Genomic DNA, 115,343 nt, shown 5'->3' on the forward strand with positions numbered 1-115,343 from the left:
ACTATTGATTCAAGCATCTCATTATTATCGGTGTTAATTAATTCATTCTTTATTTTAGGCTCAATATCTACGCTGCTTTTAATTGCTCAACCTCAAATGTGGATAACGCCATCCTTAACGGCACTACCTTATTTTATAACCATTCCTATTGTTACCATCATATCGCAACTGTGTTTAATTAAAGCCATGAACATCGCAGAAGCATCACATATAGCGCCATTCTTTTACTTTCAAATTATATTTTCTTGTATTTTTGGATACTGGATGTTTGATGAATTACCCACTTTTTATACCATTACTGGTGGGCTTTTTATTGTTGCAGCAGGGTTACTTATTACCTATTCTAATTATTTTCCTACAAATAAAAACAAGCAATAATAAACATGGCTTTAAAAATAAAACAGGTTTGGTGATATTCAATCATGATCAAAATGGCTTTTTCTAATAAGCCACCTGATCATAATCATTAATACTATGCGTTTGAATTTACGCCATCATCCATCATATTACTTGTACCGTATTACTTTTCCATTAGCCCTTTACTATGAAAATACTCCGCGATAAATGGACGTGATTCTTTCGATAACGTTGCCGTTATTGCACTTGACCAATCTTGTTGTTTATTATGAGTCGAACGCTGCTGATAATATTCAATCGTCTGTTGGTCATATTCAGCCAACAGCGGTTTATTTAATGGTTGATATTCATTTTCATGCAAAATCATATCCATCGGTAAGCGTGGTTTTGATTGTGGATCTTGCGCAGGCACACCTAAGCACATACCAAATAATACCGCGCTATATGGCGGTAAATTCAATAAAGCATCAACCTCATGGGGATTATTACGCAATCCTCCAATGTAAACCCCACCTAACCCCATTGATTCTGCGGCTAATAAACAGTTTTGCGCCATAATGCCGCTATCAATCGCACCAATTAAAGCAAGCTCGGTGTACTCAGGTTTTATTCCAGCGCTAATAGAATAGTGACGTTGATAATCAATACAAAACACTAAAAACTCAGCCGCTTGTTTTACATAACCCTGATCACCTGCAAGATGTGCCAATGCTGTGCGTTTCTCAGGATCAATAATGCGAATAATCGATGTCGCTTGGATCATACTTGAACTAGAAGCCGCAATACCTGCCGCAATAATCGTCTTTAATTGTTCAGCAGAAATAGCATCATTCGTAAATTGACGAATAGAGCGATGACCAAGCATAGTTTGAATAGTGGTATTCATTGATAGAGATCCATCCGAGTAGATATAAACCAATAGCGAAGAGCAACAGTACTCTGCTAACCCATCACTACAATAATTGTTATTCGACAAAACTAATAACAACATACTAAATAAGCAAGCGAAAAAAACGAATACAATAATTTCGTTTAGACTACTAACTATTTTGTTATCTATTTATTTATATGTTAGCATCACCCACTTCTAAATCGCACAGTATGATTTCATCATCATACTCCCAAATAAAAGTAGTTAAACTTGAAGATTACGCCGCCTTAACCTCTCTCTAATGAGCGCCTGCTCATTATTCTAAATGCAGCTCTCTTGCTGTCACTCTGCTATGCCTGCCATAGCTAAAACTTCCTGATCCTAAATGTTTGCGGATTTCATCCGTGGCTTTTACACGTCTAAAATATAGAGATAACATGTTAGATTACATAAAAAACAACTGGTTATATAATATAAAGAAAGATCTCCTTGCCGGAATTGTGGTTGCCCTAGCCCTTATACCAGAAGCTATTGCGTTTTCCATTATTGCGGGCGTTGATCCTAAAATTGGTTTATACGCCTCTTTTTCGATGACCGTTATCATTGCTGTTGTCGGAGCAAGATCAGGCATGATCTCAGCGGCAACTGGGGCAATGGCATTATTAATGATCACCCTTGTAAAAGAACACGGGCTGCAATACTTAATGGCCGTTACTATCCTTACGGGTGTAATACAAATAATGGCCGGGTATTTAAAGCTTGGTAATTTAATGCGCTTTGTGTCTAAACCTGTTATTACTGGATTTGTTAACGCGTTAGCAATACTTATTTTTATGGCTCAACTTCCAGAATTAACACATACAACTTGGTCTGTTTATCTATTAACAGCCAGTGGATTAGCCATTATTTACCTATTTCCGCTTATTCCTCTCATTGGAAAACTTATTCCTTCACCGCTAGTCTGTATTATCACGTTAACTATTGGTGCAGTATTGCTGAAATTGGATGTACGCACAGTTGGTGATATGGGTCAATTACCCGATACGCTACCTATCTTTTTATTGCCCGATGTTCCCCTTACATTCCATACTTTACAGATAATATTTCCTTATTCTTTAGCGCTTGCTGCTGTTGGATTACTCGAATCGATGATGACAGCAACCATTATTGATGACTTAACCTCAACTACAAGTAACAAAAACCAAGAGTGTAAAGGGCAAGGCATCGCAAATATAGGTACGGGTTTACTGGGTGGAATGGCAGGCTGTGCCATGATCGGTCAATCGATGATCAATATTCAATCAGGAGGAAGAAGCCGCTTATCAACCTTGTTTGCAGGTATTGCCTTATTAATAATGATTTTATTTTTAAGTGATATTCTAAAGCTTATTCCAATGGCCGCTCTAGTCGCAGTGATGATAATGGTATCCATTAGTACATTTTCATGGGATTCCATTAAAAATATCAAACATCACCCGTTATCAAGCAACATTGTTATGTTAGCAACGGTTATCGTCGTTGTGACAACCCATAATCTAGCGATTGGCGTCTTCATTGGCGTATTACTGTCATCAGTCTTCTTTGCACATCAAGTTAGCCAATGCGTTGTCGTAAAATCAACGCTGGAAAATGAACAAATTTACAATGTTTATGGGCAAATATTCTTTGCTTCTGCGGATCACTTTTCATCTTTCTTTGATGTTAATAACGTTGCTAAGCATGTCAAAATTGATTTATCGTTAGCGCATTTTTGGGATCTCACGGCCATAACAGCATTAGATAAAACCATCCTTAAATTAAGATCACAAGGTGCAACCACTGAACTTATAGGCATGAATGAAGCAACCGCCAAAATAATTAATCAATTCGCGGTTCATGATGATCCAGAGTTAAATCAAAAACTGTTAACCAGCCACTAATAAAGCTATTTAAAAGATTAGCTTTTAGTCTTCGCTTATTCTAATAATATAACCGTAAACAGATTGCCAACCGTGATACCTTACTCGTTGAAAGGTATATAAGGTTGGCTTTCTTATTACAATATTAAAGACAGGAGTAACGTCATGAATATTAGCCATCTTGACCATTTAGTTCTCACCGTGAAAGACATTAATATTAGTGCTGATTTCTACCAGACAGTTTTAGGCATGGAACGGATAACTTTTGCCAATGGTCGATTTGGATTACGTTTTGGTAACCAAAAAATAAACCTCCATCAATATGGCGCTGAATTTGAACCCAAAGCGCAAACAGTGCACATGGGTAGTGCTGACTTATGTTTTATAACCAATACTGATTTGGCTCAAGCGCAGCAACATATAGAGCAATGTGATGTCACTATTATTGAAGGCCCCGTTGAACGCACAGGCGCGATGGGAAAAATTATGTCGATATATTTTCGTGATCCTGATGGTAATTTAATAGAGATCGCCAATTACCGAGCTTAAAGCTATATTTCATCAGAATCACTCTACTATTCAGCTGTATCTTTGCGTTTTATGCAAAACTGTTACGCTTATATATCGATTACATCATTTAAAAATAATTAATATACTCTTTCCAACAAATCATAAACAACAAAAATAAAGGTATTATTATGAATAAGCGTATTGATATTGCAAAAGTTCAACCAAAAGCATTAAGCGCAATGTTAACGATTGAAAATTACTTAGCTGAAACTGAATTATCAAATCAATTAAAAGAAATTATTAAAATTCGCTCATCAATGATCAATAAATGTGCTTATTGTATTCAGATGCACACTACAGCTGCATTAGAATTAGGCATCGATCAACAAAAACTATTCGCCATTTCTGCATGGTCAGAATCACCATTATTTGATAATACTGAAAGAGCACTATTAAAATTAACAGATGAGATGACATTAATTTCAAATAATGCTGTTACTGATGAAACCTATGCTGAATGCTTTAGTTTATTAGGCGAAGTAAAATTAGCAGAAGCAATGATGCAAATCATCATGATTAACTCATGGAATCGCTTTGCACTAGCAACTAAAATGAAACACTAATTATAATACTTACCCCCAATGTTTAGTTTAAATATTGGGGGTTTTTGTTTACAATTTTTAAGTGCTATATGGTAAATTATACTTAATAACAAAGGATATTATTATGTTAGATTTACTAGGGGTATTTGAGCAAGTTGTTGTTTCTGGAAGCTTTTCACAAGCAGCAAAAGCGTTAAATATGGCTCCATCATCAGTAACACGAAACATTGATAAACTTGAAAACAAGATCAAAACCACCCTGTTTAAACGCAGTACTCGTCAATTAATATTAACTGAAGATGGTCAATATTTTTATCAACAATCGATTAAAATACTTGAACAATCTCGAAATCTATTATCAGAAATGCAAGGGAATAATAATACACCAGAAGGTGCTTTACGTATTTCAGTATTTGAAACTTTTGGTAATATTTATCTGACGCATTTAATTCCTGATTTTTTAAAACGCTACCCTAAAATAAAAATAGAATTAGAGTTAAATAATAATCTGGTTGATTTAAACAGTGATAATATCGATATTGCAATTCGTATTGGTACGCCTATTGATAGTAATCTTAAAGCTCGACACCTTCTTACCAACACCACCTCTTTAGTTGCGACCCCTGAATATATTAAAAATAATCCTCAAATAAAAACCCCACAAGATCTAAAAGATCATAATTGTTTAATTATCAGCCATGAACGTCAACGCACTAATTGGTATTTTAATTCAAATAAGATACTAACTAAAATATCAGTAACCGGTAATTTAGCATCAAAAGGTGGTTCGCCATTATTAAATGCGGCATTACAACATCTGGGGGTATTATTATTATCTGATTGGATGGTTAAACCCTATATTGAAAGCAAACAATTAGAAGTCTTGCTGCCAAAGTGGACAGTAACACATAACGAAAACACCAGTGGTGAAATCTATGCCGTTTACAAAAGCGCCCAATATCTAAAACCGCAGATCAGAGCGTTTCTTGATTATTTAGCTGAACAATTACAATAACCAACCACTATTCATGACCAGTGGTTGCTGCAATCATTTGGTTGTTTGTCTGAAATAATAAATCGAACAGTAACGTAAATATAAAGGTATAAATTAAGAAGAACACTAAGATTGCCATTTCCATACTGATGGCTTTCACCAAGCTAACGTCATACCACCACATATACAATGGAATGGTAAATAAGAATAGCCCAAGCTCAAAAAATATGGAGTGGGTTAATCGAACAGCGAGGGTTCTTTTTTTAATATGCAGTTTAGTTTCAATCAATTCAAAACAAGAGTTAAAAACATAATTCCAAATCAAGGCTATCGTTGACACCATAAAGGCAACTGGCAGTGAATTGGACGATTCACCATGGTTGAGCATCGCTAATAAGAAAGTACTTAATATGATCGCAAGTATTTCAAAAGAAATAGCGTAAACAAGCTTACGGGTACGAGGTGCAAGAACAATCATTAAACATGCCTTATGCTTAAAAGTCCGGTCCGCCCCGAAATTATTCTAGCGCTGTAAGCTACGGTTTCTGCTTAGGCATTAAGTTTAATTCGATGATATAAAAAAGCAACCATATAATCCCAATACTTCGATCTAACTTTCCCGCATTGGTTAGCATAAATAGCTCAATCAACAAACTATCGCGCACGTTCCTTATATTAAGGAACGACGGATTTAACGCGAGGATTTTATCATTAGCACAAAATTAAATATTACGTTATACCGCGGTTATTTTTCTGCGTACTAATATTTGCTCAAATAATCCTAATTGCTTTTCTGATAGCTGACCATAATTGGTAACTGTTTGATTAAGATTACTTAAATAATCTCGTTCCCAATGAGTCAAACTGTCAGAATGTAATAGCAATACCGTGTTAATTTTATTCATTAACGCAAGATTATTCGTCATTCTCCCATTCCTTATCCCAGGCTTGCTGTGCTTTAATATTTTCAATACGTTCACGAACACTCATTGTTCGTTTATTCACGGCTAATGGCTTTTTTTTCTTTGGCTTAGTATTAGCTTCTTTAGCTGTAGGCTTTGTCATGGTTTACCTTATTGATTTTGAATATACAAATCTGGCTTATGCTGACAGATAACTAAGTCTTTGAAATTAAAAACAACATAATTGAAATGCGTTAAGTTTTAGCAAAGGACATTCACAATGAAATATAAATCCACATTGCGCCGTTGCATAAATTAGAACCATAATAATAAAGAATATTTACCTATATGTTCTATTTAACGTTCAGATTTTAAGAAATTTGCGTCATTATAACACATTTTTTATACAATTGCTGGGGTGATATTTTTACCAAAAAACCAAGATAATACTCAAAAAAACTATCACCTCTAATACATTACTCCTATTGATAGACATTACTATAAACATCATAAAAATAAGTTTTTTGTTTGCATAAATATCATTGCTTTTTTAGGTAGTAAGCGCATATTAAACCTAAGTGATATTACATCAATATCACTGTTTAATCTGTCGTTGGCCAAGCTGACCAACCTCAAAAAATAGAGGTTAGTGTTATGAGTAAGTCGCTAGATACTAAGAAAGGTAATAAAAAACCATCTTTAACGACAAAAGAGAAAAAAGCTAAAAAATTAGCTAAAATCACTAAAAAAATAGCAGCTAACAACTAACTTTAGGCTGTCATTAGCAAAGCTTCTAATACATCGCAGTGATTAGAAGCTTTGATAATTATATTTCGTAAACTGTTTTCAAATTTTCTGTTCTATCTGCCTTTCACGCTAAAACGTCATATCCTTCGCTGTAATATATTATTTAATTAAAATCTGTTAATTTCACTTCAACGTCAGAACCTGTTTATATAAGCTCTAATATAAAAGCATCACCTCAAAGAACGATACTTATATTCAATAACGGATGATTCTTTCTATTTAAGTATAAAATCACAATTTAATAATATACGGATAATCATCCATAACTTTAATTACATCACTCAATTTATTGATCATCGTAAAATAAAAAGTGTAACGCCGATTATTATCCATCATCTCGGAAGGGAGGCATTAGCTATCCGTGATCTATTCATCACGCGCTTGAGCATTAAAGACGCCAATGAACATGGTTATTGTGTGGTGATTACACTAATTTAGAAAAGTTACTAACACGGAAATGCCCCATTATCATTCAGAGTAAATACTCATTCATATCTCATTAACGTGATTTTGGATTGGTTTTATTTACTGTGTATATGAACAGTTATAATGAGAAATGGTGAATTTATCGTTTGAATTCTGTTTTTAATAAGAAATATTTCTTGTTAAAAATAGATGTATAATCCTAATGTATTGAAAATTATAAGATTATAAGATTATAACTTTCGTTTTGTATTTAATAAGACTGAATAAATACATTTCTTACTTTCTACATTTCAAATAAATACTTTGAAACAAAATAATGCAATCAAGCTCATGATATTTATGAGTTAAATTGATTATGATTGTCGGGATTAAGGGGCATTGTTTTGCGTGAAAGTAAGAATGCCGACTAATAAGCGGTTAGGGCGATATGAAGGAATCAACTATGCAAGAATCGTCAATTTGGTCAGTTGAGCAATTTAAAAGTGATTTTGGTACTTTAATTCTGCATTTCAACTCGCTGTTTCTAAGCGAAGTTAATAGTGTAATAAATAACCCAAGAGGCGATAGAAAGAATTCAATGAAAGCCTTGGCAGTTATGGATTTAGTTTCTATAAATAACAACGCTTTAAGAGCTATTGATGAAATTGAAAGAGAGCTGAGAATGAACGTGTTTCGATGTTTAACAGCATACGACATACCAGAGGAGCAAGCTAACTCATTTATTGCTCAAAGGTTTTATCCCAATTCACTAAAGGCATTAATGATAGACGATATAAATTCAACCATCCAACAGTTAGACGAGCTAAAATCCGGAGCCATCATACATTTACAGGTCCTTGAAAATAGTTCAGGTTTTAAGGGGATGTTTCGTGGTTTGGTTAAGGGCTACACAAATCCTATTGATGGGCTATCTCATGCATGTGGTCAAGGGTCTATGCAGACTGAATTAGCTACAAGCGTCTCGCACTTTAATGCGCTGGCGATGAGAACTGGATGTTCCATAGATGCGATTTCTCAACGACTTCAAGTGGTTGTTCTAGATAAATGGAATAAAGACTTAAGTCACATTCTGTAAGAATCGCCCTAACAAACTGTCTTAGGTGAATTATGTGGTCAAAAATTCAAATGTGGGCTTTGAAAAAAGCATTTGGGAAAGTCGGTCCATTACGGATTCCTATGTCAGGTCCAGAGTGTGAAAGAAATAATTTCTATTCAACTCGAATTAAGCTCGATAGGGTTTCAGCTCTTGTTCGTGAATTGGATCTGAATAAAGTCAAAGTACTAAAGTACAATCCAGAAACTGACCAATGTGATATAGAGCTAGACATTGATATTACCAATATCGATGTAAATACGGTTGAAATTACGCACTACCTGCATAATTACTATACAACTTATACAGGTGTTAACTTATTTATACTTCATTGCCTTACAAAAAAAGACTGCATAAAGGTTAAGTTAAAGCGAATATTGAATAGGGTTTCACAATCACTATTTAATAGAAAAGAACTACAGCTAAAACCAAGATATGACCTGTTAGACTATCTTATTGAAAATTATGGCATAAGCCGTAAGGAGTTTTGTTTAACATCACTGGTTTCTGATATGTATTCTTTGCGCTTTTTTGGGCATCCTGATAAAGAAAATTGTCAAAATAAGCTACGGATGTATGTAGATTCATTTGTAGAATCAGGTGAGGTTAGTAAGGTAAAAGGCGGGGGATATCAAGTAAATGGAAAGGCTATTGTAACACTTGAAAAGTATCAAACGGAAGAAAGGCGCCATAAAGATAGCGTGAAACTACAGTACAGTATGGTAATTTTAACGTTTTTATTGGCAATTCTGGCATCTATTCAAGCTGGATTAATTAAACTAAAGCCATTTTTAGATTTGACGCAATAAACATACAAATAAGGATATGTGTCGCGCAGCCGACACCTATCTGAAGTGTTGGACAAGCCCAAGCCACCTTATATAAGTCAATATTGGAAATATAATGAAGGGTGATGCCAAAAAGAAGTCGATCATTACCCTTAATTTTCCTAATACCTGCTAGCCGAAATAGAGCAAATAATCTAACCCATTTCTGTCCACAAACTAGTTACAACAAAAATAAAAACAATTAGCTCTACAACATGCTAATAGTAGATTCCCTATCTCGTTCGTAACCTCACTGTAGGGAATGACGCGGGAGAGGTTCAGTGGTTAAGTAACGCTTGGATCACATAGCACTTGAATCCACACATGGCGCTTAGATTAAATGACGCTTGTAATACGCTTACAGGTCTAAATATGTGAGTAGTTTGGTAGTTTGGTAGTTTGGTAGTTTGGTAGTTTGGTAGTTTGGTAGTTTGGTAGTTTGGTAGTTTGGTAGTTTGGTAGTTTGGTAGTTTGGTAGTTTGGTAGTTTGGTAGTTTGGTAGTTTGGAGATTATAACGAAGTATTTATTATTGATAGTAATAAAAAGAACAAAACAATAATATTGAACTACACTGTAAAGAGTGAATTAGAATGTAACTTTTTGATAGAAAAGGGATTTGCTAAACGCTAGATGGGTGGAAGCCCCCACCAGCCACATCCCGGCACACACGACGCCTGCTGCGGTTGCTCCCTTCCGGGCCTGGCCGAGTTCACAGGTTAGTGTTGCGGGAGGACCAATGGGGGCCTCCATAGATTCTTTGTCTCTTTCGAGAACGGGAAGGATTATCTATTAACCTCGCCAACAATGCAAGCCGTTATCTTACCCTTTTGTTTGACTGCTGATTATTTGCTCGAATTTAAACAAAATAGTAATAAAGTCAACCTATTGCCCATTAGTTAAGATTATTCATCCTCTTCTTCAGGATCATCTAATAGTGATTCACCTAACAAGCCTCCGCCTAATACTAATAGCCATGAGACTAAAATCGGATTCTCAACACTAAATTGTGGCAACACCACTAAGGTCGTAAATCCAATCGCGGGTAATATACAAGCAAGGCGTGGAATCCAATCTTGATGTTTCATTTTAATCAGGCTTTGTAGTGCTGCGATTAATCCTGTAACACACAAGCCGACTAATGCCGCAGCTCCCATTCCACCTATCCATAGTGGTAATACCGCGAGTAATGGCCACCATGTGTTACCGGCAATAGGACGCCAACAACGGGCGGCATACCAAATAACACCAATCGCGATAATTTGCACTAAGGTTGCACTGATACTGCCCTCTAGCTTGCCTTCTCCTTGCAATGCCATTAAACCAACATTCATTGAGAGTGCAATTGAGATCATCAATGCGCCAAGCTGCCAACAGCCTTTGGTGGAGATACAAATCATCAGAATAGGTAGCATCATAAATAAACTGATTGATAATGCTAACGGTTGTTCAGGCAGCATCGCACCGTAGGCACCTAAGCCACAGAGCAATAGCCAACCTGCAACACCGCTTTGTGGTAGTAGCCACAGAGCAGGAATAGCAAGTGCTAACACGGGCAACTCTCCCGCAGTTTGACCGAGGGCACTGACACCTAATACCGTTAAAATTAAGGTAACGGTAACCAATGAAGCAGCATACAACATGGCAACACCTCCTTGCGTTATCCTGTTGTCTAAAAAGATAGAACCGCTATTATTTACCAAGCATATTATTTAACGGCTACTTATTAAATATGGACGACTTTTGCAATCAAATCTATAGCCAAGTCTATCAAATTCCATTTGGGCTGGTTTCTACGTATGGCGATATTGCTAAATTTGCCGGTTTTCCTGGGTATGCTCGTCATGTCGGACGCTTAATGGCGACCTTACCTGAAGGCTCAAAAATACCTTGGCATCGTGTTATTAATAGCCAAGGCCGGATTTCATTAAAAGATGATGCACTATTAAGACAGATAGCGGCATTACGAGCAGAAAACATTGTCGTCTCTGACTCTGGGCGAATATCACTACGCTATTATCGATGGCAAGGGCACTCATAGGCATATTGGCAGCAGCGCTAAATCAGCATACCATTCCCCTAGTTTTTATTTTTCAGGATGTACCATGAGCAAACAATTAGATGAACTACTAACTTTATTGCAATTAGAGCAAATTGAACGTGAACTCTTTCGAGGCCAAAGTGAGAATTTAGGTTTACCACAGGTATACGGTGGTCAAGTTATAGGGCAATCTTTATCAGCAGCGAAGCAAACGGTAGATCCCGAGCGTCATTTACACTCTTTTCATAGCTATTTTCTTTTACCGGGTAATCCAGAAAAACCGATTATCTATGATGTAGAAACCCTACGTGATGGTCGCAGTTTTAGCACTCGTCGTGTAAAAGCCATTCAAAATGGCCGCCCTATTTTCTATTTAACGGCGTCTTATCAAGCGGATGAACAAGGGTTTGAACATCAAGCTACAATGCCAAATGTAGTGGGTCCTGATGGCTTAGCGTCTGAAAGTGATTTAGTTGAATCGGTCGCACAATATTTACCGCCAAAGATTGTTGAGATGTTTGGTAACAAGCGCCCGATTGAAGTACGCCCAGTAACGGTCATTAACCCTTTAAAACCAGCGATTGCAGAACCAAAGCAACATTTATGGATAAAAACCAATGGTGCAATGCCTAATGATTTAAGCATTCACCAATATATGCTGGCTTACGCGTCTGATTGGGGATTTTTGACCACATCATTACATCCACATGGCGTCACACTCTTTAGTCCTCATATGCAGGTCGCGACCATTGATCACTCAATGTGGTTCCACCGTCCATTTAAAGTTGATGAGTGGTTACTGTATGTAATTGATAGTCCATCAGCGAGTGGATCACGTGGCATTGTGCGTGGTGAAATTTATAATCAGCAAGGACAACTTGTTGCATCGGCGGTTCAGGAAGGATTGATTCGCCAGCGCTAACTAAAACATGACATAAAAATAACCCCAAATCACTACAACAATGACTCGGGGTTATTTTCAGTATGCAGGCGCAGTTAAACGGGTAATGCTGTGGTGTATTTTAGTGGTTCCATTGCAAAGGTGGACGTCACATTAGTCAGGTCAGATACAGACGCGACTAGTTTTTTATACATATTATCAAAAGCTTGCATATCAGCCACTTGTACTTTCATCATGTAGTCATATTCCCCAGCCATGCGATAAAATTCCATCACTTCAGGAAATTCCGTTACCGTTGAAACAAAATGATTAAACCAATCTTGTGAGTGGTTGCTGGTCTTAACTTGTACAAATGCAGTAAAGGCGATACCTAATTTTACAGGATCAAGCAGTGCCACCCGTTGGCGTAAAATACCGTCTTCTTCAAGACGCTTTAATCGTTTCCAACATGGAGTGGTTGTTAAATTCACAGCGTCCGCAAGTTCTGCCAACGGCATGGTTGCATCATTCTGCAATAAACGTAATAACGTTCTATCAACACTATCTAAAACTGCCATTAATGCCACCAAGTAGGATAAAAAAGGTAAATACTTCCTAAAAAATACCTCTTATTCAGCAAAGAGGCAAAAAAATTACTAATAATAACGATCGCTACCACTTTATTTATGTAATCTCACAATAGACAACTATGGGTTTTAAATCTACAGTGGTAGATGTCATTGAAACCCACTACCGGAACTAAGAACCATTTCCTATAAAAACAATATAAAATAGAACAAGTTTTTACTTTAATTTTCAAAAGTAGAACTATTTTCTATAAAACATCAAACAAACAACAAATAAAGCAAAGATTTTTTTATTACCATTGTTTACTATATACCCATGTTGCATCAAGGGAGTTGATTAAGTAAACACTCGATGGATTCGAATTAAGCAAAGAGGTAATACGTAATGAATATGACTGTAAATACCGTACCAGAACACAATGCTTGGATCAGTAACTCAATCAAAGCCATTGAAGCAGACTACCAACGTTCTGCCGATACTCATTTGATTAAACTTGATATGCCCAGTCTTGAAGGTATCGATATCTATCTAAAAGATGAAAGTACGCATCCGACGGGAAGCCTAAAACATCGTTTAGCACGTTCATTATTTTTGTATGCGCTCTGTAATGGTTGGATAAACCAAGATACGACGGTAATTGAATCGTCATCAGGCAGCACCGCAGTATCAGAAGCCTACTTTGCACGTTTACTCGGACTGCCGTTTATTGCGGTAGTACCACGGAAAACAGCACGCAAAAAAATTGAGCAAATTGAATTTTACGGTGGTAAAGCCCACTTTGTTGATTCATCAGCCGCTATTTATGAAGAATCTCGTCGCTTAGCCAAAGAATTAAATGGTCATTATATGGATCAATTTACTTATGCTGAACGAGCAACTGACTGGCGTGGTAATAACAATATTGCGAACAGTATTTTTAACCAAATGAAATTTGAGCGATTTCCAATTCCAAGCTGGATTGTAATGAGCCCAGGAACAGGTGGTACATCGGCCACAATTGGTCGCTATATTCGTTACCAAATGCACCCCACTCAATTATGTGTGGTTGATCCTGAAAATTCTGTCTTCTACGACTATTTTAAGGAACGAGATACTGCGATTACGTTAACAACAGGAAGCCGCATTGAAGGAATCGGACGACCACGCGTTGAACCCAGTTTTATTCCCAATGTTATTAACGAAATGCGCAAAATTCCTGATGCAGCCAGTGTGGCAACCGTCCATTGGTTAGAAAAGATCATTGGTCGTAAAGCAGGAGCTTCAACAGGTACTAACTTGTATGGCGTATTGCAAATAGCGACAGAAATGAAACAACGCGGTGAAACAGGTTCAATTGTGACCTTGTTATGTGACAGCGGTGAACGTTATTTAGAAACCTATTATAACGACGACTGGATCACCGCCAATATTGGCGATATTAATCCACACCTAGCTCAATTGCAGCACTTACAACAAACGGGTGAGTGGCCAGTATAACGAATAAAGAACAACCCCTTGGGTTGGTTAGCTACAGCGCCAACCCCCCTATTTTTATTTACAACCCGGTTATATTTTGTGTCTTTAAGCAAATACGGATAAAACTAATTGTGCTCTGCATTTTATCAATTAGGTTTATATGGATAACGTATCACGCTTATTTTATGCCGTACACTTTGTACGGCTTTTTTTTATCGGTGCTATTTGTCATCGCTACTTTTCTATCGCCTTCAGCTGAGTTAGCATATCCCCATGCTAATGAAATCATCATTAGACTATTATTGTACCGACTGTTTCTCGGTAATCACTCACAAAGGATAATTCATCATGGCAAAAGCCGTAGTTGTTTTCAGTGGCGGTCAAGATTCGACCACGTGTCTCATTCAAGCATTAGCGCACTACGATGAAGTGCACTGTATTACGTTTGATTATGGTCAACGCCACAAACTAGAGGTTGAAATTGCCGAGCACATTGCCAAAGATCTTGGTGTTGCCGCACATAAAGTCATGGATGTCAGCTTAATTGGTGAGCTTGCAATCAGTTCATTAACCCGCGATAGCATTCCTGTTTCTCATGAATTACAAGCCAATGGTTTACCTAATTCATTTGTACCAGGACGTAACATTTTATTTTTAACTTTAGCGGGTATTTATGCCTACCAAATTGGTGCAGAAGCGGTGATCACAGGTGTTTGTGAAACAGATTTCTCTGGCTATCCTGATTGCCGTGATGAATTTGTACGCTCACTTAACCACTCGTTAGTGCTCGGTATGGATCGTCAATTTACTATCGAAACCCCATTAATGTGGCTCAATAAAGCCGAAACATGGGCGCTTGCTGATCAATATGGCAAGCTAGATTATATTCGCGAACAAACATTAACTTGTTACAACGGTATTGTCGGTGATGGCTGTGGTGACTGCCCATCTTGCGATTTACGTCGTGCCGGCTTAGAAGATTACTTACAGCATCAAGCGACGGTTATGGCTGCATTGAAAGCCAAGCAAGCACAACATAAAGCGTAATCATTATCGCATTGATTTAAATAGCAAATAATATAAAAAAAGCCGACATCAATACTATTGATGTCGGCTTTTTATTTTGCGTTATTTGGGTACTGATTAATCGCGGTAAAGTGCAAAATCGGCAGCACAATCAACAAGCTGCTCACGAGTTAACATGAACACACCGTGACCACCATTCGCAAACTCTAGCCACAAGAATGGAATATGCGGATATTGCTCTTCCATGTGGATCATTGAGTTACCCACTTCACAAATCAAAATACCGTCGTCTTTAAGGTAATCCGGTGCATTTGCAAGAATACGACGTACCAATTTTAGACCATCACTGCCCGCGGCTAAACCTAGCTCTGGCTCATGACGGAATTCTTCTGGTAGGCTGTCCATATCTTCTTGGTCAACATACGGTGGATTGGTCACGATAAGATCGTATTTATCTTTTGGAATATCACGTAAAAGATCAGAACGAAGCGGAATCACTTGCTGCTCAAGGCCATGATCCGTTATATTCTGCTCAGCAACAGCGAGTGCATCAGTCGAAATATCAACAATATCGACTTCTGCTTCAGGGAACATGTGCGCACAAGCTATACCGATACAGCCACTGCCCGTACACAGATCCATGATACGTGTTGGTTCTTGTTGTAAAAAGGGTTCAAAACGGTTTTCAATGAGCTCACCAATCGGTGAACGTGGTACTAATACACGTTCATCAACGAAGAACTCCATACCGCAAAAGTAGGCAACATTCGTTAAGTATGATACGGGTGTACGATCATTGATTCGACGCATAACACGCTCAACAATACGATGACGCTCACTGCTTGTTAAACGAGAATTACGCACTTCCGGTGGAACATCCAACGGTAAGTAAACTGTCGGTAGTACCAGTTGCACGGCTTCATCCCACGCATTGTCTGTACCATGACCATAAAATAGGCCAGCAGCGTTAAAACGGCTAACCGTCCAACGTAGCATGTCCTGCAATGTGTGAAGTTCGCTGACAGCTTCGTCGACAAAAATCTTATCCAAAATAGCCTCCGATAAACGCTACAATACCACTATATAATTGTTGGAATTTCATTATGAGTAATAAAAATTCACCGCTTGAAGATGATTTTGATCTCTTCAAGGCAGAGGTAAAAGGCGTAAAAAAGTTCACGCATGATACCATAATCACGCCCCGTCAACAGAACTCAAAAGCAGATAAAGCAAAAGTGATGGGCAAAGAGACTCAAAATCATGAGTTTTATTTCTCAGATGAATTTGAGCCCCACCTTAGCGACACAGGTCCAACCCAATATGCGCGAACTGGCGTGTCTAAATATGAAGTAAAGAAATTACGTCGTGGTGTATATGTGCCTGACATTTATCTTGATATGCACGGTATGACACAACAAGAAGCAAAACGTGAATTAGCCGCAATGATTGCCGCTTGTATCAAAGAACACGTGTCATGTGCTTGTGTTATGCATGGCATTGGCAAACATATTCTCAAACAAAAAGCACCAATGTGGTTAGCACAACATCCTGATGTGATGGCTTTTCACCAAGCGCCTTTAGAATTTGGTGGCGCGGGCGCGTTGCTCGTCTTAATTGATATACCAGAGCGCTAATACCGTGGTTTTACCATATGGCCAACTTTGATTACTTTACCACGGTTAAATAACGTCACTTCTCCTGTCTCACAGACTTTAAGGCGTTCTTTAACTGCGGTTTCAACATAGAAATACTCACAATCATCATTACGGGCGCTATCAATACGCGCAAAAATGACCAATGGCGGAGCACCGACTTCATTGGAATGGTTAGCGAATGTTAAGCTACTGCCCGTTTGTGAAATATGCATGCCTTCAGTTTGCCCATCAGACCATTTCACCATACCGTTAGCTGTAATATGGGCTGGCTCACCCACACTGCATCCAGCCATAAACAAGACACCCGCCAGCGCCATAATCTCACACTTCGTCATGGTCATTTATTACCTATTATTTATGTGGTTGATGCTGCCACAACAATTTGCTCTTTCCTGATTGTGGATCATAATCAATCGCGGCAATCGCAGAGGTTAAAAACATAGGTGGTTGTAATCCGGGAACTAACTCTGCTGTTAAATAGCCCACTAGCGGTAAGTGTGAAATCAACAGTAACGATTGTGGTTGCTCGGTTTCAATGGTCGCTTTAATAAAATCAGCCACCGTTTCAGCATCACCATAAGGGGTAATATCTTCAACGCTACCGACTTGAGTCGCGGTAGGTAAGCTCTTTACCATTGCTTGCCATGTTTGTTGGGCTCGTAAGTAAGGGCTAACCCATACTTGATCTAATTCTCCCTTCAAATGTGATGCTAATAATGTTGCCATTTGCTGTGATTGCGCAATGCCACGCGTCGTTAATGGGCGTTCAGCATCACTTGCAGCAAAATTTTCGGCTTCACCGTGACGCATAATATAAATTTGCATAGATATTTCGATAACCTCAGTTAAACAATCGCAGATCCTACTCACATCATCGAGTCGGTCGATCATTATTACATGCTTTTATTATTGGCATAACCATAGAGTTTTAATTCTGTGGCTAAGCTTACTTTTTAATGGCTCAATTGGTTAACTCATCACTTATTTATTTAATTTATTAACAGAAATGCGACTTATAATTCATCTAATCGCATCTTCAATTTGCCAGCCTTAATATTGAACGTCATACTTAACCTAATTCCCTCAAAAATAGGCTCTTCCTGTGCATACTAGCCCTAACGATCATAAGCAGTATCGCTATCTCACTTTAGCGAATGAACTTCGAGTACTGCTCGTTCATGATGCTGAAGCGCCTCGCTCTGCTGCTGCATTGTCTGTCGAGATAGGCCACTTTGATGATCCCACGGATCGTCAAGGCATGGCACACTTTCTTGAGCATATGCTTTTTCTTGGCACCGAAAAATACCCACGCGTCGGTGAATTCCAAACCTTTATCAACCGTAATGGTGGTAGCAATAATGCATGGACAGGCACTGAAAACACTACGTTTTTCTTTGAAATCAGTCCCCATGCATTTGAAGAGGGATTAGATCGCTTTGGCCAATTTTTTACCGCCCCATTATTTAATGAAGACGCGGTTGATAAAGAACGTCAAGCTGTTGATTCTGAATACAAACTAAAAATAAAAGACGATGTGCGTCGTTTGTATCAAGTGCAAAAAGAAACCATTAATCAAGCCCACCCTTTCGCTAAATTTTCGGTTGGCGATCTCACTACGCTTGATGATCGTAATGGCCAGTCTGTACGTGATGATCTGCTGGCATTTTATCATCAACATTATTCAGCTGATGTGATGGGGCTGGTGCTATTAGGCCCACAATCATTAGATGAACTAGAACACTTCACTCAAACGTTCTTTAGTGAAATTCCTAATGCTACCACTAAAAAACCAGCAATAGACGTGCCATTTGTTACTGAAAACGAATGTCAGAAGTTCATTCAAATTGAACCTATTAAAGAATTACGTAAATTAACTTTATCTTTTGCGTTGCCATCTGTTGATGCGCATTATCAAATTAAGCCGTTGTCATACATTGCTCACCTACTGGGAAATGAAGGCACGGGCAGTTTAATGGCAATATTAAAACAACGTGGATTAATCAATACCCTTACCGCTGGCGGTGGTGTCAGTGGTAATAATTTCCGTGAATTTACCATTGGTTTAAATTTAACCCCTAAAGGCCAGCAACACACAGATGAAATCGTGCAGTGCGTGTTTGCCTTTATTACTTTAATCAAACAGCAAGGGTTAAATGCATGGCGTTACCAAGAGAAGAAATCCGTCTTGGAAATGGCATTCCGTTATCAAGAGAAAAGCCGCCCTCTGGATACTGTCAGTTATTTAGTGATGAATCTGCTGCATTACAACGCGGAAGATATTATCTACGGCGATTATATGATGGAAGGCTATGATCAAGATCTACTTGAACAACTATTAGCTTACCTTAGCGTGAGTAATATGCGCTTAACCTTAGTCGCCCAAGGTGGACACTACGATCGGGTTGCTGCTTGGTATGACACCCCTTATTCAGTGACACCATTCACACCACAACAAATTGAAAGCTGGACCAATGTCAGCCTTGATGACGCATTATTATTACCAGAGCCTAATATTTATTTGTGTGAACAATTTGAACCCTTGCCACTTGAAGCAGGATCTGAATTACCCCCACAATTAATTCAAGATTTACCCGGTTTTCGTTTATGGCATAAACAAGAACATGATTTTCGCGTACCGAAAGGCATTGTTTACGTCGCTATTGATAGCCCACATGCCGTGAGTTCAACGGAAAATATTGTTAAAACACGGTTGTGTGTCGAACTGTTATTAGAAGCAATCAATGAATCGGCTTACCCAGCTGAAATTGCAGGAATGTCTTACAATCTTTATGCTCATCAAGGCGGTGTAACCCTACAGCTTTCTGGCTTTAGTGAAAAACAACCTCAATTGATGCAACTGATTTTAGCGCGTTTTAAAAACCGCCATTTTACTCAGCAACGGTTTGATAATATCAAAGCCCAAATGTTACGTAATTGGCGCAATGCAGCAGAAGATAAACCAATATCTCAGTTGTTTAATCAACTTACAGGATTATTACAGCCGAATAATCCGCCTTATCCGCACCTTATCGAAGCACTGGAAACCATCACTATTGATGAACTACCACCATTTGTTGAGGCGATGTTTGCCGAAATACACATTGATGCTTTTGTCTATGGTAATTGGGTCAAAAAAGATGCGTTGGCACTGGCTGAAACCCTCAAAGATGCCTTTAGAGTCACTGACCAATTATACGGTGAATCACAACGTCCATTAGTGCATTTAGAAAACAGTGGCACCTTAACTTACGAGTTAGATTGTCATCATGAAGACTCAGCGATTTTGATGTATTACCAATCTCGTCAAACAACGCCACACAAAATTGCGATTTATACACTCGCTAATCATTTAATGTCGACCACGTTTTTCCATGAATTACGGACCAAACAACAGCTTGGTTATATGGTGGGAACGGGTAATTTGCCACTAAATCGTCACCCAGGATTGATCTTGTATATTCAATCTCCTGTGGCTGAGCCAAGTTATTTATCCGATGCTATCGATGATTTCACCAATGCTTTTGCACTTGTGTTATTAGAGTTAAGTGAAGCACAATGGCAAGCGAGTAAAAAAGGACTTATTGCACAAATTTCTGAGCCCGATACTAACCTACGTTCACGTGCACAACGGTTTTGGGTCAGCATTGGCAATAAAGATGAAAACTTCAATCAGCGCCAATTAGTGGTTGAAAAGCTAAAACAACTCAGCCGTGTTGATATGATTAAGTTTATTGTTGATACGGTTAAGCCTCGTACCGCAAACCGGTTAGTCATGTATTACACGGGGAAAACCCACCATGATGCAGAACCATTAACAATCGGCAAAGCCATTGAATCTATAGCTGATTTTCAAAAGAACGCTTACTAAATAAAAAATCCCATTTATGTACTTTCAACAAGAAAGAGTTCAACATAAATGGGATTTTTATTTTGCACTCTAATCTGATCTACTTTTATTATGATAAAAATCACTTTCATAAGATTTCAGTAGCCAATTAAGCCCTCTTCAAACCATAATGTTTATCTCGAATATATCGCTATTACTATCACGAATTAATATAGATAGAAATGCTTACGATAGTAACGAATAGATTAGAAGAGGACTCACGTGACTCAACAATGCCCACATTGCCAAATTGAAATACACGCGCCAAAACTGAACGCGTATGAAGATAATTTTGTTTGCCCGCACTGTGCTGCCACTTTATCTCACAGTCAGATTGATATCTTTCTCTATGCTTTCTGTTTTATTGCATTGAGCGCATTATTGCTGATATTAGTGGGCCATGTGAACACCTTCATCGCGTTAGTCTTTGCCGCTGTGGGTTATCGTCTTTGCCGCAGCAAATTATTTGAATCTCATTTTCGTTTAATTCGCTGTACGTACTAATATCGAACTCATAACAATAAAAAAGCCAGCATGATGAAGTATCCAACGTTAAGGATCACTACATTGAACAGGCTTTTTTTGTTACGGTTATTTTTAAACATCAATTACACGATCAACGCTAATAAAACCGCTTTTCTTGTTGCGCCATCTCGACTAAATAATCACAAGGTGCAAATCTTTCACCATGAGCATCGCTGTATTCACGCATCATATCAACCACCAAATCAATGCCTAGGTGATCCATGTAATGGAATGGGCCGCCAAGGAATGGTGGAAAACCAATACCAAATATAGCGCCAATATCACCATCACGAGCAGATTGAATCACCCCTTCATGTAAACAGCGAGCCGCTTCATTAAGCATCATTAACGTACAACGAATCGAAATATTGGCTTCAGTTAATTGCTGTTCTGGTGTGATCCCAAGTAAGGTATAAACCGATTTATCCACTTCTTTATTATTGGTGTTATACAAATAGAACCCTTTACCACTTTTACGACCTTTACGCCCATCTTGTTGTAATACATCAAACATTGCTGGTGTCGCAAAACGCTCACCGAGCTCTGTGACTAAAATAGGGCTGATCTTAGCACCAATATCAACCCCAACTTCATCAAGTAATGTTATTGGTCCAACCGGAAAACCAAAATTAAGTAACGCCGTATCAATATGTTCAATAGGCTCACCCGCTAATAATATTTGAGCCGCTTCATTCATATATGGCGCTAAAATACGGTTAACATAAAAACCTGCTTTATCAGCAACGATAATCGGGGTTTTACCTTGTTTTTTAGCTAATGCAACCACAGTTGCAATGGTTGTGGCGGAGGTTGTGGCGTGTGGAATAACTTCCACTAATGGCATTTTTTCAACCGGACTAAAATAGTGTAAACCAACAATATTTTGTGGGCGCTGCGCATTTGCTGCAATTTGATGAATCGGAATCGAGGACGTGTTAGTTGCAAAAATTGTGTGCTCGAATGTATTGGCTTCGATTTCTTGCACCATCTGTTGTTTAAGCGCAATATCTTCAAATACGGCTTCTATCACCACATCAGCATGAGCTATACCACGATAATCAGTGCTGCCAGTAATACGTAACATCTGCTGTTGCAGTTGTGGTTTTCGAATAATATGCCGCTGACGTTGTTTATTTAAAATGGCATAGTTATACGCGAGTGCATGCTGAATACCATCATTAGTAATATCTTTTATTCGTACCGCTAAACCCGCTTTCATAGCTGACACATGCGCGATCCCACCGCCCATTAAACCGCCACCCAGTATCGCTATACGCTCGATATTAATTGGCTCAGCATCGGCACCTGTCTCTTTTTTCATCGCCGTCGTAGCAAAGAAAATATCGCGTAATGCGCTTGATTCCGCAGTCATTACCAAGTCACCAAACACTTTCGCTTCTTGTTCAAGCCCGGCTTCAATGCCTTTTTCTAAACCATATTTTACAGTATCTAAAATCGCATCAATGGCGGGATAACATCCACGTGCCTTTTGCTGCGCTTTTTTAGCGGCTTGATCAAACACCACACTTCGGCCAAAAGCATTACCAGCCATCGCCCAATCTTGAAATGAATGGGTACGAATTGGCTTAGTGGTTAAAGCCACTTGTTCTGCTACCTGTAACAAAATAGTCTGTGGCACAACTTGATCAACCAACCCTTTTTTTAAGGCTTGCTTTGCTCGTACCTGTTTACCCGTGAGCATTAATTCTAAGCCATTTGCAACACCAATGAGGCGTGGTAAACGTTGGGTTCCACCAGAGCCTGGTAATAAGCCTAATTGCACTTCAGGTAAGCCTAAACGCGTAATATCATCGTCGGTACAAATTCGACTATGACACGCTAATGCCAGCTCTAATCCCCCGCCTAAACAGGGTCCATGAATAGCAGCCACGACATGCATTGGTAAATTTTCAAGGGCATTAAATAGCTGTTGACCTTTATTTGCTAGCGCTTCAGCCTCAGTGGCTGTTTCACACTTTGCCAACATACGAATATCAGCACCAGCAATGAAGTTATTCGTTTTACCTGAATACACCACCAAACCTTTAAGTTCGGGATGGTGAGTTAATTCAGCTAAGACATCATTAACCTGATCAACAAAAGCAGCTTGTAAGGTGTTCATTTTTTCATTGGCAACATCAATTTTAAGCCAGCCAATGCCATTATCGCCATAAGATAAACTAAATGCTGATTGGGTCATTATTCTGCCTCCAAAATCATTGCTGCACCAAGGCCACCAGCAGCACAAGCGGTGTTTAATGCAAAACCACCACCTCGACGTTGCAATTCATGTAATGTTTGAATGATCATTCTTGCGCCTGTCGCAGCAAAAGGATGACCGTAAGCAATCGAGCCACCAAGAACATTAAATTTATCCATGTCTATATCACCAAGCGCGTTATCTCGACCCAGTTTTTGTTGAGCAAACCGTTTAGAACTGAACATTTTTACATTGGCTAAAGTTTGAGCTGCAAATGCTTCATGCATATCAATTAAGGTTAAATCACCAAGAGTCAATCCTGCACGTTCAAGGGCTAATGGGCTGGCATAGGCCGGCCCCATTAGCATATCTTCTGCAACATCAATCGCAGTAAATGCATAAGAGCGAATATACCCAAGCGGAGTCAAGCCTAATTCTTTTGCTCGCCCTTCTCGCATCAATAATATTGCCGCTGCGCCATCGGTTAATGGGGTTGAATTAGCAGCTGTAACACTGCCATGTAAACGATCAAATGCTGGGGTTAGTTGCGCGTATGCTGCCAATGTTGAATCTTGACGAATGTTATTATCACGATCAATCCATTGCAGGTAAGGCGCTGAGAATGCAGTTATTACTTCATCATTCAATAATCCATCTTGCCATGCTTTAGCCGCTAACATATGAGAACGATGCGCAAAAGCATCTTGTTCTTCTCGACTAATCGCATGACTTTTTGCCATTTGTTCTGCCGTTTGTCCCATGCTCAATCCCGTTGAGTATTCAGCAATGGCAGGTGGTACTGGCATCAGATCTTTGACGCCTAATGCACTGAGTAATTTTAAGCGTGCCGGCATGGTTTTGGCTTTACTTAATGCTAATAACGTCGCAGCCATTTTTTTACTGACCCCAATAGGTAGCATTGAGGTTGAGTCAGCACCGCCCGCGATACCAATATCAATCGAGCCGGCCATAATACTTTCCGTTACATTAACGGCAGCTTGAAAGCTGGTCGCACAGGCTCGCGTGACACTATAGGCGTCAGTGTGAATATTCATTCCCGTACCCAGTACGATTTCACGCGCAATATTTGGTAATTCAGGGGTTTGCACAACTTGGCCAAACACAACTTGATCAATTAACTGTGGATCAAAGTCAGCCACTTGTAGCATTTCATTAACGGCTAACTTACCCAAATCAAGGGCGGATAAACGATCAAATGCGGTTGATTGACGTGCGAATGGTGTCCGTAACCCGCTAACAATAGCAATACGTTCACCGTTACGTGTGGTGATATGTTGAAGACCCGTCATCGCAACTCCTTGTCACAATTATAATTAACCTCAATTGCGAGGTCAGACCACATAATTGTAACCACAAAGTAATCAAAAAAAAACATTTGTTTAAAAATGCTTCTTAAATGACGTTTTTGACGTAAAACACTTCGACTTTAAGATGGGTTGTAGTATAAAAAAGAACAATTACTCTGTGACTAAATACTCATAAAATATAGGTATTATTTTAAAGGGATAATGTCGCGGGGGCTAAATTTAAGCAAAAAAAAACCACACCCTTAGGTATGGTTTGAATTCACGCAGAAAGCAATCAATCAGCGTAATAAAATAATCAATTAACATAAAGCCAATTGCAAATCAGGAAAACCCCTGATAGGAGAAAGTAAAGTCAGCCTTCAAAAGGAAGTTGTCATCTTGCTCAACAGACGGTATTAACTATTATTAAGTTATTCAACTTAACCATAACCTCAACCATCAGATGACCCGACAACTATAACCTACCACTCAGAACAGAATTTGAACCAGATCAATTTTATTGCTATTTATACGATCTTATACACAAAAAGATAGTGCATCATTCAAAAAAGTTATCAGATGGCATCATTAATTGGTGCAATAACGCTAAACAGGCTCATCAATGATAAAAAAATTTTTTAGTAACAAAAAAGCTTCTGCTACGGTCTGTTTAAATATGGATAAACAAAAACGTTACGAAGCCCTTGTTAGAGCATGGCACCAAGATTTATATCGCTATGCTTATTGGTTATCTCATGATCCCCATATTGCTGAAGATTTAGTGCAAGAAACATGTCTACGCGCATGGAAATCATTAGATAATTTACAAGATGATAATGCTGCTAAAGCATGGTTGATCACTATTTTACGCCGTGAAAATGCGCGTAGATTTGAACGTAAACAATTTGACTTAGTCGATATTGATGATCACCATATTGCAGACACTAAACCCAGTGTCGAAATGGATGCTGACCAATATTTATTACATAGACTAATCATGAAGCTAGCCCCCGAATATCGAGAACCGTTAATTTTACAAGTGATGGCTGGATTTAATGGCGATGAAATCGCGGGGATCTTAAACCTGAATCGCAATACTGTTATGACGCGACTTTTTCGTGCTCGTAACCAACTAAAAGAACAACTTGAAAAGAAAACGACTCAAAAGGGGAATCATCATGGATGATCTAGAATTTCGTCGCCGTTTACTGGCAGATCCTAATGATAATGACCCAGAACTGATTAAAACTAAAAATCAGTCCATCACTAATCGCCATTTTTCCAATGAATTACAGCAATTAGATCAACAACTAAAACAAGCATTGCAGGTTGATATTCCTGATAATCTGGCTGATAGGATCTTATTCCATCAATCAAGTCAGGTACATCCCCCAAAACAGTCTCACTATAAACGCTATCTATCTTACGGGTTAGCCGCGTCTGTAATGTTTTTTGTCGGAGTTATGGTAGGGCAACAATATGGGTTTTCACCACAGCATCCTACGCAGCAGGTCTTTACTCCAATATCAATGTCGAGTATCGCTTTACAACACGTTAATGCTGAAGCGAAATTTGTTGAGCATACAGATGAAGCAGTAACGTTGCAGCAGGTTAATGCCAAACTTAAACCTTTTGGTACCAGTATGAATCAGCTACCCGGCCATATTTATTATCTCAATTATTGTGGTTTTGAAGGTAACCGTGCCTTGCACATGGTTGTAGGTACCGATAAAGGGAAAATGACGGTATTTATCGTGCCACAAACCAGTACGCAGATGGCGACAGACAGTGACCATACCAATAAAAGTTTATTATTACCCCTACAAGATGCCAGCTTAATTGTTGTTGGAGACAAAGATCAAAAACTAATGCCAATTGCAGAAAAACTTAAATCTGAGCTTTACTGGCAAATCTAGCCAATAAATCGTTACACAACGACCTAAAAATCGATATGTTTAGTAAAATATCGATTTTTAGTTGTCACTTAATCTGCTTATTTTTAATGATATATATTCAAATGATCCAAAAATAACCCAAATGAACATGATAAAATATGTTTCCCAGCCTAAACGACTGGTCAGCTTTGATACGGCTCTCCCCCCCCCTACAATCATCGCCAATCAGTCATATATAGACTGGACTAATAAATATAAAAATCATGATCAGGAATCATAAAAGCATGAACAAGAAGCAGATATTTACACGCTCAGTTATTACTGTAGCCATCGCCTTAGCATCGTCACAAACAATGGCTGCGGGCTTCCAATTGAATGCCCAATCAGCAACAGGTTTAGGTCGTGCATTCTCTGGTGACGGTGTTATTGCTGATAACGCATCGACTATGGCCAAAAACGCCGCTTCAATGGCTCTTTTTGACGCACCAGCATTATCATTAGGTGTTATTGCCATTGATACAGATGTGAATGTTACCAATGCCCAATATAATAATAAATCTATAAATGACACATCAATTGGTGGCACTAGCTACGCACCGAACATCTACTACATTCAACCTATTAATGATAAATTTTCAGTAGGTGCTTCGTTATATTCAAACTTCGGCACTAAAACTGAATTTGATGATAATTATGCAGCCAATGCATTCGGTGGTTTAACTGACGTTAAAAGCGTTAATTTAGGTTTAAGCGCTGCTTACCGTATAAACCAACATTTTAGCGTTGGTGGTGGTTTAGATATTATTCATGGTAGCGGTAAATTAAAACGTTATATTCCAGCAGGCACAATTTCAACGCCTATCGGAAATATAAATACCCCTAAAGTAAATCTACTTGATATTGATGCAGACGGCCTAGCACTTGGCTTCAATCTTGGCACAATCTACGAATTCAATGACAATAACCGTTTTGGTTTATCATACCGTTACAGCCCAACACTAGAAGCTAAAGGCGACATGCATTATGCGGGCGCTAATATTGACGGCCAAAAATTAAAAATACCACTGCCAGATATGCTTGAATTCTCTGGTTTTAATAAACTAAACGATAAATTTGCGGTTCACTATAGTATTCAATGGATCCGTTGGAGCGAGTTCGACGTCTTAGAGACATCAGGTAACGTAGAGCTGAATAATTACCAATGGCAAGATGGCTGGCACTACTCTGTAGGTGGCACTTACTACCTAAACAATGATTGGACACTACGTGCAGGTTACATGCATGACACCAGTGCTCAACAAAAGAGTAATACCTCTATTTCAGTTCCTGATTCTGCACGTGACTGGTTATCAAGTGGCTTCAGTTACCACGTTGATAGCAAATCAACTATCGATTTCGGCCTAACTTACCTGATTGGTAAAGATGTTAATGCACAAGAAACAAATCCTATTGGTATGTCAGTAAATGCGACTACCCGTGCTGATGCATGGCTATACGGTCTACAATACAGCCGTTCATTCTAATTTGAGCGTACAGTAATAATCAATTATAAAAAAGAAGCCGTAGTGGCTTCTTTTTTTATACGCGAAATAATAGCCAATCTTTATTTTACTCATGATAACCGACCAAAAAACAAAGAATAACGCACAAATAACCATCAACATAAACCGCTGAATTAGCATGAGTTCTCGTACATGTGTACGCTCAAATATTAATAGCTTGGTCTTATCGCACAAAGCCTACCCGATAAAAAACCACAAAAATACAAAAACACAGCATAATACATTTAATAAGGCTATTTTATAAGATAGCTTTTAACGCGTTTTATTGCTGCGAGTATTATTTGCGTAATTATTTCCGTGAACAATATATTTATCTAACATGACTAAAAATAAAATTACTTTAGCCTTAGCGATTACTGCTGCTATTGGTATCAGCAATCAAGCCGCTGCCGCAGGTTTTCAATTAGCAGAATATTCTGCAACAGGTCTAGGACGTGCTTTTGCTGGTGAAGCAGCAATGGCTGATAATGCCAGCGCCCAATTCCGTAACCCTGCAATGTTAACGTATTTAAAAGGCATCCAAGTTTCAGCGGGTGCTATTTATGTTGATCCAAACATTGATATTGATGGTCGCCATACTCTATTTGGTCAAACAAGCACATCTGACTTTGCTAATAACGCTATTATTCCTAATTTTTATTTTTCTCGCCCATTAACGGATAAAGCAACAATTGGTATTGCGTTTGGTACTCACTTTGGTATGCGCACCGATCTTGGCACCGATTTCAAAGCCTCTATGTTTGGTAACCAAGCTGAAGTTCACACAGTAGAGATCAACCCTAACCTTGGTTACAAAATTAATGACCAATTAAGCGTAGGTGCAGGTGTGCGTTATGTGATGGCAAGCGGCCATTTTGGTGCGGCAAGCCCTATCGCACTACCGGGTATGATCCAAAAAGGTCAGCACCTGAAATATATGGAAGGTGAAGATAATGCATGGGGCTGGCAAGCAGGCACCGCATGGCAGATTAATGCGAATAACCGCATTGGTGTTAGCTACCAATCAGCGGTTAAATTAAACCTTGAAGGCCATGCAAATGGTGTTGCTTTTGATGGTTTTAAAAATGGTCGCTATGCGGGCACATTACCGCTTGAGCTTCCCGCTTCTGCTGAAATCGCAAGCTTCCATCAGTTAAATGACCAATGGGCTATCCATGCGAGTGTTAACTGGACCGATTGGAGCAGCTTTGAAAAACTAGAAGCTGATATTCCACAACTTGGTGGTAACCACCATATTAAAAATGAATATTGGAAAGATAACTACCGTTTCGCGATTGGTACCACTTACCAAGCAACGAATAAGTTAGTACTGCGTTCTGGTGTTGCTTATGATACATCCGCGGTTGATGAAGCAAACCGTACTCAAACTATTCCTGAAACTGACCGTACATGGTTAAGTGTGGGTGCAGGTTATGCTTGGTCTGAAAACCTAACCTTTGATGCTGGCTTTACTTACATCTTTGCCAAAGAAGCAAAAATGATTGAGCAAGAGCAAGAGATGCCAATATTAGGTAAATTTGAAGGCCAAACATCAGGTCACATTTGGTTAGCGGGTGTACAAGCAAGCTACCGTTTCTAATTTGATACGTAACTAGCGACCAACAAAAAGACCGCCAAAATGGCGGTCTTTTTTATAGCATGAACTAATCAATAAAATTAATCACTATCAATTTCATCTAGATAGCTATCATCAAATGTTTCAGCTGCTGGCTGATCACTGACTTTACCATCACTGGCGGTAAAATTCTTATATTGAATATACGCATCACGGGTAAAGATATACGGATCAGGTGAGCTCTTTAGCATCGCTTCTTGATTGACTAATGCTGCACGATCTTCCATACCTTCAAAGATCCACTTACCTAAGCCTTCCCAGAAGTTTAATAGACTCAATGGCAAATAGAGATCATCGACAGAATCAGTAAAGCCTCTAAAGGTAATCGGGCCATAAACAGGTAACATCAAGTAAGGACCGTTACCAACACCGTAATAACCAAGGGTATCGCTAAACTCACGATCTTGAACCTTATTAATATCCGCAGCTGATGCAATATCAATCAGACCCGCCAAACCAAAAACAGTATTAATCCAAAAGCGGTTAAAATGGGTTAGCGCCTCTTTACCATGCAAGGTAAGTAAGCTATTTACCATCCCTGCTGGTTCATCAAGGTTTGATAAAAAGTTAGCAATACCAGTACGGGCAAATGACGGCGTGTAATTCACATAGGCGAGTGAAACAGGACGAGCAACATATGGATCTAAATAATTAAAGTTTAAATCCCACATCGCGCGGTTAAAGCCTTCAAATGGATCATATACTGCATCCGCCGCAGTATTATCGCCATCAATATGATCAACAACATTTGTTGATACCGTTTGCTCAGTCGCCTTATCGGGTGATTGAGCACAGCCCACCATGCCGATACTTAAAATAATTATCAGTAATAGCTTTTTATTCAAAACATACACCTAATAAAAAACAGGCTGAACACAATATTCAGCCTGCTTCATTCATTTTAGCAATTAATTACTTAATATTGCTTATTAATGACAAACGCAGTTTCTCCACCCAAGGGGGTCTGGCTACTTTGACCATACCAATCGCCTTGTTTAGTCATCACGTTACCATCGCTATCAACACGTGCTTTAATGATCATTTCTGACAATGATGATAGCTGGCGTTGTGGAATCATGCTGTCTTTATCCGTTAACGTTATCGTTAATGGGAATGTTGTCGACAACGGTAATTTCACAGCCGCAATCGGCATTGGTGAACCGTCAGCATCATGTACCGAAATAATAATATTACCTTGTTTTGGTAATACTACGTTTTTTCCTAACGCTATAGTAGCAGTAACTTGCTTACCTGTATCGATATTTTGCGTTTCAGTTGGTGTTGTTTGTTCATCAATTGCCGTTGGATCTGGTGCAACTGTTGAACCATCAGCACCGTTAATACGCATTTTTGCACGCGCAATACTACGGGTTAGCATCGGTGTACGAGAATCCTTTGGCCCAATCAGGGTTTTCATCATCGTCCAATAATCAACAGCTTGCTGGTAATGCTTCTGCTCAAACGCATCAAATGCGAGTAATGACAGCGCTTGAACGTTAGTGTGATCAGTCTTAATTACTTGACGTAAAATTTGACGCGCAAGCTCACTTTGACCAGGTTTGCCACTTAACATTAATGTTTGTGCATAACCTAAGCGAATAGCGGTATCAACAGGGTTAAGATCATACGCGCGTTTCATTGCCATTTCAGCCGTTGCTGCATCACGATTAGCTATCGCAATTCGACCTAACAGTAACCATCCCATAGGATCATCACCGTCTTTGTGCAATTTAGTTCGTAACGCTAAAGTAAGATCCGACATATCTTGATCAGACAGTGGCTCATTAGCGGCGTTATCACCCATTAAACGTTGTGTTAGCTCTGGTAAGCGATTCACGGCTTGATGCCATGCTTCTACTTTAGCACTGCTACCTACAGCACCATAAACACCATAGCAAATACCCACAATTAAAATAAGGCCAGGTACAACCATTGCAGGGCTAACATATGTTGCTTGTTGCTTTTCAGTAACAGGCAAATCATCCAATAATGTTTGTTGTAAGTCCGTCACCATATCTTGCTGGCTATCGACTAAACCTTCTTGTGATTCTTCTTCAAGTTCATGAATACGATCTTTAAAGAAGGCTTTATTAAGCTCATCTCGGCTTGCTACATCGTCATACTCTTTGCCGATATACATCGGAATTACAAAGATGGCGATCGCAATTAAAACCAAAACAGCGGTTAAAATCCAAAACAGCGTCATTTATTTACCTTTGTCTGATTATTGGTAGCTTCAGTATCTTGCTGCGCCATTTCAGCCAACAACCCCTGCAAACGTTCCGACTCAACATCATCAAGTGGCTCATCTTTGCTTAGCTCAGTTTTTTTACGTGAGCGATAAACTAAGATGCTAAAACCAATCACAATAAAACCAATAGGACCGGCCCATAGGATCATTGTTGATGCTGTCACTGCGGGATCGTAGGTTACGAAATTACCGTAACGTGCAATCATGTAATCAATGACTTGTTGATTGGTTTTGCCTTCTTTTAACAGCTCAAACGTCTTCATGCGCATATCTTCTGCTAAGGTCGCATTAGAATCGGCAATACTGTTATTTTGACATTTAGGACAACGTAAAGTCTCTGTTAGCTCTTGAAACTGCTTTTCTTGTGCCGGATTTTTAAAGTCGTACACATCAATGGCTGCCAATGCTGGCGCAACCATTGAAAAAGTCAGTCCAAGTGCGAACATCAAAGCAAAAAAGCGTTTCATGATGCTTTTGCCTCCGCTTGAGTGTTGTTATTTTTTGCCTCGGCTTGTAGTTTCTTATAAAGAGGCTCAAGGGTCTTGTTCCAGTTTTCTGGATTAACATCACCCACATGGCGGTAACGAATAATACCGTTCGCATCAATTAAGAAGGTTTCAGGCGCACCATAAACACCAAGGTCCATGCCTAACATGCCATTACCATCAAACAAAGAAATCATGTAAGGATTACCCAGCTCTTTAAGCCAGTTAATCGCTTTAGGTCGCTGATCTTTGTAGTTTAAGCCAATGATCTTCACCCCTTGCTTCGCCAACACGTTCAAGTATTGGTGCTCAGCGTAACAAGTCGGACACCACGTCGCCCACACGTTCAATAGCAGCGGTTGACCTTTAAAAATCGTTTGCTGATATTCTTTACCCGGCTCAAATAAATCTTCAAGCTTAAAGGCAGGAACAGGCTTACCCACTAATACTGATTCAAGTTTTGTTGGATCATCACCAGCAGCGTTACGGCTTAGTTGGACCATAAACATCACAACTAACGCCAAAAACAATACTAAAGGAATAAATAATAGCTTCTTATTCATTAGTTAGCTTCGCCTCCGATTTTTGATCATTTGCAGCAATATTAGCAGGCTTACGGAAACGGTAACGCTTATCGCTGATAGCAAACGCACCACCAAGTGCCATTAAGAACGCACCCATCCACATCCAGTTAACAAATGGTTTGTAGTAAATACGTACTGCCCATGCACCGTCATTACCTAAACGCTCACCCATTGCAACGTATAAGTCACGGGTAAAGCCACTATCAATTGCCGCTTCTGTCATCATTGAACCCGCAACGGTGTAGTAACGTTTTTCAGCGTGTAGTGTTGTGATATCAATACCACGGCGGCTGATTTCAAAGTCAGCTACATAACCGTCATAGTTAGAACCATCTGCATCGCGTAAACCTGCAAAGTGGAAGTCATAACCTTTAACGTTAACTGATTGTCCTGGTGACAAACGTAAATCACGCTCAATACCGTAGTTCGATACTAACGTCATACCAATGATAGCAATCGCTAAACCTAAATGGCCTAACATCATCGCCCAGTGGCTACGTCCTAACTTACTCAAACCTTCAAGGAAAGAGTGACGGTGGGTTGCGCGACGGTAGATTTCAACCAAGTGAAGAACAATAATCCACACTGCCATCATCACACCAACAACCGCTAACGGCTCAACCACACTTGCAGTTAAGTAAATAACCAAGAATGAGAATGGAACGGTGAATAAACCACACCACAACATTGGTTTTGCGATTGAAGCAAAGTTATCACGTTTCCAACGAACCAGAGGACCGATACCCATTAAGAATGAGAATGGCACCATTAACCATGTAAATAGGGTATTAAAGAACGGTTCACCAATAGAAACAGAGCCTAAGCCTAATTGTTTATGAACTAATGGTAGTAACGTACCAATTAATACCACTAATAACGCAGCAACTAATAATAAGTTGTTGGCTAATAAGAAGTTTTCACGCGAGAACAATGCATAGTTACCACGAGAACGAATTTGACCACCACGCAGTGCATAAAGCAGTAATGAACCACCAATAACCACCACTAAGAAGCCAAGAATAAACATACCGCGTGACGGATCTGACGCAAATGCGTGTACAGAAACCAACACACCAGAACGGACTAAGAACGTACCTAATAGGCTTAGTGAGAAAGCAGAAATCGCCAGTAATACTGTCCACGCTTTAAATGTACCGCGCTTTTCAGTGACTGATAATGAGTGCATTAATGCTGTACCCGCAAGCCATGGCATTAATGATGCGTTTTCAACTGGATCCCAGAACCACCAGCCGCCCCAGCCAAGTTCGTAGTAAGCCCACCACGAGCCTAGTGCGATACCTAAAGTTAGGAATGACCATGCCGCGATTGTCCACGGACGTGACCACCGTGCCCAAGCCGTATCTAAACGACCGGTCATTAGTGAGGCAATAGCAAATGAGAATGCAACAGAGAAACCAACGTAACCCATGTACAACATTGGTGGGTGAACAATTAAACCGGGATCTTGAAGCAATGGGTTTAAGTCACGACCTTGTACTGGGAAGTCTGGCAATGTACGCAAAAATGGATTCGATGTTACGATGATAAACAGTAAGAAACCCACTGCAACCATACCCATAACGGAAAGTACACGCGCCACTGCTTCTAGAGGCATACCACGGCTAAATCGAGCAACAGCTGCTGCCCAACCCGCTTGGATAAGTACCCATAGCATCAATGAACCTTCATGCCCGCCCCATACTGCGGTTAAACGGTAATACCATGGCAGTAAACTGGTTGAGTTACTGGCAACATACGCTACCGTAAAATCATTGCTATAGAACGACCAGCTCAAAATACCAAACGACAATGCAAGCATGCCGAATACTCCGTAGGACAGTGGACGTGCCATACGCATCATTGCTTGGTTACCAACCGTGGCACCATACAATGGGTAAATGCTGGCCAGCACCGATAGCGCTAATGCGGCTATAAGTGCGAATTGGCCTAATTCAGGGATCATTGATCACTTACCTTGTAGTTGTTCTTCAGTGTACTGAAGTCGTTTATGGTTTATCTTCATTGCATCTGCCACTTCTGGTGGCATATATTTCTCATCGTGCTTTGCAAGCACTTCACTTGCTTTAACTGTGGTCGGGTTAATCAATACCCCCTGCGCCACAATACCTTGGCCTTCACGGAACAGATCCGGCAAAATACCATCATAAATAACGGTAACAGAAGGACCAATATCAGCCACTTTGAATGTAATTCGTAATGATTGAGGATCACGCTTAACCGACCCTTTCACTACCATGCCACCAATACGTAACCGCTGCCCAACTTCAGGCTTAGCACCACCATCGGTCTTACCGTTAATTAATTCTGATGGCGTGTAGAATAGGTTCATATTTTGGTTAAGTGCGTATAACACCAGTCCAACCGTTGCACCGAGTCCAAGCACTAACGCCAGTACAATCACTAAACGTTTTTGACGTCTTGGGGTCATAGGGTGTTCTCCAATTTTTTGGCTTCTTTAATACGTTGCTCACGCGCCATTTTATTGTTTATTTCTCGTAACAAACGTCGTTTAGTTGTTAAGCTCGAAAATAAAATCCATAACATGGATAGAAAAGAAATTGCGTAGGCACTCCAAACGTAGCCTGCGTATCCACCCATCGCAAAAAAATCATTTATAGAATCAAAATACATAGCTATCTCACTTCACCAGTTTCTGTACCCAAGGGCGATGACTCTCACGTAATAGAATTTCATTACGTAACCGCACCAGCGTAACAGCCGCAAAGAAACAACCAAAACCAAGTAACATCACCAACAATGGCCATAACATATCGTTTGACATTGATGGTTTGCCAAATTTAGAAATCGTTGCACCTTGGTGTAAGGTGTTCCACCATTCAACTGAATAGTGAATAATTGGAATATTAATCACGCCCACAATCGACAAAATCCCCGCAGCTTTTGCGGCTGTTTTGTGATCATCAAACGCGTTATACAATGCAATAACACCAAGATATAAAAACAATAGAATCAATTCAGAGGTTAAGCGAGCATCCCAAACCCACCAAGCACCCCACATAGGCTTACCCCAAATAGCCCCTGTAATAAGAGCAATAAAGGTAAACACGGCGCCAATAGGTGCCATTGCAGCAGCAGCCATATCTGACATTCGAATTTGCCACACAAGACCAATGAAAGAAGAAATCGCCATTGTTACATAAATACTCATCGACCAAATTGCAGCGGGTACGTGAATATAAATAATCCTAAAGCTATCGCCTTGTTGATAGTCGGCGGGAACAAACAATAGTCCCCATACAGATCCCACTAAAATGGAGATCAAAGCGATAATAGAAAACCAAGGCAACAACTTACCGCATAGACGGTAGGTGTTTTCTGCTTTAGCGTAAGGATGTAGCCACTTCCACATAATGCTCTCAACTTATAATCAATAATAAATACGTCACTGAGAGCAACATCATCACTCTCGCATTCTTCACTGCGCTCCCCTCTTTTGAGGCCGACGCATTAAAGAAAAAATTCATTGGTTAATGGACACTGATCCTTAGTGCTGCGGCAACAGCAAAAGGAGCTAAGGTCAACGATCCCACTAACATCGCGCCCATAATGGCTAATTGGCCATCATAAGCCATGCCTAAACTTGCCGCCTCAATCGCAGAGGTGGCGAATATAAGCACAGGTATATATAAAGGCAGTATGAGTAAGCTCAATAAAACGCCACCTTTTCGTAATCCAACCGTTAATGCCATGCCAATTGCGCCCAAAAAGCTCAATGTTGGCGTACCAATCAGCAACGTTAATAATACCGCGATCCAAGTATGTAAATTAAGTGACAATAAAATCGCCAATAACGGGCTAATAAGAATCAACGGTAATCCAGTCAACAACCAATGCGCGACCATTTTAGCAAAAGCGGCAACGGATAATGGCGTTGGCATGAGCAACATTTGCTCTAATGAACCATCTAAAAAATCATCACGGAACAACCGTTCCATCGACAGCAATGCTGCTAATAATGCAGCTACCCATATAATACCTGGGGCGATACGGGCTAATAAGTTAGGCTCAGGGCCAATACCTAATGGAAACAACGTAATAACAATAATAAAAAACCACAGCGGATTAAAAATATCCGCTTGTCGACGATAAGCAATTAACAACTCACGACGAATAATTTGCATAAGGGTGTTAAGCATTATTGTTATTATCCTAGCTTAATTTTTCTTAAACGGTCACTATCGACAAACATGTCTTGGTGAGTGGTTAACAACACCATTCCTCCACGCTCTGCATGGGATAAAAACAGCGCTTCAAGCACTTTTACACCTTGTTTATCTATTGCTGTTAATGGCTCATCAAGTACCCATAATTTATGATTACTTAGCCATAATCGAGCCAAAGCAACCCGACGTTGTTGACCCGCAGATAGCTGTCCGGCACTAATATCTTCACGGCCAGCTAAACCAACATGTGCCAACGCCTGCCATAGTGCATCATCACCACTTACTTTAGGTGTTCCTTTGAGATCGGAGCCTTGTTCACAGGTATGCATTGCCTGAAAAAAAGCCAAGTTCTCAAAGGCCGTAAGCTCTCGCTTTACGCCTGTTTGGTGACCTAAAAATAATAGAGCTTGATGATAATCCTCACGTGCAGTCGCAATATTTTCATTACACCACAGCACATCACCACTATCTGGGTAGCCTAAACCAGCAATAATCCTTAATAAGGTCGTCTTGCCTGCACCGTTTGGACCTTCAATTTGAACTAACTCACCACTTGAAATAGTGAAGTTTAATTCATCAAATAATACGCGTTCATCACGAACACAGCTCAAATTTGCTACTGACAACATAAAATGATGTATCCTAGGTGTCACAAAATAGCCGCATAGTACCACAATGGCTAACAAATTGACTAAACTGCTCAGCTTCTTAATCGTTAACTAACGTAAGTAAATGTGAAACAAATGCAAATAAAAACATTACCTAATATGCCTGCGTTTTTAGAAAAACTTTCGACAATTGAAACAGTTAACGTAACGTCTAAACCTTCACATTTAGAATCACTACCAATAATTGCTACCAACCACTCAAAATTTATATCTCAACTGCCGCAATTATTATTATCTATGAATAGCTTGCAACGATTAGTTACAAATTTATTGATTCCGTTAAACTTAGGTACAGTTAAGTCACCCCATTCAACGCCTCACGTACTTCAACAGTTATTTAACCAATTATTATTGCCGAATAACCAAGCAACATTAATTACATGGTTACAGCACAATACCGGTCATCAGACCTTGGCCACCTTATTACAGCAACTGTCACAGCCCTCAAGCCTACTTAATCAATGGTTGGGCCAACTAGGTCCTGAACAGCAACAAGAGTTCAGCGCATTGTTACGTCTTGCAGGTGAACAACGAGGACCTGAAAATCAACGTTCACCCGATAATAACAATATCCATCTACAGTGGGTGCAAGACAACGGCCAAACAGTATTACTACAAATAAACAATCGTTCACAAAAGAAAACAAATGCTGTTAAGAATAACAATAGTCAATGGACCGTCAAATTGAGTTTACCTATTGGTGCAATAGATATTATGAATGTTATCGCTTGTTGGCATCAACAACAGTTGAGTACATGCTTTGAATGCTCCAATAAAACGTTATTACATCATATTGAACGGGGAACGCCTTATTTAATTTCACGATTACAACAATTAGGTATAAATAGCACACCACCCCAATATAAACTGGCACCTCCCCAGCAACAGCATCAGCCAGCTGTCGCATCTGGTCTTTCAATAAAGGTGTAATAACAAAAGGTATGGTATGACAAACAAAACAACGCCGAATGCTCAACAAGCTATCGCACTGCGTTATGATGGTGAGCAAGCTCCTTATGTCGCCGCTAAAGGTTATGATAAATTAGCACAGCACATAATTGAGCAAGTAAAACAGCAAGGCGGCTTAATTCATCAAGATCCCATACTCGCACAGTATCTCAATAGTTTTGATCTCAATGATCATATACCGCAGGAATTGTATTTGATTATTGCCGAACTCATTGCATTTTCATGGTATCTAAACGGCAAAACCCCTCCGGGATGGGAAGGGTTTGAAAATATTGATATTACGGCATAGTTCAATATTTAGAACGAGGCATTAACGTCGATAATGTTGCGGCATACTTTTTTGTAAGCTCAGCATTAATTCTGCTTCTGCTTTTGGCAAGTCGCACTCTTTCATTAACTCGTTAACATCTGCCCCTAATTCAACCATCTTGCTGGCACGGCTGTATAATCGCCCACCAGAATCATTCATGGCGATCTCATTTTGACGTTCTTCAACCCGTTCCAGCTGCTCAATCATATCAACCAATTTATTACTCATACCAATACTGCCAGTACGTAACTCATTAAATTGTTTCGTTAAACTTTCATGCTGTAAACGGCTATTTTTTAATACTTTTTCAATAGCTGAAAATTTCACTTCTAATGCTTTTCGCGCTTGACGTTCACGGTTAATTAATACCGCCGCCGTTATCGCAATCACCACTGAAATCGCAACAGGTAACCATTGTTGAAGTATTATATCCATTACAAATATGCGACCTCATCCCACTCGTCTTCTGACAACAGTTTGTTTAAATCAACTAATATCAATAACTGATCATCATGGTTGCTCACACCTTGAATAAATTTGGCACTTTCTTCAGTACCAACACAAGGGGTGCTATCAATTTCAGAGTTACGCAGATAAACCACTTCCGCCACACTGTCGACTAAAATGCCAATCACTTGTGTTTCCGCTTCAATGATCACAATACGCGTGCTATCTGAAATATCACCACGCTGTAAGCCAAAACGAGCACGAGTATCAATAACGGTAACAACATTGCCACGTAAATTAATAATACCGATCACGTAATCTGGTGCACCGGGGACTGGCGCGATATCTGAGTAACGTAACACTTCTCGCACTTGCATAACATTAATGCCATAGGTTTCGTTTTCTAATTGAAAAGTCACCCATTGCAAGACGTGATCGTTAACGCCATCTTTTTGTATTTCCGTTATATTTACTTGGGACATAGTCTTTCCTCTTTAATGCCTCAACTCGCGCCACTATTAACATCTAAGCCTTTATTCAACATTTGAATTAATGCATCAACATGGATCAGAGCACACATTTTTTGTTTTACCATTCCCGCTAACCACGGCCGTTTACCCGCTTGTTCTCGCCAACGGAGATCAGTTGGCATCAAGGTTTGCGTGCCATGTAATTTATCGCAAGCCAAGCCCCACTGACTGTTGCCTAACATCACCATATAGTGATAATTATCGCGATAATCATTATTGGTTAGCTTATCGGCCATCACCCAACGCGCGGTATCAACCACATCAACATGGTATTGTGGTAACGGTGCTAAACCTAAATACCAAGCAGGACGACCGACAATATGGTTCAGTTCTCCAAGTTGGTAAATGGCACCTAACTCGGTTAATGCCACCGCAAACATCATGCCATTAACTTCAAAAAACAGCGCTTGGAATGGCTGTTGCTGGCCGAGATGTTGCCATGTGACAACCGCAGGTTCTAGTTCTGGTTCTGGTTCTGGTTCTGGTTCTGGTTCTGGTTCTGCATTAATCACAATCACAGCTTGAGGTTCAACATCAACCTGTGTTGGTATTTGATCTAATAACTGTTGTAGTTGCTGTGTCGATACCGGTTCACAAAAGGCTGTTGGTTGAGTAGCAGACACAGGTTGTGGCTCGGCGTCTAACAACAAATCACCAAAATAATCGTCTAATGCCTGTTCACTGGTTAACGGTTTCTTATTCATCGTAGGCCAACCTTGTTAAATGACTCAGGAGGGTTTTATAAGCAAAAACCCCTCGACAATTATGAGCATACAATGACGGTGGCATATGTTTAATACTGGCATCACGGAACTTAGTATCAATAGGAATAGCAGACATCCACACTTGATCTGGGTAACGTGTTTTTAAGTCTTGTAACGTTTGTAATGATGCACGAGTACGTTTGTCATACATCGTTGGTACGATAGTGACATCAAATCCTGATGGCTTAGAACGCTGCATTATCTGCAAGGTACGCAACATTCGCTCTAAGCCTTTCATGGCTAAAAATTCCGTTTGTACTGGAATTAAAATTCGATCACTGGCTGCCAATGCATTGACCATCATCACCCCTAAAATTGGCGGACAGTCAATTAATACATAATCATAATCAGCAGCAACACTGTGTAGGGCTTTTTTTAATACTAACCCCATGCCACTGCGGTTCCCCATCGAACGATCTAAAGTCGCTAATGACATATGGGCTGGAATGATATCGATATTTTTAAATGTGGTGCTTAAAATCAATTCTCTGACGCCATCACGCGTGATCTCAGGCAGTTGAAATAAATCAAACAAACTGGCTGGTACATAATCAGCATCAAAATTTAAATATGTTGTCAATGAACCATGCGGGTCGGTATCAACCACTAATACCCGTTGGTTCTGTTCACTTAATAATCCAGCTAATGCTATGGTAGTGGTCGTTTTCCCTACTCCACCCTTTTGGTTTGCAATACTCCAAACAACCACCGTCAACTCCTCACGACAAACCTAATTCAATTAAAATACATTCAGCAATACGGTCGAGGGGAAGATCATGACTAGAAATGCCAGCTTTAGCAACTGCTTGTGGCATACCATATACGACACAGCTATCTTCATCTTGTGCCCAAACGGTCGATCCATTGGCTTTTAACATCCGCGCACCTTCACGCCCATCAGCACCCATGCCTGTCAGCACTATCGATAGCACCCGATCATTAAACACTTTTGCCGCTGATCCAAACGTCACATCAACACAAGGTTTATAGTTCATTCGATCGCCACCATCAATAATTCGTAACCGTGCTCCAACGTTACGTCCATCGACCATCATCTGCTGTCCACCTGGCGCTAAATAAGCAACACCAGCGCGTAGTATATCGCCATCTTGGGCTTCTTTTACTTCTATACGGCATAAGTTATTCAATCGAGCGGCAAAAGCGGCGGTAAATGTCACGGGCATATGTTGCACTAACACAATCGGGTGAGGAAAATTAGCCGGTAATTGAGTTAATATTTTTTGTAAAGCAACCGGGCCCCCCGTAGATGTACCAATGGCTAATAACTGATATTTTTTCCCTGATGCACGAAAATGAAATGGCATTGATGGCGTCATTACCGAACTCGCTATTGCTGAACCAGCCAATGTACGTCCAACACTTGAAGTAACAGTGGAGGTTGCTGTTGCCATCACCTTAGTCGGTGTCGCTGCGGTATGACGCACCGACGGAATAGATGCGGGTTTGATTATCGCTGCGACACTACTATTGCGGCGCAAATAAAACCGTTTACCTGCTAATTCTGCTACGCGTTTTTGTAATAAATCGACAGCATCATCACGATTACGGGCAATATCTTCAAATTTTTTCGGTAAGAAATCTAATGCACCAGCATCCAGAGCATCTAACGTTGCTTTAGCGCCAGCTTGGGTTAAAGAAGAAAACATCAAAATAGGTGTTGGGGCTATTTTCATTATTTCACGGACGGCAGTGATTCCATCCATCACCGGCATTTCAATGTCCATCGTAATAACGTCAGGTTGCAACGCTTTAACCAACTCGCACGCTTCTTTGCCGTTAGTTGCATTACCTACAACAGTTAATCGAGGGTCTGCATTAATAATTTCACTGACACGCCGACGGAAAAAACTTGAATCATCAACAACTAACACCTTTATTGCCATTTGTTTTCATTCCTTTACATAAACAACACCGCAAGCCTAAACACTGGCGGTTTACGGGGTATCATTGTTAATAATTAACGTCTTACATAATGATTTAATAAATTAGGTACATCTAAAATAAGCGCAATATGACCATCACTGGTAATGGTAGCCCCTGCCATTCCTGGCGTTCCTTTGAGCAATTTATCTAACGGTTTAATCACGACTTCTTCTTGACCAATCAAACTATCAACTACAAACCCGATCCGCTGATGACCCGTTTGTACAATCACCACATGACCAAAACTATTATGTTGTTTGTTCGTTGTTGATTTTTTTGATAACCAATCTTGTAAGTAAAATAATGGAATCGCTTTATCACGCACAATAATGGTTAATTGACCGTCAACGGTATGGGTTTTAGTCAAATCTAAGTGGAAAATTTCATTCACATTTGCTAACGGCAAGGCAAAAGGTTGCTGAGCTACGCCGACCATTAATGTTGGTAGAATCGCTAATGTTAACGGTACCTTAATGTCAATACGTGTCCCTTTTCCTAAGGTAGAATCAATCACGATTGAGCCATTAAGTTGGTTGATACTGGTTTTAACCACATCCATACCAACACCACGTCCGGAAATATCTGAAATTTCTTTTTTAGTTGAAAAACCCGGTGCAAAAATCAGATTATAAGCATCATTATCACTCAAGCGTGAAGCTGCATCGTAATCCATCATGCCGCGATCAATCGCGATTTGACGCAATCTATTGGCATCCATTCCACTACCATCATCAGCGATAGTTAATCGAATATGATCCCCTTCTTGCGAGGCTGATAATAACACTTTACCCACTGGCGATTTGCCTGCCAGCTCTCGTTCTGCAGGCATTTCAATACCATGATCAACTGAGTTACGGACTAAGTGTACTAATGGATCAGCAAGTGCTTCCACCAAGTTTTTATCAAGATCGGTATCTTCACCCACCATCTCAAGCACAATTTCTTTATTGAGACTACGGGCTAAATCACGTACCACTCGCGGAAAACGACCAAAGACTTTCTTAATCGGCTGCATGCGAGTTTTCATTACCGCCCCTTGAAGATCCGCAGTCACAACATCTAATGTTGATACCGCTTTTGACATTTCTTCATCGGTGGTATTTAAACCTAAGCTAACCAGTCGATTACGCACCAATACCAACTCGCCCACCATATTCATAATGATATCGAGAGTCGAAGTATCAACACGTACCGTTGTCTCCGCTTGAGGCTTATGTTTATCTTTAGCTGCTGGTAATGGTGAACGATTAGCAGGCTCACTGACCACTGTTGGCGCGACTGACACTGGGTTTTCAGTGACTGGAGCTTCAATAACAGGTGTACTGACTGCCGCTTGATTCACACTAGCAGCATGATCAACCTGAGGTGCACAACCAATACCATGTAATTCATCTAATAAGCTTTCAAATTCATCATCAGTCATTAAATCATCGTTAACAACGGCAAGGTTTTCATTTTCACTAGACGGCATGGGGGTCGTAACTGATGTGGTCGTCGAAATATCAACCGCAGCAAACGAACTGCCAGCACCGGGCGCATTGCCACTACCATGTAACTCATCTAATAAACGTTCAAACTCATCATCGGTAATATCATTACTTTCAACACTTGTAACAGTATTAGCGATAACAGCGGTTGATGACGACGATGGTGAATTACCTACACCATGCAATTCATCTAATAAGCGTTCAAATTCATCTTGAGTGATATCGTCAACAGAATTAGCCGCAATCGCACTTGTCGGTGCAGCAGCCGCAAGAGGTTGATGACTAACCACAGCAGTTTCAGCCATTGTCTTTTCAACAATATCGACTGTCGCTGCAACAACTGCTGGCGGTAAACTGTAATGATGCAACTGATCCAACAAAGTTTGATCGGCTTTGCTTAATGGTTGATGCTCTTGTACTTGAGCAAACATCACATTAATACAATCTAGCGCTTCTAAAATGACATCCATCAATTCTGATGTCACTTTACGCTTACCCGTACGTAGCAAATCAAAGACGTTTTCCGCGCCATGACAAGCATCAACTAACTCAGTTAATGATAAAAAACCTGCGCCACCTTTTACGGTATGAAAACCACGGAAGATAGCATTTAATAATTCACTATTATCTGGACTACGTTCAAGTTCAACTAATTGCTCAGACAATAATTCAAGGATCTCTCCGGCTTCAATCAAAAAGTCTTGTAGGATATCTTCATCTAAATTAAAACTCATAAATTCCCTCTAAAATCCAAGACTTGAAAGTAAATCATCAACATCATCTTGCGATGAAACCGTATCTTTACGTTGCTGAGGATTAATAATAGGTCCTTCCGCAGTAACCCCTAATGGCAGCAGCTCTACGCTAGAAGATGATGCTTGTTCTATTCCAAATGCTTGCAGAATATCCAACATTCGATCTTCAACTTCATGCACCAAGGTGATCACTCGTCGTATGACTTGCCCAGTAAGATCTTGAAAATCTTGTGCCATTAAAATATCGGTTAAATGCTCTCGTAATAGTGAGCTATCTTGATCAACTTGAAGCAGTAACGCATTAATATCATGACAAAGCTGTTTAAAATCAGTTAACGCAATTTGCCCCACCATTAAGCGCTGCCATTGCGGATGCAGGCTATGTAATGTTTGTTGTAATTGCTCAGCAATCGGCAAGGTTATTTCAACCGCATCCATAGTTCGGTTTGCCGCTGCTTCTGTTTTATCAATTACATAAGATAAACTGTCGCGCGCATCAGGAATATCGGTTCTCGCTAAATCGTTCCAGCGAGGATCCAACCGAAAACTCACCAATGAATCGTGTAACTGGCGAGTCATTTTTCCAACTTCCTCATACATAGGCGCATGATGACGTTCAACTAAAGTTTGCACGAGTGTATTGGCTTGTTGTTGCTGGTTTTGTTCAAGCAACACCACTAACTGCTGTGCTTGCTCCAATGAAATCATGATTATATTTCCCTATGCCAAAACACAATCACTATTGTAATCGTTCAAAAATCTTTGCTAGTTTTTCTTTTAATGTCACTGCATTAAATGGTTTTACAATATAACCATTAACGCCAGCTTGAGCGGCCTCAATGATTTGCTCACGCTTAGCTTCAGCTGTAATCATTAACACAGGTAAATGCTTTAATTGCTCATCCGCACGAATCTGACGTAACAAATCAATACCTTGCATTCCTGGCATATTCCAATCTGTTACTACAAAATCAAAATCACCACGTTTTAATAGTGGTAGTGCTGTTAGACCATCATCTGCTTCTACTGTGTTATTAAACCCTAAATCACGCAGTAAATTTTTTACAATTCGACGCATTGTTGAAAAATCATCAACAATAAGAATTTTCATGTTTGTATTCAAAATTGCCTCCACAGCGAAACCTGTGTTGTTCTTAGTTATAAAATAATTATGGTTTATGTTTTATTGAAATTAGGCAGCCCAAGCTTGTAATTTAGCTCGTAAGCGCTGCATCGCTTGGCTATGAATCTGACAAATACGTGATTCACTGACACCAATAACAGCACCAATTTCTTTTAAATTCATTTCTTCGTCGTAATACAGCGATAACACCAAGGCTTCACGTTCTGGTAAGGTTTTTATCGCCGCAGCTAAACTATGGCGAAAACTATCATCAACAACATTCTGCAACGGCATATTTTGATCAATATCATCCTCATGCATCATGGTTTCTTCACCACCAGCAAGATCGGCAATACCCACAATACGGCCACAATTAACGTCATTTAATGCTTGATGATATTGCTCTAGCGGCATCTCTAGAAACTGTGATATTTCAATGTCCGTTGGATCTCGTCCAAGGCTGTGCTCTAGTTTTGCAATCGCATCACTAATACGCCGACTATGTTTGTATACAGATCGCGGTACCCAATCACCACGTCGAATATCATCTAGCATCGCACCACGAATACGAATTCCAGCAAAGGTTTCAAAACTAGCCCCTTTAGTAGGATCATAATTCTGTTGCGCTTCTAATAAACCAATCATGCCAGATTGAATTAAGTCTTCGACCAAAACACTGGGTGGCAAACGCACCATTAAATGATGAGCTATTCGTTTAACCAACGTCGAATAACGCTCAATAAACGCCTGTGGGCTTTGTTGGTAACGGCTATAAGTTAACGTTTTATTCACGAAAAGTAGCCTCCATGGCTCGTGGTTTGTGCACCAACAATCGTTCAACAAAAAACTCTAAATGTCCGCCGGGGTGATGCGGAAGTGGCCATGTCATTGCTTTTGATGCTAATGAATTTAATGCTAATGCCGCCGGACTGTGTGGGAATGCTTCGACCACTATTTTTTGGCGTTTAACCGCTTGGCGAACATTGTCATCAAGTGGAATACATGCCGCAAGCTCAAGGTTAGCATCAAGAAAACGTTCGGTTACTCGAGTTAGCTTAATGAATAAATCACGCCCTTCACGATAACTACGTACCATGTTAGCCACAATCTTAAACCGTTGAATATCATACTCACGACTCAAAATTTTCATTAATGCGTATGCATCTGTGATCGAAGTCGGTTCATCACAAACCACAATAATGATGTCTTGAGCAGCACGAGCAAAACTCAGCACCATGTCTGAAATACCCGCGGCAGTATCAACTAAGAAAAAATCAATATCATACTGTAAGTTGCTGAATGCTCGAATTAACCCTATATGTTGCGTCGGGGTTAATTCAGCCATATTTTGAGTACCTGAAGCCGAAGGTATAATTTTTACGCCGTAAGGGCCTTCGATAATAATGTCTTCAAGTTCACACATTCCCGCCAATACATGCGACAGATTGCGTCCTGCACGTAAACCAAGCATTACATCAACATTCGCCAATCCAAGATCAGCATCAAGTACCATGACCCGCTTGCCTTGGCGCGCCATTGAAATTGCCATATTAAGAGTGACATTGGTTTTACCTACGCCCCCTTTACCACCTGTAATCGTAATGACCTTCGTCGACGTTAATTGGGTCATTCGACGTAAACCACTCGCTTGATCGTACATGATGTTCTCAGTCATAAAAATCAGCCGAAATGTTATCTGAGCTATCACTAGACCAGAGATGAGATTGCTGTGACAGTTCTAGTTCTAACAACTCATTTGCGCGCGAAACGAGATAATTCCCGGTCGCTACTTTCAAGTCTTCAGGAACCCGTTGACCATCCGCTAAATAGGCAATCGGTAACGCATTTTGAATAGCGACACCGATGATTTCACCTAAACTCAACGATTCATCCAACTTGGTTAATACACAGCCCGATAATGGAATACGACGAAAATGTTCAAGTGTTTCTTGTAGTACTCGTCGTTGGGATGTCGCAGGCATCACTAAATAGCTGCGGATTTTAGCGCCGCTATTTTGCATTAAGGTATCTAATTGTTCTGACAAACGAATGTCGCGTTGACCCATACCGGCGGTATCAAGCAGCACTAATCGACGATGACGCAACTGATGAAGTATATCGGCCAGTTCCTGTGCATCTTTAGCAACTCTTACAGGACACCCCATAATTCGGCCATAAGTGGCCAATTGTTCATGGGCGCCAATACGGTAATTATCGGTGGTCACTAACGCTATTTGTTGAGGACCAAACTCCATCGCAGCTCGTGCCGCTAATTTGGCAACCGTGGTTGTTTTTCCAACCCCTGTCGGGCCAAGTAATGCCACCACGCCACCATTTTCTAAAATACAGTCGTCCGTGGTCACTAATTGATCGGCTAATAAATCAAGTAAAGCGGGCCAGGCTTCATTGGTAGGCAAATCTTCCGGTATATAGCACGCTAATTGATCAGCTAATTGATCGGATAATCCCATCTTTTCAAGCCGTTTGATCATCATCGCCCGCATCGGTTCTTGGCGTTCAACTTCTTGCCACATTAACCCTGATAATTGATGTTCTAATAAACGTCGAATAGACACGATATCGGCTCGCATCGCATCTAATTCATCATCTTTTTTGACATTTTTTGCTTCATAACGACTCGGATCTAAACGAGGTTTACGCGCGGTACTAGCATAGTCATTTCGCCCAACATTTGTCTCGTGTTCATAATGTTTTGATGATGGACGAACATAATTCCCCACATTGAGATCTTGTGCCGAATCATCATAACGACGAGCCTGTTTCGACTGAGATAACGACCGTTGTCTGTCGGTGCTAGCGTGTTGACGCTGTTGTTCATGACTCTCGCTGTGGTAATAATGCTGTCGAGCTTGATCGCGACTTAACTCATTAGTGCTATTTAGCGCTGATTGTTGCTGATGCTGGGTTTGATGTTTAGATTGGCGTTGCAACAAGGCAGTTAATGAATCCACTGAGGCCATATTATCGCTCCCCTCTGTTGCTGCGGCATAATTTTGCAGTACGCTGGCAAACTGCTTTGAAACAGAAGGCGTTACATTAACTTTATCATCCGCCAGTTTTCGCCTTGCTTGGCCTAAACCTTGTTCTAATTCATCACGTACGGCATGGTTTGTTTTTGCAACTGGTTGGCTTGTTTCTGCATCAACTGCAGCCACTATCTCAACCCCACCCGAGACTTTTTTATTTGACATAATCACCGCATCAGGGCCAAGTTCTTCTTTGACTTCGCTAAGTGCGGTTCTCATATCCTTGGCAAAAAATCGTTTAATTTTCAAACTTAGTTCCCTATCAGCAAGTGCTTAAATTAGTGTTCACTTTCAACATTATTAATGACCTACCGCATTAACAATTCGAATTTGCTTTTCATCGGGCACTTCTTGATAAGAAAGTACTCTCAAGGTCGGAATGGTATTTTTGACAAATTTTGCCAAGGTAGAACGTAAAACACCGGAGGTTAATAACACCGCAGGTTCACCTTTTAATTCTTGTTGTTGTGTTGCTTCTGTTAGTGAACGTTGTAAACGCTCGGCTAATCCAGGCTCAATACCCGATGACTCCCCCCCAGCAGACTGCATCGTTTGATGCAATATCTGTTCCAACTCAGGGACTAAAGTAATGACGGGTAATTCTGCTTCTATTCCATTGATTTCCTGACAAATTAAGCGTTTTAATCCAATACGTGCAGCGGCGGTTAAAATGTCAGGATCTTGACTCTTACTGGAGTACTCAGACAGGGTTTGAACAATGGTTCGAATATCTCGTAGTGGAATAGCTTCATTAAGTAAGTTTTGCATTACCTTCACTACCGCCCCTAATGGCAATTGATCAGGCACGAAACCATCTACTAATTTCGGTGTTGATTGCCCTAACATTTCAAGTAAGTTTTGTACTTCTTCATGGCCCAGTAATTGAGCAGCATGGTTAGTGAGTAATTGACTTAAATGGGTCGCCAGCACAGTAGCTGAATCCACCACTGTGTAGCCTAGCGCCTGTGCATGTTCACGTTGAGAAACTTGAATCCACACAGCTTCTAAACCAAAAGCAGGATCGAGCGTACGTTCACCATCAATATTGCCAAACACTTGGCCGGGATTTATGGCTAAATCCATGTTGGGATGAATATTAGCTTCGCCACAGGTAACACCCATCAGGCTGATACGGTAGCTATTAGGAGGGAGTTCCAAATTGTCACGAATATGGACAGGAGGCACGAGAAAACCAAAATCTTGAGATAACTTTTTACGCACGCCTTTAACGCGCTCTAACAACTCACCACCTTGGTCTTTATCTACCATTGAAATAAGTCGATAACCCACCTCAAGACCAATGGTATCTACGGGCTGCACATCATCCCATGACAATTCTTTCATTGGCTGCGCTGGCGCCATCGCATGTGTTGGTGGTTCTTTTTCAACTAATGCTGCTATTTTATCTTTCTTATAACGCCAATAAGCTGCACCACCAATAATGGCAGCTAACAGTAAAAACGGCACATGGGGCATGCCAGGAACAATCCCCATTACAAATAAAATAACCCCAGTAATAATCAAGGCTTGAGGGTTATTAAACATCTGAAAATACATCTGCTGGCCCATATCCTCGTCAGTATTTTGACGAGTAACCAACATCGCGGCACCAATAGACAACAACAACGATGGAATCTGTGCGACTAAGCCATCACCAATAGTGAGTAGACTATAAATCTCCATCGCTTCCATAAAGCCTAAGCCATATTGCGTCATACCAATGATCAAGCCACCAATAATATTGATAAACAAAATCAAAATACCAGCGATCGCATCCCCTTTAACAAACTTAGATGCACCGTCCATCGAACCATAAAAATCCGCTTCTTTGGTCACTTCAAAACGACGCGTTCGTGCTTGCTCTTGATCAATAAGACCCGCATTTAAATCCGCATCAATCGCCATTTGTTTACCGGGTAACGCATCTAGCGTAAAGCGAGCACTAACTTCTGAAATACGCCCAGCACCTTTGGTAACAACCATGAAATTGATAATCATAAGGATAAGAAATACCACCAAACCCACAGCATAGTTACCGCCAATCACTACCGAGCCAAAGGCATCAATGACCTGTCCTGCCGCATCAGAACCTTCATGACCATGCAATAACACCACCCGTGTTGAAGCTACGTTAAGGGCTAAACGTAATAAGGTGGCAATAAGTAATACGGTAGGAAAAGCGGCGAAATCGAGAGGACGACGGGTGTAAACAGTCACTAACAACACCACTAATGACAACGCAATATTAAAGGTAAACGTCATATCCAATAATAATGGTGGCATTGGCAGAATAATCATCGCCAAGGTGGCTAACACCATCACTGGTGCACCAATAGCGGGCATATTCTGTAAACGCGCTAACGGTAAGCGCGAAGCAAAAGGAATTGAAAGCTTCATTCTATTGTCATCAAATCACGATTATTTACATAAAAGTGAGGTTATGACTCTAGATAGAACCATAAACCATCACGAAGATTTATGGTTAAGCAATTATCATGCCGCATAATTATGCCATTATTTTGACAGTAAAATTATACTGTTAGCGGCCATTGTTATTTTATTAATGCTGTAGCTCTGGTGGAATCTCTGTTGCTGCTGCCGATAAAGTAGGCTTTTGTCCTTTACCACGTCGATAAGCTTTTAATTGAAAAACGTAAGCAAGCACTTGCGCAACCGCAACAAACAACCCATCAGGCACTTGTTGTTCTAATTCAGTGGTATAGTAAATCGCACGTGCTAATGGTGCGGCAGGAACAATATCAATATTGTGTTTATTGGCAATTTCACGAATTTTAAGGGCTAAGTGATCCCCCCCTTTGGCAATCACTACTGGCGCGGCATCTAATTGAGGATCATAACGTAATGCCACAGAAAAGTGTTCAGGGTTAGTGATCACAACATCTGCCTGAGGAACATCCGCCATCATACGGCGTTGTGCCATTTCGCGCTGTAGCATACGAATACGACCTTTAACTTCCGGTTTTCCCTCTGAGTCTTTATATTCGTCTTTAATTTCTTGCTTGGTCATTTTTAATTGATCGCTAAAATGCCAAATTTGATAAGGCACATCAATGGCGACCACAATCAACAACGAACAACAGATCAGCAATACAAAATTCAATAGAATATCTAAGGCATGAAAATAATTAGCTGGAAAGGTTTCGATACTGAGTTGAAAAAAATCATTTAAACTTGAATAAATTAAATATCCTGCCACAGTGGCAACTAACCCAACCTTAAGTATCGATTTAATTAATTCAACCCAACTTTGACTGCCAAACATGCGTTTAAGGCCACTCATTGGGTTCATTTTTGATAATTTCGGCATAGCCGCTTCAGAAGAAAAACGTACGCCACCGAGCCCCGCAGCTCCAATCAAGGCGGCAGTAAATAAAAACACTAGAATAATAACCAGTGGTAAAAACACCTGCCATATCGCCGTAGAAATTACCGAAAATAGTAAGTGGACATCAAATGCTTCCTCACGACTGAGAGTAAACATTCGACTCATAACCTTGGCTAATGCGGTTCCTAAACCTTCACCAAACCACATTAAACCCACAGCACCGGAAACCAATACAGCAACGGAGGCTAATTCTCTTGAGCGCGGTACTTGACCTTTTTCTCGCGCCTGCTCGCGTTTTCGCGCGGTGGCGTCTTCGGTACGTTCTTGACCGTCAGCATCCGACATTGTGATTCGTCCATGGTGAATTAAGAAAGTGAATGTAAGAAAAGATAAACAGCCAAATAAACCGTTATAAAACGGAATTTACGGTTAACAATCTAGCCGAGCTAAACGACAAACTTGATCGAGCCCTGTTTGCCAAATAGCCTCATATTGCGGCACGATCCCCAGCACAATAAACCAACTGATCGCAAGCCCAAGTAACAACGCAAATGAAAAGCCTAATGAGAAAATATTTAACTGGGGCGCAGCACGGGTCATCACGCCAAATGACAAGTTAACGGTTAATAGTGCAATAACACCAGCCAGCGCCATATCAACCCCAGCTTTAAAAATATGCCCAAACCACCCTGCTAATTGGTGATAGTCAGCAGCAACTAACATACTGCTGCCCACAGGTAAGGTCGTAAAACTCAACACCACCACATTCAGCATCGTCAAATGACCGTCAGTGGCTAAGAACAATAATATCGCCAGAAACATATAAAATTGTCCCAATACGGGGGTATTTTGACCATTAGCAGGATCCACCATTGAGGCAAAACCTAAGCTTGATTGCATGCCTAAAATTTGTCCTAACAATACAAAAGTCTGCGTAATAAACTGGGTCACTAACCCCATCGCCACTCCAATAATGATTTGTTGAGTAGTAACAATAAACCCGGCCAAAGAAAGTAACTCAATGTCAGTCGGCACTTTAGGTAGCATTGGCATCACAGTAAAAGTGATCGCTAATGCCAGATATAGCCGAATTTTAGGTGACACAAAACGCGCCCCAAAAAAGGTCATTGCCATCATCATTGAAGAAATACGAGTAAACGGCCAAAAATAATTGGCAATCCACTCTAATAATATGCTGGAGGTATAGTGCATAAACGGTGACTACTCACGAGACAAACACGGTGGCGAGCTGCTATCAATACAATTAGTACAGCAGTTGTGGTATCTGATCGATAATACGAAAAAAATAATCCATCAACATGCGTGTCATCATGTGCCCAAAGAACATCAGTGCTAATAACGTCACCACTAAACGTGGCAGGAAACTCAATGTTTGTTCGTTAATCGAGGTTGCCGCTTGAAATACCGCGACCACCAAACCAATTAATAAGCCCGGAATAACAATTGCGCACACCATGATCAACACCATGTACAGCGCTTCTTGAAAAATACCGACAAACGCTTCAGGAGTCATCGTCTATTTATCCTTACTCTTTAAGTAGGCTTTATAAGGTGCCAAAACTGGCGGCTAACGTAGACAGAATTAAATTCCAGCCGTCTACCAAAACAAACAACATCAATTTAAACGGCAATGACACAATCATCGGTGATAGCATCATCATACCCATCGCCATCAATACTGATGCCACCACTAAATCAATGATTAAGAACGGTAAAAACAGCATAAACCCAATCTGAAACGCAGTCTTAAGTTCAGAAGTAATAAAGGCAGGCACCAACACCGTTATAGGAACAGTTTGTGGATCCGTCGCAGTAGAACCTGAAATATTAACAAAGGTTTCCAGATCTTTAACGCGCGTTTGCTTCAACATAAACTGTCGCATCGGCGCTTCAGCTTTAGTTAATGCTTGTTTAGCACTGATCTGTTCATTGATATAAGGCTGCACTGCATCGTTATTAATTTTATCGATAACAGGCGACATCACAAAGAAAGTCAAAAACATTGCGATACCAATAATCACCTGATTTGATGGTGTTTGTTGTAAACCCATCGCTTGACGCAAAATCGACATCACCACCACAATACGGGTAAATGATGTCATTAAAATCACCACCGCAGGCAAAAATCCCAACGCGGTCATTAACGCTAATATTTGCAAGGTGATGGAGTAATCTTCACTACCATCAGGGTTCATGGTGACTGATAATGCAGGAATACCACCATGGCCAGTTCCTGCAATTAAATGTGATGCGCTACTTTCCGCTGTCATCGCCGCTTGAGTAACACTCTCGGTTGCCCAAGCAGGGGTTGTTATGATCCAACCGCTGCTCAGCAACAGTAATAAAGCGATTTTAAAATACATTGCGGGATTATTTTTTATCATTGGTGGTCATCAATCGGCTCAGCTGAGATGCAAAATCATTGGCTGGCACATCTTCCATGATTAAAGGTTGCTCAAGCTTACTCAGCAACGAGATATTATGCTGCGTGATACCAACTAACAGCTGTTCATCACCCACTTGAATCAGCGCAATTCGCTCTCGCTGTCCAAGCGTTAATTGCTTTACAATCGTAAGTCGCTGGTCACTACTGTGCACGCCCACTAAGCGCATTTTTTTTAGCACCCATGCCAAAAACAGAATAATAACAATCACCAACACCAATGACGCTAAGGTTGTGGCTAGATTAAGATCGGGGGCTTGCCCTAAAGTCACTGACTGATCCATCGTTAACTCTTACCGTAATTTTTTAATGCGTTCGGTTTGGCTAATCACATCGGTTAAACGAATACCAAATTTATCATTGACCACCACCACTTCACCGTGAGCAATCAAAGTACCATTAACCATCACATCCAATGACTCACCTGCAATTCGATCAAGCTCAACCACAGAGCCTTGGTTAAGTTGCAGCAAGTTACGAATACTGATTTGCGTACGGCCAACTTCCATTGAAATCGTCACCGGAATATCCATAATGGTATCAAGTTTACGACGCTCATCATCAGAGATCGGGGCGGTATCATCGATTAACTCTTCCAATGGTGCTGGTTGAACACTGTCTTGTTGTTCGGCAAGGGCTGCCGCCCAGTCATCTGCCATTTGTTGATCATTTTGAGACATGATTTTTCCTACTAAAGAGTCAATTAATGAGTGTCATCAGTGTTATTCATTTCTAATAAAGTCGAACTTAAAAGTTCACGATCTAAAAAAGCCAAGTCGGTTTTCACCATATCTGGGCGTTTTAATTTATCGGTAATTTTCAGCGCAACATTATCGCCACTACGCCCCATTTTGGCGCGATAGGTCGGTAAATCTTCAACAAAAATCGTGGCTGACTCTGGCATCGAGATTGGAATAACATCTCCCGTTTGTAGCTCCATCAAATCACGTAATGAAATATCAATATCTAATAACTTAGCGCGTAGATTTACAGGTACATCCATGATTTCATCACGTAATGCATGGCTCCAACGGACATCGGTATCCATTTTGTCACTTTGTACACCGGCATCGAGCAATTCACGAATCGGCTCAACCATTGAATACGGCATCACCACATGAAAATCACCGCCACCACCATCAATCTCAATATGGAATGAGCTCACCACAATCACTTCGGTCGGGCTGACAATATTGGCCATGGTTGGGTTAACTTCAGAGTCGATATATTCAAACTCAACCGACATCACGGGTGACCATGCTTCACGGTAATCTTCAAACACCAACTTCAGTAGCATTTGTACAATACGGCGTTCCGTTGGGGTAAATTCACGCCCTTCAATTTTGGCGTGAAAACGACCATCACCACCAAAGAAATTCTCAACCAAAATAAACACTAATCGTGCTTCCATGGTGATCAATGCGGTTCCTTTTAATGGTCTAAAACGCACCATATTTAAACTCGTAGGCACATAAAGCGTATTTTGATACTCACCAAATTTGATCATTTGGACGCCATTGATTGACACTTCAGCCGTTTTACGCAACATATTAAATAAACTGATCCGCATATGGCGCGCAAAACGTTCATTGATCAATTCAAGGGTCGGCATTCGGCCACGAACAATCCGATCTTGCGAAGAAAAATCAAAAGCCGTTATACCAGAGCCTTGATCACCATCACTCGCATCATCATCAGGTTCATCAACACCATGCAATAGCGCATCAATTTCATCTTGGGTTAATAAATCACTCACAGCACACCTATTGCATCACAAAGCCAGTAAATAACACCCGTTCAACCACAGGCATGTTCGTCATCTTGTTCATCGTTGCTTGTACGGTTGTCAATGCTTGTTGACGTAACTGTTCACGCCCTTGTGGTTGGCGTAATTGCTCAACCGTGGCTGCTGCAAAAGTTTGTAGCAATACACTTTCAACCAATGGCACATGTTTTTTAGCCAACGCTTCATTTTGTTCACCACGAACCATTAGCTGTACTTTTATTTGCACCACGCGATCACGTTCTTTACCACTAACATTAAAAATAAATGGTTCAGGTAACACGATATAATAAGCCGACATTTTCAACGGCGACTGAGTTGATGTTGAGCCAACCTCTGCCGCTTTAGCTTCTGCTGATGGTGTGGTGAAAAACCAAATGCCACCACCAATCACAACGCTCACAAGCAAAATAACCAAGCTAATGACAATTGTTTTTTTTCTATTTCTAGCCATCATTATTTATCCTGCTCGCTATTTATTGCGGTCTTTATTACGACATGACATTGCTGCATGTTTTTCCTTATTGATTAAACCTACGCGATTAATATGACCAAAAACGCTAAGCGTAATAATCAACTTGGTCTTTGTGTTTTGCTACGAACATACTGATGGGCAAATCCCCTTGATCACTTTCAGCGATGAGAGATCCATCATCAGCCATTATTGTTAAAGAGGATGGCTGCCCTGAGTGTGACTGTGAATGTGCAGAGTTATTAGAGTTGTGCCCCGTAAATTGGTGACTATTCTCTTGTTGTACCGAGCTTTGTACGAGTTGTAGCCCTTGTTGTTGTAACATTTCGCGTAAACGTGGCATCGCTTGTTCAACAATATCGCGGGCTTGGTGATTATTTACCGTAAATTGCACCGAAGCTTGATCTTGGTTAATACTCAATTTAATCTGAAGTTTGCCAAGTTCTGGTGGATCTAACCGAATATCGACATATTTTAGGTTCTTTGCCATCATCATATTGATCCGTTCATGAACCTCTTCGCCAGCCTGTTCATGAGTAAGAACTAATGACGATTGCAAAGCGTTGGTCATGGGCGGTAATTCAGGTTTCAGCATTGGTGTTGTTGATGCTGTCGTTAATCCCGCTAACTGTTGAACCAATGAATCAGCTTGAGAATGGTTATTTACGCCTTGTTGAGGTCGATTATCGTCTACCAACAAAGAAGCACCATCAAACACAGCAGGATTAATAAGCATATCGGTACTAGGTGTTGAGGTAGATAAAGAGCGATAAGAGGCTGGCAATGGCAAATTATTGACACTAATATCAGAAATAAGCTCGGCATCACTCTGTGCGCCAGATTTTTGTCCATCACTATTTGCTGTCGCTTTTGCCGTCAGAGCCTCAGCCGCAGTTGTCGCTACGGCCATAGCTGGCATGATAAACGCAGCACTTTCATTGGTGGTTTTAATGGCTGTTTGAGCTGCTACCAATTCATCTTGAGTCAGTACAGCATCTGTTGTTGGCATGACGACCGATGGCAAGCTTTTGCCGCTCGCATCAACAGTCTCAGTTTGTGTTTTATCAACTGAATTAAGCTGCTGGTTAGATTGTGTGAGTTGCTGTAAAAAGACATTGCCTGCAGCCATTAACTCTACTGCACCATCAATGACTCTCTCGCCGTCATCAGCGTTCATTAATGATTTATCAATTGCGGTATCGGCAATTATTGAATCTGCGATTAATATTTCACTTTCATCATCAATAACGTCAGTGGTAGAGGGAATGTTTACTTCACTCTCAATATTCATCTGTTCAGCACTCATCGCTGCTTGATCAAAAAGTAATGTGGGTTCGCCATCAACCACCGCTAACGAAGGCATTTCATCAAGCGCTTGCTGGTATTGCTCTAAAAACTGACCATCACCGAATGGCGTCGTGTCAGGTATTGAACTGGCAACGGAACTGCCCGTCACCAATTTTGGCGTTTGCGCAGATGACACATTAAATAGATTCATAGTAACTCTTTTAATACGTGTCGCGACAGACGACAAATAAATGAATAACTGTTTGATTAAAGCGTCAAAAAAACGTTTCATTCAAAACTAATGTTCTATCCTAATGCAAAAAGTAAACCAGTTTTTTAGTTCTAGCGTTGTTGGCGCCGTGCAAATTGTAACGTTACAAATTCATCCATCATTTTTTGTTCTTGTTTATTCAAAAAAAGCTGCCGTTCACGCTGTTTTTTTTCCAGTAACCATTCAATACCACGTTTTTTTTGCTGCATGGCTTGCCAATGCTGACGGCATTGCTCAATTTGATTAGCAAAATAGCCACCCGCCTGTTTTTGCTTCTCTAATGTGGTATCAAGTTGAGTTAAGAATTTTTGTAAATGGCTATATTGGCTTGCACTCAGCCCTTGTTGCCCACGCTCAGAAAGCTGACGACAGTAATCTAATCGGTACTGTTCAATTTGAGCTAATTGCTGTAAATAATTTTGCTGTTCAAGTTGCGCTTGATTGAGGGCGAGGCTGGCTTGATGTTCTTGTTGTTGTGCTTGTTCGATTAATAATTCAAATGTTCTCAATGGCATACTATAACGACCTTGTCTTCAATTACCTTATTGCCAAGTTCCATTAGCCACCTAATGTAGATCGCAACATATTGACGCACATTTCATACGGTACCGCTTCTTTCATTTCTTGCTGTAAATAATTGTCTAATTTCGGTTTAAAACTAAAAGCTTGATCAATCGTTGCATCAGTTCCCGACTTATAGGCACCAATAGCAACCAAGTCTTGATTTTTACGGCAAATAGATAAAATTTGACGTACGGCTTTCGACATCAGCATATGGTCATCACTAACGATGGCTGGCATAACACGACTAACAGAACGCTCAACATCAATTGCAGGATAATGCCCCGCATCCGCCATTTCACGCGATAACACAATATGACCATCGAGGATCGCACGTGAAGCATCGGCAATCGGATCTTGCAGATCATCACCTTCACTTAATACCGTGAAAAAAGCGGTGATCGAACCTTGATTTTCATTACCATTACCTGCCCGTTCCACCAGCGCAGGTAACTTAGCAAACACCGATGGTGGATAACCTTTGGTTGCAGGTGGTTCACCAACGGACAATGCAATTTCACGTTGCGCCTGAGCAAAGCGGGTTAATGAATCCATCAGCAGCAACACATCAAACCCTTGATCGCGAAAATACTCGGCAATGGTGAGTGAGGTTTGGCAGCCTTTTAGACGCATTAATGGCGAAGCATCGGCAGGCGCGGCTATCACAACGGCTCGCTCACGGCCTTCTTTACCTAAAATTTCATCAATAAATTCTTTTACTTCTCGACCACGCTCGCCAATAAGCCCCACCACCACAATTTGCGCACTGGTACCGCGAGTCATCATACCCAGCGTGACCGATTTACCCACACCAGAACCAGCAAAAAGGCCAATCCGCTGTCCTTTTCCGACTGTTAATAAACCATTAATAGCCTTAATACCAACATCAAGGGGTTCTTTAATCGGTTTGCGTGATAAGGGGTTAATGGGAGTCGAGGTAAACGCTGCTCGTTGCTCAGTAAAAATAGGCCCTAAGCCATCAAGTGGATTACCAATGCCATCAATAACACGCCCTAACAATTCAGGCCCGACTGGAATACCACTGTTATGCAAAATAGGGGTAACTTTAGCGCCTGGCATCACCCCTGATAATTGCTCACTTGGCATTAAAAAAAGCGTTTCACCAGCAAAACCCACCACTTCTGCTTCTAGTTCACCAGTGAGGGTTTCTACTTTACAGACACTACCAACAGGGGCGCGGCAGCCTATCGCTTCAAGGGTTAGCCCAACAACACGATCCAACCGCCCTGAAGCCACAGGTTTACAAGCGGTATTTGCAGTTTGGTAGCGACTGAGGCGTTGTGCGAGGGTCATAACACTGGCTCTTGCAAATTACTGTTGAGTTCATTAAAGGTGGTCAGTGAATGCAAAATACGATCATCAATTAAATAATCAACACTAGAACTGCCACACGTCAACTGTAAATCCCCTCGTTGTAAGCTCGGCTCTGCAATTAATGACCATTGACGTTGTTGCAGATCAGCCTCATCAAAGCTGGCATGAATTAACGCAACATCTTCTGGATGTAAATGCATTTTAATTTCTCGCTCGGCTATCGGTAGCGTTGCTACAACTTCGCGAACAGTATTGAGTAATACTTGAGGATTGGTTTTAACTTCAACGCGAATCAATGCCTTGGTTAAACCATTCACCAATAATAATAATTGTTGTTCAACTTCAGTGTCGACTTTAGCAATAGGATCTGCAAATTTATCCATCACCGCCGTTAATAATGCCACTTGTTGATCAATTTGAGCTTGAGCTTGTTCTAGCCCTTGCTGTAAGCCTTGTGCCAGCCCTTCAGCATGGCCGGCTGTAACCCCTTCAGCATGGCCTTGAGAAAAACCTTCGCTATGCCCAGCTTGACGCCCTTGCTCAACCCCTTCGTCATAAGCAGATTGCTGCATGGCTTCAAGTTCTGCCGCGGTTAATGGTGGCGGCGGTGGCTCAGGTTGAGTTAATTGCTGTTGCTGTAATTGTTGTTGCTCAAGATAATATTGATGATCATAATTAAGCGCATTTTCAGGTTCATGATCACTGTCATGGCTGTAATCAGGGTATGCCCAGCGTTCAAGTTCTTGGGCTTGATGTTCTGACACGCGCATAAAACCACGACGACGTTCATCACTCATGGCAACACCTTTTCCTTCAACTTACATTGAACCACCGCATTACTATTATAAAAATTCATCAGTGCCACCATTGCCAGTTAGCACTAATTCACCCAAATCAGATAAACGACGCGCAATAGATAAAATTTCTTTCTGAGCCGCTTCAACATCAGCCACACGAATAGGCCCCATGGCTTCTAAATCTTCTTGTAGCATTTCACCCGCACGTTTAGACATGTTGCGATAGAACTTATCACGTAACATATCATCTGCACCTTTAAGGGCTTTTTGTAATAGATCTTGCGGCACATCTCGCAATAGAATTTGAATACCACGATCATCAACTTCAATCAGATTATCAAACACAAACATCAAGTCTTGAATTTGAGTCGCTGTTTCTTCATCGTTTTCACGAATTTGATCCATCAACAGCCCTTCAACGTTATTATCTAGATAGTTCATGATTTCTGCTGCTGCTTTTAAGCCACCAATTTTAGCTGCTTGTGCACCCGCTTGACCCGCAAACTGTTTTTCCATAATGTCGTTTAATTCATGCAGTGCCGCAGGTTGAACTTCTTCCAAATTAGCAATACGCATCATCAAATCTAATCGCACGCGTTCAGGGAATTGCGATAAAATTTCAGCGGATTGTTCAGGCTCTAAATAAGACAACACGATGGTTTGAATCTGTGGGTGCTCATTTAAAATAATACTGGCAACTTGGCGCGGATCCATCCATTTTAAAGAATCAAGTCCACGCGAACCGCTACCCATTAGAATTTGATCAACCAAATTATTGGCTTTATCTTCACCTAATGCTGCCACTAACGCATTACGAACAAAATCTTCGCTACCCATACCAATGCTGGTGTATTTTTGAATTTCTTCTAAAAATGAACGATGCACACTCGAGACTTTATCTTGATTTAAGTTCTTCATGCTTGCCATCGAGCCACCGACTCGCTGCACCTGCTTCGGATCAAGATGGCGAATAATACTGGCGGCATCTTGTTCATTAAGACTTAATAATAAAATCGCAGCTTTTTCCGTGCCATTAAGGCTTTTAATATCAAATTTATTATCGATTGGTGCTACATCATTAGCCATCTTCATTCATCCAGCTTTTCACGACTTGTGCAGCAAGATCCGGTTCATTGGCAACCAACGCCCGCACTGCTTTCAGTAAATCTTCATCTTTATGTAAATTAGGCAGATCTAAACTACTACTGCTTAATTCAAAGCTTTCATTTGGATCTAAGTCACCACCGATTAAGCTGGTGCCATCACTATGACTATTGTGGGTTAAAATCGGTAAACCATTTTCATCTAACGGTGTGCCATTAGCCGCTTGATTTGGGTATAGCAACTTGTTCATTGCTGGACGCACCAAGACGATGATCACCACAATAATCACCAAGGCCGCTGCAAGCCATCGAATCCAACTGCTAAAATTCGGATTCTCCCAAATGGGCACATCAGCCAATAATAGTTCTTCAGGCAGCGCAAATGGCACCGATAGTACTTCCAATAAATCACCACGCGCCTCTGAAAAACCAATACCGCCCATTAATAAACGACGAATTTTAACAATTTCAGCTTCAGATACTGGTACTCGTGTGATCTCACCCGTTTTAGGATCAACTATTGATTTATAATCAATCGCAACCGACACCGTTTGACGATCAATAACACCTGTTTGCGCGCGTTTATGGCTTATCGTGGTGTCTAACTCATAGTTACGGGTAGATTCACGGTGCATGCGACCATTACCGCTGCTTGTGCCAGCTTGCATGTCTTTTATATTTTCGGGAATAGCACTACTGACAGGAGGTTGGTTGCTTAATGCTCCAGGAATACCCGCTACCACTTGACCACCATTGCTATCTTCACGCGTAAACTCACTTCGAGTAGCCGCCGTGGCAGGGTCATAGCGTTTACGGGTTTCTTCTAAGGCGGAGAAATCCATCGCTATATCAACTTGTGAGGTGTAATTTCCCAACCCTAAAACAGGCATCAAAATAGCGTCGATTTTTTCCCGTAAAGATTGCTCTTGTTTACGCTCTAATTCGTATTCTTTTCGTTTAGCGGTTGAGGAAGGATCTTCAGTACCTGAGCTTAATAAACGCCCGTGTTGATCGGTCACCGTAACGCGAGTAGGACGTAAACCAGGCACCGCCGTTGCCACCATATCAACAATGGAATCAACTTCTTGCTGCCCTAGTGCTCCGCCTGATGCTAAAGTCAGAAAAACCGTCGCGGTAGCATCTTGATTATGACGCACAAACACACTTTGTTTTGGCATCGCAAGCAACACTTGCGCCTTACGTACTTGACTAATTTGTTCGATAGCACGCGCTAATTGACGTTCACGGCTTAATTTTAAACGTTCATTTTCAAGCCGCTGTGAAACACCAAATCCCATGTCTTTTAATAAAATATCATCGCCTTCAGCGATACGACTGTTTAAACCACTGCGGGTTAAATCTAATTTTATACTGCTATATTTATCAGCAGGTACTCGAATGGTATTGCCATCAAGTTGGTAATCAATTTTCTTTTGATCAAAGTGATCTAAAATAGGGATCAATTCTTCGGTTTCATAGCTACCCAATGGTCGCATTTCGGACTCTTTTATCCACACCACGACCATGACGATTAGCGCGACACAAATCGCAACCGATAGCACTAAAATCACCTGCCGTAACAGATCAAGATTGCCTAAAATACTGTCAGTACGCGATGCTTTCTTTTCAGCAAGATCGGGATCTTGAGCAGCATCGCGTAATATCGGTGAAGTATTATTATTTGCAACCGTAACGGGTTGATTAACAATTTGATCTGACACTATTTATTTCTCACACATATAGCTAATGATGCGCTATCACATCGACGGATAACAACGATATTTATACCGGCATATTCATTAATTCTTTGTAAGCCTGTACCATTTTATTACGCACTTGCACCGTCGCTTCAAACGCCACACTGGATTTATTACGGGCAATCATCACATCAGATAACGACACACTGCGATCACCTTGATCAAACCGAGTAGCAAGATCACTTGACTGGCCTTGAAGCGTATTCACCGACTTAATGGCGTCGTTAAGTAAATTGCCAAAATCAGCACTAACCTGTTGTCCTGTTGCGGGACGAATATTATTTTGAGCATCTAAACGCATTGCCTGCATTTCAGCCGCTAATCCATTAACTTTCATTGCAAAGTCTCACTGTGTTTATCGCTACTAAAAAAGGTTTGTTATATCTATAACCCATCGATTATGCGGGGAGTTCAATGCCAGCATCACGCATTTTGGCTAATTTATAGCGTAATGTACGTGGACTAATACCCAGTTTATCGGCCATATCTTTTCGATTACCTTGGCAAGCAACTAAGGTATCTAAAATAATATTAAATTCTTGGCCGCGTAATTCATGGCCTAAACTTTCCGCAACTGTGGATGATATTGAGTCAATTGTCGTTGTGGTCGACGGTGATATTTCGCAATCAGGCGCGGTAGAAGGTGTAACCATCTGTAACCAATCAAGTCCTTCAACCAAAATATGTTGCTCAGTTATCATAAGGTTATCGTGAATGATTAACGCGCGTTGAATCACGTTATCAAGTTCACGTACATTTCCGGGCCATGTATATTGTAATAATTTGTTGAGCGCACATGGTGCTATTACAGGGATCGCCATCCCTTGTTGACTCGCATGGCGTTGTAAAAATAACTGCGCTAACGGCACAATATCGCCCTTACGCTCCATTAATGCTGGCCATGTCATTGGAAAAACATTTAAGCGGTAATACAAATCTTCACGAAAACGCCCCTTCGCAACATGATTTTTTAAATCACGGTTACTGGTTGCAATAATGCGCACATTCAATTTAATGCTTTTACGTCCACCTAAACGTTCAACTTCACGTTCTTGCAATACCCGTAATAATTTAGCTTGCAAGTTAATGTCCATTTCACTGATTTCATCCAGTAAAATCGTACCTGCTTGAGCTTGTTCAAACTTGCCCGGACAGGCTTGTATTGCTCCTGTAAAAGCCCCTTTTTCATAGCCAAATAGCATCGCTTCTAGCATATTTTCAGGAATAGCAGCACAGTTAATCGCCACAAAAGGTCCATCACAGCGTAAAGAATGGTCGTGAATATAGCGTGACAACACTTCTTTACCCGACCCACTAGGACCTAAGACCATCACGCTGGCATCTGTTTTAGCGACTTTTTCTGCCATTGCTAACAAATGCAAACTTTTAGGATCCGCTGCGACCGTATTGGTAGCGTTGGATCGGATCGGTGCATAGCGACCAACCATATTTAACAAAACTTGCGGGGCAAATGGTTTAGCCATGTAATCAAGTGCCCCCTCTTTCATTGCTGCAACAGCATCTTCGATATTGGCGTAAGCGGTCATTAATAACACTGGCATTTTCGGCCATTGCAATTTAATACTACGCAATAAAGCTAAGCCATCCATGCCCGTCATTTGCACATCAGAAACCACAATATCAACCGATTCAGATTTCAATAGCACTAATGCGTGTTCTGCACTTTCCGCTTCTAGCCATTGATAACCCGCTAATGCAAGCGTATCAACTAACGCTTCACGCAAACCTTCGTCATCTTCTACGACTAATACTCGCGTTTGACTCATGCTTCACTCTCCATAGTTAACTCGAACCATTATGCGGCTTGAACTGATGTGACTAACGGTAACTGCAAGGTAAATGTGGCCCCTTGCCCCAGTTGTGAATCTAATATCAAACTACCGTGATGGGCTGATACCACCATCTGTACCACAGCCAGTCCTAATCCGGTGCCTTGTTTACGAGTGGTAAAAAAAGGTTCTAACACTTTTTGATGATGCTCTGCCGCAATTCCTGGGCCGTTATCTGTCACACTAAGTAATAGCATTTGATCCTGCTGTTGACAGCGCACTGCAACTCGGCAACCTTTGCCAGCCATTTGAATCGCATTAGTGATCAAATTACCCACCGCGCTCGCTAATGCATTTTCATTGCCCATTAAACGCAATGTTTCATCGTCACAGTCAATGCTAAAATCGACATCATGACTCAAAACTTGAGCTTCTATCATTGCTTCTAAACTGTTGAGTAAACTTTCAATAGTAAATTCACTCACCACTTTATTGTCGCCACCTTTAGCAAATAACAGCATATCGTTAACTTGTTTTTCCAGATCATATAATCGATCCACCAGCTTAGTTTGAAAACGTGTTCGCGTGGTTGGAGTTAACCCTGATGATGCTAAATTAGCGGCATACAATAACGCACTGGCTAACGGAGTACGCACTTGATGTGCCAACGATGCAACCATTCGTCCTAACGACGACAAACGCTGCATTTCACTTAACCGTGACTGTAGCTGACGGGTTTCGGTTAAATCAGTGATCACAATAAGCTGCCCTGCCGCAGAAGCTGAAATAGCAAGCTTCACTTTACGGCCACTGCGCAATGAAACCTCATGTCCATCATCATCTTGAGGTGCGAAACTACGTTGAATAATCTCTCCCCAACGTTGACCGATTAATGGTTCACCAAGTAACCGCAAGGCTTCTTGATTAGCTTCACTAATTACGCCCTTTTCATCCAATAAAATAACGGCAACAGGCATTACTTGTAATACTTGCTGATAACGATCAACTTGCTGGTTTAACGCTAATAATGTTATGGATGAGTCACTCATGATTAATCTACTACGAACAACAATAGCAGTGATTATGCAAATAACATACCACTAATAAATCATATTTATCATGCAGTTAGATAAATAACGGACGAGTTATTAATGTCATTTTTATGACACTAATAACACATTTGTGTTTGTGGACACCATTTTTAGCTTACGAGGATATATTTATTAGTAACTCTGCCTCTTCATCATGGCTGAGAGTTATATTTAGTGGGCATTGATTAAACGATTATGTTGAAAACAACATAAAAAAAGCCACCGCCAAATTAATGGCAGTGGCTTTTTTTATATTGAAAGCAAGTTAAGGTAAATTAACTGTCTTTCGATAATCCATATTTACGCATTTTTTCTACTAACGTTGTACGACGCATACCCAACATGTCAGCAGCACGTGCAACAACGCCTGATTGTGCATCTAATGCTTGGCGAATCATTTCAACTTCAAGTTCAGCCAGCATCTCTTTAAGGTTTAATCCTTCTGGCGGTAAGTCATTACCTAATGATGCGGTATCTGTTTCTTCAACCGCAAACATATCTGCTAACGCTTGCTGTTCTTGTTCTTCAATAGACATCATGCTGCTTTCCGGCACAAAATCAGGAAGCTGGCTATAACGGTATTTTATTGGTAAATGATTAACATCAACCATTTCACCAGGATAAAGGATCGTTAATCGTTCGACCAAATTCGCCAATTCGCGAATATTGCCCGGCCAATCATGCAACATTAATGATGCAATCGCACGTGGTGTAAAGTGGATCCGTTTAGCACCTTCTGCTTCCATACGGGTAAGCAGCTCTTGTAATAATAACGGAATATCTTCGATACGATCACGCAACGCTGGCATGTCTATTGGGAATACATTTAAGCGGTAATATAAATCTTCACGGAACAATCTCTCGGCAATCATTTTATCCAGATCACGGTGGGTTGCCGCTACAATACGTACATTCGCTTTAATGGTTTGAGTGCCACCTACACGTTCAAAGCTACGTTCTTGTAAGACACGTAATAACTTCACTTGCATCGACATTGGCATATCACCAATCTCATCTAAAAATAAAGTACCGCCTTCGGCTAATTCAAATCGGCCTTTACGGGTTGAAATTGCCCCTGTAAATGCCCCTTTTTCATGACCAAATAATTCACTTTCAAGTAAATCAGCTGGAATAGCGCCACAGTTAACAGGTACAAATGGGCCTTTGCCACGCTCAGAATGATAATGCACATTACGCGCAACCACCTCTTTACCCGTGCCTGATTCACCTAAAATCAACACGCTTGCATCACAAGCAGCGACTTGTTCAACTAAACGACGAATATCACTAATTGCTGTACTACGACCAACCATGCTTCTAAATAGCATGTTCTTACGGCCTAAAGATGGTACTTGATGAGTGCGCTTGCCTAAATATTCTTGGCAATGACGAAAAGCATCGGCGAGTTGGTTGTAATGCAGCGGAAATTTAAGATCACCAATATAATTGGGTAATTCAGCTAATAACTCATGATGGTTCGTTAACGCAACCACAGGAATTTGTGGGTACACTCTCAACATCTCAATAATACTAGTGAGTTTTTTGGTATTGGTTATTGTTCCTAGCAGACAAACACCCCACGGTTGCTCCCATAATGACACGGTTAAATCTTGTGATGACAGCGCATTATGATGCTCACCCATAAAGTTGAGGATGACACCTAAATCATGACGTTGCTGTGGGTCGTCATCAATAACAAGCGTATTTACTAAACCGTGCATAGATGGATATTGCCTTTATAAGAGTACACCCTGACGGTATATTCAATGTAGCGAACAGAACAACAATCAAGAAGAGAGTAGCTACATTGTAATTAATGTGCACCATAAGGCAAGATTTGACGTATAAAAGCTGTGACACCAATACAAATAACAATGTATTTGATCAGGTTTTATGCCAATTTAAGACTAAAAACGCAAAAAAAAATGGTTATCGGCAACTCTAATTACGGTTACCGACGCCCAAAAACAGTTAGTTTGTTTCAGTAAGATGGTGATATTCCGCTGGAATTTGGTCCCAAGCTGACTTTATTTCGCGTAGCATACCAATCACATCATCAATAGGCTGAGTGACATTTTCAGCATTGGCGCGTGAAATCTCGCTACCCATAAAATCATAAAGCGCATCAAGGTTTTTAGCGATATCACCACCATCTTCCATTGATAAACAATCACGCAAACTTAGTACAATATCTAATGCTTTGGTTAAACGTTCACATTTAACCGCAATATTACCTTGTTCCATCGCCGCTTTGCCCTGAATAAGGCGTTCTATCGCCCCAGCGTATAACATTTGAATGATACGGTGCGGTGAGGCGCTGGCGAGTTGTGCATTCACTGAAACTTGCTTATATGCCTGAAGAGAACCACGCATGTTATTATCCTTTGTTTAGTAGCGAGACATTTATCAATAAACATTGGGTTTAGAGGTTATTGTCCATGTTGTTGAATATTGCTGTAGAGCGATAATGATTTTTGACTTTTTTTCGATCGTACCAATTGCATACCTATACGATCTTTATGCTGTTGTAATAAACCTTTCATGGCCTGGGTACGAGCAACAACGTCATCAAATACCGCCCGTGATAAATCCGCATGTTTAAGCACAACTTCCACTTGCTGATGACGCAAAGCGACTAAGTTTTCAAGTTGCTGCGGAAAATCATCAGGGTAATCTTCCGCAAGTAATAACTGTTCGATTTGGTGTTCTAATTGGGTTAGTTGCTCTAATATTATGAGTGGCTGCATTAATATCCTTAATCAAACGACATCATCAAACTCATCATGCTACTGAGTTGATTATTCATCTGACCGATGGCTTCATCCATCGCTAAAAACTGTTTATAAGTACGATCTTCATAAGCGGCCATACGTTTATTAAGATCGGTCATGTCATCGTCTAGTGATTTTTGGCGCTCTTTTAACGTGTCTTCTTTAACAGACAATGAACCATCGGTTTTATCAGTAAAACTGTCTAACAGCTTATCGGCTTTAGCTAGAAAGCCCGTATCTTCTTGAGCAAAAAATTGGCCGATAACCGCAAAATTTTCGCTGATAATGTCATCAAGCTTATCGCTGTCTTCTTCAAGCTCTAGTGTGCCATCACGCTGAATAGAAATACCAAAATCAGACATTTGATACAGCTTGCCATTAATCTCAATCGGCTCATTGAGTAAGTTACGCATTTGGGTGGTCACTGAACGGGTTAAGCTATCACCGTTCAATGCCCCTGCCCGATTAGGATCATCTGGTTCTTTATCTGCATCAAATCCGGTTAACTTATCAATGGTGCCCATTAAGCTGTTATAACTATCAACAAACGATTTCAGTGAATCTTTGGTGCTTTTCTCATCATTTTCGATAGTGATTTTTACCGATTTAACATCGATATCATCGGTTTCGGGATTACTTGAGCCTGAAGTACCAGTGAGCTTTTTAAGATCTAACGTCACCCCTTCAATCACATCTTCAAAGGTATTATTACTGCTGCTAACGGTAGTGAAGTTATCGATCATGATTTTGGCATCTTGCGCTGCCTGCATCTCATCAACTTTACTGTCCACCATGCCGTCTTTATAAGCAAGTGATGCTAATTGCCCCGTCATGGCAGAGGTATCAATCTCAATGGTATTTTTCTCACCGATTTCTTTGGTTGAAAATACAATTTTTGAACCGCCGTCTTCACCAGTATTGATTAAGGTTGCGGTAACACCGGGGTTATCTTCAGCATTATTAATCGCATCAACCACTGACGATAAATCATCATTGTCTTCACCGATATTTAAGGTCATCGATTTATCACCGACCTTAATTACCATTTCACCGCTACCAAGAGAGGCTTCTGGATCAGCGCTAAATAGTTCTTTACCCATCAATTTATGTGACTGTGCCATTTGCTGAATGTTAATGTTATACACCCCGCTTTTGGCTTTAGCGGTGGCTTTTATCGATAAATAATCACTGTTATCAGACGAGGCTTTTTGACCATTAAAGGCTTCATCTTTGCCAAACTTTTCTAGCATTGATTGCATTGCGCTGACAGATGATTTGACCTGACCATAAGCACTAAGGGAAACATTAACTTGTTTCTGTTGTGTTTCAATACGATCTGCTTTTGGTTTACGTTCAGCGGCAACTAATTGCTGTGTCATGCCTGCAATATCTAGCCCAGATGCCATTCCGGCAGCACTTAACCCCATAGTTATGTCCTCTACACTGTTTTACTGATAGAGCCCAGAGCATGCTTGGCTAAATTTTTGTTTAACTCTAGCAATTCTTGTGCCGGAACTTGGCGAATCACATCACCGGTTTTATTATCAACAATGGTGGCAATCTGCTTACCTGTTTCCTCATCTTGGTGGAAACGTAAACTGCGGTTACATTGTTGTAATACTTGTTCAATCTGCTTAATGCGTTCTTGCTCTGCGATAGGATCAGGCGTAAATGAATTAAGCAGATTGTCATCAAGAGGAGGATTAACATCATCAACATCCTTTAACGTGGTTATCAATGGCAATGGCTTGCCGCTAGGTTGTAACTCACTATAAGTTGGATCAGATTTAGACTGATGAGCAGTATTGACCGTCGCTGAAGTCGTACTATTTAATGATGTCTGTAGCGCGGTATATTGTCCTGTTGCAGCAGTAGAAGTGATCGCCATAGCTAGTTCCTTGAGCATATTTGTTAGCGATTAAAATACAATAATGCCCTGCTGATGGTATCAACAGGGCACGATATTTAGAGCGGATTAACCTAGTAGGCTAAGTGCCGCTTGTGGAATTTGTTTTGCTTGCGCAAGGATAGAAGTACCCGCTTGTTGCAGGATCTGACCTTTAGTCATGTTGATAGTTTCAGAAGCGAAATCAACATCTTTGATACGGCTGTTTGACGCATTAACGTTTTCGTTGATGTTCGCCAAGTTGCTCATGGTGTGCGTCATACGGTTTTGGAACGCACCGATTTCCGCACGTTTTTCGTCTACTTGCTCCATTGCTGAATCAAGTACATCGATAGCGTTTTGAGCACCTTCTTGAGTTGATAGATCTAGGCTTGCTACTGATTCAGTGGTTACTGTGCCTGTGGCAACACCTTTACTTCCAGCACCAATATCATAAGTTGCGATATCTGTATCGAATTTTGCTTTTGAGAAGTCGATATCAAATTTTGCACCTACTTCATCAACCTTTTCTACCCCATTGTCAGATGTTGTAGTTTTAGCAGCAACAGCCGCAGAGGCCCCTGCGTATGCAGGTTCACTACCAATAGTAATTGAGCTTCCAGCTGCTGCTGCTTTATATTCAGCCTTAACAGCTAAATCAGTACCATCAGCTTTAGATAAAGTAATTTCTTTTGTTTCTGCATTCAAAGTAGCAGTAATACCTGCGGCTTTTGAATCAGCATCAGCATTAATTGCAGCAACAAGGTCAGATTCAGTAGAATCTTTAGCTACTGAAAATTCTTTTGCTCCAACAGTTAAAGTTAAGGCTCCTGTACCTGAAGTATTTAAGCCTGATATTGTTTGAGTTGTTGCTACTGCATCTTCGCCTTTTATACCTGCCGTTTTTTCTGTTACAGATACATTGCTAACACCATCAACATTATTGATTTTATTCTGAAAATCTTCAGCGGTCATATCTTGTGTAACATCAATTTTATGTTCAGCGTCACCTAGCTTAAATCCAAATTCTGATGAACCAGTTGACATACCACCACCAAAGTCAGACTTAACTGCATCAGCTGCATCAGAAACGCCTGAATATGAACGGCCAATAGCATGTGAAGATACATCCATCAACTCTAGGCTTTGAGTTTCATTTGAATTAGAACCAATTTGGAAAGATTTTGAACCAAATGAACCATCAAGAAGGTTTTGGCCACCGAAACTGGTTGTATCAGCGATACGGTTCATTTCGCTTTGCAATTCACCCATTTCTTTCTGCATTGCGTCACGGTCTTTATCTGAGTTTGAACCGTTAGCAGATTGAAGAGCTAGCTCACGCATACGCTCCATGATAGTGGTTGATTCTGACATCGCACCTTCAGCCGTTTGTGCCATTGACACACCATCGTTAGCGTTACGCATTGCGACGTTTAGACCATTAGTTTGGTTGGTCAAACGGTTTGAAATTTGCAGACCGGCAGCATCGTCTTTAGCAGAGTTAATGCGCAGACCAGATGATAGTTTTTGCATGCTGTCGGCAACACTGCTGCTTGCACTGTTAAGGTTACGCTGGGCAGTCATTGCTGTTACGTTAGTATTAATTGTAATAGCCATAAAGGTGACACTCCTTGGTATGATCTTTCCCAGACGTGGTGCCGGGTTAAAAAGAGATTTAATTAACTTAGTGCTAAAGTTAACGGCACCTTTTGGCGAAGCTTTAGGATTATTTTTAGGTTTTTGTAGGCGAGGTTAACGCACCCCCGTCATTCCCTACAGTGAGGTTACGAACGCGATAGGGAATCTACTATTAGCGCGTTGTAGAATGAATGTGTTGCGGTATCTGTTAATAGGTTTTCACTGGCGTCTTTAAGGCTCAAGCACGCGTTGAGTAGATCACGGATAGCCTCGGCCCTCGACTTCCGAGATGACGCATAATGGGCTGCCACAGACTCTTTGTTCTGCTTTTCCTCGAAACTCGTCCCTGCTCTTACCTATATTCTGCTCTTCCTCGCCCCTAGCAAACTCGTCCCTGCTCTTACCTCTCCCCCCTAAATATAATTAAACAATGACAATTGCTTGGTTTGCCCAAACGCTTGCTGCGAGGCTTGCAATGCCATCATTTGTTGATTCATATCCATGATTGCTTTGCTGTAATCGAGATCTTCTAAGCCACTTTGCGCCTGATTTAGAGTTAACTCAAAATCAAGATGCTGTTCTAACTGGCGATCGACCTGCTGCATAATAGTGCCGACTTCTGAACGCTGTTGGTTCATATGCACAAAACCACTATCAAGATCATCAATCACTCGTTGTAAATTCGCTTCTGCCGCAGGCGATGAAGTTGGACGCTCTGCGTTATCAATCGCACTCTGAATCGAATCAAAAATATTAATGGTTTGGGCTGGCTTTAAGCTAATATTATCGCCACTGCTGATATCACCAAATTTTAAATTCAAGGTGGCGCTATCGGCAGCTACAGGATCTTTATAAACGATGCCTTGTTCTGAATCATAAGCTTGATTTGCAGCAACGACTTTGCCCCCAACGGTTAAGTTATATTGCATCTCTTTGGTTGTTGTACCATCTGCAGCTGCGATATCAACTTCATTGAAACTTACTTCAATAGCTTCAGCTGAACTAAAATCACTGGTAGTCGCAGCAAGGAGATGCAGTTTAGAACCGTCGGTTAAGCCATCAGCACCATCGCTAAAGACAGGTCGAAAATCACCGTAACTATTAGGGACATCGGTAAATAATTGATCGCCTGGTAAACTGGTTTTTACGTTAACTGATTTATCTATTTGAGCATAACGTGACTGGCTATCGCCGTGATAATCCATGCTGCCATCAATGGCTTCCATAAACGGCTTAGTGTCAGATTGATTACCCGCAAATACATAATTACCCGCTTCATCACGGCTATTGGCTAATTCAAGTAAACCATCACGTAAGCTAATTAATTCGTCTTTAAATGCGGCGCGGTCATCACTTGCCATCGCACCATTAATCATACCAAGTACTTTTTGCTTGGTTGCGCCAAGGTTATCTTCAACACCAGCTATCGCGGTTTCCATGGTTTGCAGACGATTATTTGCAAGGGTGATGGCACTATTATATTGATCGATTTGAGTTAACTGTTGGCGGTAGTTTTGAATCGTCACCGATGACACCGGATCATCCCCTGCGGTTTCGACCCGTTTGCCGCTAGATAATTGGCCGTTAGTTTGATTCAATTCGCCTTGCTTACGCATTAAGTTGGAGGTCAGATTTTGGTACTGACTGGCGGTTGAGACGCGATTGATCATGACAACTCCTCGTTATACTGCGCGCATTAAGGTATCAAAGGTTTCTTTCGCCACCGACATAATTCGTGATGACGCCATGTACGATTGTTGAAACTTCATTAGATTAGCGGCCTCTTCATCAAGGTTAACCCCAGATAAATTCGATACTCGCTCTGAGGCTGAATCAAAATCAAGCTGATTCACTTCACTTAATTTATCGGCATTTTTTTTGAGCATCCCAATATCAGTGGCTAAGCCTTCAAATAAATCAATCACACTTGATTTACCGTCTGCCATGGTTTTTTGGTGCTGCACTTGCTGCATCGCCAAGAAATTGCCATTACCGCCTTGAGCATTTTGAGTGCCCAGTTCAATTTCAAAGCTGTCGTTAGCTTTTGCGCCAGCAGATAAACTCATAACGGGAATTGAGGAAGTAGCACCCGTTTTAAAAGCAATGGTGGCGCCATTTTCAGCTGAATATTTATTATCTGCTAATTCAACATTGGTATTGGTTTTTAAGTCAGTAACGGTAACTTGATCGCCCGCGGCGTTTAACTGTAATTGATACCGACCTGCGGCATTATCAGACACAGCAGTCGCTTTGGTGATGGTTGCCGAGCCCAGATTGGATTCAGCCGCTATTGCTGTTAATTGACGGTGTCCCGCCAGCCCACGAGGATCAGTTAAGGCTAAACTAATATCCGCTGCACCACGACGTAAAGGTTGAATGATGGCGGTTTCAGTTTCTCCAGCCATCAACGTGGGTGGTTGATTAATGGTGATTTCTAAGCCATCAACCTTCGCTTCAAATTTACCTTTTACATTTGCTGTTAAGGCCGTTTTATTACCTTGTTGATCAATCAGCGTATGGCTGGTTGCATCACTAATTAATTGATAATCACCGATTTTAAGTTGATTAATATCATCAATTTTAACGCTAATATCACTGCTACTACCAAAGGGTTTAAGTGCCCGTTGTGACATCGCATTCGGACTATTAATATCATTGAACAACGCTTGTCCTTGCTGACCATTAAGATCAACCCCTTGTTGCTGAAGATCATTCATTTGCGATCCAAAGCCAAGCGCCATTTGTCCGAGTTGATCCAAACTTTTATCAATAACATCATCACGCACTGTCAGCATTGCACCTAAGCTGCCACCAATGGTGTCGCTTTTAATCGGTTTACTATTATTGCCATTAATTAACGCGATTTGTTTATTGGCAATATCAGGATCGCCATCGACTAATTTAAGTTGTGAAGCACTTACACCTGACACCAAGGTATCACCGCTACCAATGATAACTGTATTGGCTAAACTGCCTTTATCTGCCAACACGGTCACTTGCGTATATTGGGCTAATTCATTAATCAGAGTACGTTGTTGATCAAACAGATCATTACTACCATCGCTGCTAGATTGTTGCTGCAAACTGGTATTGACCGCGGCAAGTTCTTGCCCTAATGCATTCACCCGCTCTAAAGAGACACTCAATTGCTGATTAACATCAGTACGAATATTGGTTAGAGTTTCATGGGCATTATTTAAGTTCACCGCGGCTTGATTGGCATGTTCCAGTACCGTTTGACGACTACCCAGATCATTAGGATTATCAGCTAAAGAGCGCACAGAATGATAAAAATCGTTCATACTGTTAACGCTATTAACTGCACTTTTAGAGGTAAAATCATCCAGCATTGCTAAATGCTGTTGTTTAACATTAGCTTCTTCTAGTTGAGTGGTGGAAAGCGTCAGTTCGCGAGCAGCAAATTGATCATAAGCACGACTGACATTATCAATATAAGCACCAGTACCATAGTAACTATTACCATTCCACTGCGCATCATCGGCTTTTTGTTCAACAACTTGGCGGCTATATCCTGGCGTGTTGACGTTGGTAATATTATGACTTGTCACATCCAATTGTTTTTGAGATGTGCGTAAGCCACTCACCCCAATTTGCATCAAATCTACCGCCATCGCCTGTTTGCTCCCCACTAAAATTCAAACCATTATCGGCAACAATCGTGCGATAACGCTGTTGCTAACAAGCAAGATCTGAACCACTTTTAAATAAATTCTATCTTTAACGGCATTGTTTAAATAAATACTGTTAATTGGCATTTATTTACTTATACTTTTGCCGTTGCTGCCGATATAGATAAAACACCATCAAAAACAATGGCAAAACAGCCTTCAAAATAAAGGATATCGTTAATGAATATTTTACTTTCAGGACTGATTGGTTACGCAATAAAAGAAGTGGTGGTGCCACTAATCACCGATAGCGTTGATGATAAGCAAGATAAAAAACCAGTGTCTGATAAGGAAGTGGAAGGAGCGTTATTTGAAAGTAACGATCTGATCAAGATGGTATCAAGTCTAATTGATATTGTGGTGTAATATTTTTATTACGGTATTAACGATTCATTCTGCTATTGTTATCCCCTTTGATCACTATTAACTTTGATTACCATTCCTAATCACAATAACCACGTATCACAATAAGCTCTGCACTTTTTTCATGACAGCTAACACCTTATTGCTGTAATTCGGATCAGTGGCATACCCCGCTTGATGAATTTCACGAATAAATTGCTGCGGCTGGTTACTGTGCGTTAATGCTTTTGAATAACGCGGGTTGTGCTGTAAGAAATTAACAAAATCATCAAAGCTATGTTGGTAAGAATCATAAGATCGAAACGCCGCTTGCTCTTGTACGGCAATACCATCATGAAATTCTAATGTCTTAGTGGCAACTTTTTGCCCCTGCCAACGCGGATCCGCTTTAATATTAAATAAATTATTGCTTGAACCCAGAGCATTATTAATCACCTTCTTTCCCCACCCAGTTTCTAATGCTGCTTGTGCAATCAATAATGACGGATCAGTACCTAGCGCACGTGCTGCACGCTGAGCATAAGGCTTCATATAACTCACAAATGCTTCTGCAGAGGAAAAACTTGTCGGTTCAGTTGGTTTTAGTGGTGATTCTGTGGTTATCGTTGGCTGTGTTTTGGCAATAACAGTGAGCATTGTTGGCTGTGATTGCTGCTTATCTGATGGACTCAGCTTACTGGCAGGTGACTCTGCTAATGGCAACGCAATCACATCAGTATTAATTGGACGAATTAAAAACGGCTGCGGCTGTTGTTGTGGATATAAATCTGTTGTTGGTTGGTGCTGACTATTATCTTGTTGCTCACCACCTAACTGCTTAACAATCATATCTGCCAACCCAAGACTACCTGTGGTACTTAGCTGCGACGACATTTGTTCGTCATGCATTTGTTGATAAAATTTGCCATTATTACTGCTCATTAAATCGGATTCAAACGCACTATTGGCTTCACGCATCGATTTAAATAACATCTGCGTAAAAATAGATTCAAATTGAACCGCGGCCTCACGTAAAGAGCCTTTTTTATCCTCACCAATGCCTGCCCGTAGGCGATCAAGGCTACTTAAATCATGAATAAAACCAGGCTCTATTTGTTTCATTGCCGCTCTCTTAAATATCAGATAATAATTAACTGGCCTTCAATGGCACCAGCTTGTTTTAATGCTTGTAAAATGGCCATCAAATCTGATGGTGCCGCGCCAACTTGATTGACCGCTCGCACTAATTCATCCAATGTCACTCCGGGTTCAAATTTAAACATGCGTGCATCTGATTCATTAACGGTGATCTGAGAATTAGGCACCACCACTGTATCGCCACCCGCAAAGGCATTAGGCTGACTCACTTGTGCATTCTCTTTAATTGATACCGTCATGCCACCATGGGTAATTGCCGCTGGACGTAATTTGACATGTTGTCCGATAACAATGGTGCCAGTACGTGAATTAACAATGATTTTGGCTGAGCCTTCAGCAGGATCAAATTCCAAATTTTCCACGGTCGATAAAAACGCAACGCGCTGACTGACATCACGTGGAGCACGCACACGAATCGAAGTCGCATCGACAGCAGACGCCATTTGTGGCCCTAAAAATTGATTAATAGAATCGGACATTCGTTGTGCAGTAGTAAAATCAGACTCATATAAATTAAAAGTTAAATAATCACCACGGCCAAAGGGATTTGAAACTTCTTGCTCAACCATCGCACCATTCGTGATTCGACCAACGGTAGGCGTATTGCCGACAACTTTAGAACCGTCAGCCCCCTCGGCACTAAAACCGCCGACCACTAAACTGCCTTGTGCAATCGCATACACTTTACCGTCCAGGCCTTTTAGAAACGTTTGTAATAATGTGCCTCCACGTAAACTTTTCGCTGAACCAATAGAAGACACGGTAATATCAATGGTCTGCCCTTGTTTAGTAAACGCAGGTAAGGTGGCATTCACCGCAACTGCCGCGACATTTTTGGTTTTAGGTTTAGTACCTACAGGTAATTGAATCCCAAAATTTTGCAGCATTGCATTAAAAGTTTGCTCTGTAAAAGGGGTAGTTTCACCAGTTCCCGGTAAACCCACGACTAAGCCATAACCGACCAATTGGTTACTCCGTACGCCAGCAACCGCTGCAACATCTTTAATACGTGCCGCCTGTACAGTTGTGGCGAAGAAAGTGAATGCCAGTAAACATATTGTCGAAATTCTCAAGCGATTCTCCAAGACAAGTTAAAACGATAAAGCAACCAACCTTATACAAAGGCGAGATGAATAATGAGATTAAAAAGTTCTATTAAAAAGCAACATTAAAAAAGCGGGATAACCAATTTTGCTGCTGAACATCTTGGCGATCGCCAGTACCTGAATATTGAATGCGCGCATTAGAAATACGGGTTGAAGCAATAGTGTTATCTTGATCGATATCATCCGGACGAATATTGCCGCTTACACGAATATATTCTTCACCTGTATTGAGCATTAACCATTTCTCACCGCGAATAACTAAGTTGCCATTACTCAACACATCAATAACTTCAACAGAAATGGAACCTTTAATGCTGTTACTTTGATCAGCCGATGTTGATCCTTCAAAGGTATTATTATTTGCCATCGCATAAGACAGGGTATAATCATGCAGAGTGACAGGTTTACCCCCTAGCTCTATCGGATTCATGTGAAGATCGGTTTTCTTATCAAGATCTGAACTGGCATTTTTCTTCGCGGTGGTTTTTTCTTCAAGCAAGATTGTCACAATATCGCCAATACCGCGCGGCTTGGTGTCATCATATAAATCTTGCGCTTGATCTTGATTAAATAACGATCCGGTTGCAGTTGCATAATGTTCAGGCTTAGCTTGCGGTCGAACCGGATTCCATGCCGGATCATTCATTTGAGCATCATCACGCGCGCGTAAACGGTCAATTAAACTCTTTGATTCAGGCTGTTTACCTTCAACAGCATCAACATTAGTCGTGGCTTTTTCAATATCACTGCCCACTGAATCTGGCGTTGACATACACCCGCTTAAACTACAAACAAGAGCAATCAATAGCCAGCGTCCATGGTGATTTGAATGTACTTTCACAGCGATTTCCTAGCTAATAAACTTATAGTTGCTGATTAACGTAACTCAACATTTGATCAACGGTTGAAATCACTTTGGAGTTCATTTCATAGACCCGCTGCGCTTCAATCATATTCACTAGCTCTTCAGTCACATTGACATTAGATGTTTCAAGCATTGATTGACGAATAGAGCCAAAACCTTCTAAACCTGGTGTACCTTCTTGCGGATCACCGCTGGCTCCTGTGGGTAAGAATAAATTTTGTCCAATCGGCTCTAAACCTGCGGGGTTAATAAAATCGGTGGTGGTTAATTGCCCTAGCACTTCATTTTCTTGTTGATCACGAATACGCGCCGACACTTCGCCATCAGTACCGACAGTAATACCCACCGCATTATCAGGCACTACAATTTCAGGTTGCACCGGATAACCGCTACCACTGGTGACTAAAATACCTTGATCGTTAATCGTAAATTGACCATTACGGGTATAACCAATATTGCCATCAGGCAGTAAGACTTGGAAAAAACCATCACCTTCAATCATCATATCCATGGCATTATTGGTGGTTTGAGTATTACCTTGAGTAAACACTTTTTGAGTCGCAACCACTTTTGAACCAGCACCCAGCATTAAGCCACTTGGCGATGTGGTATCTTGGGTTGATTTACCGCCGGGCTGATTAATATTTTGATAAAACAGATCTTCAAAAACCGCGCGACTTTTCTTAAAACCTATAGTTGATGCGTTAGCTAAGTTATTAGAAATGGTTGAAATATTGGTTTGTTGGGCATCTAAACCCGTTTTACTGACCCACAATGCTGGATGCATGATGATCGTCCTTTAGTAATTAGCTGATACGCATCAGAGAAGAAGAAGATTTATCCATTTCTTCGGCTGTTTTCATTAACTTCACTTGCATTTCAAAGTGACGCTGTAAATCGATCATACTGGTCATTTCGGCCACCGCATTAACATTACTGCCTTCAAGCATGCCTTTAGCTAAACTGACGCTAGCATCGGCATCTAATGGATCACGATTACCAATCACCTTAAAGAGACCATCTGTATCTTTAAACAGACTTCGATTTTCAGGTTTGACTAACTTAATACGATCAACCGTTACCATCACATCTGATGGTGCTCCCTTAGGGATTACTGAGACCGTACCATCTTGACTAATCTCAATTTTATTAATCGGCAGAGGAATAAAGATCGGGCTATCATTGCGCCCTAAAACAAGCTGACCATTACTATTTTGCAGCATGCCCATCTGATCAACGTTAAGATGTCCCGCGCGAGTATATCCTTCTTGACCACCCGCATCTTGAACAGCCAACCAACCATCACCTTGTACCGCAACATCAAGATCACGCCCAGTATTGATCATCGAACCTTGAGCAAAATCATTGCCCGTGCGCTCTGCCATAGTAAACACACGACTCGGCACTCCATCACCAAAAGCCTGCATACTACGCGCTTGCTGTAAGTCAGCACGAAAACCTGTAGTGCTCACGTTAGCAAGGTTATTGGCATGTACTCGCATGCCTTGCATATCTTGTTTTGCCCCGCTCATAGCGAGAAACAGCGCCCGATCCATTTTTTTGACACTCCTCTGTGCATTAGCCGATTTAAAGCAAAAACTACGCCAAGATGTGGGTAAAGAATAACAACGGCTAAGAATTGAGAACTGAAGATACAAAAACGCCACCGATAACGGTGGCGTCGAGCGATTAATAATAATTAACGCATTTGAAATTAACGGATCTGAAGAATATTTTGTTGCAGCTGGTTATTAACATCCAAGGCACGAGAACTGGCTTGGAAGTTACGCTGGGCACTGATCAAATCCACCAGCTCTTGAGTCATATCAATGTTGGATTGCTCTAAAGTACCACTTTTGATGGCGCCAAATGAACCTTGAGATGCATCCCCCCACACCACTTCACCCGACTCTTGGGTTGCATTCCATAGCGAGCCACCAAGTTGCGTAAGCCCTTGCTCATTGGCAACTCGAGCCATCGCCACGCGACCAACAACTAAATCTTTACCGTTTGAATAAGACGCCATAATGTTACCTTCAGGATCAATATCCACTTTAGATAAATACCCTGTTGATGCACCATCAACATCCTGAAACTTACGCACTTCAAACGCCGACGCATACTGCGTTGGATCTTCATAATTCATGGTGATTGCTTGAGTGCCATCCGCACCACCCACATCAATAGCCGCCTCGGCAAAACTTTCCATCTGAATATTTAATGGTGTTCCAGGAATAGCAGCGTCAGGCGGTACTGCTGGTGTTGCTTTTAGTGGTTGTCCATTAGCATCAAACTTCATCATATACCCCAGATGACCATTTGAACCTGCGACTGAATACCCCGTAGGTAAAGACTCTGCTTTAGCATCTAATGCTTTTTCTTTGCCGTTATTATCAGTCACGGTTTGGTAGACTTCCCATGTATTGGCATTGGTTGATTCTGGTGCTACGGCATTAGGATCATACTTAGCCACATAATAAGTGGTCATTTTATATGGCTTACCGAGTGAGTCATAAATAGTTGATGAGGTAGAACGACTGAATGAGTCACTATTTGTAAAATCAAATGGCTGCGTTTTAGGTGCAGTCTCTTTGTTAGGCAAGTTAAGCGAAACTTTGATATTTTTAGACGCCGTTGGCTGTCCAAATACATCATCAATTTTTAAAGATTTAGCCTCATAAGAAGCAACAGTATTTGAATCTTGATTAACAGGATAACCGAGTAAAAACTTTCCTTCCGCATTAACTAATTCATTTTCATTGTTTAACTGAAACGCACCATTACGGGTTAAATTACTGTTTGCAGCTTCATTTTTATTATCTGCCACCGCAAAAAAACCCGCACCAGATACCCGTAAATCTAATGGGTTATTGGTATAAATGCTTGAACCTTCATGGAACTGTTGTGCCACGGTTGAAGTTTGTACACCACCACCCGTCGTGGTTTTAGCGTTTGAGAAGATGGAATTAGAATACACATCCCCAAACTCTGCCCGTGACTCTTTAAAACCAAAAGTATTGGCGTTAGCAATGTTATTACTGGTGGTATTTAAATCCTTTTGCGCAGCACCCAAGCCACTTAATGCGATATTCATGCTCATCGTAAATTATCCTTGTTGTGTACTAAGTGGTGCCGCGGATTGTGCACTTTTACCAATTTGTAAAACTTCGGCTAAGTTGACAGGTTTGGTCACCCCCGCCAGATTTAACATTACTTTGCCGTCACTATTACCTAATAAAACACTGTTAACATTAGCGTGAGTTAATACTTCAAATTGTTGGCTTTCGCCGCCAACAGTTCCCGATACCGAAAAGTTATATTTGCCTTGTGGCATCACATTGCCAGCATCGTCTTTTCCATCCCATGCAAACGGATGTTCCCCTGCAGATTTTGCACCTAGAGTAATAGTTTTTACTAATACGCCTTGCTCATTTTCAACCCGCAGAATGGCGTTATCGACCCCTTGTTGCATGCGTACCATGCCCGCCATTTCACCGTCATGGTTTTTCAATGCCGATGCACTTGGAATAAGCACATCTTGTCCAACTAACGATGAGGCTTGCAACGCTTGGTTTGATGTCATAGCACTATTGAGTGAACCAAATTGTTCATTCATTTTATTGATACCATCAACGGTAGCAAAAGATGCCATTTGAGCGATCATCTGATCATTACCCACAGGCTTAAACGGATCTTGTTGCGCTAACTGTTTAGTTAACAACGATAAAAAATCGTCTTGTTTTAATTGATTAGTGCCCGTTGTAGGTTGTTCTTGGGCAATCTTTTTATCTTGCATACCTTTTAACTGGTCAAGATAAGAAAGAGATTGCCCGGCACCGTTAATGGTTGTCATAACACAAACTCCTTAGCTTATTTGCCCATCTGCAAGGTTTTCATCAGCATTTGCTTACTTGCATCCGCCACTTGAACATTATTTTGGTAAGAGCGTGATGCGGAAATCATATTCGCCATTTCTTCCATCACATTGACATTAGGTTTATAAATATAACCAGCACTGTTCGCCAATGGATGCTCAGGATTATATTCCGCACTTAATGGCTCATTACTTTCAACAATCCCTTGCAGTTGTACTGGCACGCTAGCATCGCCTTGATTAGCACTATCAAGCGCTGCCGCAAAAATAGGGTAACGCGCTTTATAAGTTTCTTGCGCTGAGCTACTGACACTGTTGGCATTGGCTAAGTTACTAGAGGTGGTATTAAGTCGTACTGATTCAGCACTCATGGCAGAACCGGTCACATTAAAGATATTAAATAAACTCATCCATTATTCCCCTTTCAATGCCTTGGTTAAATTCTTAAATTTAGAGCCTAAAAAATCGAGCGATGCTTGATATTCAATACTATTCTGCATAAATAAATTTTGTTCTAATTGCGCATCAACAGTATTGCCATCACCAGTATCAGGCTGAGTTGGCACTCGATAAAGTTGTTCGCCATTGGCGGCTGGAGAGGCAGTAATATGCCGCCCATTGGTACGATTAAGGCCAACGTTTGCCCCTGCGGTTGCCGATTGCAGGACGCGGCTAAAGTCGATATCTTTTGCCTTAAAGCCTGGAGTATTAACATTCGCAAGGTTGCTCGCTAATGTTTCTGCACGTGTTGCTCGTGCACCAACGGTATACTGATGAATACCTAATGCTTTATCAAAAGAAATCGACATGCTTTGCCTCTACGGTGTTATTTACTGTCACAGTGACAACAGCAGTAAAGCAAAGACAATGCCAAGATGGAAAAGGGAGGAGGAAAAAATAGGGAAAGCAGAGGAAAGGAGCGAGTTACGAGGAAGAGCAGGTGACGAGAATAAAAGCTTGATAGCTAACAATGTAGTACCAATCTTTTCAGTTCGAGTTTAAACCTCGAATCTAGAAACCTTGAATCCTCGCCCCTAAATCACCTGCTCTTGCTATTATTTTAATTTATAAATAATACCGGGATTACAACGTACCATTTCAAACCGATCGCAGAGTCCGGTTAATGATTCAGAAGCACCCAGAAATAAGTAACCACCAGGGTTTAAACTGGCTGCTAATTGATTTAACACTTTTACTTTGGTTTCAGGTGAAAAGTAAATGAGTACATTACGGCAAAATATTACGTCAAATTTACCCAATAGAACGTAGCTGTCTTTTAAATTTTGAGTCCGAAAATTAACCAGCTGTTTTACGCGTTGGTTAACTTGCATGCCACCACTAATATGTGATTCAAAAAATAGTCTTCGACGTTCAACAGATAAACCACGACTTAACGCAAGGTTGTCATATACTCCTTCACGACACATATCAAGCATGGTCTGTGAAATATCAGTCGCCGTGATCTGAATGCTGGGTAGTAGCCCCGGTCGTTTCAATTGCTGTTCTAAAATAGTCATCGCCATTGAATACGGTTCTTGTCCTGACGAACTTGCCGCTGACCATATTTTTAATGGCCTTCTGTTGGCTGCAAGTTCAGGTAAGATCTTATCGGCTAAAACAGTAAAAGGATAACTATCACGAAACCACAGTGTTTCATTCGTTGTCATTGCATCTATCACTGCAACCCGTAATTCTCGATTACGCCCTTTCAATGCGCCTTGCAATAAATCAGACAAAGATGGCAACCCAAAACGTTTAATGAGAGGACTTAAACGACTTCGCACTAAATATTGCTTACTGTCCCCCAAAACAATGCCACACTGTGCTTCAAGAAAATGACAAAAGTCATAATAGTCTTGATCATTTACCGTTAATGTTGTCATCAATTACTCTTTCTTGTTTTTGTCGTTTATTGCATATTAAATAGATTTATTATTTAGAACTAACGCAAGCAGCAGTCGCTGTGGTCATGGCATTTTTTACTGCTCGACCTAGCTCATCAGGATTAAATTTAGGAATAAAGGCATTAGCACCCACACGTTCAACCATCGCCTGATTAAAGACCCCACTCAGTGAAGTATGTAAAATAACATGCAGATCTTTTAACGCGGAATCATTACGAATCGCAGCCGTTAAGGTATAACCATCCATTTCAGGCATTTCAATATCTGATATCACTAAAGCTAATTGTTGATAAATACTGTCTTTTGCAGCCATGGTTTGTAATGTTCTAAAGGCTTCTTTACCGTCTTTCACACAAATGCAATCACAACCGATAGATTCAATCGCACGCTGCACTTGCTTACGCGCTACCATGGAGTCATCGGCAACGAGTACCGTTTTTACGGTTGGTGTTATTAAGCTAATTTCATTCAGTAATTCGCTCGATAACCGAGTATCAACAGGTGAAATTTGATCAAGGATCTTTTCTACATCAAGAATTTCTACCAGTTCATTATCAATTTCAGTGACGGCTGTAAGGTAATTATTTCGTCCTGCGCCTTTTGGGGGTGGTAAAATCGCCTCCCAATTTATATTCACAATTCGCTCAACTGCTGACACTAAAAAGCCCTGCACCGAGCGGTTGAATTCAGAAATGATAATAAAACAATTGCTGATATCTTCGACAGGTCGTCCGCCTGTGGCAAGGCTCATATCTATCACTGATATTGTTTGTCCTCGAATATAAGCGATACCTTTAACAAACGGATGTAAATTCGGCATCGATGTTAACTTAGGACACTGTAAAACTTCTTTAACTTTAAAGACATTAATCCCATATCGCTGACGCCGATTAAGTCGAAAAGTAAGTAATTCTAATCGATTTTGTCCTACCAACTGCGTACGTTGATTAACGGAATCTAAAATGCCTGACATGTGAAAGGGCTTCCTGTCTGAAAATATTAACAACACCAATACAAGCAATTTTTCAAATAATTACTTATGATAAGCCGCTTAATAACCGCATGATTACCACCGACAGAGAGCATAACGCCGTGATCACTCATCGATATTTAAACTTAATTTGCATTATTATCGGCAGTCTATTGCTGAACTTTAGTATTAATGTTCATGCCACATCTATCTCACAACAAAGCCTTATTCAGCAAACAGCAGCAGAGCATATAAAACGTTCGTTAGCGCCATCTGATTTTGGTAGTGTTAATATTACCGCTGCAACATTAGATTCTCGATTACGGTTTCCTACCTGCTCAAGTCCCCTAGTAGCAACCACTCCGGGTAAACAAACGTTATCAGGTAATGTTACGGTACTGGTACAGTGTAATAGTGAAGATTGGCAGCTCTATGTGCCGGTTAATGTTCAACAGACTCTGCCACAAGTGATCGCCACCACCCACCTCGGCCGTGGCGCTTTACTCAGTGCTGCTAACGTAAAAGTTGCCATGGTGGAAAGCCGCTTTCAACGTGGTGTCAGCTTTAATGATCCTCAACAAATTATTGGTTCAAAAGTAAAACGTACCGTGAAAGCAGGTGATGTCATTCAAGCAAATGATATCTGCTTAGTGTGCCGCAATGACAGTGTGTTAATTCGAGCCGGGCAAACAGGATTAGCCATAGTTACCACCGGCAAAGCATTATCAGATGGGGCTATTGGTGATGAGATTCGCGTGCAAAATAGCAAATCAAAGCGAATCATTGATGGGGTCATTACAGCGGTAGGAGAAGTCTCGGTAAAATATTAACAACAACCGACAATAGGCGGCTAAAAATCAAAAATAATACGTCATAATATTTTGGTATTCGTAAACAAAAAAAGCTAAAGTTTATAGTCTATACGTCGATAATTGACTATAACGCTATTGGCATCGACAGGTACTACATTATGACAAACATTGATCATCTTCGTGGTGGGCAACCACTAAATACAGCTCGTACGGTTAACCATACCAAAACGGCAACAACAAATACGCCATCAACCACTGCGATTGAACCTCAACACGACGCGGTATCTTTAAGTTCTCAAGGTAAAGCGGTTGGTCAAATTCATCAACAATTAGCAGCAGAAACCAGTTTTGATGCCGCAAAAGTTGCTGAAATAAAACAAGCCATCGCTAATGGCAGTTATACTATTGATGCCGACAAACTCGCTAATAATATAATCAAGTTTGAAGATGAACTTAACGATCTTTAATGCTGTTATTATTAAGAACTGATGTTATTAATAGACTAATATTATTGCGCATTCACTGTAAGGATCTTGGTTATGAAACACACTATTGAGCAATTGCTTGAGCTTCAACACACGGCTTTGGTCTCTCTTGCTGAATTACTCAACCAAGAAAAAACAGCCATAGCTCATCGACGAGCGTTAGAAATAGAGCAATTTGCAAAAGAAAAACTGACACTGATCAATAGTATTCAACAACATGATTATCTTATTGCTCATCATTCACAGCGGCAACAATTACAAGACGATGCATTACTCGGTCAGCATGTTGAAGAAATTCAACAGCTCGTGACATTATGTAAACAACGTAATGACATCAATGGCGAAGTATTACAACGGGCGCAATTAAGTTTTCATAAACTCAATAACCTATTTCAACAAAGTCGAGGTCGCCACCAGATGACCTATAATTGTGATGGTAAGGCGCAGAATGTTCGCTCATTAGGCACCAACCTTAAAGCCTAATAGTTAAAACATCACTTGTTGATTATTGGGTACATGAAACACTTCGCCGTGTTGCTTCATACGTTCCATTAAGCCTAAATTTAATTCCATTTCAGTTACATAGCTATCACCTACAGGATAACTACGGATCACTTTGGCCCCTCGAATAATACCATCAACAGCACCATTCGTATTTTCAGGGCCTAGTTGCTGATTTGATAACGATGTTGTTGCTGAAATTCGTAATCCATAAATTTGTTCTGATAATTCACGGTACGCATCCACTTTTGATGCACGCATTGCCCGTAAACTTTTTTCTTCTTGAGTACGCCCATTTTGCTCACTAATTGACGCGTAACCAACGGCAAATACTCTTTCATTACTATTGGTTAAATTCGGGTGAGTACCACTATTTGAAGAAGAGCACCCAGATATTAAGATTAATAACACCATTATTAGCCATTTAGTCATCACGGTTATCCTTAAGGTCGTAACACAATATTATTGGTAGTAGGCTGTTGTTGTTCCGTTCGAATAATCACCCCATTACGGATTTGAATCTTATTCATAAAATCCAAATCACGCCCAATACGCTCTGCAGGTAAAAAGCCTTGTGCCGTGGCAATAACAACATGCGATCGCATTCCGATGATTCTTGCATTCACAAGCACACCGCCGCTTTGACGTAACATTGTCCCCGTTAGCACATAATCAACCGGCTGTTGCGCTGACAATTCTTGCCAATTACGGCTAATACTAAAATCACCATTACGTGTTACTTTAATCACCCCTGTTGATTTGTAATCAACGACCGTAAATCCTCGTTGCTGCATCTGAAACATAAAATTTTCACTAACCACATTACCCAACCAATTAGTGACCCCCATATCTTGCAGATCAACAAACGACGTCACAGCCAAAGGCGTACTTGCTGTTAAATATTGATTGGACTCAATAAGTTGATTTGTGAGTCCTTCAACAAAATAATCGACCGTATGACGAGGCGTCGTTGTTAGCGAATACCCCGCTGAAGAAAATGGCTCTTTACCGTTATAAACTTGGGGTCCTGTACAAGCTGTTAATAGTAGCGCACACACCACCAGTATAAATTTGTTCATTGTTGGTCACTCTTGCTACGTGTGATAAGGGATATATCGTTCACGAATACAATTTCTTTAATGAGAAGCACCAATTGGGAACACTCTTTGCATTCCGTTGTGGTTATGTCCTGATCAAAGCAAAAAACATACCTAAATTGGCCTTTTATGAATAAAAAATTATTACTCTGTTTAAGTGCGTTATGGTTGTTCGTATCACACTCAAGTCATGCCCAATGGGTACAGGTGACAGGTGAAGCTAACATTCTTGAAAGTAAAGCGACCGCACGCGTCAATGCCTTAGAAAATGCGGTCTTTCAAGCAATGACATTTACGGGAGGTGAGATTGCCAGCCTACCGATGCTTAAAACTTATTTGCAAGAAGATCGGCAACAATACCGTTTTAGCGGTAATGAAATTCGACATATTAGCGTGCTAGAACAGAAAGATGCTGGCGGCAAAATGTATGTTACAGCCAGAATAGATATTTACCCATCGGCAAAAAGTTGCCACAAGGTACAATATAAGAAAGGATTATTACTGGGGAAATTTTCACTCGCGGAGCCACAACAAGCAGCGATGGGCAGTATTTATCAGCTAGGGGATGATTTTTCAAAGGTCTTACAAAAAAATATTCAGCAACGTTCGCAAAGTTTTTTAGTAACAGGTGTTACCCAAGTGCCTGTTAGTGCTAACCATGCAGATGCGATGATGATGTTAGCTGAAGATAATGACGCACAATATTTGGTCAGTGGTGAGATCACGGATATTTCCGCTACCGTTGATGATCATCTATTACAACCCAACACCATTAATCGTCAATTTGCGTTAACTCTTAATATAATGGACGGTAAAACAGGTGAGACAATCTACCAAAATAGTTACCGTGATATTGGTTTATGGCCCTTTGCTCGTACAAGTTATGTTGATACTAAAACGGCACGTTTTTGGGTATCACCGTATGGGCAAAGTATTCAACGCGTCACTCAAAATATGATGTTAGATATTGAAAGTGCCCTTTCATGCCGCGCTAGCCTGCCTGAAATAATTAATATCCATCAAGGCGTCGCTCAAATCAATGTTGGTCGAGTACATGGGGTTCACAACGGTGATCAACTTAAATTATGGCACAGCGCAGGGTTTATCGATCAGAAAGGTATTCCACGCAACCGTATGGTTGAAACAGCGATCACACTTACCGTTAATCGAGTCTATGAAAAGTCTGCAGAGCTTAGTGTTAATCAACCACAACTGGCATCTAGCATTCAACCTGGCGATTTACTGACCAAGCAGTTGAATCAATAACACTATTTTCTTAAACTCTGTTGATTTTCGTGTACACTATCGCTCTGACCTATTTGATTTAAATAAATAGTGTCACATTAACCAATAGATATATTATCTAAATGTGTTAATCAGTAACGAGAGTTTACTACTTTGTCCCCTTAGTTCAGCTGGATAGAACAAGGACCTCCTAAGTCTTAGACACAGGTTCGAATCCTGTAGGGGACACCATATTCTAAAAAGTCAGCCTCTGTGCTGACTTTTTTACATCAAAAATTATCATTCAATATATCGTTACCTTCTATAGTCAACATTTCAACATTCCCTCTTTAATTCAGAATCTAATAACTCAGGTCACATATAAATAAGTCATAAATATTCATGCAACAAATGTATGTTTTTTTATTTTTAGTCTTTTGTGTATTTATTTAGACACTTTATCTGCTATTAAATGAGTAACTAATATGCAATATCTGATTGTCATTTAAGAACTTATTACTCTTATATCTTCGTAGTAGAGTGAATATAGAAAGCTAATTAACAATTATTTATTACACATAATATTAGCTATAAATAGTAATGGAAATTGACATGAACAAAGAAGTTATTCTTTTTGATATAATTCAAACAACGCTAGATTTAGAACCATTAAAGCCTAAATTTGAAGAGACTTTTGGTAGCCAAGATGCTTTACCATTATGGTTTTCAAGATTATTACATACTTCAACAGTCTGTATTATCACAAATGTAAGCACCAACTTTACTGTATTAGCCAGTGCTATGCTTGAATCAGTAGCTGATTATTATCATTGTCAATTAACAGAATCAAAATGTAATGAGCTATTAAGTGCTTTTGCAAACTTGCCACCCCATGCAGATATGAAATCCTCATTGCAAAAATTGCGTGCAAACGGCTTTAAAACCGTTGCTTTTGCTAATTCATCCTTGAGTTTTCTCACTACTCAAATTAAAAATGCTGGCTTAATTGATCTTTTTGACGATATTATATCTGTCGAAAAAACAGGAAGTTTTAAACCCGATCCAAATGTATATAAATATGCCGCTAATATTCTTGAAGAGCCATTAGAAAATCTTCGTTTAGTTGCTACTCATGATTGGGATACCCATGGTGCTTTAGCTATCGGTTTAAAAGCAGCTTATATTGAGCGTGGCGGTGCTCCATACAATCCTCTGTATTTAAAACCAGATATTCAATCAAACGTGATGGATGATATAGCTGAACAAATTATTGCTCGTTGCTTACCGGAGTAAAAATAGACTATTATTAAAAAGCATATAAAAAAGGCCGAGTAATCAATGATTATTCGACCTTTTTTGTATTTACAACAGTATATTATTATTTAGACGTAGACTTATGCGTCTTGAGACTGAGTGTGTTACGCACAAAGGCAACAATACGGAAAATATGACTAATTGCAGTGAAATAACATACAAACATCACTAAGAAAGCAACAAACATCGTTGACTCAGCAATACCAAGATAATCAGTCCACAGACCAATGATCGAACAGACTAATGCCATTGAACAAATCGTCAATAATGTCTGACGAGATGATAACCCAAGACGTTGAAAAATATGATGTAAATGTTCACGATCGGGTTTAAATGGTGACTGACCTTTACGAATACGACGGATCATAATCGTTGCCATATCCATTAATGGAATCGCAATTAACCATAGCGCTGTAACAGGTTTAAAAGCATATAGCTCAGGATCTTGGGTTGCTTTTATCAGTAACCATACAACAGTAAAGCCGATAAACATACTGCCAGCATCACCCATAAACACTTTTGCTTTAGAGCCAAATGGAATACCAAGGTTAAGCATAATGTAAGGGATAATCGCAGTCACAATTAAACAACAAACGGTCCCTAAATACGTATTGCCAGATAAAAAGAAAACAAACCCCATCGAGCCAATAGTTACCGCCGCTAACCCGCCTAATAAGCCATCAATGCCATCGACCATATTAAATGCATTAATCGCACCAATCACACCAACAATAGTGATGATATAACTAGTGAACACCGATAATTGAATGGTTTCACTGCCCATTAGAAAGCCAAGGTTATGAAGACTATGGCCACCAATTACAATCATCGCGATAGAAATAGCAGCTTGGACAATTAATCGTAATTTGAAACTAATATCTAAACGATCATCGAATGCACCAAGAATAATAAGTACTAAAGCAGAGCCTAAATATAAATATAAGTCACGGGTATGTGGTAGAAATGACAAAAAGGTAACAGATATGGCCGCAAATATAGAAATACCACCAATTAAAGGAATCGCACCTTTATGATGTTTTCGTTCATTAGGTTTATCAACTAAACCCACTCTTTTGGCTACTACTCTCATCACAAACAAGAAAATCAGTGATGAAATAAAGATAAAACAATATCCAATAAACATAACAAACACTTTTTTAAATCTTATACATTCCGCATATAAAAAAGAAAAAATAGGAATAATAATAGTGAACTATTACTTTCCTACTTTTTCTATTCTTTGCGATCATAGATCAATAAATTATATATAAATATAATAATTCATTGGTCTCCGTTATTAATCTTCTTGGAAGATATCTCTAGTATATACTTTATCAGCTACATCATTCAATTCTTCAGCCATGCGATTAGAAACAATAACATCACACTCATTTTTAAATTGATTTAAATCTTTAATAACGCGAGAGTGGAAGAATTCATCTTCAGTTAATACTGGCTCATAAATAACGACTTCAATACCTTTCGCTTTAATACGCTTCATAATACCTTGGATACTTGAAGCACGGAAATTATCAGAGCCTGACTTCATGATTAAGCGATATACGCCAACACGCTTTGGATTACGCTTCATGATTGAGTCAGCAATAAAGTCTTTACGAGTTGTATTTGCATCAACAATAGCGCCAATAATACTATTAGGCACATCTTGGTAGTTAGCACGTAACTGCTTAGTATCTTTTGGTAGGCAGTAGCCGCCGTAACCAAATGAAGGGTTATTGTAATGACTACCAATACGAGGGTCTAAGCCTACACCTTCGATGATTTGACGCGCATTCAAATCATGTGTTTCAGCATAAGTATCTAGCTCATTAAAGTAAGCCACACGCATTGCTAAATAAGTGTTTGAGAATAGTTTAACTGCTTCAGCTTCTGTTGAATCAGTAAATAGAACATTAATGTCTTCTTTGATCGCGCCTTGCTGTAGTAGTTCAGCAAATACTTTAGCACGTTCACTTTGCTCACCAACAATGATTCGTGATGGGTACAAGTTATCGTATAATGCACGGCCTTCACGCAAGAATTCAGGAGAGAAAATAATATTTTCACAACCAAACTTTGCCTTAACTTCTTTAGTATAACCCACAGGCACTGTTGATTTGATAATCATCACAGCATTAGGGTTAATAGCCATAACATCTTTAATGACCGCTTCTACTGAAGAAGTATTAAAATAGTTGTGAACGGAATCATAATCTGTTGGTGTCGCGATAATGACATATTCAGCATTTTTATATGCTAACTCTTTATCTAAAGTAGCAACAAAGTTAAGTTCTTTGTTTTCTAAGAAATACTCAATTTCACGATCAACAATTGGTGATTTTTTATTATTAAGAAGGTTTACTTTCTCTTCAACAATATCGATAGCAATAACTTCGTTGTTCTGTGCCAATAACATGGCATTTGACAGACCTACGTAGCCTGTACCTGCAATAGTAATTTTCATGAAATCTCTCTTAGATAATACTTTCAATAGCCGTTAGGTATTTATTGATTATGATTTTTTCATCGAATTCGCTTTCAATCTTTCTGCGACTCGCTAATCCCAGTTCAAGACGTTCTTGATGAGTATGTTCAATTATTTTAGTCAGCATTTCCACTAGACTTGCCGTAGAACGTGTTTGACAAAGATAACCATTCACTCCATGGTCAACCGTTTCACGACAACCAACATTATCAGTTGTCACAATAGGTTTACCCATTGCACCCGCTTCAAGTAACGACTTAGGTACACCTTCACGATAGAAAGAAGGTAACACCATGCAATCTACTTTTGCTATCTCAGCTTCAACAGTATCTGAGAAACCAAGATAATTAACAATGCCTTCATCAACCCATACTTGCATTTCAGCTTTTGAAACAGCAGATGGGTTATTTACATCAAGAAAGCCAAGTAAATTAAATTGTACTTTATCGCCATAACGTTGCTTTAGTTCACGAGCAGCTTCAACATAATGACCGATACCTTTATCGTAAAGCATACGCGCCACTAATAAGAAAGTGACAACGCCATCATCAGCCGCTGGTGATATTGCAAAGCGTGAGAGGTCGGCACCAGAACCAGGTAAACGATCCGTCTTTGAAATATCTGCCAGTTTGTTATCAATGAATAAGCCGCGGTCATCTTCATTTTGAAAGAAAATTTTACTGGCTCGACGTTGACTAAACTTATACAAAGCTCGTGCAATTTTTGCCGTCATATTTTCATTGATAAAAATAATGCCAAGTCCAGCAATATTATTAATGACTTTAGTACCATTTTTTGACGCAGCCACAGTACTATAAATATTATTTTTAGGTGTAAAGTTTAATACAACATCAAACTTTTCAGCTTTAAAAATAGTATTAAAAGAAAAATACGTTTTAGCATCATTAATTGGATTTGTGCCACCTTGATCAATATCAATGTGGATAAATCGAGCACCTAATTGTTCAAGTTTCACTGAATAATCATCTCGAGGAGAAATGGCAGCTACAGTATGACCCGCTTCAATTAACGCTAATATAGTGTTCTTTCTAAAGTTAAATAAATACCAACTTGTATTGGCTGATATAGCTATCTTTGCCATGGGATCACTTATTATAAAATTCTTTATACCAACGAACGAGGTTCGCAACGCCTTCTTTAACACCAACTTTTGGGGTATAGCCAGTTACTTTAAATAGATCTTGAGTATCTGCATAAGTTTGGTATACATCACCAGGTTGCATGCCTCGGAAGTTTTTAGTTGCTTCAATACCTAATTCAGTTTCAATGGCTTTAATAAATTCCATTAAGTTAATTGGGCTACCGTGACCAATGTTATATACGCTATAAGGTGCAGAGCTTGATGCTGGTGTACCTTCTTCAACTGTCCAATCATCATTACGGGCAGGAACAACATCAGCGATACGAATAACACCTTCAACGATATCATCAATGTAAGTAAAGTCGCGCCACATATCACCATTGTTGTTGATATCAATTGTTTCGCCATCCAAAATTTTCTTAGTGAAAATATAAGGAGCCATATCTGGGCGACCACAAGGTCCATACACAGTAAAGAAACGTAATCCAGTTGTTGGCATGTTGTACAGGTGAGAGTACGAATGCGCCATTAACTCATTAGATTTTTTCGTTGCTGCATAAAGAGATACAGGATGATCTACTGTATCTGATGTTGAAAATGGTGTTTTAGCATTAAGACCGTATACAGAACTTGATGATGCATAAACAAGGTGGCCAACATTATTATGACGGCAACCTTCTAAAATATTAAGGTGACCAACAAGGTTACTATCTGCATATGCCATTGGGTTTTCAATCGAGTAACGTACACCAGCTTGAGCGGCAAGGTGAACAACGCGATCGAATTTTTCATCAGCAAATAAATCAAGTACATCTTGCGAATGAGCAATATCAATTTTCTTGAAAACAAATTTATTATTTTCTAATAATGGTGCTAAACGTGCTTCTTTTAACGCTACATCATAATAGTCATTGATAATATCGATACCAACAACGTCATGACCTTTTTTTAATAATTCTTCACTTACTTTTGCACCAATAAAACCGGCCGCGCCCGTTACTAAATATTTCATTATTTTACCTTATAATCTTGAGTCCATAGATCACCGATTTTTAAGTCCCAATCATCAGGCATCGTTAAAAATCCGGAGGCTGAATACATTGTCAGCTCACTAAACGTTATTTTTCCATCATAAAAATATAAGTCGACTCGTACAAAATCGTATTGTTGACCAATTTTTTCTGCAATACGGATCATTTCATCGATGTATTCTGGTTTTTCTGGTGCTGGATGACAACGAGGATGATGATATTCAAACCCAAGCTCCTCCCAATTAGCATCATAAAGATTACGAGTCATACTGGTAAATCGGCCAGAATCTAACTGGATAAAACCGACTTTGCCGTTGAATACATATAATTTGTAATCATCAGGCTCATGACCATCAAACTCTAAATACTCTTCAATAAACACCCGTGGTGGAATATTTTCATATGCCCACTCACCTAATGCACCTGATTGATCTTTTTTCAGCCAATCTTTTGCTAACGCTTTCATCTTTGTTTTAGGAAGATGATTACCATGACGAATAATTTCAATTGTCTGGCTAGTATGGTTAGCTTTATATACGTAATCTTTAGGTAATGTTGATAAATCTAAATTATCAAGAGACTCAGGAGAATCCCCCACCCAAAGCATTTTTGGTAGATATAATTCAGGAACTATATCTTTAACAAAATCTTTGGCTTTTATTTTATCAGCACCAATTGTTAATAATTCACTGCGATCTGCAATCTTTTTACACTGAATTTTTTCGTTATATGTCCGAGGATTATCAAAATTAATAAATCGCTTAAATTTACGAAAAAATAAGATTTGCAATCTTGTTTTAATTGGTATTTTAGAGATGATCTTGGAGAACAATCTAAATTCTAGACTTTCCACGTTACACCCTCACTTATTAATACATTTTATTTACTTAATATGATTTATAAATATAGAATATCTGTCATTTCAACAATAAATAATTACCATTGTTGAAAGATGTTTTATTCATAAATTGTATAGTTAATTTATGATAATATTTTCTATTCTATAAGACGAAACATAACTATATTATCTCTTACTGTCCTTCAATAAACAGCATTTATTAGCACAGACTTTAATATAGCTAATCAAAATTATATTGACATTACGGATATTGATAATATTTTTAGTCACCATATTTATGGTTAAACGCTACAACTTACCGCTTTGTTAACATCAACATCTACTTTTTAATAAATATTTAGCACTTCAATTATCTTTTCACTTTAAATCACTAAATAGAAAAACACTCTTATAAAAGAAAATATTATAGCTTTAATAAGCTAATATTTATCAATTTTCATATTTACTTCTAAATCATAAAAGAGTGGTATAACTTAAAACACTAATTCTAACTTTCACCTCCAATTATAAACGTAGGAGAAGAGAGTGACTACCTATTAAATGAAATACTTCCATTTTTTATAATCAGATATAGGTAACCACATTATCAATCGTTAACAACATTGAATATATTAAAAACATTGAATAAATTAAAAGAACGATCTAAATATATAATAAATACTTATTATATTATCCACATCAACTATTAACCATTAATACTTTTTATATATTCAATATGATTTTTAAATATTGGACCATTATTTGCTTGATGGAAGTTAATTTCTCCCCAACCTGCATTATATTCGATAATTGACATATTACCATTATTATCAACGGTCAAATCCCACGAAATAATACCATGGCTTTTTAGCCATTTATGCTTATCTTTAGCAAGTTCTAATAAGTCATTAAAATAAGGAATAACATAACCATCAGAGAAATTAATCAATGTTCCTGGATGTTGTTCATATTTATTAAAATGATGATCAATTGCAAAATCGCGTAACTTTCCAGTCTCATCAACACCAATAGATATGCCACCAGATGAAGAATTATCGACTCTACCACCATTTCCCATTCTTAGTACTGTTGAAATGGGATAAACATTGCCATGATAAGAAAAAGTCATAACTCTAACAGTATTAATCGATGATGGATTAAAAATAGCTAAATCATCATGCTGTTTTATAACCGGCTGAACAACAAAATCATACTTTTTATCGAAATAAGACTTTAAAAATGGAATAATGTGGCTTGTATTACCAATCTCAACACTCTTTCCACCACCAGTACCAATACTGCGTTTAATTACAAATTCATTATCCGCTGATTCATGCTCCAATAATATAACTAAATCATCAAATTTAATTACTTCACTCTTGCTATTATAAATAGTGCCTGAAATACAATTAGCTATATCAGGTACTGTATGGCTATTTAATATATTTGATATATAACCTTTATGATCAAGAAAATCATTAAGGCTGAAATCATTAACCTTAGATTCAACTTTATTATAAAAATAAGGTTCAGATAAATATTTATCTGATTCAATACCACATACGGATTGGTATCGATGGTTCCAGAAGCGTCCTGTAATTGGGCTAAGTAAGTTTTTACACTTTAACGATTCTGGATTTTTTATACCATACTTAACGTATTTAGCATTGGCTAAAACAGAATAAGCTAAACGACGAACATTACTATCTTTCATATCTAGTGAAACCTTATACAACTTATAACAATAATGAATAGAAATTATATTTAAATTCATTTCATAAAATGCTCGATAGGTGGACTATCAAAGCAAACGACTAATCTTGTCGTTTATTATTATAAGCATCTAGATTTCGATAAAATAACTAATAATTTAGACTTATGCCCAACTTTCAGGAGAATAAATAATATTAAGTGTAAATGTTTATAAAAAAAGATAATTTACATTATTTCAACAACAAAAATACCCACTATCAATTGATATTCTTTATGTATTCCATGTGCCTTTTGAAGACAGGGCCATGAAAAGCTTGATGTGATTCCAAACCACTCCAAGCAGTATTGCATTCAACAATAGTAACATAGCCATCATTATCTACACTTACATCCCAGGAGATAATTCCATGACTTTTAAATAACTTATGCTTATCTTTTACCACTTCAACCATTTCATTAAAATATGGTATTTCGTAGTTATCAGGAAAACTAAGTTGTGTTTGGGGATGACGAGTAGTTTTATTTAAATAACAGTCAAAACCAAAAGTAGTTAAAGAACCATCATCTTTAATTCCAATACACAAACCACCGGCACTAACATTATCAATTCGGCCGCCAGGTCCACCCATTTTTACCATACTTGAAACATGATGAACATTATTGTCATAAGCTAATGTCATAATACGTACAGTATTTAGTGATGATGGATTAAAAGCAGCTAACAAATCATGTTGTTTAATTAATGGTTGGATAACGAAATCATATTTCTTTTTTGCATATAAATTAAAAAAAGGAATAATTTCATTCGCACTTCCAATCTCTACACTTTCACCACCACCAGTCCCAACACTTCTTTTAATAACAAATTCAGTATTATTAGGATCATTACGTAATCGTTCAGCAACTATACTTGCATCAATAACTTTATCTTCAGCATCATAAACAATACCAGAAATATAATTAAACAGTAATGGAATTGCATTTGACTGTAAGATCGAAGGTAAATAGCCTTTATGATTAAAATAATCGCTTAATTCAAAATTATTTATTTTTGCTTCTATCTTATTAAAATAAAAACAATCTGATACATAATCATTTGACTGTATTCCAGAGAGTTGCTCAAATTTATAAGATGAAAAACGTCCCATTATTGGGCTTAAATTATTTTTCCGTTTAAAAGACTCAGGATTCTTAACACCCCAAATTAAATCTTTTATTGTTACACGAAGCTCAAAAAAACGACGACGTAAAAAGCTATTTTTCATTTTAAACCTTAACTTTACTAAATTATTTATAATAAATAATTTAGTAAACATTTCAAAATCCAAGTTAGATTTGTATTTATATTAATTACTTACTCAACATTACATAATAATAAATTAAATCATGAAATAATTTCTTTGACCTTAGAGATATAGTTATCATTTGAATAATCCTGATAAAATTTATCTAAAGTCGATTGCTCTTCTTTTTTTGTATTTAAATTATCAAAAACAAATTGAATAGATTTCGGACTAAAATCATCCATCAATATTGAAAGATTAAGCTTATCTGCAATCTCAACCATACCACCATAATTCATAGTTAATACTTTACAGCCAGCAAAAACACCTTCAACCAAGGTTAATGGTGCATTTTCATAACATAATGACGGTAATAATACATATGAAGAGTTTTCAAAAATAGATTTTACAATTTCAAATTTTTGTAACCCATGTAATACAATAGTAATATTTTGCTCTTTCAGAGTATCAACTAGTCTCTCAATATCATCAAAATAAGGACCTTTTCCAATAATGTTGATAGTAATATGCTTAGGTGATACTAATTTTGAGTCAGCTATCGATTTAATAAAATCATAAATTCCTTTATCTTTACTTAAACGCCCAGCAAAGGTAATAACAACGTCATCATTATCAAGTTGACACGATGAAATAGTTGCAGATGTCGGATTATGTACAACACTTACAATAGAAGGATCGAATCGCTTGACTACTTGCTTATAAATAAATTCACTCGGACACATAAAATGATCAAACGTTTTTTGCAAATTCAATACAGAATAATATGGATACCACTGCACTAACCTTGCCAATCCATAAATATAGCTACGTCTATCAAGTTTTTTAGTCACTAATTGTTTAAATGAAGGTGGATCTTTAAAGAATTTTTTTTCTGTATTTTCATAATAAGATAAAGAATTTGAAGCAGAAACTATATGGTAATCATGAACAGTCATAATTACTTTAGCTCCAGTTTTTTCTTTATATTTATTAATTTCAACTAAAAAAAACGGACTCCATAAGTGATCAAAGTTATGGATTAAAATAATTTCTGGCTTACTAATTGCTAATTTTTTTCTAATTATATCAATCGCGCTATAATTGCAACAATATCCTACAGCATTAAACTTAAAATAATCATCACCAAAAATATAATCAACATTATAACCTTGATCTGAGAATAATAATCCAGACTGTGTTGCTACATGTCCAGCACCACCTCCTCGATGATCACTAATAACCAGAATTTTTTTACTCATTATTATTTACTCTTTATTAATCAATTCTTCTAAAAGGTTAAAACTGTTTTCACTATTAAAATCACGGACGTCAGATAATGTCTTTCCGTTTAGAATTAATTCTAGTTTATCAACAAATATTTCCGTATTAAAACATGGAACCAAGTAGCCATTAATTCCATCACGAATAATTTCTTCAGGACCACTTTGACAGTCAAAAGAAACAACAGGAGTACCTGCAGTTAATGATTCTGCCAATACATTTGGATATCCTTCATAAAGAGAGGTTAATATCGTTACTTTTGCTCGATTATAATAACTATTAACATCATTAGTTGAACGAACTCGTAATATTTTAATATTATATTTATTTTCTATGACAGATAATTCTTTATCTAATTGCTCTTCAAGAACACCTTTACCAACAATACAAACTTTAGCTTGCTCTTTATTAATAATGCTATCGATAACGGAAACTAAATACGGCAACCCTTTCTGCTTGCTTATTCTACCAACAAATAAAATATCAATATCTTTCTCTACATTTTCTTTTTTATAAACACTAGTAGATACTGGATTATATATAACTGTAATTTTACTCTCAGGTACAGAAAGGTAATTTACCATGTCATTTTTCATGTCATTGCATTGGGCAATAAAACAATCAATACGACGATATATTATTTTAGTTAATAAAATAGTCACCCATTTTTTTATTGAATTTTTAGATGTATATAAATCTCGGCTTAGATAATTCACATTACGAGATATTAACTTAAATTTCTGTTTACAGCCAAATTGGCGATAGAACCATAATGCAATAGACATTTGATGATTAAATACTATAACTGTATCAGAAAAGATAAAGTTTATAGCCTTTACCTTTTTAATCATCGATGAAGCATCATGACAACCTAAAGTTATAATCTCAACACGCTTATCTACAAGATCAATATAAGAATCTTCATACTCTTTAAATATAACAATTCGTATCTTATAGCCATTATCTACCAAATAGTTTGCATAATTTACACAAACGCGCTCAGCGCCACCCTTCCTTATTGCATCAATAAATAAATCTATACTTTTTTGTGACATAATATAACCAAATAAATAATAGTAAGTAATCAATAAAGGCTATTAATTAAACCTTTTCTTTCGATAATAAAAATAAGATACAAGCAGGTATAATCATACTTACTATTAGCTTCATAGCTAAATCACCTATTGTTGAATCTATATTGATATAATGATTAACCAAAAAGCTAGAAATAACTATTGGAATAGTGATTAATAATAATCTCTTGAAATATTTTAATACAGGAAAATTGAAATATTTATATGAAACTATAATATTAACAAACCATTCAAATATGGTTGCAAATATTATGAAAAATAATACAACATAAATACCATAAGAATGGATAATGAAAAATAACACTCCAAGAATAAATTTAACAATCAATCTTATTTTAAAATATAAATCAGTCCGTCCTTCAACTGATAAAATATTACCAAATAAATTAGATAATGGCACAATAAAGAAAGCAATAGCTAATATTGATAAAAAAGGACTAGCATCAATCCATCTTTCACCTAATAACTTCAATACTATATTATGAGAATTAAATGATAACCATAATGTAATAGGTAAATAAACAGCTACAATATAAGAAGCTATATTATTTAAATTATCAAAATAACACTTATTATTATTTCTTAATTTACTAATAATAGGGTAATTTACACGACGAACAACTGTTGTTATCGTCATAGATGGTACTTCTGTAAGTTTTGTAGCCTGATTATAAAAACCAAGATCCGTTACAGAATAAAACTTACCAATACCCAAATTAAACATATATCTATACGCAACATCAACAACATTGCCTAGTAATAATTTATATCCAAAATTTAAATGTTCTAATAATAGTGGCATTTTAAAATGCCCAGTTGGTCTCCAACCGATCACATACCAAAAAATAGCACATCTAATAATAGATAAAACAACAGCTTGTGCAATTAAAGCCCATACACCAAAGCCAAGTTTAGCTAAAATTAATGCAACTATACCACTGAAAATAACCGAAAATAATGTAATTTTAGCCTGTGTTTTGAAATTAAGATCGATTGTTAATTTTACACGTTGAATTTGTTCCAATGCAGTAAATATAATACTTAATGCATATACTTTGAGGTAAATTTCAGCTTGAGGTAAATTTAAAAAATGCGATAAAAATCCTGATGATAAGAAAATAATAACATAAAGCAATATACCAAGTGTTATATTAAAAATGAATACTGATGTAAAATCATCGGCAGATGGTTTAGATTTTCTAATTAGACTACTATTTAAACCACCGTTACCTATAACATTCGATAAATATACAACGACTGAAATTAAACCAATCACACCAAAATCAGCAGGAGTCAGTAGTCGAGCTAACATGATGGTAATAATTAATTGGCTACCCTGAGAGCCAACACCATCAATAAAGCTCCAAAAAAAAGCTTTGAATTCTCGAATATTCACAAAAACAGATCCCTTTGTTTACTCGACTTCACTTTTGGTTCCATTGTCTGACTCCTCTAATTCTGGTTTATTATTAAAGACTAAAAAGAAATAGAATATAAATCCAAAGTATAAAAAACTTAATTTAGTTAATAATATAACTAAAAACATAATTCTATTGAGTAATGTTTTAGATTTAATAAATAAATAAGATATTATTATTGCTAATCCAGCAAATCCAAATTTAATGATAAAGAATAACCACATACCATTATCATTCAACGAAGCTATACCTAATTTAAATATATCTCCTGTTGTGTTCATTATATGTGCAGCTTCAGGCATAATACCTAAAGCACCATTGCCAAAGATAAGGATCATTAAATTCTGATCAAATACCATATCATTCAAATTACTACGAATATCTTGAGCATCACCACCCAATGAAGTTAGGCGCTGAATAGCAATACCTATAATAGCAGCCACAAGTAATGGGGATAACAAAAACAAAATATATTTCAAGTAACTCGCTTTACTGCGTAAAAGGAAATAACCAATAATGATTAATCCATAAACAATTGCGGCAACAGAAAAAGATAAAATAATAGATAAAGCAGAGAAAATAACTAATTTATCTACTTTCGGATTTAAATAAAGTTTGGATGCTAAAAGAACAACAATAAATCCGGCATACGTTGATGGTTCTTCATAGAATCCAGTACAACGATATATATTACCAATAAGAGGGACAAAGATATCACTGCCATATCGTGATGACTCCCCTGTTATTAATTTTAATGGATCAATATAAATACCAGTAGGGAATACTATTATAAATTGAATAAAGAACATCGATAAATTAAGAATTAAAACATATTTAATCATTCTTTCTAATTTATCGGTATCCCCTTTTAAAAATACAAAAGTACTATATACCGAGAATAACTTTACGATCATACCCACAGTAAAACTATAATAAGTATAATTTATTAGATTATGTATATGAGGGTAAATTTTAAGTAGTGAAGGTAACGCAATTAGTGCAATAATTCCAGAAAGCAATATAAAGGACTTAGTACTCTGACTATCAATCTTATGATCACTATAAGTAAAGTGTAATACCCACCCTATAGCTATTAATGGAATCATTAAGTCATATCTTAACTCATTAATGTTTTCCATAAATCCGATAAAGATAATTGCTACAGATATCCAAAATACAACTTGGCTTATTTTAGTATTTGACATCATATTTATTAAATCATAATGTGAAGTGAGATGTATAATAAATTACCAAGTTATACATTATAATTTGGTAATTTATTGTATATATAATCAGTAAATATAATGAAAAACAGAACTAAGTATTTAACTTTATATTTAATCAATATGGAATTTAATAAGAGGGGTCGCCTTCCCATAAGCGGCCTAACCAAAGATCGTATGCTTTATTTGTAAGCCCTGAACGGCCACTTCCCTGAGCAAAAGTCAATTCACCAAAGTAAATAGCACCATCGACATTATAGAAATCAACACGAACATAACTAAATGGTTCAGCTAATGTTTTAGCTGCAGTTAACATTAGATCGTAATTCTTAGGCATTTCAATTGATGTTTTAATGCATACGCCAGTATCTGAGTACAAAGTATAGAATGGAAGCCAATTCAATTCATCATCAAAGAAAGAACGAGTATGATTACCACTACGGTCAAAATCTATTTGTACAATGATTTTAAAACTACCATCATTTTGTTTGAAAACATGGAATTTATAATCACGAACATCAGTTTCGCCTTCTTGAGGAGATAACCTTTTTTCAACTAATACACCTCGTTTTATGTCACTATACCAAGGTTCATTTAGCTGCTTACCATAATCTACTTTTAATTGATTATTTACATCATCAACCTTACGAGTAATCTCATCATCTGTAGCTTCAGTTGTGATTAAATAAACTGGTCCAGAATTATGATTCGCTTTTAATAACAAATCACCTTTATCAGCAAGAATTTCTTTAATTTTATCTACAGTAATACTATCGCCAACATAATAGTTTTCAATAATGTAATCTGAAGATAGTTTTTCTGCTACATATTCTTTAGATTTAATCTTATCAGCACAAACACTAAATAATTCATGTTTAGGGTTATGCTTGCGATAGTTTATTTTTTCATTATATGTTTTAGGGTTTTTAAATGATGGTATATAACCAGTTTCACGTATAAAACTAAAGTTATATCTTAATTCTCTAGCTAATTTACTTTTATTACAAATGAGATTAATTATTTTACGCATTACTTATATCTTTATATAAAGGGAAATTATAATTATGGCAATTACTTGCCATAATTATTTTGAAATTAAAAATAACTTATCAATACTTTTTAAAGATAGCTTGATTACTTGTTTTCTTCATTGCGTTATTTAAAACAAATCCATCAACTTCAATACCATTATCTTCAAACTTTTGCTTAGCTTGTTCGATATCTTTTAAAGTATCCTCACCATAACTGCCAACCATTACTGTTGTACCAACAGTAGCACCGATAATCGCAGCATCAACAACAGCTAATACTGGTGGTGAATTAACAATAACAACATCATAGTGTTCAGAAGCCCATGCTAATAATGTTTTAAATTGATCATGCATTAGCAATTCGGCAGGTGAATGTACATGTTCGCCACCAGAAATATAATCTAGATTAGCAATTGTAGATGTCTTTATTACTGTTTTCAGATCATTTTTACCACTAAGTAGCTCAGCTAAACCATTTGCTTGCTTACCATTTAGTGTTGATGCAATTTTACCTTTACGCATATCGGCATCAATAATTAACACTCGCTTACCTGCTTCAGCCATTAATGCTGCAACATTAGTAATAACAAATGTTTTTCCTGATTTAACCATTGAACTAGCGCTTGTTAATAATACTGTATTATTACTTGCATTATTCATTGCTAACAACATGCGGTTACGTAACATACGTAGTGCTTCAATTGAGATATCATCTGAATCAACTTCCGCTAAAATCGCATTTGGCAGCTTCTTCGTTTTTGGAACTGAAGCAAAAACAGGTAAACCCATTAGTTTTAATTGCTGAGGATCAACAACAGTATTATTTAAAATAACACGGAATAATGCGATTAATGCACCAAGAATCAGGCCAATAATAGCAGGAGCAACAACGAGCATTACACGGTTAGGTGCAATAGGCTTAACACTACTTGATGCTGTATCAATAATTTGAACACTTGCAGAACTACTAGCTTTAACTATATCAAGCTCTTGAATTTTATTAAGAATTTGCATATATGTTTGCTGGTTAACATCAACATGGCGCGTTAAGCGAATAATTTCACGTTGTGTTTCTGGCATTTGATCAATTTTACGAGTTAAACGATTCTTTTGAGCCAGTAAATCATTACGTTTTTCAATTAATGCTTTATAAAGTGGATGCTCTTTAGTATAGCTTCGTGAAATATCGGCCTCTTGGAAACTCAATTCATTAATTTGACCCGTTAAAGCAACAAGCTCGTCAAGTGAAGATTTTGCTTGCAATTCTATATTAACTGATTGATTAGCTTCACGGTATTGATTTAACTTATTTTCAGCCGTGGTTAATTCCGCTTTGATTGCTGGTAGACGTCCTTCTAAAAACGCTAAGCTCTTATCTGCACTTGCCGCAGCTCGGTCTGCATTCAATAAGTAATAGTTTTCACTGATACTATTCAGAATACGTTGAGTCTTTAGTCGGTTCTGACCCTTTAGTGAAACTTCAACAATACCGGTATCTTTACCTTTTTCAGCTGCAATTAATGATTCTTGGAAATAAGTAATAATATCAAAGCGAGAAATTTGTTTAACTGTAAAAGTGTCATTATTCGCACCAGTTAACGCTGTTACCAATAAATCATAACCTTGTTCTTTAACTGGTTGCCCTACAAAACCCGTTAATTTAACGTTTGCATTATCTTCATCAGTTAATGCAAATTCACCAGTATCTATATTAACAATCTTTAACTGGTAAACATTTTTTTGTGCGTTAGTAGGCATAGAGAAGTGCGCTACAGTTGCACTACTTTGAGTATGAGTTAATCGTGCAAAACCTTTACCAAAAATAGGGAAGTAATCAGGAGTAACTGACGTTGTTAGGTTTAATTTATCGACTGTTTTACCAATAACGCGACGAGATTTAATTAACTCTATCTCGGTAACTGCTGATGATTCAGTTGTAAATTCTTTTGCCATCGCTTCTCCAAAAGCAGGAGAGCCATCACTTTTTGAATCAACTTGAATCAATACATCAGATCTATAAATAGGAGTAGCAAAAACAGAATAAATCAGACCTAATAAAGTAAAAACTAGGGTTAAAGCAAGAATAGATTTTTTACTATCTCGCAAAACACCAAAAATCTTACCTAAGTCGATTTCTTCATTCGCTGTCGAAATGGATTTTACTTGTTTATTACTAATGGCAGTCATGAATGATTTCAATCCGAAATGGTTAACTAAAAGGAATTTTTAAAAATTTTCGATTAAATAATAAGAGTATTTAACTACATCTAAGACATTATTTACTCTATCGATGAGTTCTCAGACAGACAAACAATGAAGATATATGCCAATAATCAAATACGCTACCGCCCTAAGGTTACAGCCCCTCATTTGCGTTTATCTTACTTCATCTTTTATTTTTTCGTGTTAAATCTATTTATGACCATATAAAAACCTTTAAATCACGGATATATATGGCGGTTAATTAACAATCACATTAAATAATAAAATTAATTAACCAATAAACATTTAATGGTTAATTAATTTCCATTGATACAATTGTTTTCAAACGTGACAACAATAAAGAAAATAATAAACCAACACCATTTAAATCTTTTGAATTAACAAGAAAACCTAAAATAAAAAAATAAAATACATAAGAATCAACATGATAAAGAATAGTGAACACTAACAATAAATTAAAATCAAAAAGAATATTAAAATAAAAAAAATAATTTAAGTACTAAAAACAAGCATAGCAATAATTATTACAATGTTTACCATGTCAATTATTTGCACAGTGAATACATTAACGACAATTATTAACTATAATTAAATACGACATAAAAGAAATAAATATACACTTAATAAAAAACACTTATACTACATCAAATAAAACTCATTATTTAATAAAACTTTTACTTATATCATCTAATAAATTAAAAAAACCTATAATTTAAATAACGAATTTTGCTAATTTCAAAAGCTTATTTTCATTTGTTTTTTGGGCTTTACTATATATGTCTTATTATATTTGATATAAGATTTTCTAAATATCAGTCATCTATATTTAGGGTATTCATATGAAAATAACTTCTGTAATGATCGCTTTAACAACCGCTATTTTATCACCAATAGCAATGGCTAACACACCCGTACAACTTTCTGTACCTGGTGTAAATTTACCTGCTGGTAATGTCTCTGGAGCGCGTTTAAACATACTTTACGGCCAAACAAACCAAGTAAAAGGTGTTAACTTTTCATTGCTAGGCTTATCGACTATCAATGATTTTACCGGACTTAACTTTGGTTTAGCCTTTGGTGTTAACCATACTACATCCAGTATGAAAGGTTTAGAATTTGGTTTAGCTAACTGGAACGAAGGCAAAGCTACAGGTGCTGACTTTGGTTTAGTAAACTACACAGCCAATAATTTTACTGGCGCTCAATTTGGTACCTTCAACTACGCTGGATCACTTAATGGACTTCAGTTCGGTTTAGTTAATGCGACAGACCACATTAATAAAGGAGTGCAGATAGGTTTAATTAACTATGATAAATCAGGCACTTTTGTAAGTAAAAACCTTCCAATTTTCCCAATTATTAATGCGCGTTTTTAAATATAACTAAACGCAAAAAACCTCGTCAGATAACTGACGAGGTTTTAAATTTGGTGGAGCTAAACGGGATCGAACCGATGACCTCTTCGCTGCCAGCGAAGCGCTCTCCCAGCTGAGCTATAGCCCCAATATGATGCTTATAGTATTGATGTTTTTAATAAATGTCACGACGATAAAACAAAAAATGTGATCTACTTTACGCTAGTTATAAAAAAAGCGAAAACATCAGTGATGCTTCCGCTTGTCTTTATAAAAACAAATACTTAAGCGTTAGCTTCACGCTCTGCGATATAATCTAATGCCATCTTAATACGTGTAATGACACGCTCTTTACCAATCAATTGCATTACCGCATCAACTGATGGCGATTGGCCTTGACCAGTTACTGCAACACGCAGAGGCATACCTACTTTACCCATGCCTAACTCAAGCTCTTCACAAACTTGTGTTGTTACCGCATGTAGATTTTCAGTTGTCCATTCATCTAATGCTTCAACTTTAGCAAGTGCTAGTGCCAATGCATCTTTAGCAACTGGACGTAAGTGCTTCTTAGCTGCACCCGCTTCAAACTCACTGAAGTCTTGGTAGAAGTAGCGTGATTGCTCTGCTAGTTCGATCAGTGTATGACAACGCTCACCCACTAACGTGATAACGTCAGTAATAGCAGGACCATTTTCAATGGAAATTTGTTTTTGGTCTAAATGCCATTGTAGGTATTTAGCAACATATTCAGGTGCTGCTGTTTTAATGTAATGGTTGTTTAGCCATAACAATTTATCAGTATTGAATGCTGATGCTGACTTGCTTACAGACTCAAGCGTAAAGCAATCAATCATCTCTTGTAGTGAGAAGATTTCTTGGTCACCATGCGACCAACCTAAACGAACTAAGTAGTTTAGTAGAGCATGCGGTAGGAAACCGTCATCACGGTATTGCATTACACCAACAGCGCCATGACGCTTAGATAATTTAGCGCCATCATCACCTAAGATCATTGCACAGTGTGCAAACTCAGGCACTGGTGCACCTAATGCTTCATAGATGTTGATTTGACGTGGAGTGTTGTTGATGTGATCTTCACCACGAACAACTTGCGTAATACCCATATCCCAGTCATCAATAACAACACAGAAGTTGTATGTTGGGCTACCGTCTGTACGACGAATAATTAAATCATCTAGCTCGCTGTTAGCAATCTCAATATGGCCACGGATCTTATCATCAAAGATCACTGTGCCTTCTTTTGGATTACGGAAACGAATACAGAAAGGAGAATCAGCTGTTGCTGCTGCATTTGCTGCAACAATTTTTGGGTGATTAGCATCATAGCGCGGTTTTACACCGTCAGCCATTTGCTGCTCACGAATTTCATCAAGCAATTCTTTTGGGCAGTAACATTTATATGCTTTATCTTCTGCAAGTAGTTGATCAACCACTTCGTTATAACGATCAAAACGCTTAGTCTGGTAGTAAGGACCTTCATCCCAATTTAATTCTAACCACTCCATGCCTTCCATGATCGCATCAATCGCTTCTTGCGTTGAACGCTCAAGATCTGTGTCTTCGATACGTAATACGAATTCACCGCCCATGTGCTTAGCAAATAGCCATGAATACAATGCTGTACGCGCACCACCAACGTGCAAAAAGCCTGTTGGGCTTGGTGCAAAGCGAGTTTTAACCGTCATTGAGATTACCTTATGAATGATGGATGACACAGTAAAAGCTACTGTGCTGAATCTATTGGTAGGTATTTTAGCACTGTAACCAAGATCTACAATCTTTGATCTGTTTCACAAGACAAAATTCAATTTGATAATTATGACGTTATTACTACTGAACTCTGCAAATTTAAAAAGTAAGACAGCTAAAAATAAAAAAGCATGATCATTGCAACGATGAAGTACTTATTGACGTCATTACGAATGAAAACATGACTAATACTTTATTCAATATAAAAATTAATTACTTTAACTTGCGAAATTACAATACCTAAACCAGACTGGAAGTGTAAATTTGCTAGCAACCTCTCAAAAAAAGGAACTAAATATGAAAAAACTTTTAGGACTTTGCGCTGGAGCACTTTTGATTATGCCATTTACTTTGCAGGCAGAAGGTTACTCAAACAGTGGGAATAGTGCGACAGGACCAAGTGTTGAATGCCACTTACCTGATGGGACTAAAGATTATATGCCCGTTGTATTCTGTCAGCATAATAATGGCACATATCATCTTTGATATGATTGAGGTAAAGCGTCAAATTATACTCAAAGACGCTTTATCTCATTAATATAAATTATAAATGTTTTAATCCCCAAGACATGAACTGTTGCTTCTCTTCAGGGCTTAAAGATGTAAAGGCATTTTTCAAAAATACCATTTTCGCTTCTGGTGATGGTTTCACATCTGAAGGCGTGAACACTGCTTTAGTCTGCAACTGCGGTTCAGGTGACACTTGAGTTAACGCAGCAATACCACCTAATTTATTATAATTAGCAACTTCTCTTTCATAGTCACGGAAGTTCTGTAATCCATTATTATCTAATTGCTTTAATTCAAACGCAACATCCTCACCATTACTGTTTTTTAATTTTATCTGTGGTGATTTATCAAATGATTTAGCTTGATCTAATGTTCTAATATTAGGGTAACTTAGCGTAAGAACTGAATCTTGACTTTCAAATTTAATTAATAGTGGTATTGAGTTAAATTTTTTCTTAGCGGCATCTTCTAAAACAATTTTACCCATCTGGAATAAAATCTGATTTTCACCATTTGGTAAAATAATATTATTAGTACCTTGAATAAAAGACCAACCTTCCGCTTTCCCATTAACAACAACGGCATTCATTTCTTTCGCCGATTGTAATTTAACATCAGCATAAATATTGCTAGAAAACAGCGATACTAGCGGTAACAAGCAACAAATTATCTTTTTTTTCATACAAAGTACCCTGCTTATATTTAAATAAAAGAACGAGCATTTGCTCGTTCTTTATAAGACTAATAATTAATAATTGATTATTAGAAGTAGTATTCAACACCTACAGAGTATTCCATGAACTCTGGGTTTGCGTTATCTACACGCTTAGCTTCACCTTCACCGCGTTCAACATGACGAACACGAGTGTAAACAACTGCTGATGGATCAATGAAGTACATTACTTGACCAGAAATTACAGAGTCATCAGTATGTGCTACTTTTTGGCCGCCATCTTCTAACTTGTCATTTGCTGCGTAACCGATTTTGAATTGGTAATCAGATACATTGTACATAACACCAACGGTGTATGAGTTTTGGCTTTGATCATCAACACCAGCGACTTGAGCTTCAGCTTCCATCATCTTATATTGAGCAAAGAAACCAAGACCGTTCTCAAAGTTACCTTGAGCACCCACTAAGTAAGTGTCGTTTTTCCAGTCGCCAGTATTATTATGCTCGTAAGCACCTTGTAAAGTAAGGCCACCAAAAGTGTAGTGTGCTGCAGCGCCAGCCCAGTTACTATCTGCTTCAGCAACTTTATCACCACGACCGAATGCTAAATCAACGCTAAAACCACCCCAAGTAGGAGAATCCCAACGAACTGTATCAGATTGACGATCTTGGTATGGTGCACCAGCGATACCGTAACCCCAGTCGTAAACATCACCTAGGCCAGGGTTTGATCCAGGCCAGTCAATGATTTCATAAATTGGTGTTAGTACACGACCTACGCGGATTTTACCCCAAGAATCGCCTTCAAAACCAACGAAAGTATCACGAACACCTAATTTACCATCTGCGCCAGGTGCAGCACTGCTACCACCAACATAACCAGATTCAATTTGCCAAATAAATGTTGGTCCTTTAGCTAAATCTTTACTACCACGGAAACCGATACGTGATTCGTTATTTAATTTCCAGTTGCTATCTTCAGCCCAAAGAGCTTTACCCGCATCATTGTAATCACGAGTTAAGGCTTGCATCGCAATAACACCGTATACTTCATACGAAAATGATTCTTTTAATTTTTCGATAGATACAGCATCAGCATCTGCAGCAAAAGCAGAACCAGACATAACTA

Annotated in this window: 114 protein-coding genes, 2 tRNA genes and 1 other RNA gene (2 of these 117 cut by a window edge); 28 read left to right on the top strand and 89 right to left on the bottom strand. The window is 39.0% G+C overall.

Annotated features, from left to right (window positions below; translation table 11 throughout):
• On the top strand, positions 1 to 378 hold the 3' end of the coding sequence (locus CZ809_RS08035) for a DMT family transporter (protein ID WP_080156894.1). Its footprint begins 510 nt before the window's first position; only the last 378 of its 888 coding nucleotides appear in the window; its start codon lies off the left edge, out of view; its stop codon occupies positions 376 to 378.
• 142 nt (positions 379 to 520) lie between these two features.
• Here the strand turns inward: CZ809_RS08035 and nfsA are convergent, their stop codons facing one another.
• Positions 521 to 1,243 carry an oxygen-insensitive NADPH nitroreductase gene (nfsA, locus tag CZ809_RS08040; RefSeq protein WP_080156895.1) on the bottom strand — a complete coding sequence of 241 codons (723 nt, stop codon included), beginning with the start codon at positions 1,241 to 1,243 and terminating at the stop codon, positions 521 to 523.
• A 422-nt stretch (positions 1,244 to 1,665) separates the two neighbouring features.
• Between nfsA and CZ809_RS08045 the strand changes: the two genes are divergently transcribed.
• The 4 genes from CZ809_RS08045 to CZ809_RS08060 all read left to right on the top strand — a co-directional run bounded on the left by CZ809_RS08045 (position 1,666) and on the right by CZ809_RS08060 (position 5,253).
• The gene (locus tag CZ809_RS08045) at positions 1,666 to 3,147 is read left to right on the top strand and encodes a SulP family inorganic anion transporter (RefSeq protein WP_080156896.1); all 1,482 of its coding nucleotides are present in this window, start codon (positions 1,666 to 1,668) and stop codon (positions 3,145 to 3,147) included.
• A gap of 144 nt (positions 3,148 to 3,291) precedes the next feature.
• Entirely contained in the window at positions 3,292 to 3,675 is a 384-nt protein-coding gene (locus tag CZ809_RS08050) for a VOC family protein (protein WP_080156897.1), read from the top strand.
• A gap of 149 nt (positions 3,676 to 3,824) precedes the next feature.
• Positions 3,825 to 4,259 carry a carboxymuconolactone decarboxylase family protein gene (locus CZ809_RS08055; RefSeq protein WP_080156898.1) on the top strand — a complete coding sequence of 145 codons (435 nt, stop codon included), beginning with the start codon at positions 3,825 to 3,827 and terminating at the stop codon, positions 4,257 to 4,259.
• A gap of 103 nt (positions 4,260 to 4,362) precedes the next feature.
• Positions 4,363 to 5,253, top strand: coding sequence for a LysR family transcriptional regulator (locus tag CZ809_RS08060; protein WP_080156899.1), 891 nt, complete (start codon positions 4,363 to 4,365; stop codon positions 5,251 to 5,253).
• Positions 5,254 to 5,260: 7 nt separating this feature from the next.
• Here CZ809_RS08060 and CZ809_RS08065 read toward each other — a convergent pair whose 3' ends face one another.
• From CZ809_RS08065 to CZ809_RS21255, 3 genes are all read right to left on the bottom strand, one after another.
• On the bottom strand, positions 5,261 to 5,710 hold the full coding sequence (locus tag CZ809_RS08065; protein WP_080156900.1) for a PACE efflux transporter: 450 nt from the start codon (positions 5,708 to 5,710) through the stop codon (positions 5,261 to 5,263).
• Positions 5,711 to 5,966: 256 nt separating this feature from the next.
• Positions 5,967 to 6,158, bottom strand: coding sequence for a hypothetical protein (locus CZ809_RS08070; RefSeq protein ID WP_080156901.1), 192 nt, complete (start codon positions 6,156 to 6,158; stop codon positions 5,967 to 5,969).
• Positions 6,148 to 6,297: a hypothetical protein gene (locus CZ809_RS21255; RefSeq protein ID WP_162841597.1), complete on the bottom strand. Its 150-nt coding sequence runs from the start codon at positions 6,295 to 6,297 to the stop codon at positions 6,148 to 6,150. The genes CZ809_RS08070 and CZ809_RS21255 overlap by 11 nt, the downstream gene beginning before the upstream one ends.
• A 1,512-nt stretch (positions 6,298 to 7,809) precedes the next feature.
• Here CZ809_RS21255 and CZ809_RS08075 point away from each other — a divergent pair.
• Positions 7,810 to 8,442 carry a hypothetical protein gene (locus CZ809_RS08075; protein ID WP_080156902.1) on the top strand — a complete coding sequence of 211 codons (633 nt, stop codon included), beginning with the start codon at positions 7,810 to 7,812 and terminating at the stop codon, positions 8,440 to 8,442.
• 32 nt (positions 8,443 to 8,474) lie between these two features.
• Entirely contained in the window at positions 8,475 to 9,269 is a 795-nt protein-coding gene (locus tag CZ809_RS08080; protein WP_080156903.1) for a hypothetical protein, read from the top strand.
• Between the two features lie 661 nt (positions 9,270 to 9,930).
• On the opposite strand, the gene ffs is transcribed toward CZ809_RS08080, so the two are convergent.
• Both ffs and CZ809_RS08090 read right to left on the bottom strand, forming a co-directional pair.
• An RNA gene (gene ffs, locus CZ809_RS08085) (signal recognition particle sRNA small type) lies at positions 9,931 to 10,027 on the bottom strand.
• Between the two features lie 163 nt (positions 10,028 to 10,190).
• Entirely contained in the window at positions 10,191 to 10,928 is a 738-nt protein-coding gene (locus CZ809_RS08090; protein ID WP_080156904.1) for a VP0952 family biofilm-associated protein, read from the bottom strand.
• An 89-nt stretch (positions 10,929 to 11,017) separates the two neighbouring features.
• Here CZ809_RS08090 and CZ809_RS08095 point away from each other — a divergent pair, with 89 nt between their 5' ends.
• Entirely contained in the window at positions 11,018 to 11,326 is a 309-nt protein-coding gene (locus CZ809_RS08095) for an MGMT family protein (RefSeq protein ID WP_080156905.1), read from the top strand.
• Between the two features lie 64 nt (positions 11,327 to 11,390).
• Complete coding sequence (tesB, locus tag CZ809_RS08100) at positions 11,391 to 12,248, top strand: acyl-CoA thioesterase II (protein WP_080156906.1); 858 nt, start codon at positions 11,391 to 11,393, stop codon at positions 12,246 to 12,248.
• 74 nt (positions 12,249 to 12,322) lie between these two features.
• On the opposite strand, the gene CZ809_RS08105 is transcribed toward tesB, so the two are convergent.
• A complete protein-coding gene (locus CZ809_RS08105) occupies positions 12,323 to 12,784 on the bottom strand; it encodes an Lrp/AsnC family transcriptional regulator (RefSeq protein WP_080156907.1) in 462 nt (153 codons plus the stop codon).
• A 400-nt stretch (positions 12,785 to 13,184) separates the two neighbouring features.
• Here CZ809_RS08105 and CZ809_RS08110 point away from each other — a divergent pair, with 400 nt between their 5' ends.
• Both CZ809_RS08110 and queC read left to right on the top strand, forming a co-directional pair.
• Positions 13,185 to 14,270, top strand: coding sequence for a PLP-dependent cysteine synthase family protein (locus CZ809_RS08110; RefSeq protein WP_144396180.1), 1,086 nt, complete (start codon positions 13,185 to 13,187; stop codon positions 14,268 to 14,270).
• A 327-nt stretch (positions 14,271 to 14,597) separates the two neighbouring features.
• Positions 14,598 to 15,296, top strand: coding sequence for a 7-cyano-7-deazaguanine synthase QueC (gene queC / locus CZ809_RS08115; protein ID WP_080156909.1), 699 nt, complete (start codon positions 14,598 to 14,600; stop codon positions 15,294 to 15,296).
• A 96-nt stretch (positions 15,297 to 15,392) separates the two neighbouring features.
• Here queC and prmB read toward each other — a convergent pair whose 3' ends face one another.
• Complete coding sequence (gene prmB, locus CZ809_RS08120; protein WP_080156910.1) at positions 15,393 to 16,325, bottom strand: 50S ribosomal protein L3 N(5)-glutamine methyltransferase; 933 nt, start codon at positions 16,323 to 16,325, stop codon at positions 15,393 to 15,395.
• Positions 16,326 to 16,378: 53 nt separating this feature from the next.
• On the opposite strand from prmB, the gene smrB reads away from it, so the two are divergent.
• Positions 16,379 to 16,909, top strand: coding sequence for an endonuclease SmrB (smrB, locus tag CZ809_RS08125; RefSeq protein ID WP_080156911.1), 531 nt, complete (start codon positions 16,379 to 16,381; stop codon positions 16,907 to 16,909).
• Here the strand turns inward: smrB and CZ809_RS08130 are convergent.
• Both CZ809_RS08130 and sixA read right to left on the bottom strand, forming a co-directional pair.
• Complete coding sequence (locus CZ809_RS08130; protein ID WP_235865864.1) at positions 16,906 to 17,265, bottom strand: hypothetical protein; 360 nt, start codon at positions 17,263 to 17,265, stop codon at positions 16,906 to 16,908. The two genes, smrB and CZ809_RS08130, sit on opposite strands and share 4 nt — an antisense overlap.
• 16 nt (positions 17,266 to 17,281) lie before the next feature.
• Complete coding sequence (gene sixA / locus CZ809_RS08135) at positions 17,282 to 17,755, bottom strand: phosphohistidine phosphatase SixA (RefSeq protein ID WP_080156912.1); 474 nt, start codon at positions 17,753 to 17,755, stop codon at positions 17,282 to 17,284.
• Between the two features lie 277 nt (positions 17,756 to 18,032).
• Here sixA and CZ809_RS08140 point away from each other — a divergent pair, with 277 nt between their 5' ends.
• The gene (locus CZ809_RS08140) at positions 18,033 to 20,798 is read left to right on the top strand and encodes an insulinase family protein (RefSeq protein WP_080156913.1); all 2,766 of its coding nucleotides are present in this window, start codon (positions 18,033 to 18,035) and stop codon (positions 20,796 to 20,798) included.
• A gap of 640 nt (positions 20,799 to 21,438) precedes the next feature.
• Here CZ809_RS08140 and fadJ read toward each other — a convergent pair.
• Complete coding sequence (gene fadJ / locus CZ809_RS08150) at positions 21,439 to 23,541, bottom strand: fatty acid oxidation complex subunit alpha FadJ (protein ID WP_080156915.1); 2,103 nt, start codon at positions 23,539 to 23,541, stop codon at positions 21,439 to 21,441.
• A complete protein-coding gene (gene fadI, locus CZ809_RS08155; RefSeq protein ID WP_080156916.1) occupies positions 23,541 to 24,851 on the bottom strand; it encodes an acetyl-CoA C-acyltransferase FadI in 1,311 nt (436 codons plus the stop codon). The genes fadJ and fadI overlap by 1 nt, the downstream gene beginning before the upstream one ends.
• A 619-nt stretch (positions 24,852 to 25,470) precedes the next feature.
• On the opposite strand from fadI, the gene CZ809_RS08160 reads away from it, so the two are divergent.
• From CZ809_RS08160 to CZ809_RS08175, 4 genes are all read left to right on the top strand, one after another.
• Positions 25,471 to 26,034 carry a sigma-70 family RNA polymerase sigma factor gene (locus CZ809_RS08160; protein WP_080156917.1) on the top strand — a complete coding sequence of 188 codons (564 nt, stop codon included), beginning with the start codon at positions 25,471 to 25,473 and terminating at the stop codon, positions 26,032 to 26,034.
• Positions 26,027 to 26,764 (top strand): DUF3379 family protein, encoded by a 738-nt coding sequence (locus tag CZ809_RS08165; RefSeq protein WP_080156918.1) that lies wholly within the window; start codon positions 26,027 to 26,029, stop codon positions 26,762 to 26,764. The genes CZ809_RS08160 and CZ809_RS08165 overlap by 8 nt, the downstream gene beginning before the upstream one ends.
• Positions 26,765 to 27,027: 263 nt before the next feature.
• Complete coding sequence (locus CZ809_RS08170) at positions 27,028 to 28,266, top strand: outer membrane protein transport protein (RefSeq protein WP_080156921.1); 1,239 nt, start codon at positions 27,028 to 27,030, stop codon at positions 28,264 to 28,266.
• A 358-nt stretch (positions 28,267 to 28,624) separates the two neighbouring features.
• Positions 28,625 to 29,884: an outer membrane protein transport protein gene (locus tag CZ809_RS08175; RefSeq protein WP_080156923.1), complete on the top strand. Its 1,260-nt coding sequence runs from the start codon at positions 28,625 to 28,627 to the stop codon at positions 29,882 to 29,884.
• Positions 29,885 to 29,961: 77 nt separating this feature from the next.
• Here CZ809_RS08175 and CZ809_RS08180 read toward each other — a convergent pair whose 3' ends face one another.
• From CZ809_RS08180 to ccmA, 10 genes are all read right to left on the bottom strand, one after another.
• On the bottom strand, positions 29,962 to 30,765 hold the full coding sequence (locus tag CZ809_RS08180; RefSeq protein ID WP_080156924.1) for an MlaA family lipoprotein: 804 nt from the start codon (positions 30,763 to 30,765) through the stop codon (positions 29,962 to 29,964).
• Positions 30,766 to 30,836: 71 nt separating this feature from the next.
• Entirely contained in the window at positions 30,837 to 32,126 is a 1,290-nt protein-coding gene (gene ccmI, locus CZ809_RS08185; RefSeq protein ID WP_080156926.1) for a c-type cytochrome biogenesis protein CcmI, read from the bottom strand.
• Complete coding sequence (locus tag CZ809_RS08190; protein ID WP_080156928.1) at positions 32,123 to 32,638, bottom strand: cytochrome c-type biogenesis protein; 516 nt, start codon at positions 32,636 to 32,638, stop codon at positions 32,123 to 32,125. The genes ccmI and CZ809_RS08190 overlap by 4 nt, the downstream gene beginning before the upstream one ends.
• A complete protein-coding gene (locus CZ809_RS08195) occupies positions 32,635 to 33,219 on the bottom strand; it encodes a DsbE family thiol:disulfide interchange protein (protein ID WP_080156929.1) in 585 nt (194 codons plus the stop codon). The genes CZ809_RS08190 and CZ809_RS08195 overlap by 4 nt, the downstream gene beginning before the upstream one ends.
• Complete coding sequence (locus CZ809_RS08200; RefSeq protein WP_080156932.1) at positions 33,212 to 35,203, bottom strand: heme lyase CcmF/NrfE family subunit; 1,992 nt, start codon at positions 35,201 to 35,203, stop codon at positions 33,212 to 33,214. Before CZ809_RS08200 ends, CZ809_RS08195 begins: the two co-directional genes overlap by 8 nt.
• A 3-nt stretch (positions 35,204 to 35,206) precedes the next feature.
• Positions 35,207 to 35,689, bottom strand: a complete 483-nt coding sequence (gene ccmE / locus CZ809_RS08205) for a cytochrome c maturation protein CcmE (protein WP_080156933.1) — start codon at positions 35,687 to 35,689, stop codon at positions 35,207 to 35,209.
• Positions 35,686 to 35,892: a heme exporter protein CcmD gene (ccmD, locus tag CZ809_RS08210; protein ID WP_080156935.1), complete on the bottom strand. Its 207-nt coding sequence runs from the start codon at positions 35,890 to 35,892 to the stop codon at positions 35,686 to 35,688. Before ccmD ends, ccmE begins: the two co-directional genes overlap by 4 nt.
• A 7-nt stretch (positions 35,893 to 35,899) precedes the next feature.
• Positions 35,900 to 36,631, bottom strand: a complete 732-nt coding sequence (locus tag CZ809_RS08215; RefSeq protein ID WP_045039253.1) for a heme ABC transporter permease — start codon at positions 36,629 to 36,631, stop codon at positions 35,900 to 35,902.
• A gap of 118 nt (positions 36,632 to 36,749) precedes the next feature.
• On the bottom strand, positions 36,750 to 37,418 hold the full coding sequence (gene ccmB / locus CZ809_RS08220; protein WP_080156937.1) for a heme exporter protein CcmB: 669 nt from the start codon (positions 37,416 to 37,418) through the stop codon (positions 36,750 to 36,752).
• Positions 37,419 to 37,426: 8 nt separating this feature from the next.
• On the bottom strand, positions 37,427 to 38,074 hold the full coding sequence (gene ccmA / locus CZ809_RS08225; protein ID WP_080156938.1) for a cytochrome c biogenesis heme-transporting ATPase CcmA: 648 nt from the start codon (positions 38,072 to 38,074) through the stop codon (positions 37,427 to 37,429).
• A gap of 114 nt (positions 38,075 to 38,188) precedes the next feature.
• On the opposite strand from ccmA, the gene CZ809_RS08230 reads away from it, so the two are divergent.
• Complete coding sequence (locus tag CZ809_RS08230) at positions 38,189 to 39,043, top strand: hypothetical protein (protein ID WP_080156940.1); 855 nt, start codon at positions 38,189 to 38,191, stop codon at positions 39,041 to 39,043.
• Between the two features lie 16 nt (positions 39,044 to 39,059).
• Complete coding sequence (locus CZ809_RS08235; RefSeq protein ID WP_080156942.1) at positions 39,060 to 39,371, top strand: EscU/YscU/HrcU family type III secretion system export apparatus switch protein; 312 nt, start codon at positions 39,060 to 39,062, stop codon at positions 39,369 to 39,371.
• A 21-nt stretch (positions 39,372 to 39,392) separates the two neighbouring features.
• On the opposite strand, the gene CZ809_RS08240 is transcribed toward CZ809_RS08235, so the two are convergent.
• The 37 genes from CZ809_RS08240 to flgK form a co-directional block, all read right to left on the bottom strand.
• A complete protein-coding gene (locus CZ809_RS08240; RefSeq protein WP_080156945.1) occupies positions 39,393 to 39,827 on the bottom strand; it encodes a DUF2802 domain-containing protein in 435 nt (144 codons plus the stop codon).
• Complete coding sequence (locus CZ809_RS08245) at positions 39,827 to 40,321, bottom strand: chemotaxis protein CheW (protein ID WP_080156946.1); 495 nt, start codon at positions 40,319 to 40,321, stop codon at positions 39,827 to 39,829. The genes CZ809_RS08240 and CZ809_RS08245 overlap by 1 nt, the downstream gene beginning before the upstream one ends.
• 20 nt (positions 40,322 to 40,341) lie before the next feature.
• Positions 40,342 to 41,073, bottom strand: coding sequence for a chemotaxis protein CheW (locus CZ809_RS21530; protein WP_080156948.1), 732 nt, complete (start codon positions 41,071 to 41,073; stop codon positions 40,342 to 40,344).
• A complete protein-coding gene (locus CZ809_RS08255) occupies positions 41,066 to 41,842 on the bottom strand; it encodes a ParA family protein (protein WP_080156949.1) in 777 nt (258 codons plus the stop codon). The genes CZ809_RS21530 and CZ809_RS08255 overlap by 8 nt, the downstream gene beginning before the upstream one ends.
• 10 nt (positions 41,843 to 41,852) lie before the next feature.
• Positions 41,853 to 43,037: a protein-glutamate methylesterase/protein-glutamine glutaminase gene (locus CZ809_RS08260; protein ID WP_080156950.1), complete on the bottom strand. Its 1,185-nt coding sequence runs from the start codon at positions 43,035 to 43,037 to the stop codon at positions 41,853 to 41,855.
• A 74-nt stretch (positions 43,038 to 43,111) separates the two neighbouring features.
• Positions 43,112 to 45,298 (bottom strand): chemotaxis protein CheA, encoded by a 2,187-nt coding sequence (locus CZ809_RS08265; RefSeq protein WP_080156952.1) that lies wholly within the window; start codon positions 45,296 to 45,298, stop codon positions 43,112 to 43,114.
• Positions 45,299 to 45,307: 9 nt separating this feature from the next.
• A complete protein-coding gene (locus tag CZ809_RS08270; protein WP_080156953.1) occupies positions 45,308 to 46,027 on the bottom strand; it encodes a protein phosphatase CheZ in 720 nt (239 codons plus the stop codon).
• 31 nt (positions 46,028 to 46,058) lie between these two features.
• Positions 46,059 to 46,430 (bottom strand): chemotaxis response regulator CheY, encoded by a 372-nt coding sequence (gene cheY / locus CZ809_RS08275; protein WP_080156955.1) that lies wholly within the window; start codon positions 46,428 to 46,430, stop codon positions 46,059 to 46,061.
• Between the two features lie 81 nt (positions 46,431 to 46,511).
• A complete protein-coding gene (locus CZ809_RS08280; protein WP_080156957.1) occupies positions 46,512 to 47,234 on the bottom strand; it encodes an RNA polymerase sigma factor FliA in 723 nt (240 codons plus the stop codon).
• Positions 47,227 to 48,117 (bottom strand): MinD/ParA family protein, encoded by an 891-nt coding sequence (locus CZ809_RS08285; protein ID WP_080156958.1) that lies wholly within the window; start codon positions 48,115 to 48,117, stop codon positions 47,227 to 47,229. The genes CZ809_RS08280 and CZ809_RS08285 overlap by 8 nt, the downstream gene beginning before the upstream one ends.
• Positions 48,110 to 49,738, bottom strand: coding sequence for a flagellar biosynthesis GTPase FlhF (gene flhF / locus CZ809_RS08290; RefSeq protein WP_080156960.1), 1,629 nt, complete (start codon positions 49,736 to 49,738; stop codon positions 48,110 to 48,112). The genes CZ809_RS08285 and flhF overlap by 8 nt, the downstream gene beginning before the upstream one ends.
• Before the next feature lie 51 nt (positions 49,739 to 49,789).
• Positions 49,790 to 51,886 (bottom strand): flagellar biosynthesis protein FlhA, encoded by a 2,097-nt coding sequence (gene flhA / locus CZ809_RS08295; protein ID WP_080156962.1) that lies wholly within the window; start codon positions 51,884 to 51,886, stop codon positions 49,790 to 49,792.
• Positions 51,887 to 52,049: 163 nt separating this feature from the next.
• Positions 52,050 to 53,180: a flagellar biosynthesis protein FlhB gene (flhB, locus tag CZ809_RS08300; protein WP_080156964.1), complete on the bottom strand. Its 1,131-nt coding sequence runs from the start codon at positions 53,178 to 53,180 to the stop codon at positions 52,050 to 52,052.
• An 84-nt stretch (positions 53,181 to 53,264) separates the two neighbouring features.
• Complete coding sequence (fliR, locus tag CZ809_RS08305) at positions 53,265 to 54,047, bottom strand: flagellar biosynthetic protein FliR (RefSeq protein WP_080156966.1); 783 nt, start codon at positions 54,045 to 54,047, stop codon at positions 53,265 to 53,267.
• A 52-nt stretch (positions 54,048 to 54,099) separates the two neighbouring features.
• Positions 54,100 to 54,369: a flagellar biosynthesis protein FliQ gene (gene fliQ / locus CZ809_RS08310; protein WP_036795654.1), complete on the bottom strand. Its 270-nt coding sequence runs from the start codon at positions 54,367 to 54,369 to the stop codon at positions 54,100 to 54,102.
• 31 nt (positions 54,370 to 54,400) lie between these two features.
• Positions 54,401 to 55,240 (bottom strand): flagellar type III secretion system pore protein FliP, encoded by an 840-nt coding sequence (gene fliP / locus CZ809_RS08315; protein ID WP_080156967.1) that lies wholly within the window; start codon positions 55,238 to 55,240, stop codon positions 54,401 to 54,403.
• On the bottom strand, positions 55,227 to 55,583 hold the full coding sequence (gene fliO / locus CZ809_RS08320) for a flagellar biosynthetic protein FliO (RefSeq protein WP_080156969.1): 357 nt from the start codon (positions 55,581 to 55,583) through the stop codon (positions 55,227 to 55,229). Before fliO ends, fliP begins: the two co-directional genes overlap by 14 nt.
• A gap of 9 nt (positions 55,584 to 55,592) precedes the next feature.
• A complete protein-coding gene (gene fliN / locus CZ809_RS08325; protein WP_080156971.1) occupies positions 55,593 to 55,979 on the bottom strand; it encodes a flagellar motor switch protein FliN in 387 nt (128 codons plus the stop codon).
• 23 nt (positions 55,980 to 56,002) lie between these two features.
• Positions 56,003 to 57,055: a flagellar motor switch protein FliM gene (fliM, locus tag CZ809_RS08330; protein ID WP_080156973.1), complete on the bottom strand. Its 1,053-nt coding sequence runs from the start codon at positions 57,053 to 57,055 to the stop codon at positions 56,003 to 56,005.
• Between the two features lie 7 nt (positions 57,056 to 57,062).
• Positions 57,063 to 57,536, bottom strand: a complete 474-nt coding sequence (gene fliL, locus CZ809_RS08335) for a flagellar basal body-associated protein FliL (protein ID WP_080157189.1) — start codon at positions 57,534 to 57,536, stop codon at positions 57,063 to 57,065.
• Between the two features lie 106 nt (positions 57,537 to 57,642).
• Positions 57,643 to 59,052, bottom strand: coding sequence for a flagellar hook-length control protein FliK (locus tag CZ809_RS08340; protein ID WP_235865866.1), 1,410 nt, complete (start codon positions 59,050 to 59,052; stop codon positions 57,643 to 57,645).
• A 131-nt stretch (positions 59,053 to 59,183) separates the two neighbouring features.
• Positions 59,184 to 59,627 carry a flagellar export protein FliJ gene (gene fliJ, locus CZ809_RS08345; protein ID WP_045036582.1) on the bottom strand — a complete coding sequence of 148 codons (444 nt, stop codon included), beginning with the start codon at positions 59,625 to 59,627 and terminating at the stop codon, positions 59,184 to 59,186.
• Positions 59,628 to 59,670: 43 nt separating this feature from the next.
• Positions 59,671 to 60,987: a flagellar protein export ATPase FliI gene (fliI, locus tag CZ809_RS08350; protein ID WP_080156975.1), complete on the bottom strand. Its 1,317-nt coding sequence runs from the start codon at positions 60,985 to 60,987 to the stop codon at positions 59,671 to 59,673.
• Positions 60,984 to 61,805, bottom strand: coding sequence for a flagellar assembly protein FliH (gene fliH / locus CZ809_RS08355; protein WP_080156977.1), 822 nt, complete (start codon positions 61,803 to 61,805; stop codon positions 60,984 to 60,986). The genes fliI and fliH overlap by 4 nt, the downstream gene beginning before the upstream one ends.
• A 45-nt stretch (positions 61,806 to 61,850) precedes the next feature.
• Positions 61,851 to 62,891, bottom strand: a complete 1,041-nt coding sequence (gene fliG, locus CZ809_RS08360; protein WP_080156979.1) for a flagellar motor switch protein FliG — start codon at positions 62,889 to 62,891, stop codon at positions 61,851 to 61,853.
• Entirely contained in the window at positions 62,884 to 64,629 is a 1,746-nt protein-coding gene (fliF, locus tag CZ809_RS08365; protein WP_080156980.1) for a flagellar basal-body MS-ring/collar protein FliF, read from the bottom strand. The genes fliG and fliF overlap by 8 nt, the downstream gene beginning before the upstream one ends.
• Positions 64,630 to 64,690: 61 nt before the next feature.
• Positions 64,691 to 65,002, bottom strand: coding sequence for a flagellar hook-basal body complex protein FliE (gene fliE / locus CZ809_RS08370; RefSeq protein ID WP_080156981.1), 312 nt, complete (start codon positions 65,000 to 65,002; stop codon positions 64,691 to 64,693).
• A 61-nt stretch (positions 65,003 to 65,063) separates the two neighbouring features.
• Positions 65,064 to 66,452: a sigma-54-dependent transcriptional regulator gene (locus CZ809_RS08375; protein ID WP_080156983.1), complete on the bottom strand. Its 1,389-nt coding sequence runs from the start codon at positions 66,450 to 66,452 to the stop codon at positions 65,064 to 65,066.
• A 29-nt stretch (positions 66,453 to 66,481) separates the two neighbouring features.
• Positions 66,482 to 67,504: a sensor histidine kinase gene (locus CZ809_RS08380; RefSeq protein WP_080156984.1), complete on the bottom strand. Its 1,023-nt coding sequence runs from the start codon at positions 67,502 to 67,504 to the stop codon at positions 66,482 to 66,484.
• 317 nt (positions 67,505 to 67,821) lie between these two features.
• Positions 67,822 to 69,267, bottom strand: coding sequence for a sigma-54 dependent transcriptional regulator (locus tag CZ809_RS08385; RefSeq protein WP_080156986.1), 1,446 nt, complete (start codon positions 69,265 to 69,267; stop codon positions 67,822 to 67,824).
• A gap of 250 nt (positions 69,268 to 69,517) precedes the next feature.
• Positions 69,518 to 69,919, bottom strand: a complete 402-nt coding sequence (fliS, locus tag CZ809_RS08390; protein WP_080156987.1) for a flagellar export chaperone FliS — start codon at positions 69,917 to 69,919, stop codon at positions 69,518 to 69,520.
• Positions 69,920 to 69,975: 56 nt separating this feature from the next.
• Positions 69,976 to 70,293, bottom strand: a complete 318-nt coding sequence (locus tag CZ809_RS08395) for a flagellar biosynthesis protein FliS (RefSeq protein ID WP_080156989.1) — start codon at positions 70,291 to 70,293, stop codon at positions 69,976 to 69,978.
• Positions 70,294 to 70,301: 8 nt separating this feature from the next.
• Positions 70,302 to 71,744 carry a flagellar filament capping protein FliD gene (gene fliD / locus CZ809_RS08400; RefSeq protein WP_080156991.1) on the bottom strand — a complete coding sequence of 481 codons (1,443 nt, stop codon included), beginning with the start codon at positions 71,742 to 71,744 and terminating at the stop codon, positions 70,302 to 70,304.
• 11 nt (positions 71,745 to 71,755) lie between these two features.
• Complete coding sequence (locus CZ809_RS08405; RefSeq protein ID WP_080156992.1) at positions 71,756 to 72,205, bottom strand: flagellar protein FlaG; 450 nt, start codon at positions 72,203 to 72,205, stop codon at positions 71,756 to 71,758.
• A gap of 87 nt (positions 72,206 to 72,292) precedes the next feature.
• Positions 72,293 to 73,819 carry a flagellin gene (locus CZ809_RS08410; protein WP_080156994.1) on the bottom strand — a complete coding sequence of 509 codons (1,527 nt, stop codon included), beginning with the start codon at positions 73,817 to 73,819 and terminating at the stop codon, positions 72,293 to 72,295.
• Between the two features lie 434 nt (positions 73,820 to 74,253).
• On the bottom strand, positions 74,254 to 75,510 hold the full coding sequence (gene flgL, locus CZ809_RS08415; protein ID WP_080156996.1) for a flagellar hook-associated protein FlgL: 1,257 nt from the start codon (positions 75,508 to 75,510) through the stop codon (positions 74,254 to 74,256).
• A 12-nt stretch (positions 75,511 to 75,522) separates the two neighbouring features.
• Complete coding sequence (flgK, locus tag CZ809_RS08420) at positions 75,523 to 77,472, bottom strand: flagellar hook-associated protein FlgK (RefSeq protein ID WP_080156998.1); 1,950 nt, start codon at positions 77,470 to 77,472, stop codon at positions 75,523 to 75,525.
• A 237-nt stretch (positions 77,473 to 77,709) separates the two neighbouring features.
• Here flgK and CZ809_RS08425 point away from each other — a divergent pair, with 237 nt between their 5' ends.
• Positions 77,710 to 77,895 (top strand): flagellar hook protein, encoded by a 186-nt coding sequence (locus tag CZ809_RS08425; RefSeq protein WP_080156999.1) that lies wholly within the window; start codon positions 77,710 to 77,712, stop codon positions 77,893 to 77,895.
• Positions 77,896 to 77,991: 96 nt separating this feature from the next.
• Here CZ809_RS08425 and flgJ read toward each other — a convergent pair whose 3' ends face one another.
• From flgJ to CZ809_RS08485, 11 genes are all read right to left on the bottom strand, one after another.
• The gene (flgJ, locus tag CZ809_RS08430; RefSeq protein ID WP_080157001.1) at positions 77,992 to 78,993 is read right to left on the bottom strand and encodes a flagellar assembly peptidoglycan hydrolase FlgJ; all 1,002 of its coding nucleotides are present in this window, start codon (positions 78,991 to 78,993) and stop codon (positions 77,992 to 77,994) included.
• Between the two features lie 17 nt (positions 78,994 to 79,010).
• Entirely contained in the window at positions 79,011 to 80,102 is a 1,092-nt protein-coding gene (locus CZ809_RS08435; protein WP_080157003.1) for a flagellar basal body P-ring protein FlgI, read from the bottom strand.
• 82 nt (positions 80,103 to 80,184) lie between these two features.
• Complete coding sequence (locus CZ809_RS08440; RefSeq protein ID WP_080157190.1) at positions 80,185 to 80,907, bottom strand: flagellar basal body L-ring protein FlgH; 723 nt, start codon at positions 80,905 to 80,907, stop codon at positions 80,185 to 80,187.
• Positions 80,908 to 80,998: 91 nt separating this feature from the next.
• A complete protein-coding gene (gene flgG / locus CZ809_RS08445) occupies positions 80,999 to 81,787 on the bottom strand; it encodes a flagellar basal-body rod protein FlgG (RefSeq protein ID WP_080157004.1) in 789 nt (262 codons plus the stop codon).
• A gap of 19 nt (positions 81,788 to 81,806) precedes the next feature.
• Positions 81,807 to 82,556, bottom strand: coding sequence for a flagellar basal-body rod protein FlgF (gene flgF, locus CZ809_RS08450; protein WP_080157006.1), 750 nt, complete (start codon positions 82,554 to 82,556; stop codon positions 81,807 to 81,809).
• A gap of 158 nt (positions 82,557 to 82,714) precedes the next feature.
• Entirely contained in the window at positions 82,715 to 84,100 is a 1,386-nt protein-coding gene (flgE, locus tag CZ809_RS08455) for a flagellar hook protein FlgE (protein ID WP_080157008.1), read from the bottom strand.
• Positions 84,101 to 84,106: 6 nt separating this feature from the next.
• Entirely contained in the window at positions 84,107 to 84,853 is a 747-nt protein-coding gene (gene flgD, locus CZ809_RS08460; RefSeq protein WP_080157009.1) for a flagellar hook assembly protein FlgD, read from the bottom strand.
• Positions 84,854 to 84,870: 17 nt separating this feature from the next.
• Positions 84,871 to 85,284: a flagellar basal body rod protein FlgC gene (gene flgC, locus CZ809_RS08465; RefSeq protein ID WP_045036601.1), complete on the bottom strand. Its 414-nt coding sequence runs from the start codon at positions 85,282 to 85,284 to the stop codon at positions 84,871 to 84,873.
• A 3-nt stretch (positions 85,285 to 85,287) separates the two neighbouring features.
• A complete protein-coding gene (gene flgB, locus CZ809_RS08470) occupies positions 85,288 to 85,683 on the bottom strand; it encodes a flagellar basal body rod protein FlgB (RefSeq protein WP_080157011.1) in 396 nt (131 codons plus the stop codon).
• A 246-nt stretch (positions 85,684 to 85,929) separates the two neighbouring features.
• Entirely contained in the window at positions 85,930 to 86,757 is an 828-nt protein-coding gene (locus CZ809_RS08480; protein ID WP_080157014.1) for a CheR family methyltransferase, read from the bottom strand.
• Positions 86,758 to 86,806: 49 nt separating this feature from the next.
• Positions 86,807 to 87,751, bottom strand: a complete 945-nt coding sequence (locus CZ809_RS08485; protein WP_080157016.1) for a chemotaxis protein — start codon at positions 87,749 to 87,751, stop codon at positions 86,807 to 86,809.
• A 119-nt stretch (positions 87,752 to 87,870) separates the two neighbouring features.
• On the opposite strand from CZ809_RS08485, the gene flgA reads away from it, so the two are divergent.
• The 3 genes from flgA to CZ809_RS08500 all read left to right on the top strand — a co-directional run bounded on the left by flgA (position 87,871) and on the right by CZ809_RS08500 (position 89,528).
• The gene (gene flgA, locus CZ809_RS08490; protein ID WP_080157017.1) at positions 87,871 to 88,578 is read left to right on the top strand and encodes a flagellar basal body P-ring formation chaperone FlgA; all 708 of its coding nucleotides are present in this window, start codon (positions 87,871 to 87,873) and stop codon (positions 88,576 to 88,578) included.
• Positions 88,579 to 88,718: 140 nt separating this feature from the next.
• Entirely contained in the window at positions 88,719 to 89,027 is a 309-nt protein-coding gene (gene flgM / locus CZ809_RS08495) for a flagellar biosynthesis anti-sigma factor FlgM (protein ID WP_080157019.1), read from the top strand.
• Positions 89,028 to 89,099: 72 nt separating this feature from the next.
• Positions 89,100 to 89,528: a flagella synthesis protein FlgN gene (locus CZ809_RS08500; protein ID WP_080157021.1), complete on the top strand. Its 429-nt coding sequence runs from the start codon at positions 89,100 to 89,102 to the stop codon at positions 89,526 to 89,528.
• A gap of 3 nt (positions 89,529 to 89,531) precedes the next feature.
• Here the strand turns inward: CZ809_RS08500 and CZ809_RS08505 are convergent, their stop codons facing one another.
• Both CZ809_RS08505 and CZ809_RS08510 read right to left on the bottom strand, forming a co-directional pair.
• A complete protein-coding gene (locus tag CZ809_RS08505; RefSeq protein ID WP_080157022.1) occupies positions 89,532 to 89,978 on the bottom strand; it encodes an LPP20 family lipoprotein in 447 nt (148 codons plus the stop codon).
• Positions 89,979 to 89,989: 11 nt separating this feature from the next.
• Complete coding sequence (locus tag CZ809_RS08510) at positions 89,990 to 90,625, bottom strand: FlgO family outer membrane protein (protein WP_080157024.1); 636 nt, start codon at positions 90,623 to 90,625, stop codon at positions 89,990 to 89,992.
• A gap of 147 nt (positions 90,626 to 90,772) precedes the next feature.
• On the opposite strand from CZ809_RS08510, the gene CZ809_RS08515 reads away from it, so the two are divergent.
• The 3 genes from CZ809_RS08515 to CZ809_RS08525 all read left to right on the top strand — a co-directional run bounded on the left by CZ809_RS08515 (position 90,773) and on the right by CZ809_RS08525 (position 93,160).
• Positions 90,773 to 91,909 (top strand): flagella assembly protein FlgT, encoded by a 1,137-nt coding sequence (locus CZ809_RS08515; protein ID WP_080157026.1) that lies wholly within the window; start codon positions 90,773 to 90,775, stop codon positions 91,907 to 91,909.
• 134 nt (positions 91,910 to 92,043) lie between these two features.
• A tRNA-Arg gene (locus tag CZ809_RS08520) sits at positions 92,044 to 92,119 on the top strand.
• 360 nt (positions 92,120 to 92,479) lie between these two features.
• The gene (locus CZ809_RS08525) at positions 92,480 to 93,160 is read left to right on the top strand and encodes a haloacid dehalogenase type II (protein WP_080157027.1); all 681 of its coding nucleotides are present in this window, start codon (positions 92,480 to 92,482) and stop codon (positions 93,158 to 93,160) included.
• An 85-nt stretch (positions 93,161 to 93,245) separates the two neighbouring features.
• On the opposite strand, the gene wecA is transcribed toward CZ809_RS08525, so the two are convergent.
• The 13 genes from wecA to CZ809_RS08590 form a co-directional block, all read right to left on the bottom strand.
• Entirely contained in the window at positions 93,246 to 94,325 is a 1,080-nt protein-coding gene (gene wecA, locus CZ809_RS08530) for a UDP-N-acetylglucosamine--undecaprenyl-phosphate N-acetylglucosaminephosphotransferase (protein ID WP_080157029.1), read from the bottom strand.
• Positions 94,326 to 94,478: 153 nt separating this feature from the next.
• On the bottom strand, positions 94,479 to 95,645 hold the full coding sequence (locus CZ809_RS08535) for a nucleotide sugar dehydrogenase (RefSeq protein ID WP_080157031.1): 1,167 nt from the start codon (positions 95,643 to 95,645) through the stop codon (positions 94,479 to 94,481).
• A 10-nt stretch (positions 95,646 to 95,655) separates the two neighbouring features.
• The gene (locus CZ809_RS08540) at positions 95,656 to 96,768 is read right to left on the bottom strand and encodes a glycosyltransferase family 4 protein (RefSeq protein WP_080157032.1); all 1,113 of its coding nucleotides are present in this window, start codon (positions 96,766 to 96,768) and stop codon (positions 95,656 to 95,658) included.
• 4 nt (positions 96,769 to 96,772) lie between these two features.
• The gene (locus tag CZ809_RS08545) at positions 96,773 to 97,780 is read right to left on the bottom strand and encodes an NAD-dependent epimerase (protein WP_080157034.1); all 1,008 of its coding nucleotides are present in this window, start codon (positions 97,778 to 97,780) and stop codon (positions 96,773 to 96,775) included.
• The gene (locus tag CZ809_RS08550) at positions 97,780 to 98,652 is read right to left on the bottom strand and encodes an ATP-grasp fold amidoligase family protein (RefSeq protein WP_080157036.1); all 873 of its coding nucleotides are present in this window, start codon (positions 98,650 to 98,652) and stop codon (positions 97,780 to 97,782) included. Before CZ809_RS08550 ends, CZ809_RS08545 begins: the two co-directional genes overlap by 1 nt.
• 691 nt (positions 98,653 to 99,343) lie before the next feature.
• Entirely contained in the window at positions 99,344 to 100,351 is a 1,008-nt protein-coding gene (locus CZ809_RS08555; RefSeq protein ID WP_158258900.1) for a sugar-transfer associated ATP-grasp domain-containing protein, read from the bottom strand.
• Positions 100,352 to 100,607: 256 nt separating this feature from the next.
• Positions 100,608 to 101,666, bottom strand: coding sequence for a sugar-transfer associated ATP-grasp domain-containing protein (locus CZ809_RS08560; RefSeq protein ID WP_080157040.1), 1,059 nt, complete (start codon positions 101,664 to 101,666; stop codon positions 100,608 to 100,610).
• 68 nt (positions 101,667 to 101,734) lie between these two features.
• Complete coding sequence (locus tag CZ809_RS08565; RefSeq protein WP_080157041.1) at positions 101,735 to 102,892, bottom strand: glycosyltransferase family 4 protein; 1,158 nt, start codon at positions 102,890 to 102,892, stop codon at positions 101,735 to 101,737.
• 6 nt (positions 102,893 to 102,898) lie between these two features.
• The gene (locus CZ809_RS08570) at positions 102,899 to 103,969 is read right to left on the bottom strand and encodes a glycosyltransferase (protein ID WP_080157043.1); all 1,071 of its coding nucleotides are present in this window, start codon (positions 103,967 to 103,969) and stop codon (positions 102,899 to 102,901) included.
• Positions 103,970 to 104,015: 46 nt separating this feature from the next.
• Positions 104,016 to 105,404: a lipopolysaccharide biosynthesis protein gene (locus CZ809_RS08575; RefSeq protein ID WP_080157045.1), complete on the bottom strand. Its 1,389-nt coding sequence runs from the start codon at positions 105,402 to 105,404 to the stop codon at positions 104,016 to 104,018.
• 18 nt (positions 105,405 to 105,422) lie between these two features.
• Positions 105,423 to 106,634, bottom strand: a complete 1,212-nt coding sequence (locus CZ809_RS08580) for a hypothetical protein (protein ID WP_080157046.1) — start codon at positions 106,632 to 106,634, stop codon at positions 105,423 to 105,425.
• Between the two features lie 145 nt (positions 106,635 to 106,779).
• Positions 106,780 to 107,679 carry an ATP-grasp fold amidoligase family protein gene (locus CZ809_RS08585; protein WP_080157048.1) on the bottom strand — a complete coding sequence of 300 codons (900 nt, stop codon included), beginning with the start codon at positions 107,677 to 107,679 and terminating at the stop codon, positions 106,780 to 106,782.
• A 79-nt stretch (positions 107,680 to 107,758) separates the two neighbouring features.
• Positions 107,759 to 109,867, bottom strand: a complete 2,109-nt coding sequence (locus CZ809_RS08590) for a polysaccharide biosynthesis tyrosine autokinase (protein ID WP_080157050.1) — start codon at positions 109,865 to 109,867, stop codon at positions 107,759 to 107,761.
• Between the two features lie 875 nt (positions 109,868 to 110,742).
• On the opposite strand from CZ809_RS08590, the gene CZ809_RS08595 reads away from it, so the two are divergent.
• Complete coding sequence (locus CZ809_RS08595; RefSeq protein WP_080157051.1) at positions 110,743 to 111,279, top strand: hypothetical protein; 537 nt, start codon at positions 110,743 to 110,745, stop codon at positions 111,277 to 111,279.
• Positions 111,280 to 111,330: 51 nt separating this feature from the next.
• Here the strand turns inward: CZ809_RS08595 and CZ809_RS08600 are convergent.
• Both CZ809_RS08600 and gltX read right to left on the bottom strand, forming a co-directional pair.
• Positions 111,331 to 111,406, bottom strand: a tRNA-Ala gene (locus CZ809_RS08600).
• Between the two features lie 136 nt (positions 111,407 to 111,542).
• Positions 111,543 to 112,967: a glutamate--tRNA ligase gene (gene gltX, locus CZ809_RS08605; protein WP_080157053.1), complete on the bottom strand. Its 1,425-nt coding sequence runs from the start codon at positions 112,965 to 112,967 to the stop codon at positions 111,543 to 111,545.
• Between the two features lie 361 nt (positions 112,968 to 113,328).
• Here gltX and CZ809_RS08610 point away from each other — a divergent pair, with 361 nt between their 5' ends.
• Entirely contained in the window at positions 113,329 to 113,517 is a 189-nt protein-coding gene (locus CZ809_RS08610; protein ID WP_080157055.1) for a hypothetical protein, read from the top strand.
• Between the two features lie 58 nt (positions 113,518 to 113,575).
• Here the strand turns inward: CZ809_RS08610 and CZ809_RS08615 are convergent, their stop codons facing one another.
• Both CZ809_RS08615 and CZ809_RS08620 read right to left on the bottom strand, forming a co-directional pair.
• On the bottom strand, positions 113,576 to 114,223 hold the full coding sequence (locus CZ809_RS08615) for a YccT family protein (RefSeq protein WP_080157057.1): 648 nt from the start codon (positions 114,221 to 114,223) through the stop codon (positions 113,576 to 113,578).
• Between the two features lie 80 nt (positions 114,224 to 114,303).
• Positions 114,304 to 115,343 carry the 3' portion of a porin gene (locus tag CZ809_RS08620; protein ID WP_080157059.1) on the bottom strand. Its footprint extends 43 nt past the window's final position, so 1,040 of the gene's 1,083 nt are visible here — the last part of the coding sequence; its start codon lies off the right edge, out of view; the stop codon is at positions 114,304 to 114,306.

The organism is Photobacterium piscicola (genome assembly GCF_900166965.1).
GTDB lineage: Bacteria > Pseudomonadota > Gammaproteobacteria > Enterobacterales > Vibrionaceae > Photobacterium > Photobacterium piscicola.

Bases quoted from the DNA above. Each gene is read 5' to 3' on its own strand.
- nfsA (WP_080156895.1), bottom strand. From the start codon at position 1,243: ATGAATACCACTATTCAAACTATGCTTGGTCATCGCTCTATTCGTCAA.
- CZ809_RS08045 (WP_080156896.1), top strand. From the start codon at position 1,666: ATGTTAGATTACATAAAAAACAACTGGTTATATAATATAAAGAAAGAT.
- CZ809_RS08050 (WP_080156897.1), top strand. From the start codon at position 3,292: ATGAATATTAGCCATCTTGACCATTTAGTTCTCACCGTGAAAGACATT.
- CZ809_RS08055 (WP_080156898.1), top strand. From the start codon at position 3,825: ATGAATAAGCGTATTGATATTGCAAAAGTTCAACCAAAAGCATTAAGC.
- CZ809_RS08060 (WP_080156899.1), top strand. From the start codon at position 4,363: ATGTTAGATTTACTAGGGGTATTTGAGCAAGTTGTTGTTTCTGGAAGC.
- CZ809_RS08065 (WP_080156900.1), bottom strand. From the start codon at position 5,710: ATGATTGTTCTTGCACCTCGTACCCGTAAGCTTGTTTACGCTATTTCT.
- CZ809_RS08070 (WP_080156901.1), bottom strand. From the start codon at position 6,158: ATGACGAATAATCTTGCGTTAATGAATAAAATTAACACGGTATTGCTA.
- CZ809_RS21255 (WP_162841597.1), bottom strand. From the start codon at position 6,297: ATGACAAAGCCTACAGCTAAAGAAGCTAATACTAAGCCAAAGAAAAAA.
- CZ809_RS08075 (WP_080156902.1), top strand. From the start codon at position 7,810: ATGCAAGAATCGTCAATTTGGTCAGTTGAGCAATTTAAAAGTGATTTT.
- CZ809_RS08080 (WP_080156903.1), top strand. From the start codon at position 8,475: ATGTGGTCAAAAATTCAAATGTGGGCTTTGAAAAAAGCATTTGGGAAA.
- CZ809_RS08090 (WP_080156904.1), bottom strand. From the start codon at position 10,928: ATGTTGTATGCTGCTTCATTGGTTACCGTTACCTTAATTTTAACGGTA.
- CZ809_RS08095 (WP_080156905.1), top strand. From the start codon at position 11,018: ATGGACGACTTTTGCAATCAAATCTATAGCCAAGTCTATCAAATTCCA.
- tesB (WP_080156906.1), top strand. From the start codon at position 11,391: ATGAGCAAACAATTAGATGAACTACTAACTTTATTGCAATTAGAGCAA.
- CZ809_RS08105 (WP_080156907.1), bottom strand. From the start codon at position 12,784: ATGGCAGTTTTAGATAGTGTTGATAGAACGTTATTACGTTTATTGCAG.
- CZ809_RS08110 (WP_144396180.1), top strand. From the start codon at position 13,185: ATGACTGTAAATACCGTACCAGAACACAATGCTTGGATCAGTAACTCA.
- queC (WP_080156909.1), top strand. From the start codon at position 14,598: ATGGCAAAAGCCGTAGTTGTTTTCAGTGGCGGTCAAGATTCGACCACG.
- smrB (WP_080156911.1), top strand. From the start codon at position 16,379: ATGAGTAATAAAAATTCACCGCTTGAAGATGATTTTGATCTCTTCAAG.
- CZ809_RS08130 (WP_235865864.1), bottom strand. From the start codon at position 17,265: ATGACGAAGTGTGAGATTATGGCGCTGGCGGGTGTCTTGTTTATGGCT.
- sixA (WP_080156912.1), bottom strand. From the start codon at position 17,755: ATGCAAATTTATATTATGCGTCACGGTGAAGCCGAAAATTTTGCTGCA.
- fadJ (WP_080156915.1), bottom strand. From the start codon at position 23,541: ATGACCCAATCAGCATTTAGTTTATCTTATGGCGATAATGGCATTGGC.
- fadI (WP_080156916.1), bottom strand. From the start codon at position 24,851: ATGACGGGTCTTCAACATATCACCACACGTAACGGTGAACGTATTGCT.
- CZ809_RS08160 (WP_080156917.1), top strand. From the start codon at position 25,471: ATGATAAAAAAATTTTTTAGTAACAAAAAAGCTTCTGCTACGGTCTGT.
- CZ809_RS08165 (WP_080156918.1), top strand. From the start codon at position 26,027: ATGGATGATCTAGAATTTCGTCGCCGTTTACTGGCAGATCCTAATGAT.
- CZ809_RS08170 (WP_080156921.1), top strand. From the start codon at position 27,028: ATGAACAAGAAGCAGATATTTACACGCTCAGTTATTACTGTAGCCATC.
- CZ809_RS08175 (WP_080156923.1), top strand. From the start codon at position 28,625: ATGACTAAAAATAAAATTACTTTAGCCTTAGCGATTACTGCTGCTATT.
- ccmI (WP_080156926.1), bottom strand. From the start codon at position 32,126: ATGACGCTGTTTTGGATTTTAACCGCTGTTTTGGTTTTAATTGCGATC.
- CZ809_RS08190 (WP_080156928.1), bottom strand. From the start codon at position 32,638: ATGAAACGCTTTTTTGCTTTGATGTTCGCACTTGGACTGACTTTTTCA.
- CZ809_RS08195 (WP_080156929.1), bottom strand. From the start codon at position 33,219: ATGAATAAGAAGCTATTATTTATTCCTTTAGTATTGTTTTTGGCGTTA.
- CZ809_RS08200 (WP_080156932.1), bottom strand. From the start codon at position 35,203: ATGATCCCTGAATTAGGCCAATTCGCACTTATAGCCGCATTAGCGCTA.
- ccmE (WP_080156933.1), bottom strand. From the start codon at position 35,689: ATGACCCCAAGACGTCAAAAACGTTTAGTGATTGTACTGGCGTTAGTG.
- ccmD (WP_080156935.1), bottom strand. From the start codon at position 35,892: ATGTATTTTGATTCTATAAATGATTTTTTTGCGATGGGTGGATACGCA.
- CZ809_RS08215 (WP_045039253.1), bottom strand. From the start codon at position 36,631: ATGTGGAAGTGGCTACATCCTTACGCTAAAGCAGAAAACACCTACCGT.
- ccmB (WP_080156937.1), bottom strand. From the start codon at position 37,418: ATGCTTAACACCCTTATGCAAATTATTCGTCGTGAGTTGTTAATTGCT.
- ccmA (WP_080156938.1), bottom strand. From the start codon at position 38,074: ATGTTGTCAGTAGCAAATTTGAGCTGTGTTCGTGATGAACGCGTATTA.
- CZ809_RS08230 (WP_080156940.1), top strand. From the start codon at position 38,189: ATGCAAATAAAAACATTACCTAATATGCCTGCGTTTTTAGAAAAACTT.
- CZ809_RS08235 (WP_080156942.1), top strand. From the start codon at position 39,060: ATGACAAACAAAACAACGCCGAATGCTCAACAAGCTATCGCACTGCGT.
- CZ809_RS08240 (WP_080156945.1), bottom strand. From the start codon at position 39,827: ATGGATATAATACTTCAACAATGGTTACCTGTTGCGATTTCAGTGGTG.
- CZ809_RS08245 (WP_080156946.1), bottom strand. From the start codon at position 40,321: ATGTCCCAAGTAAATATAACGGAAATACAAAAAGATGGCGTTAACGAT.
- CZ809_RS21530 (WP_080156948.1), bottom strand. From the start codon at position 41,073: ATGAATAAGAAACCGTTAACCAGTGAACAGGCATTAGACGATTATTTT.
- CZ809_RS08260 (WP_080156950.1), bottom strand. From the start codon at position 43,037: ATGGCAATAAAGGTGTTAGTTGTTGATGATTCAAGTTTTTTCCGTCGG.
- CZ809_RS08265 (WP_080156952.1), bottom strand. From the start codon at position 45,298: ATGAGTTTTAATTTAGATGAAGATATCCTACAAGACTTTTTGATTGAA.
- CZ809_RS08270 (WP_080156953.1), bottom strand. From the start codon at position 46,027: ATGATTTCATTGGAGCAAGCACAGCAGTTAGTGGTGTTGCTTGAACAA.
- cheY (WP_080156955.1), bottom strand. From the start codon at position 46,430: ATGAAAATTCTTATTGTTGATGATTTTTCAACAATGCGTCGAATTGTA.
- CZ809_RS08285 (WP_080156958.1), bottom strand. From the start codon at position 48,117: ATGACTGAGAACATCATGTACGATCAAGCGAGTGGTTTACGTCGAATG.
- flhA (WP_080156962.1), bottom strand. From the start codon at position 51,886: ATGAAGCTTTCAATTCCTTTTGCTTCGCGCTTACCGTTAGCGCGTTTA.
- flhB (WP_080156964.1), bottom strand. From the start codon at position 53,180: ATGTCGGATGCTGACGGTCAAGAACGTACCGAAGACGCCACCGCGCGA.
- fliR (WP_080156966.1), bottom strand. From the start codon at position 54,047: ATGCACTATACCTCCAGCATATTATTAGAGTGGATTGCCAATTATTTT.
- fliQ (WP_036795654.1), bottom strand. From the start codon at position 54,369: ATGACTCCTGAAGCGTTTGTCGGTATTTTTCAAGAAGCGCTGTACATG.
- fliP (WP_080156967.1), bottom strand. From the start codon at position 55,240: ATGATAAAAAATAATCCCGCAATGTATTTTAAAATCGCTTTATTACTG.
- fliO (WP_080156969.1), bottom strand. From the start codon at position 55,583: ATGGATCAGTCAGTGACTTTAGGGCAAGCCCCCGATCTTAATCTAGCC.
- fliN (WP_080156971.1), bottom strand. From the start codon at position 55,979: ATGTCTCAAAATGATCAACAAATGGCAGATGACTGGGCGGCAGCCCTT.
- fliL (WP_080157189.1), bottom strand. From the start codon at position 57,536: ATGGCTAGAAATAGAAAAAAAACAATTGTCATTAGCTTGGTTATTTTG.
- CZ809_RS08340 (WP_235865866.1), bottom strand. From the start codon at position 59,052: ATGAATCTATTTAATGTGTCATCTGCGCAAACGCCAAAATTGGTGACG.
- fliJ (WP_045036582.1), bottom strand. From the start codon at position 59,627: ATGCCATTGAGAACATTTGAATTATTAATCGAACAAGCACAACAACAA.
- fliI (WP_080156975.1), bottom strand. From the start codon at position 60,987: ATGACCCTCGCACAACGCCTCAGTCGCTACCAAACTGCAAATACCGCT.
- fliH (WP_080156977.1), bottom strand. From the start codon at position 61,805: ATGAGTGATGAACGTCGTCGTGGTTTTATGCGCGTGTCAGAACATCAA.
- fliG (WP_080156979.1), bottom strand. From the start codon at position 62,891: ATGGCTAATGATGTAGCACCAATCGATAATAAATTTGATATTAAAAGC.
- fliE (WP_080156981.1), bottom strand. From the start codon at position 65,002: ATGAAAGTTAATGGATTAGCGGCTGAAATGCAGGCAATGCGTTTAGAT.
- CZ809_RS08375 (WP_080156983.1), bottom strand. From the start codon at position 66,452: ATGAGTCAAACGCGAGTATTAGTCGTAGAAGATGACGAAGGTTTGCGT.
- CZ809_RS08380 (WP_080156984.1), bottom strand. From the start codon at position 67,504: ATGAGTGACTCATCCATAACATTATTAGCGTTAAACCAGCAAGTTGAT.
- CZ809_RS08385 (WP_080156986.1), bottom strand. From the start codon at position 69,267: ATGCACGGTTTAGTAAATACGCTTGTTATTGATGACGACCCACAGCAA.
- fliS (WP_080156987.1), bottom strand. From the start codon at position 69,919: ATGCGTGGTTCTCTTCAGGCATATAAGCAAGTTTCAGTGAATGCACAA.
- CZ809_RS08395 (WP_080156989.1), bottom strand. From the start codon at position 70,293: ATGCAGCCACTCATAATATTAGAGCAACTAACCCAATTAGAACACCAA.
- fliD (WP_080156991.1), bottom strand. From the start codon at position 71,744: ATGGGGTTAAGTGCTGCCGGAATGGCATCTGGGCTAGATATTGCAGGC.
- CZ809_RS08405 (WP_080156992.1), bottom strand. From the start codon at position 72,205: ATGGCGATCACTTCTACTGCTGCAACAGGACAATATACCGCGCTACAG.
- CZ809_RS08410 (WP_080156994.1), bottom strand. From the start codon at position 73,819: ATGGCTATTACAATTAATACTAACGTAACAGCAATGACTGCCCAGCGT.
- flgL (WP_080156996.1), bottom strand. From the start codon at position 75,510: ATGATCAATCGCGTCTCAACCGCCAGTCAGTACCAAAATCTGACCTCC.
- flgK (WP_080156998.1), bottom strand. From the start codon at position 77,472: ATGGCGGTAGATTTGATGCAAATTGGGGTGAGTGGCTTACGCACATCT.
- CZ809_RS08425 (WP_080156999.1), top strand. From the start codon at position 77,710: ATGAATATTTTACTTTCAGGACTGATTGGTTACGCAATAAAAGAAGTG.
- flgJ (WP_080157001.1), bottom strand. From the start codon at position 78,993: ATGAAACAAATAGAGCCTGGTTTTATTCATGATTTAAGTAGCCTTGAT.
- CZ809_RS08440 (WP_080157190.1), bottom strand. From the start codon at position 80,907: ATGTCAACGCCAGATTCAGTGGGCAGTGATATTGAAAAAGCCACGACT.
- flgG (WP_080157004.1), bottom strand. From the start codon at position 81,787: ATGCATCCAGCATTGTGGGTCAGTAAAACGGGTTTAGATGCCCAACAA.
- flgF (WP_080157006.1), bottom strand. From the start codon at position 82,556: ATGGATCGGGCGCTGTTTCTCGCTATGAGCGGGGCAAAACAAGATATG.
- flgE (WP_080157008.1), bottom strand. From the start codon at position 84,100: ATGAGCATGAATATCGCATTAAGTGGCTTGGGTGCTGCGCAAAAGGAT.
- flgD (WP_080157009.1), bottom strand. From the start codon at position 84,853: ATGACAACCATTAACGGTGCCGGGCAATCTCTTTCTTATCTTGACCAG.
- flgC (WP_045036601.1), bottom strand. From the start codon at position 85,284: ATGAGTTTATTTAATATCTTTAATGTGACCGGTTCTGCCATGAGTGCT.
- flgB (WP_080157011.1), bottom strand. From the start codon at position 85,683: ATGTCGATTTCTTTTGATAAAGCATTAGGTATTCATCAGTATACCGTT.
- CZ809_RS08480 (WP_080157014.1), bottom strand. From the start codon at position 86,757: ATGACAACATTAACGGTAAATGATCAAGACTATTATGACTTTTGTCAT.
- CZ809_RS08485 (WP_080157016.1), bottom strand. From the start codon at position 87,751: ATGTCAGGCATTTTAGATTCCGTTAATCAACGTACGCAGTTGGTAGGA.
- flgM (WP_080157019.1), top strand. From the start codon at position 88,719: ATGACAAACATTGATCATCTTCGTGGTGGGCAACCACTAAATACAGCT.
- CZ809_RS08500 (WP_080157021.1), top strand. From the start codon at position 89,100: ATGAAACACACTATTGAGCAATTGCTTGAGCTTCAACACACGGCTTTG.
- CZ809_RS08505 (WP_080157022.1), bottom strand. From the start codon at position 89,978: ATGACTAAATGGCTAATAATGGTGTTATTAATCTTAATATCTGGGTGC.
- CZ809_RS08510 (WP_080157024.1), bottom strand. From the start codon at position 90,625: ATGAACAAATTTATACTGGTGGTGTGTGCGCTACTATTAACAGCTTGT.
- CZ809_RS08515 (WP_080157026.1), top strand. From the start codon at position 90,773: ATGAATAAAAAATTATTACTCTGTTTAAGTGCGTTATGGTTGTTCGTA.
- CZ809_RS08525 (WP_080157027.1), top strand. From the start codon at position 92,480: ATGAACAAAGAAGTTATTCTTTTTGATATAATTCAAACAACGCTAGAT.
- wecA (WP_080157029.1), bottom strand. From the start codon at position 94,325: ATGTTTATTGGATATTGTTTTATCTTTATTTCATCACTGATTTTCTTG.
- CZ809_RS08535 (WP_080157031.1), bottom strand. From the start codon at position 95,645: ATGAAAATTACTATTGCAGGTACAGGCTACGTAGGTCTGTCAAATGCC.
- CZ809_RS08540 (WP_080157032.1), bottom strand. From the start codon at position 96,768: ATGGCAAAGATAGCTATATCAGCCAATACAAGTTGGTATTTATTTAAC.
- CZ809_RS08545 (WP_080157034.1), bottom strand. From the start codon at position 97,780: ATGAAATATTTAGTAACGGGCGCGGCCGGTTTTATTGGTGCAAAAGTA.
- CZ809_RS08555 (WP_158258900.1), bottom strand. From the start codon at position 100,351: ATGAAAGATAGTAATGTTCGTCGTTTAGCTTATTCTGTTTTAGCCAAT.
- CZ809_RS08560 (WP_080157040.1), bottom strand. From the start codon at position 101,666: ATGTTTACTAAATTATTTATTATAAATAATTTAGTAAAGTTAAGGTTT.
- CZ809_RS08565 (WP_080157041.1), bottom strand. From the start codon at position 102,892: ATGAGTAAAAAAATTCTGGTTATTAGTGATCATCGAGGAGGTGGTGCT.
- CZ809_RS08570 (WP_080157043.1), bottom strand. From the start codon at position 103,969: ATGTCACAAAAAAGTATAGATTTATTTATTGATGCAATAAGGAAGGGT.
- CZ809_RS08580 (WP_080157046.1), bottom strand. From the start codon at position 106,634: ATGATGTCAAATACTAAAATAAGCCAAGTTGTATTTTGGATATCTGTA.
- CZ809_RS08585 (WP_080157048.1), bottom strand. From the start codon at position 107,679: ATGCGTAAAATAATTAATCTCATTTGTAATAAAAGTAAATTAGCTAGA.
- CZ809_RS08590 (WP_080157050.1), bottom strand. From the start codon at position 109,867: ATGACTGCCATTAGTAATAAACAAGTAAAATCCATTTCGACAGCGAAT.
- CZ809_RS08595 (WP_080157051.1), top strand. From the start codon at position 110,743: ATGAAAATAACTTCTGTAATGATCGCTTTAACAACCGCTATTTTATCA.
- gltX (WP_080157053.1), bottom strand. From the start codon at position 112,967: ATGACGGTTAAAACTCGCTTTGCACCAAGCCCAACAGGCTTTTTGCAC.
- CZ809_RS08610 (WP_080157055.1), top strand. From the start codon at position 113,329: ATGAAAAAACTTTTAGGACTTTGCGCTGGAGCACTTTTGATTATGCCA.
- CZ809_RS08615 (WP_080157057.1), bottom strand. From the start codon at position 114,223: ATGAAAAAAAAGATAATTTGTTGCTTGTTACCGCTAGTATCGCTGTTT.